The 95882-nt window shown below is 65.3% G+C and carries 80 protein-coding genes; 48 read left to right on the forward strand and 32 right to left on the reverse strand.

All coding sequences use genetic code 11. The annotated features are described in order from the left end of the window. The 4 genes from G3N93_RS00605 to G3N93_RS00620 form a co-directional block, all read left to right on the forward strand. Positions 1 to 720, forward strand: a 720-nt coding sequence (locus tag G3N93_RS00605; RefSeq protein WP_206132051.1) for an FAD-binding oxidoreductase, incomplete at its 5' end; no start/stop codon positions are given. An 82-nt stretch (positions 721 to 802) separates the two neighbouring features. After that, positions 803 to 1897, forward strand: coding sequence for a TrkA family potassium uptake protein (locus G3N93_RS00610; protein ID WP_206132052.1), 1095 nt, complete (start codon positions 803 to 805; stop codon positions 1895 to 1897). A gap of 51 nt (positions 1898 to 1948) precedes the next feature. Next, complete coding sequence (locus tag G3N93_RS00615) at positions 1949 to 2725, forward strand: HEXXH motif-containing putative peptide modification protein (protein ID WP_206132053.1); 777 nt, start codon at positions 1949 to 1951, stop codon at positions 2723 to 2725. Beyond that, complete coding sequence (locus tag G3N93_RS00620) at positions 2725 to 4023, forward strand: MFS transporter (protein ID WP_206132054.1); 1299 nt, start codon at positions 2725 to 2727, stop codon at positions 4021 to 4023. The genes G3N93_RS00615 and G3N93_RS00620 overlap by 1 nt, the downstream gene beginning before the upstream one ends. Positions 4024 to 4149: 126 nt before the next feature. Here G3N93_RS00620 and G3N93_RS00625 read toward each other — a convergent pair whose 3' ends face one another. From G3N93_RS00625 to G3N93_RS00645, 5 genes are all read right to left on the reverse strand, one after another. Continuing rightward, positions 4150 to 4761, reverse strand: a complete 612-nt coding sequence (locus tag G3N93_RS00625) for an ATP-dependent Clp protease proteolytic subunit (RefSeq protein WP_011354772.1) — start codon at positions 4759 to 4761, stop codon at positions 4150 to 4152. A 919-nt stretch (positions 4762 to 5680) separates the two neighbouring features. Beyond that, positions 5681 to 7051: an MmgE/PrpD family protein gene (locus G3N93_RS00630; RefSeq protein ID WP_206132055.1), complete on the reverse strand. Its 1371-nt coding sequence runs from the start codon at positions 7049 to 7051 to the stop codon at positions 5681 to 5683. 77 nt (positions 7052 to 7128) lie between these two features. Then, complete coding sequence (locus tag G3N93_RS00635) at positions 7129 to 8763, reverse strand: GMC family oxidoreductase (protein ID WP_206132056.1); 1635 nt, start codon at positions 8761 to 8763, stop codon at positions 7129 to 7131. A gap of 47 nt (positions 8764 to 8810) precedes the next feature. Further along, positions 8811 to 10277: an aldehyde dehydrogenase gene (locus tag G3N93_RS00640; protein WP_206132057.1), complete on the reverse strand. Its 1467-nt coding sequence runs from the start codon at positions 10275 to 10277 to the stop codon at positions 8811 to 8813. A gap of 22 nt (positions 10278 to 10299) precedes the next feature. Then, on the reverse strand, positions 10300 to 10788 hold the full coding sequence (locus tag G3N93_RS00645; RefSeq protein ID WP_174951731.1) for a cupin domain-containing protein: 489 nt from the start codon (positions 10786 to 10788) through the stop codon (positions 10300 to 10302). 157 nt (positions 10789 to 10945) lie between these two features. Here G3N93_RS00645 and G3N93_RS42190 point away from each other — a divergent pair, with 157 nt between their 5' ends. Then, positions 10946 to 11953, forward strand: a complete 1008-nt coding sequence (locus tag G3N93_RS42190) for a LuxR C-terminal-related transcriptional regulator (protein WP_206132058.1) — start codon at positions 10946 to 10948, stop codon at positions 11951 to 11953. A gap of 100 nt (positions 11954 to 12053) precedes the next feature. On the opposite strand, the gene G3N93_RS00655 is transcribed toward G3N93_RS42190, so the two are convergent. The 3 genes from G3N93_RS00655 to G3N93_RS00665 all read right to left on the reverse strand — a co-directional run bounded on the left by G3N93_RS00655 (position 12054) and on the right by G3N93_RS00665 (position 15222). After that, a complete protein-coding gene (locus G3N93_RS00655; RefSeq protein ID WP_174937628.1) occupies positions 12054 to 12617 on the reverse strand; it encodes a DUF2889 domain-containing protein in 564 nt (187 codons plus the stop codon). Between the two features lie 359 nt (positions 12618 to 12976). Beyond that, a complete protein-coding gene (locus G3N93_RS00660; protein WP_206132059.1) occupies positions 12977 to 13735 on the reverse strand; it encodes an SDR family NAD(P)-dependent oxidoreductase in 759 nt (252 codons plus the stop codon). 404 nt (positions 13736 to 14139) lie between these two features. After that, a complete protein-coding gene (locus G3N93_RS00665) occupies positions 14140 to 15222 on the reverse strand; it encodes an AraC family transcriptional regulator (RefSeq protein ID WP_241011408.1) in 1083 nt (360 codons plus the stop codon). 98 nt (positions 15223 to 15320) lie between these two features. On the opposite strand from G3N93_RS00665, the gene G3N93_RS00670 reads away from it, so the two are divergent. Together G3N93_RS00670 and G3N93_RS00675 are read left to right on the forward strand one after the other, a co-directional pair. After that, on the forward strand, positions 15321 to 16181 hold the full coding sequence (locus tag G3N93_RS00670; RefSeq protein WP_206121475.1) for an oxidoreductase: 861 nt from the start codon (positions 15321 to 15323) through the stop codon (positions 16179 to 16181). 46 nt (positions 16182 to 16227) lie between these two features. Beyond that, positions 16228 to 17094, forward strand: a complete 867-nt coding sequence (locus G3N93_RS00675; RefSeq protein WP_206121463.1) for an oxidoreductase — start codon at positions 16228 to 16230, stop codon at positions 17092 to 17094. A 112-nt stretch (positions 17095 to 17206) separates the two neighbouring features. Here the strand turns inward: G3N93_RS00675 and G3N93_RS00680 are convergent, their stop codons facing one another. From G3N93_RS00680 to G3N93_RS00690, 3 genes are all read right to left on the reverse strand, one after another. Beyond that, positions 17207 to 18067: an oxidoreductase gene (locus G3N93_RS00680; RefSeq protein WP_206121462.1), complete on the reverse strand. Its 861-nt coding sequence runs from the start codon at positions 18065 to 18067 to the stop codon at positions 17207 to 17209. Positions 18068 to 18810: 743 nt separating this feature from the next. Next, positions 18811 to 19647, reverse strand: coding sequence for a TetR/AcrR family transcriptional regulator (locus G3N93_RS00685; RefSeq protein ID WP_206132060.1), 837 nt, complete (start codon positions 19645 to 19647; stop codon positions 18811 to 18813). Between the two features lie 132 nt (positions 19648 to 19779). Next, a complete protein-coding gene (locus G3N93_RS00690) occupies positions 19780 to 20277 on the reverse strand; it encodes a flavin reductase (protein ID WP_011354785.1) in 498 nt (165 codons plus the stop codon). A gap of 239 nt (positions 20278 to 20516) precedes the next feature. Here G3N93_RS00690 and G3N93_RS00695 point away from each other — a divergent pair, with 239 nt between their 5' ends. The 11 genes from G3N93_RS00695 to G3N93_RS00745 all read left to right on the forward strand — a co-directional run bounded on the left by G3N93_RS00695 (position 20517) and on the right by G3N93_RS00745 (position 32018). Continuing rightward, positions 20517 to 21176 carry a 2Fe-2S iron-sulfur cluster-binding protein gene (locus tag G3N93_RS00695; protein ID WP_206132061.1) on the forward strand — a complete coding sequence of 220 codons (660 nt, stop codon included), beginning with the start codon at positions 20517 to 20519 and terminating at the stop codon, positions 21174 to 21176. Positions 21177 to 21203: 27 nt separating this feature from the next. Beyond that, positions 21204 to 22148: a catechol 2,3-dioxygenase gene (locus G3N93_RS00700; RefSeq protein ID WP_174981916.1), complete on the forward strand. Its 945-nt coding sequence runs from the start codon at positions 21204 to 21206 to the stop codon at positions 22146 to 22148. A gap of 90 nt (positions 22149 to 22238) precedes the next feature. After that, positions 22239 to 23078 (forward strand): alpha/beta fold hydrolase, encoded by an 840-nt coding sequence (locus G3N93_RS00705; protein ID WP_206132062.1) that lies wholly within the window; start codon positions 22239 to 22241, stop codon positions 23076 to 23078. A gap of 68 nt (positions 23079 to 23146) precedes the next feature. Continuing rightward, on the forward strand, positions 23147 to 24415 hold the full coding sequence (locus G3N93_RS00710) for an LLM class flavin-dependent oxidoreductase (protein WP_011354789.1): 1269 nt from the start codon (positions 23147 to 23149) through the stop codon (positions 24413 to 24415). Further along, positions 24412 to 25257 carry an alpha/beta fold hydrolase gene (locus tag G3N93_RS00715; RefSeq protein WP_206132063.1) on the forward strand — a complete coding sequence of 282 codons (846 nt, stop codon included), beginning with the start codon at positions 24412 to 24414 and terminating at the stop codon, positions 25255 to 25257. Before G3N93_RS00710 ends, G3N93_RS00715 begins: the two co-directional genes overlap by 4 nt. A gap of 80 nt (positions 25258 to 25337) precedes the next feature. Beyond that, positions 25338 to 26132 carry a 2-keto-4-pentenoate hydratase gene (locus G3N93_RS00720; RefSeq protein ID WP_011354791.1) on the forward strand — a complete coding sequence of 265 codons (795 nt, stop codon included), beginning with the start codon at positions 25338 to 25340 and terminating at the stop codon, positions 26130 to 26132. A 78-nt stretch (positions 26133 to 26210) separates the two neighbouring features. Next, a complete protein-coding gene (locus G3N93_RS00725) occupies positions 26211 to 27170 on the forward strand; it encodes an acetaldehyde dehydrogenase (acetylating) (RefSeq protein ID WP_174981907.1) in 960 nt (319 codons plus the stop codon). Continuing rightward, positions 27170 to 28237, forward strand: a complete 1068-nt coding sequence (dmpG, locus tag G3N93_RS00730; RefSeq protein WP_174981905.1) for a 4-hydroxy-2-oxovalerate aldolase — start codon at positions 27170 to 27172, stop codon at positions 28235 to 28237. Before G3N93_RS00725 ends, dmpG begins: the two co-directional genes overlap by 1 nt. An 866-nt stretch (positions 28238 to 29103) precedes the next feature. Further along, positions 29104 to 29844 (forward strand): glucose 1-dehydrogenase, encoded by a 741-nt coding sequence (locus G3N93_RS00735; RefSeq protein WP_307873375.1) that lies wholly within the window; start codon positions 29104 to 29106, stop codon positions 29842 to 29844. A 306-nt stretch (positions 29845 to 30150) separates the two neighbouring features. Continuing rightward, on the forward strand, positions 30151 to 31230 hold the full coding sequence (locus G3N93_RS00740; protein WP_206132098.1) for a porin: 1080 nt from the start codon (positions 30151 to 30153) through the stop codon (positions 31228 to 31230). 128 nt (positions 31231 to 31358) lie between these two features. Beyond that, a complete protein-coding gene (locus G3N93_RS00745) occupies positions 31359 to 32018 on the forward strand; it encodes a TetR/AcrR family transcriptional regulator (protein WP_174981901.1) in 660 nt (219 codons plus the stop codon). A 76-nt stretch (positions 32019 to 32094) separates the two neighbouring features. Here the strand turns inward: G3N93_RS00745 and G3N93_RS00750 are convergent, their stop codons facing one another. Then, the gene (locus G3N93_RS00750; RefSeq protein ID WP_307873376.1) at positions 32095 to 33345 is read right to left on the reverse strand and encodes a LysR family transcriptional regulator; all 1251 of its coding nucleotides are present in this window, start codon (positions 33343 to 33345) and stop codon (positions 32095 to 32097) included. Positions 33346 to 34018: 673 nt separating this feature from the next. Here G3N93_RS00750 and G3N93_RS00755 point away from each other — a divergent pair. From G3N93_RS00755 to G3N93_RS42015, 14 genes are all read left to right on the forward strand, one after another. Continuing rightward, positions 34019 to 35179, forward strand: a complete 1161-nt coding sequence (locus G3N93_RS00755) for an efflux RND transporter periplasmic adaptor subunit (protein ID WP_374196392.1) — start codon at positions 34019 to 34021, stop codon at positions 35177 to 35179. Between the two features lie 11 nt (positions 35180 to 35190). Next, positions 35191 to 38349, forward strand: coding sequence for an efflux RND transporter permease subunit (locus G3N93_RS00760; RefSeq protein ID WP_206132066.1), 3159 nt, complete (start codon positions 35191 to 35193; stop codon positions 38347 to 38349). After that, complete coding sequence (locus G3N93_RS00765; RefSeq protein WP_206132067.1) at positions 38346 to 39794, forward strand: efflux transporter outer membrane subunit; 1449 nt, start codon at positions 38346 to 38348, stop codon at positions 39792 to 39794. The genes G3N93_RS00760 and G3N93_RS00765 overlap by 4 nt, the downstream gene beginning before the upstream one ends. A gap of 164 nt (positions 39795 to 39958) precedes the next feature. After that, positions 39959 to 40561, forward strand: coding sequence for a TetR family transcriptional regulator (locus tag G3N93_RS00770; RefSeq protein WP_206132068.1), 603 nt, complete (start codon positions 39959 to 39961; stop codon positions 40559 to 40561). A 52-nt stretch (positions 40562 to 40613) separates the two neighbouring features. Further along, complete coding sequence (locus tag G3N93_RS00775; protein ID WP_206132069.1) at positions 40614 to 41150, forward strand: MarR family winged helix-turn-helix transcriptional regulator; 537 nt, start codon at positions 40614 to 40616, stop codon at positions 41148 to 41150. Positions 41151 to 41917: 767 nt separating this feature from the next. Beyond that, positions 41918 to 43003 carry a porin gene (locus G3N93_RS00780; protein ID WP_206132070.1) on the forward strand — a complete coding sequence of 362 codons (1086 nt, stop codon included), beginning with the start codon at positions 41918 to 41920 and terminating at the stop codon, positions 43001 to 43003. Positions 43004 to 43037: 34 nt separating this feature from the next. Further along, complete coding sequence (locus G3N93_RS00785) at positions 43038 to 43853, forward strand: SDR family oxidoreductase (RefSeq protein ID WP_206132071.1); 816 nt, start codon at positions 43038 to 43040, stop codon at positions 43851 to 43853. Between the two features lie 252 nt (positions 43854 to 44105). Continuing rightward, positions 44106 to 46103, forward strand: coding sequence for a hydantoinase/oxoprolinase family protein (locus tag G3N93_RS00790; protein ID WP_206132072.1), 1998 nt, complete (start codon positions 44106 to 44108; stop codon positions 46101 to 46103). After that, complete coding sequence (locus tag G3N93_RS00795) at positions 46103 to 46567, forward strand: acetone carboxylase subunit gamma (protein WP_011354810.1); 465 nt, start codon at positions 46103 to 46105, stop codon at positions 46565 to 46567. Before G3N93_RS00790 ends, G3N93_RS00795 begins: the two co-directional genes overlap by 1 nt. A gap of 19 nt (positions 46568 to 46586) precedes the next feature. Continuing rightward, positions 46587 to 48716: a hydantoinase/oxoprolinase family protein gene (locus G3N93_RS00800; RefSeq protein ID WP_174981883.1), complete on the forward strand. Its 2130-nt coding sequence runs from the start codon at positions 46587 to 46589 to the stop codon at positions 48714 to 48716. A gap of 14 nt (positions 48717 to 48730) precedes the next feature. Continuing rightward, entirely contained in the window at positions 48731 to 50977 is a 2247-nt protein-coding gene (locus tag G3N93_RS00805) for a hydantoinase B/oxoprolinase family protein (RefSeq protein ID WP_206132073.1), read from the forward strand. A 121-nt stretch (positions 50978 to 51098) separates the two neighbouring features. After that, a complete protein-coding gene (locus tag G3N93_RS00810; RefSeq protein ID WP_206132074.1) occupies positions 51099 to 51953 on the forward strand; it encodes a hypothetical protein in 855 nt (284 codons plus the stop codon). Then, positions 51947 to 53944: an acetoacetate--CoA ligase gene (locus G3N93_RS00815; RefSeq protein ID WP_206132075.1), complete on the forward strand. Its 1998-nt coding sequence runs from the start codon at positions 51947 to 51949 to the stop codon at positions 53942 to 53944. The genes G3N93_RS00810 and G3N93_RS00815 overlap by 7 nt, the downstream gene beginning before the upstream one ends. A gap of 242 nt (positions 53945 to 54186) precedes the next feature. Then, a complete protein-coding gene (locus tag G3N93_RS42015; RefSeq protein ID WP_206132076.1) occupies positions 54187 to 56856 on the forward strand; it encodes a LuxR C-terminal-related transcriptional regulator in 2670 nt (889 codons plus the stop codon). Positions 56857 to 57043: 187 nt separating this feature from the next. On the opposite strand, the gene G3N93_RS00825 is transcribed toward G3N93_RS42015, so the two are convergent. After that, positions 57044 to 58069, reverse strand: coding sequence for an alpha/beta hydrolase (locus G3N93_RS00825; RefSeq protein WP_277396513.1), 1026 nt, complete (start codon positions 58067 to 58069; stop codon positions 57044 to 57046). Positions 58070 to 58180: 111 nt separating this feature from the next. Between G3N93_RS00825 and G3N93_RS00830 the strand changes: the two genes are divergently transcribed. From G3N93_RS00830 to G3N93_RS00840, 3 genes are all read left to right on the forward strand, one after another. Then, positions 58181 to 59074, forward strand: coding sequence for a LysR family transcriptional regulator (locus tag G3N93_RS00830; RefSeq protein WP_174937586.1), 894 nt, complete (start codon positions 58181 to 58183; stop codon positions 59072 to 59074). A gap of 469 nt (positions 59075 to 59543) precedes the next feature. Next, on the forward strand, positions 59544 to 60467 hold the full coding sequence (locus tag G3N93_RS00835; RefSeq protein ID WP_241026342.1) for an alpha/beta hydrolase: 924 nt from the start codon (positions 59544 to 59546) through the stop codon (positions 60465 to 60467). Positions 60468 to 60532: 65 nt separating this feature from the next. Further along, complete coding sequence (locus G3N93_RS00840; RefSeq protein ID WP_174943927.1) at positions 60533 to 61444, forward strand: NAD(P)-dependent oxidoreductase; 912 nt, start codon at positions 60533 to 60535, stop codon at positions 61442 to 61444. A 36-nt stretch (positions 61445 to 61480) separates the two neighbouring features. Here G3N93_RS00840 and G3N93_RS00845 read toward each other — a convergent pair whose 3' ends face one another. The 5 genes from G3N93_RS00845 to G3N93_RS00865 all read right to left on the reverse strand — a co-directional run bounded on the left by G3N93_RS00845 (position 61481) and on the right by G3N93_RS00865 (position 65814). Further along, positions 61481 to 62293, reverse strand: coding sequence for an IclR family transcriptional regulator (locus G3N93_RS00845; protein ID WP_206132079.1), 813 nt, complete (start codon positions 62291 to 62293; stop codon positions 61481 to 61483). A gap of 15 nt (positions 62294 to 62308) precedes the next feature. Next, on the reverse strand, positions 62309 to 63178 hold the full coding sequence (locus tag G3N93_RS00850; RefSeq protein ID WP_174937578.1) for an IclR family transcriptional regulator: 870 nt from the start codon (positions 63176 to 63178) through the stop codon (positions 62309 to 62311). A 124-nt stretch (positions 63179 to 63302) separates the two neighbouring features. Next, entirely contained in the window at positions 63303 to 64241 is a 939-nt protein-coding gene (locus G3N93_RS00855; protein WP_206132080.1) for an alpha/beta hydrolase, read from the reverse strand. 151 nt (positions 64242 to 64392) lie between these two features. Then, positions 64393 to 65184, reverse strand: a complete 792-nt coding sequence (locus G3N93_RS00860) for an SDR family NAD(P)-dependent oxidoreductase (protein WP_206132081.1) — start codon at positions 65182 to 65184, stop codon at positions 64393 to 64395. A gap of 57 nt (positions 65185 to 65241) precedes the next feature. Further along, the gene (locus G3N93_RS00865) at positions 65242 to 65814 is read right to left on the reverse strand and encodes a nuclear transport factor 2 family protein (RefSeq protein ID WP_174937571.1); all 573 of its coding nucleotides are present in this window, start codon (positions 65812 to 65814) and stop codon (positions 65242 to 65244) included. Between the two features lie 245 nt (positions 65815 to 66059). On the opposite strand from G3N93_RS00865, the gene G3N93_RS00870 reads away from it, so the two are divergent. Both G3N93_RS00870 and G3N93_RS00875 read left to right on the forward strand, forming a co-directional pair. Further along, entirely contained in the window at positions 66060 to 67718 is a 1659-nt protein-coding gene (locus tag G3N93_RS00870; RefSeq protein WP_206132082.1) for an NAD(P)/FAD-dependent oxidoreductase, read from the forward strand. Further along, positions 67715 to 68485 carry an SDR family NAD(P)-dependent oxidoreductase gene (locus G3N93_RS00875; RefSeq protein WP_206121441.1) on the forward strand — a complete coding sequence of 257 codons (771 nt, stop codon included), beginning with the start codon at positions 67715 to 67717 and terminating at the stop codon, positions 68483 to 68485. Before G3N93_RS00870 ends, G3N93_RS00875 begins: the two co-directional genes overlap by 4 nt. 114 nt (positions 68486 to 68599) lie before the next feature. Here G3N93_RS00875 and G3N93_RS00880 read toward each other — a convergent pair whose 3' ends face one another. Both G3N93_RS00880 and G3N93_RS00885 read right to left on the reverse strand, forming a co-directional pair. Continuing rightward, positions 68600 to 69802: an alkane 1-monooxygenase gene (locus tag G3N93_RS00880; protein ID WP_174981860.1), complete on the reverse strand. Its 1203-nt coding sequence runs from the start codon at positions 69800 to 69802 to the stop codon at positions 68600 to 68602. Between the two features lie 35 nt (positions 69803 to 69837). Next, the gene (locus G3N93_RS00885) at positions 69838 to 70869 is read right to left on the reverse strand and encodes a 2Fe-2S iron-sulfur cluster-binding protein (protein ID WP_206132083.1); all 1032 of its coding nucleotides are present in this window, start codon (positions 70867 to 70869) and stop codon (positions 69838 to 69840) included. A gap of 135 nt (positions 70870 to 71004) precedes the next feature. Between G3N93_RS00885 and G3N93_RS00890 the strand changes: the two genes are divergently transcribed. Next, on the forward strand, positions 71005 to 72012 hold the full coding sequence (locus G3N93_RS00890) for an AraC family transcriptional regulator (RefSeq protein ID WP_206121438.1): 1008 nt from the start codon (positions 71005 to 71007) through the stop codon (positions 72010 to 72012). A 149-nt stretch (positions 72013 to 72161) separates the two neighbouring features. Here the strand turns inward: G3N93_RS00890 and G3N93_RS00895 are convergent, their stop codons facing one another. After that, the gene (locus G3N93_RS00895; protein WP_206132084.1) at positions 72162 to 72788 is read right to left on the reverse strand and encodes a TetR/AcrR family transcriptional regulator; all 627 of its coding nucleotides are present in this window, start codon (positions 72786 to 72788) and stop codon (positions 72162 to 72164) included. Between the two features lie 327 nt (positions 72789 to 73115). Here G3N93_RS00895 and G3N93_RS00900 point away from each other — a divergent pair, with 327 nt between their 5' ends. Continuing rightward, complete coding sequence (locus G3N93_RS00900; RefSeq protein WP_241026343.1) at positions 73116 to 73451, forward strand: H-NS family nucleoid-associated regulatory protein; 336 nt, start codon at positions 73116 to 73118, stop codon at positions 73449 to 73451. Between the two features lie 14 nt (positions 73452 to 73465). Here G3N93_RS00900 and G3N93_RS00905 read toward each other — a convergent pair whose 3' ends face one another. Then, the gene (locus tag G3N93_RS00905; protein ID WP_174943961.1) at positions 73466 to 74128 is read right to left on the reverse strand and encodes a helix-turn-helix domain-containing protein; all 663 of its coding nucleotides are present in this window, start codon (positions 74126 to 74128) and stop codon (positions 73466 to 73468) included. A gap of 326 nt (positions 74129 to 74454) precedes the next feature. Between G3N93_RS00905 and G3N93_RS00910 the strand changes: the two genes are divergently transcribed. Then, positions 74455 to 75666, forward strand: coding sequence for a S9 family peptidase (locus tag G3N93_RS00910; RefSeq protein ID WP_206132086.1), 1212 nt, complete (start codon positions 74455 to 74457; stop codon positions 75664 to 75666). A gap of 81 nt (positions 75667 to 75747) precedes the next feature. Here the strand turns inward: G3N93_RS00910 and G3N93_RS00915 are convergent, their stop codons facing one another. After that, positions 75748 to 76506 carry an SDR family oxidoreductase gene (locus G3N93_RS00915; RefSeq protein ID WP_174937551.1) on the reverse strand — a complete coding sequence of 253 codons (759 nt, stop codon included), beginning with the start codon at positions 76504 to 76506 and terminating at the stop codon, positions 75748 to 75750. A gap of 132 nt (positions 76507 to 76638) precedes the next feature. Continuing rightward, complete coding sequence (locus tag G3N93_RS00920) at positions 76639 to 77583, reverse strand: LysR family transcriptional regulator (protein ID WP_206132087.1); 945 nt, start codon at positions 77581 to 77583, stop codon at positions 76639 to 76641. A gap of 166 nt (positions 77584 to 77749) precedes the next feature. Between G3N93_RS00920 and G3N93_RS00925 the strand changes: the two genes are divergently transcribed. Next, positions 77750 to 78964 (forward strand): FAD-dependent monooxygenase, encoded by a 1215-nt coding sequence (locus G3N93_RS00925; protein ID WP_206132088.1) that lies wholly within the window; start codon positions 77750 to 77752, stop codon positions 78962 to 78964. 144 nt (positions 78965 to 79108) lie between these two features. Here the strand turns inward: G3N93_RS00925 and G3N93_RS00930 are convergent, their stop codons facing one another. Then, the gene (locus G3N93_RS00930; protein WP_206132089.1) at positions 79109 to 80044 is read right to left on the reverse strand and encodes an esterase family protein; all 936 of its coding nucleotides are present in this window, start codon (positions 80042 to 80044) and stop codon (positions 79109 to 79111) included. A gap of 61 nt (positions 80045 to 80105) precedes the next feature. Next, on the reverse strand, positions 80106 to 81203 hold the full coding sequence (locus tag G3N93_RS00935) for an OpgC domain-containing protein (protein ID WP_206132090.1): 1098 nt from the start codon (positions 81201 to 81203) through the stop codon (positions 80106 to 80108). Positions 81204 to 81585: 382 nt separating this feature from the next. On the opposite strand from G3N93_RS00935, the gene G3N93_RS00940 reads away from it, so the two are divergent. Next, positions 81586 to 82740, forward strand: a complete 1155-nt coding sequence (locus G3N93_RS00940; protein ID WP_174937541.1) for a porin — start codon at positions 81586 to 81588, stop codon at positions 82738 to 82740. A 45-nt stretch (positions 82741 to 82785) separates the two neighbouring features. On the opposite strand, the gene G3N93_RS00945 is transcribed toward G3N93_RS00940, so the two are convergent. After that, positions 82786 to 83697 (reverse strand): LysR family transcriptional regulator, encoded by a 912-nt coding sequence (locus G3N93_RS00945; RefSeq protein WP_174937539.1) that lies wholly within the window; start codon positions 83695 to 83697, stop codon positions 82786 to 82788. A 139-nt stretch (positions 83698 to 83836) separates the two neighbouring features. On the opposite strand from G3N93_RS00945, the gene G3N93_RS00950 reads away from it, so the two are divergent. Continuing rightward, positions 83837 to 84853 (forward strand): aldo/keto reductase, encoded by a 1017-nt coding sequence (locus G3N93_RS00950; RefSeq protein ID WP_206132091.1) that lies wholly within the window; start codon positions 83837 to 83839, stop codon positions 84851 to 84853. Between the two features lie 358 nt (positions 84854 to 85211). Then, complete coding sequence (locus G3N93_RS00955) at positions 85212 to 85952, forward strand: sulfite exporter TauE/SafE family protein (protein ID WP_174937535.1); 741 nt, start codon at positions 85212 to 85214, stop codon at positions 85950 to 85952. 109 nt (positions 85953 to 86061) lie between these two features. Here the strand turns inward: G3N93_RS00955 and G3N93_RS00960 are convergent, their stop codons facing one another. From G3N93_RS00960 to G3N93_RS00975, 4 genes are all read right to left on the reverse strand, one after another. Further along, positions 86062 to 88230, reverse strand: a complete 2169-nt coding sequence (locus G3N93_RS00960; RefSeq protein ID WP_206132092.1) for a hypothetical protein — start codon at positions 88228 to 88230, stop codon at positions 86062 to 86064. Between the two features lie 497 nt (positions 88231 to 88727). Further along, positions 88728 to 89114 (reverse strand): ester cyclase, encoded by a 387-nt coding sequence (locus G3N93_RS00965; protein WP_206132093.1) that lies wholly within the window; start codon positions 89112 to 89114, stop codon positions 88728 to 88730. A 64-nt stretch (positions 89115 to 89178) separates the two neighbouring features. After that, the gene (locus tag G3N93_RS00970) at positions 89179 to 89925 is read right to left on the reverse strand and encodes a hypothetical protein (RefSeq protein ID WP_241026344.1); all 747 of its coding nucleotides are present in this window, start codon (positions 89923 to 89925) and stop codon (positions 89179 to 89181) included. A 180-nt stretch (positions 89926 to 90105) separates the two neighbouring features. Beyond that, positions 90106 to 90624: a PaaI family thioesterase gene (locus G3N93_RS00975; protein ID WP_206132099.1), complete on the reverse strand. Its 519-nt coding sequence runs from the start codon at positions 90622 to 90624 to the stop codon at positions 90106 to 90108. Between the two features lie 93 nt (positions 90625 to 90717). Between G3N93_RS00975 and G3N93_RS00980 the strand changes: the two genes are divergently transcribed. Then, positions 90718 to 91173: a MarR family winged helix-turn-helix transcriptional regulator gene (locus G3N93_RS00980; protein ID WP_206132095.1), complete on the forward strand. Its 456-nt coding sequence runs from the start codon at positions 90718 to 90720 to the stop codon at positions 91171 to 91173. A gap of 176 nt (positions 91174 to 91349) precedes the next feature. Continuing rightward, entirely contained in the window at positions 91350 to 92465 is a 1116-nt protein-coding gene (locus G3N93_RS00985) for an alkene reductase (protein ID WP_206123260.1), read from the forward strand. Positions 92466 to 92689: 224 nt separating this feature from the next. Here the strand turns inward: G3N93_RS00985 and G3N93_RS00990 are convergent, their stop codons facing one another. Beyond that, positions 92690 to 93586 (reverse strand): LysR substrate-binding domain-containing protein, encoded by an 897-nt coding sequence (locus G3N93_RS00990; RefSeq protein WP_206132096.1) that lies wholly within the window; start codon positions 93584 to 93586, stop codon positions 92690 to 92692. 532 nt (positions 93587 to 94118) lie between these two features. Between G3N93_RS00990 and G3N93_RS00995 the strand changes: the two genes are divergently transcribed. After that, complete coding sequence (locus tag G3N93_RS00995) at positions 94119 to 94979, forward strand: peptidoglycan DD-metalloendopeptidase family protein (RefSeq protein WP_174942923.1); 861 nt, start codon at positions 94119 to 94121, stop codon at positions 94977 to 94979. A gap of 208 nt (positions 94980 to 95187) precedes the next feature. After that, a partial coding sequence (bla, locus tag G3N93_RS01000; protein WP_206132097.1) for a class A beta-lactamase occupies positions 95188 to 95882 on the forward strand: 695 nt, incomplete at its 3' end.

Below are 95882 nucleotides of genomic sequence, written 5' to 3' on the forward strand. Positions count from 1 at the left end.
TCCGAGCGCGGCACGATCCGCACGCGGCGCGTGATCTGCGCGGCCGGTGCAACCAGCTTCCGGCTGCTCGACGGCGTCGGCATCCGGCTGCCGCAGCAGGCCGTGCGCGGCACCTGCATGCGCACCAATGTGGTGCCGCCGGTGTCGGCGTCGACGGTGTGGGGCCATGGCCTCGGCATCCGGCAGCGCAAGAACGGTGCGATCAATCTCGCCGACGACATGCAGGTCGACGTCGACCTGACGCTCGGCCACCTGCGCGGGTTGAGCCTGTTCTGGCCGGAGTTCTGGTCGCAGCGCGACAAATTCCGGCTGCACGTGAACGGGTCCGCGTGGCGCGACGCGCTGGCCCGCATCAATGGTGCGACCGGGCCGATCGAGCCGCGCGATCCGCAGCCGCAGCCGAATCGCGCGCATGCGCCGCGCGCGCTCGCGAAGCTCAAGGCGATCTTCCCCGCGCTGAAGGACGCGCAGATCGTCGAGGCCTGGGCCGGCCTGATCGACGTGCTGCCCGACGGCATTCCGGTGATCGATGCGCCGGGCACGCCGTCCGGGCTCGCGATTGCGACTGGGTTCTGCGGCCACGGTTTCGCGATGGGGCCGATCGTCGGGCGGCTGCTTGCCGAATGGGTCGACACCGGTGCGCCGTCGCTCGACCTGTCGGCGTTTCGCGCGCAGCGCTTCGTCGACGGCACGATGGTGCGGCCGCGCAGCATGCTGTAACGGACGAATCGACGCGATGACGTCGGCCGGTCGCGGCCGACCCATCGTAGAATCGAGCCCGCATCCTTCAGGAGATTCCCCGTTGGCTTCGCCCTCCGCCCAGCGCCGCTCGTTGCGCTCACGCCTGCGTCGCGCCCGCAATCCGTGGCAGGCGCCGCGTGCGCGCACGCTGTTCACGCGTCCCGCGACGTCGCCGCGGCGCACGCTGATGTTCCGTATCGGCGTGGTCGTGCTGCTGTGCACGCTCGCGTTCCTCGTGCTGTATCTCGATCGCGACGGGTTGCGCGATTCGACCAAGAGCACGCCGATGACCGTCGCCGATCTCGTGTACTTCACGATGGTCACGGTCGCGACGGTCGGCTACGGCGACATCGTGCCCGTCACCGCACGGGCGCGTCTCATCGACGCGTTCTTCATCGTGCCGATCCGCATCGTCATCTGGTTCATTTTCCTGGGCACGGCTTATCAGTTCGTGATCCAGCGCGTCGTCGAGGAATTCCGCATGAAACGCCTGCAAAAGCAATTGTCCGATCACATCGTCGTATGCGGTTATGGCCTGTCCGGCTCGATCGCGGTGCGCGAGCTGCTCGAGAGCGGCGTCGATCCGGCGACGCTCATCGTGATCGATTCGCAGCAGCAGGCGATCGAGGCCGCGACGTCGCTCGGCGTGGCGGGATTGCTCGGCGATCCCGCGCACGAGGATCTGCTGCAGCAGGCGCAGGTGCGTGAAGCGAAGGCCGTGATCATTTCGGTGACCGACGATCCGACCGCGATCCTGCTCACGTTGTCGGTGCGCAGCATCGCGCCCGATACGAAGATCGTCGTGCGGATCCAGGAGAACCTGTACCAGCGGCAACTGCGGCAGGCGGGCGCCGACGTGATCGTGTCGTCGACGAAGATCGGCGCGCTGCTGCTCGCGGATGCCGTGCATAGCCGCTACATCGTGCCGTTCGTGAACGACATGCTGTCGACGCGCGGCCGCGCGACGCTGCTGGAGCGCGAGGCGATGCCGCAAGAGGTCGGCTGCATGACGAACGTCGTGCCGGGCGCGATCGTCGTCGGGCTCGATCGATGCGGGAAGATCTTTTCGTTCTACGAGGATCCGCCGTGCCGGATCGAGGCGGGGGACACGCTGGTCGTGATCCAGTCGGCGCGGATTCCCGATCCGGATATTTGAGGCGATTAGATCTGCGCCGGGGCCGGGAATCGTGCGCGCGCCGAAGCCACCGTGACGGCGTTGATAGATGAGGTAAGCGCACGCCAGGACCGTACTTCGTCGAGCAGGCTGTTACGCTATGGAACAGGCTACGAGTCGGTAATTGGCGATGGGATGAGGGAGGTGTTCGCCAAGTCCTTTGCCGAAACATACGAAAGCAAGTACGCCGGCCGCGAGGTGGTGATGACTACGCCGGCAGTGCGCCATAAGCATTTGACGGACGACGCGATCTCGCTTGTGCTGGATGAAATCAAAAAAACTGACGAGATCCTGTTCGATGAGATTCAGGTGCTGGTCAAGGATATTATTGTATTCGACTCAAACGGTATCAATGCCGCAACCGAATTCAATACGCTTGGCGCTATCTACATTCGATCGTTCATGCCGGAAAGTGAGCATTGGTCGAGAATCGCCGAGCATATCGTGCATGAGGCAGCCCATAATTTGCTTTATCAAGTCTGGCTGAGGGAGCCAATAATTGACGACGACGATGGATTGCTTTATACGCCATTCCGTCAGGATCGTCGCCCGATGAGTGCGATTTTTCACGCGATGTTTGTACTGTCGCGCACTATTTTTTCCTTCGATAGATTGTTGGCCAACGCGGCGTCCGGGTTGTCGCCACGGGATATCAAGAGCAACTACAACGAGGCAAATAATGCCATCCCATTCAAGGAAAAATTTTTCCAAACAGTGAAGGTGATAGAGCAATCGAACAAAGCTACTGCCTTCGGCAAGAAAATTCTAGGGGATTGTGTGTCACTTGTTGAGTATAGCAGGAACGTATGATGCCACAGAATCGCTTGTTAACTCAGAGGCAAGAAAGAATCGAGGTTGCAAAGCTGCTGTTTGCGCAAGGGGCAGCGGTGTTTTCTTTTCGCGCATTTCAGTTGTTATTTGCATGGCTCGTGCTTCGTGATGCTGGATCGGCAACATATCTCGCGAGCGTGATTGCCGTATCGTGGATTGTCAACTTGGTTGCCTTTCCGTTGGGTGGAGTGTTGATCGATCGGTATGGCGGGGTGAGGGGCATCAGATTCTCGGTTACGACCTCCTTTGCGGCGCTGCTATTCTTTTTGTTGGGTGAGGTGTCGGGAGAGTTCAATCCTGTTGTTGCGGCGGCGGTATTGATACTGATGTCGGCGCTCGACGGCGTGATGTCGATTGCTCCCAATTCAATTATTCCGACGTTCGTTCAGGGAAGGGATCTGAATCGATATCTCGGGTATGCCGCCAGTGTCAATTCCATGCAAGTCATCGTCGGGGCGATCATCGGCGGCGCTTCGATGGCGGTGATAGGTGTGAAAGGCGCCATTCTCACGATTGCCATCCTGTTTGCGGCCTCCGTGTGTGCCGTATGGTCTCTTTCCTCAAGGAATCGTATTCGGGATCAGAAAGCGTCTGCTCGAGGAGTATTCAAGGAAACTTTTCTCGGGTTTCACGCACTTTTTAAAATCGACCCCGAAAAATGGCTGTGCGTTTCGTCGGTTGTCATCAATTTCGTGCTGACGCCATTTTTGTCGATCGTGATTCCAGCATTTATAAAATCCATGCTCCACGCGCCGGTGAGTTACCTGGCTGCATCCGAAATTTTGTTTGGCATAGGGATGCTGATTGGTGCTTTTATTGCGCCCAGACTGATTGAGGCCGGAGTGTCACGGCTGAGAATCATCCTGTTGGGAAATTTGATGGTAGGCGCCGGGATAGTAGCCGTCATTTTCGTAAATTTTGATGTGCTGCGAGGTCTCATTGTGGCGACAATCGGATTTGCTCTGAGCCTGGGCAATGTAACATGTGGCTCGCTCAGGGGCTACGCCGCTCCAAATGATATACGAGGACGATTGGAAGCTGCGGTTTTTACCTGCTGTGTTGCGTCGATTCCGCTTGGAAGCTGGGTGTTTGGGTATTTCGTTTCGTCTGGTTCGATCGTTTACCTTGGCTACGCGATGACAATGGCAGGCATTGCGATCATATTGGCCCAGGCGGGTCTTTTAATATCAAAGAATACGGTCATTGTATTAACGTCACCTGAAAAAGAACTGAGTGGCTTGTACAGCAGGATGTATCCGGGCGCATTCAAGGGGTGATTTTTGTACTTTTTCCCTTGGGAGGCGATGCGAGCAGCCATCCGGGGGGGCACGCGCCAGCGCATGATCAGTTTTACAGGGGGTATGTTGTACCACATACTCTCCCCGTAGCTTGTGCGACGATTGTTAGCGATTGTTGGTGCGGTTATCGATTTCGGATTCCGACGAAATAATCTTGTAGGCTAATCCGTACTGCACTGCCTCTTCCGCGCTCAACCAGAAATCCCGTGCGGTATCCGACGCAATCTTTTCGACGGCCTGGCCCGTGGCATCGGCAAAGATGCGATTCAGTCGGTCGCGCATTTTCACGATTTCATCCAGGTAAATGTTCAGATCGCTGGCCGGGCCGCGTGACTCGCCTGACGGTTGATGCAACAGGAAGCGCGTGTTGGGGAGCGTATAGCGATCCTCCTTGTTGGCCGCCAGGTAAATCAACGCACCAGCGCTGGCTACCCAGCCTGATCCAATGGTGATGACTCTGGGCTTGATGAAACGGAGCGTGTCGAAAATCAGATCGCCTGATTCAACGTGGCCACCCGGAGAGCTGATGAATACCTGAATGGGATCGTCGCTTATGTGGGCGAGCGCATGCAGATGCTGAACCACGTCACGGGCCATTCTCTGTTCAATTGTGCCGGTGATGAACACCTTGCGCGCACGTGTGAGGATATCGAACAGCTTGGCATTACCTTCTGACGACGGGTCTTTGGAATCTTCTTCTCGATCCAGGTTGTTCACTTGATTCTCCTAAAAAAAATAGGCTCCATACTTAACCGCTAATCACTGGCGAAGTCGGTGAATGTCGACGAACTGCCACACTGGCTGACATTCATCAGACTATACCACCTGACTTTCGCCCCGGGGGGGGCGCGGCCAGGCGGAATTCAGGTTGAATTACGCCTGGCCAGTACGACTTACGGTATGCAATCGGCGGCGACGTGGAAATGGATAGAGGCCACGCGCGGCCGATAAGATCAGTGGTTCAAAAAGATAGACAACCAATTCAATCGTTGCACCTGTCGCTCCAGCGCATGCATCGACGCCACCGCGTGTCGCGGCCGGTGGTGTACACCAGTGCCCGATCGCAGTGCGCGGACGAGCATCAACCGCGGGCCGTGCGAGCACACTGACGAGTCCAGCAGTCATAAACCCGAGTATTCTCAATAGTCGTTACTTTAGCGCCCCGAAAAGGATTGGCTCGAATTCCGAAGATTTGATATCAGGCCGAGCAGCTACCGCAGCGTGTCGTGGCGTATTGGGGTTGAGAATGGCGGGATTGCTTATTTGACATAGTTACCAATCTCGTCTGAATCGGGCGTCTGTAGAGTACACGTATCGCGACGATTGGTGCCGAAGGGGCAGGAGTGCTGTTGGTGGTGTTCGTTAGCCGTTCCGAGCCGAAATGTTTGCCGCGTTCGATTGTTGCCGGTGTTTGTGCCGTGGCTTGAGCTTCTTCGGGAGTAGGGACTCGCGTGCCCGAATTCCAGATGCCGTGCAGGAAAGAGCTACGAAAATCGATCTACGTCAGTCAATCTAGAATTCCGATGATTTTGCACGAAGCCTTTGTGGGTAGTGGCTTCGGGTGATCACATGAATGTCGATTCATACCAGGGAATGTCGAAACACTCGGATTCCCGATCCGGATATCTGAGCATGCTCAGATCGACGTGCACGCGGCGAGTGCGCGCACGTCCGCAACGTGCTCGATATCCATCACCAGCGCCTTGAGCTGATGAACCTTCTCGCGAGGCAACACGATCGACGCGTTGTCTTCGAACTTGCCGATGATTTCCGCCTCGCTCGCCGGATTGGCCTGCGCGCCGCGATTGGCCGCCATCCGGTGCTCGAAGATACGGGCGTCCTTCAGCTTGATCCTGACCCACCCGGGGAATGAACCGGGATAGCCGGTATCGTCGGATTCCGTGAATTTCAGCCTTTGGGCCAGCTTCAGGATGCTGTCGTCCTTGATGGTTTCGTCGCTGAACTCCCTGAGCCCGACCTTGCCCCGGTGCAGCATCACCGACACGACGTAAGGCAGGCTGAACTTGGCCGTGTACGCCGTTTTCGGCACGTAGCGATCTTCCCGCGGGTGGCAAAGCAGCTCGGCCTGCATCGGTGAAATGATGCATTCGATTTCCTCGATGTCATCCAGCGCGAACGGATGCGCCTGGCGGATCTCCTTCACGCAATCGAGAAACGCCTGCGTGTGATGGCAGCAGGGGTACAGCTTGTACGCGATGTCATTCACTTCCCACGTGGTCCCGAGATTGGCCACGGCTTTATTCAGGTCGTAGTTGCCTTCCGGCAGAAAGGAATTGAAGAAGCCGTATCGCCCCTCGAACACCGTGTTCGGGCCGGTGACGCCTTCCTCGGCAAGGAGGCTTGCGATGATCCCGCTGTACGCCGCCCACCCGGGCTGAATCTGCTTGAGCGAGGACTTCGCGTTCAGGCACTCGAGAATGCCCGACGCCTGGCTGCCCGCGATGCCCAGCGCATTGCATTGCACGCCGGCGTCCAGGCCGTTCAGCTTGCCGGCGATCAGCACCGCGCCGAAGATCCCGACCAGCGACGTCGCATGGTAGCCCCTCATGTGGAAGACGCCGGGCGCGGCCATGCCGAGCCGCGTCGTCGTTTCGTAGCCGGCGACGACGGCAGTGAGGAAATCCCTTCCGCTGGCCCCGACCGATTCCGCGACGGCGAGGCTCGCGGGCACGACCACCGAACTGATATGGATCACCGAACCTTGATGCGTGTCGTCGAAGTCGGGGCCGTGGGCTGCGCTCGAATTGATCAGCGCGGCGGCGGCCGCGGAGAACTTGCCCGTGCCGCCAATGATCGACGATTCGGGGTGCGTGCCGATTCGCGCCATGGCTCGTTTGACCGCCTGCGCGGTGTCGTCTTGCGATGCGGCGAGGCAGATGCCGATCGTGTCGAGCACGTGCAGCCTGGCGTTGGCCAGTGCGTCGGCGGGGATGTCGGCGAAGTCGAGGTTCCGGGAGAACTGGATGAGTTGTTCGGAGAGGGTCATGTCAGGTATTTCGCAGTGTCGCTCGCATTACGCGATTGTCTGAATGTCGGGGTTCGCGGGTCGATGCGTCGAACGGGTCAACGCGTGTGCGTCCCGCTCGTTTCGCGGCGCGGCAACGCGTCTTCGCGGATCATGGCGGCCGCTTTCTCGCCGATCATGATGCAGGGCGCGTTGGTGTTGCCGGCGTTGATCGTCGGCATGATTGCGCCGTCGGCGACGCGCAGGCGCTGCACGCCGTGAACCCGTAGCCGCGGGTCGACGACCGCCATCGCATCCACGCCCATCTTGCAGGTTCCGACCTGATGCCAGCCGCAGTTGCCGATGGTCTTGAGATGCTCGAGCAGGCGTTCATCGGTGGTGGCGCCGGGGCCCGGCGAAATTTCTTCGACGACGCGCTCGGCCATCGGTCGGGCCGCCATGATTTCGCGCATCCGGCGCACGCCGCGCAGCGTGCGGATCGCGTCGTCCGGTGCCGCCAGGTAGTTGGGCTGGAACACGGGCGCTTCCAGCGGATCGGGCGAGGCGAGGTCGACCCAGCCGCGCGACGCCGGATTGAGCAGCACCACGCCGGCACTGAGGCCCGGGAAGCGGTCGACGATGACCGCGCCCTTCGGATGGAACGTGTAGGACAGGGGCCGCAGCACCAATTGCAGATCAGGTTGCCCGAGATCCGCGGAGCTGCGCACGAAGGCCGCGCCCTGCGATGCGGAGATCGCCAGGACGCCGGTGCGCGTCAGCAGATAGCGCGCGCCTTCGACATATTTGCGCAGCCCGGAAAGGCGCTGGTTATACGAGCTTCCCGGCGTGACTTTCCAGATCATTGGCGCAAACCAGTGGTCCTGGAGGTTTTGTCCCACGCCCGGCAGGTCCACGCGCGTGTCGATGCCCTTGGCCTGCAGTTTCGCGCCGTCGCCGATGCCTGACAGCATCAGCAGGTGAGGCGAATTGAGCGAGCCTGCCGAGATCACGATTTCCCGCGCCGCCTCGATGATTCGCCGCTCGCCGTTCTGCAGGATCTCGATGCCGGTCGCCACATTGCCTTGTATCACCACGCGCAGGACGCGCGCATTGCCGAGGACCGTCAGGTTCCGGCGCTGCAGGTGAGGCTCGATGAAGGCGTTGAAGGACGTCTCGCGGCGTCCGTCGCGAATCGTGTGCTGCTGAAAGTCGACGCCCTCGTAAGGCGGCGCATTGAGGTCCTTGATATGGGGAATGCCGATACTGTCGGCGGCGCGGATGAAATCCTCGATCGCGGGGCTGCGGGTGACGGGATCGGACACCCGCAGCGGACCGTCCGCGCCGTGATGCTCGCTGGCGCCCCGCGCATTGGACTCGGAACGCTTGAAGTAGGGCAGGACGTCTTCCCATCCCCAGCCGTCGTTGCCGAGGCTTTTCCAGCGTTCGTAATCCAGCGGATTGCCGCGGATATAGACCATGCCGTTGACGGCGCTGGTGCCGCCCATCGTGCGCCCGCGCGGCCAGTAGATCTTGCGGTCGTGAATCTGCGGGCCGGCTTCGGTGAAATACGACCAGTTGTAGCGCTTTTCCAGAAACAGCCGCCCCATGCCCGCCGGCGAGCGAATCCAGAAATTGTCGGCCGGCCCGCCGGCCTCGATCAGCAGCACCCGGTTCTGCGGATCCTCCGACAGCCGGCTGGCAACCGGGCAGCCCGCCGAACCGGCACCCACGACGATGTAGTCATACATTTCCATGCGCGTTTTCCTTGTGCCCGGGAAGGGCGTCATCTCCCGCGGCGGCTTCAGCTCGACAGTTGTTCTGCATAACTGACCGGTACGCCGATCGACTTGATTTCGACATAACCATCGAAACCTTCGATGCCGGCCTCGCGGCCGATCCCGGACTTCTTCCTTCCGCCGAGCGGCGAGTGATAGCCCGCGCTGGCGCCGTTGATGTCGATTGCACCGGTCCTGATGCGTCTCGCGACGTTCACGGCCCGTTCGGTGTCGGCGGAGAACACGGCGCCGTGCAGCCCGTACGCCGAGTGGTTGGCGATCGCCACGGCTTCGTCGTCGGTGTCGAAGGACAGGATCGAGATCACCGGGCCGAAGATTTCTTCCTGCGCGATCACCGCATCCTGGTCGACGTCGGCGAAGATCGTGGGCTCCATGAACCAGCCGCGCGTGAGCCCCTTCGGCCGGCCACCGCCGAGCACGAGCCGGGCTTCCTGTTTGCCTTTCGCGATATAGCCTTCAACCCGATCGCGTTGGCGGGCACTGACGAGCGGCCCGATCTGGGTCAGCGGGTCGAACGGATCGCCGACCGGCATCGAGCGAACCATCTCGACGAACGCGTCGATCAGTTCGTCCTTGCGGTGTTTCGAGACGAGCAGGCGCGTCTTGTTGCTGCACACCTGGCCCGAGTTGCGCAGCGAGCCCATCCGCAGCGACTCCACCGCCTTGCCGATATCGGCATCGTCGAGCACGATGGCGGGCGATTTGCCGCCCAATTCGAGCGTGATGCGCTTGATCTCGTTTCCGCACAATGCGCCGAGGCGCTGGCCGGCGGCGCTGGAACCCGTGAACGAAACCTTGTCGACCTCCGGATGCATGCAGAGGTACTCGCTGACCTCGCGGTCGGCAGGGAGAACGTTCAGTACGCCCTTCGGCAAGCCGGCCTTCTCCGCGAGTTCGGCCAGCAGATAGGCGTCGAGCGGCGTTTCGGGCGCGGGCTTGAGGATGACCGTGTTCCCGGCCAGCAGCGCAGGGGCGAGTTTCAGGACCGCTATCTGCAGCGGCGCGTTCCATGGCACGACAGCGGCAACGACGCCGAGGGGTTCGCGTAACACGAGGCCGTTGCCGGTCGCGGTGAGGCGGACCTGCGAAAACGGATAGTGCGGCGCCACCTCCAGGAACATGCCCAGCATGCTGACGGGCCCGCCTGCCTGCATCCATCGCGAGATCGAGATCGGGCAACCCATCTCCTCGGTGACGAGGTGCGCGATCAGGCTTTCGTGCTCGATCAGCAACTCGCGCAACCGGGCCATCACGTCCATGCGCTGGTGCAGCGACAGGCGCGGCCACGGGCCATGGTCGAATGCATGGCGGGCAGCGGCCACGGCGGCATCCGCGTCCACTTTCGACGCGGAGATGACGCTGGCCATCTTCTCTTCGGTCAACGGGGACACGAGATCGACGAAGTGCGTGGAGTCGGGTTTGACCCATTCTCCACCGATGTACAGCCGGTCGTTTCGGCCTTCCCAGATCATGATTGTTCTCCGCCCGTCGCGCTCAGCCCTTGATGTACTGGTCGAAGTTGTCGCCGAAGCTTGCACCCGCGCCGAGCGGTTCGGCGCGAACGACGGCGGCCAGCAGCGTGGCCGGCTGGCCGCCGGTTTCGCGCCAGCTGTGCTTGACTCCGCGATCGACGATCAGGTCGCCCGCCTTGAGCTCCACGCTGCCCGTTTCGAGTTCGAGGAGAACCTTGCCGCTCAGGACAACGACATAATCGATCGTGTCGGTCGTATGCCAGGCGGAGGGCGCATCGGACGAGGACGGAGAAAACAGCAGGAAGAACGTCGAGCTGGAAAAAGTGTCCGTGCCGAACGGTGCCGCCGCCTCATCGTTGCCGGCGTTGCTGACCGGATAGCCGTCCGTTTTCCAGATCACGGCCGGAACGCCCTGACATTCGGGAATCTGGTTCAGCGTCTTGTCGGAAACCACGCAGGACTTGCCTTCGTTGTCGAGGCCCGTGACGATGCGGCGATGGGTGAATGCCATTGTTTTCTCCTGATGCGCAGCGAAGATTGCCGATCGTCGATCGATCGGTTTCGGGAATCCGGAACGGACAGGAGAAGGCTATCGGGCGGGGCCGTGCATGTCTGCTACCTGCCGAGGGGGCGCACTTACCCTAGGTCGTCGTTCGTATCGTTGCTGCGTGACCGGTTTCGTCGAGCCGGATGCGGCGCAATTTGCCTGCCTGACGTCCCGGCGAACGCGCGGCTATCGTGAAACGGCGCGCGACGTGACGCCTCGGCCGGCGCGCCGGAATGCTATTCTTTTCGCAAAGACAGCATTCGAACGATTCATGGAGACAGACGTGCGTACCAAGGTAGAAAGGTCGCCTGCTTCATCGATGGCGACGGACTGGCGATGGAGCAGCGGCTTCCAGTGGGACAGCCTGCTGGCTTCGTTCGGGCGTCCGACATTCGAAGTCGAGGTGACGCGGCTGCTGGTCGAGGCGCTGGGTGTCGACCAGGTACATATCTTTCGCGGCACGGTCGACGAACCGCAGATCGTTGCATCCATTTGCGCGAGCGGCACCGGACGGGCCGAGCAGCAGAGCGGAATCTATATCGACCAGAAGGTGTGGCGCTTCGATTCCGAGTTTTCCCGCTACGACCATGACATCGAGCACGGCCCGGCCGTCTTTCGCTTCGATACCGTACGCACCAAGAGCCAGGAAATGCGGGATTTCTACGAGTTCGTGGACGTGGGCGAGCGGGTCGTCGTGATTGGCGACAGTCCTTCCGGGAGGCTCTATCTGGCTGGCATCCGGTCACGGTCACGCGGATGCTTCACGGCGGACGAGGAGCACCGGTTGCGCCTGCTCGGCGAGATGGCCTTTCCGATGGTGGCGCGGCATTACGCGTTGCAACGGGAGAAGCAGGCGATGTCCAGGGCGCTGACGTCACTGCCCATCATCGAACGGTGCCTGTCGTTGTGTCGCGAGAATTTTTCGAAGCGGGAAGGCCAGGTGGCCGCGCGCATGCTCTACGGCCTGTCGACGGAAGGCATCGCACTGGACCTGGGCATCAGTGCCGATACGGTCGTGTGCTATCGGCGTCGCTTCTATCAGCGTTTCGGCATCGGCTGTTTTCGCGACCTGGTCATCTGGTACATGGACCTGTATGGCGCGGTGGGGCATTACCTGGAACCGAACTAGGCATGCCGTTCGGTTCTGGCGGGCCATCGGCCCGTACCACCGAACGGCGAATCGATCGGCGCGGGAACGCCGAACGGATTCGCCACTGAGCGTGTATCGGTCAGGGCTTGCGGTAGTACTTCGGATAGTACTGGGCGACCACCGGCGTCGATTCCGCCCACGTCCGGCAACGGTTGATGAAAAAAGGCGGTGCATCGTTGCCGAACGTCGTGTCGACCTGGTCGGGCGCGAACTGCAACTGATACGCGAAGATCGTCTGGTAGGCGGTCGTCGCCATCGACAGGATCAGGTCTCTCAGGTGCGTGCAACTCCGCACGCCGCCGAGGGTGTCGTCAACGGCACGCCGGAAACCGCGCGTCAGCGATTTTCCGACGAGGCCCTGCGTGGGATCGTTCGCGCCCGGGCAATACGCGAACGGCGTCGCGGGCATCGACGTGGCCACTTCGTGAATCTTCAGGTCGTTGTCGACGGTCAGTCTTGCACACATGTTGTGATACGGCGTGCCGGCGGGCAGCGTGCCGCGCTCGCGATCCACACTGTCGTAACCCTTCTCGTCGACGATCTCTCCTTCGATGTCCCACAGGCCGTCGTCGCGTAGAAAACCTCGGGTAATGACGCGCCGCTCGTGCAACATCTGTCGTGGTTGGGGAGGAGGCAGCTTCATTTCGTCATTTCCTTCGGAGCGGGGCGGGGGCGTTGCGTTGAACGGCATCGATGGTTGGGGGAACGGCGATCGCGGTGCACATGCGACCGCGGCGTGGCAGGGGGCGAAGCTGCGGTGATGAATCGACATCGCGACCGGTGCGGCGCTTCGTGCCGCAGGTGCGATTTTAACCTACCTTCCGTTAGGCTGGATTGCCGAGGAAGATCGAGCGGAATGGATGCGCCGGCCAGCGGCTATGGCCGCTGTGCTTTCATCGAAACCTCCGTGTGCGCATGACTCCGGCGTTTCAGCGGGATCGGGAAATCAAATCGAAAAGAGCGGCCGGGATGCTTGCAGGCAGAGGTCGGCCGCCTGCGACGTCAGAGCGTCGTATAGCCGCCGTCGACTACCAGTTCCGCACCCGTCACGTAGGACGACTCGTCGCTTGCAAGGAAGAGCACGACGTTCGCGACTTCCTCGGGCTTGCCCGGGCGGGACAGCGGAATCCTGGACAGCACGGCCTTGACGATCTCGGGATCCTCGAACAGATACGCGCTCTGCGGGGTATGGATCAGGCCCGGGTGCACGGAATTCACGCGAATGCCGAACGCCGCGAGATCGACGGCGGCACCTTTCGACAGGAGGCGGTTCGCCCCTTTCGATGCGCCGTAGCCAGGATGCAGGTTGGGGAAACAGATCATCCCGGCGATCGACGACATGTTCACGATCGATCCACCACCGGCCTTCTTCATTTGGGGCAGCACCGCCTTGATGCCCAGGAACTGGCCATTGAGGTTCAGCGCGATCAGCTGGCTTAGCCCGTCGAGGGTGGCCTGGTCCCAGGTCTCCGGGGTCCCGGGCAATCCCGCGTTGTTCACGAGGACGTTCACTTGCCCCCATTGCGTCAGCGTCTTGTCGACGGCCGCCTGCCAGTCGCCTTCCTGCGTGACGTCCAGCCGGGCGTGATCTGCGGTCAGGCCTTGCTCCCGAATCTCCGCCGCAACCTGCGCGGCTCCATCCTCGCGGAGATCCGTGACCAGGACATTCGCACCTTCCAGCGCGAGGCGTCGCGCGCTGGCGGCGCCCATGCCGCTGGCAGCGCCGGTGATGATCACGGTTTTTCCGAGCATTCGATTCATTCAAGTCTCCTGGAAATGTTGTTCTTGACTCTGTTTTTAATGCAGGACTACTTATCGAGAAAGCTGGGCGACTCGAGGAAACTGCCGCAGGTAACGTCCGGTGTGCGTCGTGAGCCGGTGAGTGGCTCAGCCGCGCAATGCCAGTCGTGCAGCGGACTGGACGGTGGCAGCGCAGGGTACGAACACGGACATCGCGTCATGTCCGGGGCAATCGAGTGCTTGTGCAGCGTATCCGCATCGAGTCGCCCCGTAAATTCGCATTTTTAGAATTGTCGCTTCGACGAGCCCGAATCGCTGCATGTCGCAGTCGATTTGTTCCGGGCGATGGAATCGGATTGCCGAATCGCGATCGCCATGGGGGGCGTGGATGTCGGCGCGCAGCGCAGAAGCGGACCGCGACCGCGTTACGTGTCGTGCGACTGGGCCGACAGCGCGCCGGCCACGTCCCGACGTTCTTCGGATGGCGTGGACTGGCGCCGATATTGCAGCGGGGAACAGGACATCGTCCGCTTGAACGCGGTGCTGAACGCGCTTTCGGATTCGTAGCCGAGCGAAAAGGCGATCGACGAGACGCTCTGCTCGCCGTCGCGCAGGAGATTCGCGGCCGTCAGCATGCGCCATCGCGTGACATAGCCGATGGCCGTCCCGCCTTCGAGCTCCTTGAACCGTTGCGCGAAACCCGAACGCGACATCCCGGCGATCTTCGCCAGTTCCGCCAGCGTCCAGGGATGGGCCGGATCGGCATGGATCGCGCGAATGGCCGCACCGATCTGCCGGTCGGACAGCGCCAGGAACCAGCCGGGAGACAGGCTGGTCGAGGTTTCGAGGTGGAGCCGCAGTACCTGCACCAGCATGCAGTGAACGAGGTGCGTGGCCATCAGCGCGGAACCCGGCCGTTCCTGGCGGACTTCCTCGGCAAGCTGCTCCAGCGACCAGCGCAGCACTTCCGCATGACCCGTTGCGCTCGGGACATTGACGATCGCCGGCAGCGTGTCGAACAGCGGCGCGGCGTGGCTTGCGGAAACGTCGAAGCGGCCGCTGATCAGCAGCACCTCGCCGCCGCCGTTCCAGACCGCCACGCCGTCGCGGGCCGCGGCATCCATGACCGGCTGGCAGTCGGCGGGCGGCAACGCGGGATCGGACGCGAGCACGAACCGTCGGCCGCTGTTCAGCAGGAAGCAGTCGCCCGGGTTGAACCGGACGGGTTCGGCAAGGTCGTCGACGATGCCCCAGCAACTGCCGCGGACCACGGCGGTGAACTTGATGCCCGGATTGGCCGGAAACGAAAAGGACCAGTCTCCCGCCGCATCGAGCGATGCGTAGAACTGGCTGCGCGGCTTCAGGAGCGTGAGTACGTCTGACAAGGGATCCATCGAGGGCGTCCTGGACGATCTACAAAGAATGACAGACTTTATCGTATGGAGTGTCCAGGGTTCAACCGCTAATCTTGAGGGCGTCGAAGGAGGCGGCGTGCCGATCTCCTTCATGTCCCTGGAGCGCCGGGCTTGCGGCCCGGATTGGCATTCGGCAGTCGTTGCACGCTCCTTCAGCCCGATGGTGGGCGGACACGGCAAGGAGAAGGTTCATGAGCAAGGTGTGGTTCATTACCGGCGCATCGTCGGGATTCGGGCGGGCGCTGGCGGAAGCGGTGCTGGCCGCCGGCGACAGCGCCGTGCTGGCGGCTCGCCGGGGCGATGCGCTCGACGCGATCGTCGGCCGGCATGGCGATCGTGCGCTGGCGGTATCGATGGACGTGACGAACGCCGACGCGCGGCAGCGGGCCGTTCGTGCGGCGCTGACGCGCTTCGGGCGTGTCGACGTGCTCGCGAACATCGCGGGCCGGGGATCGTGCGGGGCGGCGGAAGAATTTTCGGGCGAGCAGCTTCGCGAACAACTGGAGCTCAACTTCATCGCTCCCGTCGAGCTGACGCGGGAAGTGTTGCCCCATATGCGCGCACGGGGCGCCGGACACATCCTCAACCTGACCAGCATCGCGGGTCTCGCGCCCATTCCGGCCTGCGCGCTCTATTGCGCGGCGAAGTTCGCGCTCGAAGGATGGAGCGAGACACTGCATCAGGAGGTCGGGCCGCTGGGCATCCGCGTGACGATTGTCGAGCCGGGTGGTTTCCGGACGGAATTCAACGGCGCGGCGATCATGCGGCCCGATCGATCCATCGACGCCTACCGGCCGACGGTCGAGCCGATTCTGCAGTTCCTCGAGAGCGAGAGCGGCCGGCAGCCGGGGGACCCGGACAAGGCTGCGCGCCTGATGATCGAAGCGGTCAACAGCGATACGCCGCCGCTGAGACTGATGCTCGGCGCCGATGCGTATCAACTCTGGGAACAGACGGCGGCCGCGCGCGATGCCGATATTTCCGCTTGGCGCGAGAAGGGCGAGGCGACGGCCTACGACGACGCGCAACCGACGCCGATCGGCGGCGCTTGAGCGCGACCGTCCCCATTCATTGAATCAGGAGTGCAAAGGAATCGATATGAGCAAGAATCCAAAAGTCTGGTTGGTCACGGGTGCATCGTCGGGCTTCGGCAAGGCGCTGGCCGAGGCCGTCATCGCCAACGGCGACAGCATTGCCATCACCGCTCGTCGCCTGGATCGGCTGCAAGCCATCGCGCAGGGTCATGAAGACCGCGTGCTCCCGCTGGCCGTGGACGTGACCGACGCCGCCGCGCGCGACAAGGCCGTGGCCGACACGCTCGCGCGCTTCGGTCGCATCGACGTGCTGGCCAACGTCGCCGGGCGAGGGGTGGCCGGCGCTTGCGAGGAGTTCAGCCTCGATCAACTGCGTGAGCAGATGGAACTGAATTTCTTCGCCGCTGCCGAGATGACCCGCGCGGTGCTGCCGCAGATGCGCGCGCAGGGCTCGGGCCATGTGCTCACCGTGAGCAGCATCGCGGGGCTGGTGTCGATGAATGCCGCGGGCCCGTATTGCGCAGCGAAATTCGCGATCGAGGGCTGGACCGAGGCGCTGGCCATCGAGGCCCGACCGCTCGGCATTCACGTCACGCTGGTCGAACCCGGCGCGTTCCGCACCGAGTTCGCGGGCGACGTCAACATGCGGCCCGTGCAGCGCATCGATGCTTACCGGCCCGTGGTCGAGCCGTTCGAAGCCTATCTCGAACACTCCGCCGGCAAGCAGATGGGCGACCCTGCCAAGGCCGCGCGGCGCATGCTGGAAGTCGTCGCGAGCGACGCCCCGCCGGTGCGCCTGATGCTGGGCCGGGATGCGTTTTCGATCTGGGATGCGACCATCGCCAAGCGGATTCAGGACATCGACAGCTGGCGGGCAAGCGGCGAAGACACCGCATTCGACGGTGCCGAGCTGGAGGAAATCCGGCTGTAACGCGGTTGCAGCGGGAAGGAAGAGGGGCCGGTCGATGAAGTCGACCGGCCCCTCTTTCGTCAGGATGACCGGCACCCGCATCCGCGAATCGACCGGGCAGGGTTCAACGCGCTCAGAGCGCCTGCGCGGTGTTCTTCACGGCGCCCGGAATGGCCGTGTCCTCGCCACGTGTGCGCCATACGCCGAGATCGCGGTTGCGCGACGCGACGGCGCCGTCCCACAGCTGGTAAGCATCCTCGCCCAGCATCAGGCGAACCGGCGCGGTGTCGCCCGCCACCATGTCGACCACCACCTGCATGCCCTTGACCGGGTCGCCCATCTGCTGGCCGTTCTGCGTGGTGTAGTACTCGTCCATCCCGGCATCCAGCGGCGCGTAGGCGGCGATCCGCTGTTCGGCCTTCATCGCCGCGCTGCCCGCGAAGCCGGTGCGGAACGCGCCCGGCTCGACCAGCGTCACGCGGATGCCGAACGGCTTGACCTCGTGGTGCAGCGCCTCGGTGAAGCCTTCCAGCGCAAACTTGGACGCGTTGTACAGGCCGCTGCCGGGAAACGCGACCAGGCCGGCAATGCTGGTCAGGTTGAGGATATGGCCCGACTGCCGCGCGCGCATCTGCGGCAGTACTTCGCGCGACAACTCCGCGGCAGCGAAGAAGTTCAGTTCCATCTGGGCGCGAATCTGGGCGGACGTGAATTCCTCGAGCGCGCCGTACGAGCCGGCGCCTGCGATATTGGCCAGCACGTCGATGCGCCCGAATTTCTCGTTCGCGGCCTTGAGCGCGGCGGCGCGTGCGGCGGCGTCGGTCACGTCCAGTTGCAGCGCCAGCGCGCGCTCGCCGTGAGGGGCGGCGATGTCCTGCAGCGACGCCAGGCGGCGGGCGGTCAGCACCGCGCAGTCGCCGGCGGCCAGTACCAATTCGGCGAGTGCTTTGCCGAAACCGGACGATGCGCCGGTGATGAACCAGATCTTGTTCATTTCGATTCCTTGAAAATAGGCGTTGGATCTGTCTTGCGATGGGGGCAAGACGAAATCGGGAGGGTGCTCCGGAAGCGGCCGCGCGCCTGCGTGGTGCGGCCTTGGGCCGGGCCGGCCGGTACAGGTCCAGGTGCGTGCCGATGGGCGCGATGGGACGATCCCGTGTGCCGGCGGGCGCGGTCTTGTCGAATGATTCCGGGGCATTGACGAACGGCATGGCGTGCGCAGACGCACGCTGCCAAGGCAGTCAACGATATTCACTGACGGCCGAACGATCCATGCTTCAACGTCTTTATTTTCTTTTCGATCGTACAAGCGTGGCCGCGGGCCTTCTGCCGGACAGGTCGCAGCGGCTTTGAGCGTGGGCGATTCGACGGGCCGCTGGCGTGTGGGCTTGAGACTGCCCGCGTCGTCGGCGAATCCTGTTCGCGGTCGTGATGCGGGGCCCCGGTGGGGGCAGGTCAGCTTGGGAAAGTCGATGAAGCAGCGGGGTGTGACAACTCATCGCGCCCGTTTTGCTATGGAACGTCTGGAAGACCGGAAGCGGGAAATGCTTCGTTGGCGGCGCGGTGGATGTCCTGGCGCAGAACGGCTCGACCCTCACGGCCGGTTGCGTTGCAACGGTGACGCGACTGCGTACCCGGCGGCACGCAGCCAGACATGGCCATCTCGCGGTGGTTCGACGGGAGCCGATGCCGGGCCCGTTCGGCGCTGCCGACGGACCTGCAACGGCCGCGCCGGCGTTACTTGAAGAAGTCGGTGACGTAATCCGGCAGCGGCATTTCGGCAAGGCGGCGGGCCTCGTCCGGTGCGACGCCGTAGAGCCGCATCAGGCATTCGACCGTTTCGGCGGTGATCTGCGCACTCGGGCCGCCATCGAGAATCCGCGTCATCGCACTGATCAATGCGGCAATCGTGATGTCTGCCGCGGTGTCGATGTACTGAATCGAGAACCGCTTTTGCTCGGTTCCGTCGCCGATGTCTTTCGACGCGCGAACCACGAACGTCTCGTTCATCTGTCGATGCGAATCCTGCGCCCGCACGATGAAGCGCCCCCACACGGGATCATGGACCGCCTTGGTCAGGAACATCTTCTGCACGTGACTGATCGCGACGGCCCGGTCCGTCTCGCGTGCCGAGATTTCGTCCGTGATGACGCCGATCTCCGATGCACGCTGCGCGAATACCGCCTTGGCAATCTCGTCCTTCGACTCGAAGTGGTTGTAAAAGGAGCCGAAACCGACATCGGCCTGCCTCGTGATCTCTTCGATCGTGCAGAGGTCGAAGCCCTTTTCCGCCATCAGGGTGTGCGCTGCTTCGATGAGCTTGCCTCGCGTCGCCAGGCGCGATCGCATGCCGCGCGGCATCGGCGCATCGCTGTCGCTGTGCAGGGGGGCTTTGGCAGGCGCTTTCGTTCGTGTCTTCCTGACGGACGAGGTTTTGGGAGCAGCGGGCTTGGGGGCCGTCTTGGTGCGCGTCACTGCGCGTGGTTTGGTTCGATCATCCATCTCGTAAGCCAGGTTAGCCGAAGCGCGCCGTGCAGAACTTGCCGCAGAACCGCGCACGGACACGATTTCCATGCCGGCGCACCGGCGCTGCGACAAGAACGGCTTCATTGCTGAACAACGTCTGGTGTGCGCTAAAGCAATATCGGGAACCGAACAAGCGTATCACCCTTTGAGTCGATATCCAACGCGCGGCGGCGGTGCCGACTAGACCGGCCTGACGCTCGTGAGCCGATGGTAGGCGCGGTCGAAATACAGCAGGCCGCCCGCTTGAGACCCGTTCCCGATCCCGACGACCTGGCAGAACAGGATGCCGTGCGTGCCGACTTTCTCGATGCGGTCGATCTTGCAATCGAAGCACACCAGGCTGTCGGGCAGCACCGGCGAACCGGTCTCCAGGTACTCGTAATTGGTCTGCGCGAACCGGTCCTCGACCGACGCACGCGTCTGCCCGCTGAACAGCCGCGAGACATGTTCCTGCTCGGCACCGAGCACGTTCACGCACAGCACGCCGTTGGCCTCGAAGCGGTCGTACTGGTGGCTGCTCTGATTCATGCAGACGAGCAGTGTGGGCGGGCTGTCCGTGACGCTGCATACCGCCGATGCTGTAAAGCCGCCCAGGCCAGCGAGGCCATTCGTCGTCACGACATTGACGGCCGCACCCAGCCGCGACATTGCATCCCGAAATTCCGTTGGCATCACCATGACTTGTCTCCTTGAGTTCGATTGCACCCTGCTGGCCAGCTCCGCGGAGTGATGAAAAAATCATAGATGATGATTTCATCAGTTTCAATCGCCGGAGCAGGTAAACGTGGCTGGGGAAAACCCCATTTGACTCTTCGCGAATGTGATCGTTAAATCATAACTGATGACATCATCAGTCTACGGGTCGACGAGATTCGAGTCCGGCCGGGGTGGCATCTGACGAGATAGAGGGGACAGCGATGTACGTCGTGGTGGACAGGCAATGGCGGATCAGGGTCTCGGACGGGCTGGACGTCAGCCGGCTGGCGCTCCTCGTGCACCAGCCGCGTACCGAGTTGCAGCATGTGCGCGCGGTGCTGGACGGTGTCGCGGTTGGCGTCGACGCGGATTTCGCATCGATCTCGCTGGCCTGGCTGAAGTCGGAATGCCTGCGCGCCGGGTCGAGCGGGGGGCAGCGCTTTGCACGGTTGATGGAGCAATTGCATCGGATCGGCATCAACGAGGAGGGTGTCGGAACCATACGCATCCCGATTCGGTGGAATCAGGTCGATCGGACCGAACCGGGCAGCGATGAAGCCCGGAACGGGGCGGTCTGCCAGGTCTACATCGTCGACACGGCGGAGCGGTTCAACTGCCACGGCAATCAGCCGGTGCTGCAGGCGGCCATCGGCGCGGGAACGAAGTCGATCCGGTCGGGTTGCCACGGCGGTGGATGCGGCATCTGCAAGATCAGGGTGCTGCATGGCAGCTATGCGTCCGGCCCGATGAGCCGGGCGCACGTCAGCCCGACGGCCGGTGAAGGCAGCGACGTGCTGGCGTGCCGGATCTACCCGCTGTCGAACCTGGTCGTCGAGCTGCTCGGAAAATCGAAGGAACGCTGCACGATCAAAAGCAGTTAGTTATCCATAATCATGAAGGAGGGGATGATGGGTGTGATGAGAATCGGTCACGTGGCCCTGCGAGTGCTCGACCTCGATCGGGCGCTGCATCATTACGTGACGGTGCTGGGCCTGCAGAAAAGCCATGTCGACGCGCGCGGCACGGTCTATCTGAAGGGATGGGACGAGTGGGATCTCTATTCCGTTTCGCTGACGCAAGCGGATCGATCCGGCGTCGAGCACATCGCGTACAAGGTCGAGAAGGAGGCCGATCTCGACACGCTGGCGGCGAGAGTCGAGGCAGCCGGCGTTCGGGTGACCGAGCATGCGGCGGGGCATCTCGAGCGGTGCGGGCGTGCCATCGGCTTCACGCTGCCCAGCGGGCATCTGATGTACCTGTACGCGGACAAGGAGTTTCGCGGCAAGAGCGTCGGCACGCTGAATCCGGAGCCCTGGCCCGATGGCCTCGAAGGCGCGGCGGTGCATTGGCTCGATCACGTGATGCTGATGTGCCCGGTCGACCCGGAGGCTGGCATCAACACCGTCGAGGAGAACACGCGCTTCCTCGGCGAGGCGCTCGATTTCCATCTGGCCGAGCAGGTGCTCGCCGGGCCCGATCACTCGGTGCAGGCCGCGGTGTGGATGTTCCGGGGCTGCAAGCCTCACGATCTGGCCATGGCCGGCGGCCCGGTTGCCGGCCTGCATCACGTGGCGTTCTACCTCGACAGCTGGCACGACGTGCTGCGCGCGGCCGACGTGCTCGGCAAGCATCAGGTGAAGATCGACGTCACGCCGCAGCGCCACGGCATTACCCGTGGGCAGACGACCTACTTCTTCGATCCGTCGGGCAATCGCAACGAGATGTTCGCGGGGCTCGGCTACTACGCGCAGCCCGACATGCCGCCCATCACCTGGCATGTGGAGGACATCTGGCGCGGCATTTTCTATCACCAGGGCGAACCGAGACCGGATTTCATCGAGGTCTACACCTGACCTGCGCGGTCGGTCGCGTCATCCGGCGCGACCGCGAGGCAGCGGATTTACAGCAGGTTGGCAGGGCAATTGCATTCAAGGAACAACGAGATGAACGAGACAGCAGCGACCCGGAACGACCCCGAAATCGGGCGCTCGATCCGTGCGGGCGGCATTACCACGAACTACCACGACGAAGGAAGCGGGCGGCCGGTGCTGCTGATCCATGGCTCCGGGCCGGGCGTCACCGCATGGGCGAACTGGCGGCAGACGCTGCCCGCGCTGGCCGAGTTCTGCCGGCCGATCGCGCCGGACATCGTGGGCTTCGGTTATACCGAGCGCCCGGATGGCGCAACGTATGGCAAGCGGCTCTGGCTCGAGCATCTCGTCGGCTTTCTCGATGCGCTCGGGCTGACCGAGGTGGACGTGATCGGCAACTCGTTCGGCGGCGCGCTCGCGCTGACGCTGGCGACGACCTTCCCCGAGCGGGTCGGCAAGATCGTGTTGATGGGAAGTGTCGGCGTGCCGTTCGAACTGACGCCCGGGCTCGATGCGGTGTGGGGGTACGAGCCGTCAAAAGAGAACATGCGGAATCTCCTGCACACGTTCGCCTACAACCACGGGATGCTGACCGACGCGCTCGCCGATTCGCGTTACGAGGCCAGCATCCGGCCCGGGTATCAGGAGACTTTCGGCCGGATGTTCCCGGCGCCCCGCCAGCAAGGCATCGACGCGCTGGCCGTGCCGGACGAAAAACTGTCGGCCATCCGCCAGCCGACGCTGATCGTGCACGGGCGGGAAGACAAGGTCATCCCGGCCCGGACCAGCGAGCGGCTGTTCCAGCTGATTCCGCATGCGGAGCTGCACATGTTCTCCGAATGCGGGCATTGGGTGCAGATCGAGAAGGCCGCGAAGTTCAATCAACTGGTCCGGAATTTCCTGACGTCGTGATGCGTTCGCGCGGCAGCTTGAAGGTTTCGGCAAAAAACGCCTCACCAGGCAAACATGAGAGGTGACACATGAAGATTAACTACTTCCAACAGGTTCCTTATCGGGACTTGCCGGCCGATTTCGAAACGAAACACGAATCGGTCGTCACGACGCCCTATGGGCTCACGACGCCGCAAGGCATCCGGGGCGCCTATCGCGATGCGCTCGACGAGATGATGTATGCGGCGCGCGCCGGCTTCGACGGGCTCGCGATCACCGAGCACGGGCAAAGTTCGTACGACATGATGCCGAACCCGGATCTGTTCGAGGCCGTGCTGGCCTACATGACCGAAGTCGAAGGCATCGAGACCGCGATCTATCCGATCGGGCGCTCGCTCGGCAAGACGCTGGAGCCGCTGCGGGTGGCCGAAGAGCAGGCGATGCTCGACTGCATGTCGGGCGGTCGTCTCATCTGCGGCTTTCCGATCGGCCTGGCGTACGACGCGAACGTGAACAACGGCGTGTCGCCGCTGCAGACGCGTGCGCGCTTCGATGAAAACCTCGAGCTCATCCTGAAGGCGTGGAAGGAGCCGAAGCCGTTCGCGTGGAACGGCAAGTTCTCCCAGCACCCGGACGTGAACATCTGGCCGCGTCCGATCCAGAACGCGCCGCATCCGCCGGTCTGGATCACGGCGATCGGCAACCCGAACACGATGAAGTTCATCGTCGATCGCGACTACGGGTTCAATTACTTCGGCTGGTTCGGCGCGAAAGCCACCGGCAAGCGCATTTTCGACCGGTTCCGCGAGATCGAACAGGAAGCGGGCAAGGCACCGAACCCGTACCGGATCGGCTTCATGCAGTCGATTGCGGTTGCCGAAACGGATGCGGAAGCCGAGCGGCTGTACGCACGGCATGCGGAATACTTCTTCCGCAAGGCGCTCGGCGGCATCGGGATGCACCGGCTGGCACTGCCGGGCGGCATCGACATCCGCGGGCTCGAATTCATCTTCCGCGATCCGAAGGATTTCGGCATGTACGACCGGATGAAAACGGCGACCTACCGGGATCTCCTCGAATCGGGTGCGGTCGTCGCCGGCGGGATCAGCACGGTGCGCGAGCAGCTCGTTGAATATGCACGCGAATTCGGCATCGGCAACCTGCACGCGATGCTGCAGTTCGGCTCGATGCCGAAGGAGCTCGCGCAGTACAACATCGACATGTTTACCAAATACGTGATGCCGGACCTCAAGAAGCTGTGGAGCGACAAGGGGCATCAGCATCACTGGTGGCCGGAGCGGCTGGGCGGCGTTCCGCTCGATGCTCGCCAACAACAACTCGCGGAGACACAAGCATGAACACCGAAACGATCGAATCCCCGAACCAGGCTGCCGTCAGCGTTCCGCTCGAGGAGCGCAAGGTGCCGGTGTGGGGCGGCAAAGTCACGCTTCGCGTCAAGGTTTTCGGCACAGGCGAGGATGTCGTCTATCTTCATCCGGCGGCCGGCCTCGTGATCGACGACTTCCTGATGGACCTCGCGGGCACGCATCGCATTTTCGCGATCGAGTTTCCGGGAACGAGTGCGGACGACCCTTACGCGGTGCGGCAGCTCGACGATCTTCATGACGTCGTGCTGGCGTATGAAGAAGCGATCCGCCAGCTCGGCATCGAACGGCCGATCGTCATCGGGCAAAGCTTCGGCGGCATGCTGGCAGCCGAGCTCGCGTCGACGTTCCCCACGCTGTTCCGGCAGGCCGTGCTGCTGGACCCGATCGGCCTGTGGCGGGACGACATGCCTGTCGTGCACTGGAATTCGGTGCCCGCCGAGCAGATGCCGTCGCTGCTCTTTGCGGACCCGGACAGCGAAGCCGCACGCGCGTTTCTCGCGATGCCGACCGATCAGGAATCCTTCGTGAAAACGCTGGCCGCGCGGGTCTGGACGCTGGGCTGCACCGGCTCCTTCGTGTGGCCGATTCCGGATCGTGGCCTCGCGAAACGGCTGCACCGGATCCGGATCCCGACCAAGATCATCTGGGGCCGCGACGACAAGCTCGTATCGTCCGGCTATGCGGCGGAGTTCCAGCGCCTGATCGCCAACAGCGAAGTCGAAATCATCGACGATTGCGGACACATCCCGCAGGTCGAGAAGCGCATCGAGACCTACCGCATCGTCAGCGGATTCCTCGGGCAAGCGAAGTAGTCGACGCACGTGCGGCGATGGGGCCGCACAAGCGGCAGGCGGGCAATACCCGCCTGCCGTTCCATCGAGGGGCTTTTCAAATGAATGTGGATCAGATTCAACACGTTGCGGACCGGCTCCGTCGGGCCGAAAGCACCGGCGATTTCATCGAGCCGCTGCACCGGGCGAACGCCGCGCTGAGCATCGACGATGCGTATGCGATACAGCAGCTCAATATTCAACGACGGATCAGCGCGGGCAGCCGGCGGGTCGGCTGCAAGATCGGCCTGACGTCGGCAGCGGTGCAGAAGCAGCTGGGCGTCGACCAGCCCGATTTCGGCGTGCTGCTCGACGACATGGCCTACGGCGACCAGGAAACGGTGCCGTGGAGCGCATTGAGCCAGCCGAAGATCGAGGCGGAAGTTGCGTTTGTGATGGGGCGGGACATCGCGTGCGACAACCCGGGGCATCTCGATCTGTTGCACGCCATCGAATACGTGCTGCCAGCGCTCGAGATTGTCGGCAGCCGGATCCGCGACTGGGAGATCGGCATCGTCGACACGATCGCCGACAACGCGTCGTCGTCCGCGTTCGTGCTGGGGAATCGTCCGGTCAAGCTGTCGGACGTGGATCTCCGGTTGTGCGGCATGGTGACGGAACGGCGCGGGGAAGTCGTCTCGCTCGGCGTCGGGGCGGCGTGCATGGGGCATCCGGTCAATGCGCTCGTCTGGCTGGCCAGGACGATGGCGGCGCGTGGCGTGCCGCTGCGGGCCGGCGATGTCGTGTTGTCCGGCGCGCTCGGCCCGATGGTGAACGTGCGGCCGGGAGACGTGTTCGAAGCGCAGATCCAGGGGCTGGGCGCGGTGCGCGCGAGTTTCGACGACGCAGAGGCATGACATGCGGGGAGTCGGCGTGTTCGGGCGAACCGGATGCGACACGGCGAATGAAACGAGTTTGAATGATCGGAGTGGACGGTGAAGTCAAAAGCGAAAGTAGCGATCATCGGGCCGGGAAATATCGGCACGGACCTGATGATCAAGGTGATGCGTCACGGCACGCACATCGAAATGGGCGCGATGATCGGCGTCGATCCGAAGTCGGACGGCCTCGCGCGCGCGCAGCGCATGGGTGTCGCGATCTCGTCGGACGGTATCGACGGGTTGCTGGCGCTCGACGTGTTCAAGGAGATCGACATCGTGTTCGACGCGACGTCGGCCGGCGCGCACAAGCGGCATAACGACGTGCTGCAGGCGCATGGCGTGCAGGTGATCGACCTGACGCCGGCCGCGATCGGCCCGTACGTGATTCCGGCCATCAACCTGGAATCGGAAAACGCGCCGAACATGAACATGGTGACGTGCGGCGGCCAGGCGACGATCCCGATGGTCGCCGCGATATCGCGCGTGACGAAGGTGCATTACGCGGAAATCGTCGCGTCGATCTCGAGCAAGTCGGCGGGGCCCGGCACGCGCGCGAACATCGACGAATTCACCGAGACGACGCGCAAGGCGATCGAACAGCTCGGCGGCGCGTCGCGCGGCAAGGCGATCATCATCCTGAATCCCGCCGAGCCGCCGCTGATCATGCGCGACACGGTGTTCGCGCTGTCCGATCCTGCCGATCAGGGCAAGATCGAGGACAGCATCGCGCAGATGGTGGCGAGCGTGCAGGCGTACGTGCCGGGCTATCGGCTCAAGCAGAAAGTCCAGTTCGACGTGATCCCGGCCGACCAGCCGCTCAACGTGCCGGGCGTCGGGCTGAAGCACGGATTGAAGACGTCGGTATTCCTCGAGGTCGAGGGCGCGGCGCACTACCTGCCGTCGTATGCCGGCAACCTCGACATCATGACCTCGGCCGCACTCGCATGCGGCGACATGATGGCGCGCAGAAGAATGGCCGCGGGCATTGCGCGCGATCACAAGGAGGCAGTGTGATGAACGACGCACGCAAGAAACTCTATATTTCCGATGTGACCTTGCGCGACGGAAGTCATGCGATCCGCCATCAGTACAGTATCGCGAACGTGAAAGCGATCGCAGCTGCGCTGGATCGCGCGGGGGTCGACAGCATCGAGGTCGCGCACGGCGACGGCATCGAGGGCTCGAGTTTCAACTATGGATTCGGCGCACACTCCGACGTCGAATGGATCGAAGCGGCGGCCGCGAGCGTGAAGCACGCGAAAATCGCCACGCTGCTGATTCCCGGCATCGGGACGATCCACGATCTGCGTAACGCGTACGATGCCGGCGCGCGCGTGGTGCGCGTGGCGACGCACTGTACCGAAGCGGACGTGTCGCGGCAGCATCTCGAATACGCCCGCGAGATCGGCATGGATCCGGTCGGTTTCCTGATGATGAGCCACATGACGACGCCGCAGAAGCTCGCGGAACAGGCGAAGCTGATGGAAAGCTACGGCGCGACCTGCGTGTATGTGGTCGATTCCGGCGGCGCACTAGGCATGAACGATATCCGCGACCGCTTCCGCGCGTTCAAGGAGGCGTTGAAGCCCGAGACACAGACGGGCATGCATGCGCACCACAACCTGAGCCTGGGCGTTGCGAACTCGCTGGTGGCGGTCGAGGAGGGATGCGACCGCATCGACGCGAGTCTCGCCGGGATGGGGGCGGGCGCGGGCAATGCACCGCTCGAGGTGTTCATCGCCGCTGCCGAGCGCCAGGGATGGCACCACGGCTGCGACCTGTACGGCCTGATGGATGCGGCTGACGACATCGTGCGCCCGCTGCAGGACCGGCCGGTGCGTGTCGATCGCGAGACGCTCGCGCTGGGCTACGCCGGCGTGTATTCGAGCTTCCTGCGCCACGCCGAACGCGCGGCGGACAAATACGGCCTGAAGACCGTCGATATCCTCGTCGAACTCGGCCGCCGGAAGATGGTGGGCGGGCAGGAGGACATGATCGTCGACGTGGCGCTCGATCTGCTGAAGTCGGCCGAGCACGAACGCGCGCATGCGGAGCCGACGATGAGCGAAGCGGGGCGTTGAGCGAGCACGTCGGCACGTCACGCCGGTGCGAGGCGACGCGCCGGCGGCGGTGCGCGTCGACGATTCATGCGCCGCCTCGGGAATGGCCGACGAGGCAGCGGCGGCGACGCTCGTACCGATCGCCGATCACGTCATCGGCCTGATGCAACGCCCGGCAGGGGATACCTGCCGGGCGTTGCATTTTGTGCAGCGAGCGGGCGTGCTCCGACGCGGAGTCCGTCTGCGCGCCGTGCCCCTGTGCCTTCAAACCCGCGAACGGGTTATTCCGACAGCAAGAGCCGGCTGCACTCGCAGCTCCGTGGACACAGGCGCACCGATCGCATGCGTCGGGGGAAAACCCTATTTGACGTGAATCAATGGTGATCGTTAAATCATAACTGAGGTGTTTATCAGTTATGGTGTGGGGTGACATTCAACGGCTTGTATTTGGCGTCGGAACAAGTGGCAATGAGCCGGACCAGTGAGGACCGGGCGCTCCGGAGAGGCGCATGCCCGGACTTCCGGCCGCACATTACTCGCAGACGCTCGGGATAAAGGTTGCGGCGCCGGATGGCAATCTGTCGTGTGGCACATGACTGAATGCCTTGATCGGCTTTCGCTCGCGGCGAAAGTCGAGCGGGACGTGACGATATTGATTTGATAGATCCCTGCTTGGTTAGGAATGCAGTAGATGTTTGGGTTGACGAATCGATAGCAGCTGCACTGACACTGGAAACGCGAAGCGTGAACGGGCAACGGTTGGTAGTGTCAACCCGAGCGCAAGTTGCGCTCGCGTGACGCGATATCGCAACGACGGAACGCGAGCGAGCCGGTTGTGCTGCGGAAGGCCGATGTTCGGAAAAGACGATACGAAAGGAGACAGAGACGTGAATACGCATGAAGGACGTGTGGCGATCGTAACGGGTGCCAGCAAGGGGATCGGGCAGGCGGTTGCCGAGAAGCTTGCGACGCATGGGGCGCAGCTGGTGCTCTTCGATCTCGAAGACTGCGGCGAGACATTGCGGCATATCGCTGCCATGGGCGGAACGGCGACAAGCATTCAAGGCGATGTGTCGTCGGAGCAGGACTGGGGCCGCGTGCGGGACGAAGTGCGCCAACGATTCGGGCGAGCGGACATCCTGGTGAACAACGCGGCCATCTATCCGTTTGCGACGATCGACGATCTGGATCCCGATCTCTTCCGCCGGGTGCTGAAGGTCAACCTCGAAGGCCCGTACATCGGGGCCCGCACGTTTGCGCCGCTGATGGCCGAGAATCGGTGGGGGCGCATCGTCAACATTGCCTCCAACTCGATCGCGACGAACCTTGCCGGGCTCAGCCATTACATCGCGAGCAAGATGGGTGTGATCGGCCTGACCCGCGGCCTGGCCAACGAGCTTGCGGATCGCGGCATTACCGTGAACGCCGTCGCACCGGCCATCACGAACACGCCGGGAACGAGCGGCATGCCGCGCGACATCATCGATGCCGTGTGGAACCAGCAGGCCATCAAGCGCTTTGCGGTGCCGCGGGACATCGCCGGCCCGATCGTCTTCCTGACAAGCGAGGACGCGGCGTTCGTTACCGGGCAGACCGTTTCCGTCGATGGCGGGATGATGAAGCTTTGATCGTGTCGACACGAGCCGTGTAGCAAGAACGCTTGCTGCGTCGGCGCGACCAGGGCTGCCGCGGACGCATTTGGCCATCGGCGAATGATGGCCGATACGATCCACGACCGGATTTGAAGCAGGATCGCCTGGCAGCCAAGGTGTGATTTGAGTGGCCGGTCTGATCCAATTGATTCGATATCCTATTTGAGTGGGGTTGGGATTGATCTGAAGAAGTATCGGGTAGCAGGTATTTTGATTAGGAATCCATTAAATAAATACGATTCTCTGCGTGCTGTAACTCATCAGGAAAGACAGGAGAGGGACATGGAAGGTGGATGGAAGGTATCTCGTAAGGGCGCGGCGATCGCGGTGGCAGGTTCGCTGATGGGCGGTGTCGCTCACGCCCAGAGCAACATCACGCTTTACGGCATTGTCGACGCGGGGTTGTTGTACACGAGCAAGACGGCCGGTGCCAACGGTCAGAACCTCGGGCGCCAGTTCTCCGCCGTCGACAGTGGTTCGCTGCCGTCGCAGTTTGGCCTGACGGGCACGGAAGACCTGGGTGGCGGCATGAAGGCGTCGTTCAAGCTGGAGAGTGGCATCAACATGCGCAACGGCGGCTTCGACGACTCGAACGGGAACCTGTTCGGTCGCCAGGCCTATGTCGCACTGGAAAACCAGTTCGGCAAGGTGGCAATCGGCCTGCAGTTTTCACCGTTCTTCCTGTCCTTGCTCGACACCGACCCGCGCGGGTTTTCGCAGCTCGGCAGCGGCCTGATCATCTATGCGGATACCGTGACCGGCACGGGCGCATTCAACTCGAATGCCGTGTCGTACACCAGCCCGACCATCGCCGGCTTGCAGGGCAAGGCGATGCTGGCACTCGGTGGAGCCGCGGGCAATTTCCAGGCGGGCCGGCAGTATTCGGCGAGCCTGAAATACACGGTCGGCAATCTCCTGATCAGCGGGGGAATCTATTCCGGCAACAGCGGCGGTACGGTGTCGACGCCGATCCCGACAACGGTCGCATTCTGGGGGCGCGCGATCGGCGCCACCTACAATTTCGGCGTCATCACGGCGAAGGCGCAGTTCGTCAACTACAAGGTGGCGCAATCGTACGATTCCAACGTCTACAGTGCGGGGCTCGACAGCTACGTCACGCCGCAGTTGAATCTCAACGGCGGTATCTATTTCACCAGTGACCGGAATCACACGGTGAATCATTCCATCATGGGCGCCGCCGGGGCCACCTACAACCTGTCGAAAAGCACGGCGCTCTATGCGCAAGTGGCTGTCGTGAACAACCACGGCGCGATGAATACCGGCATTTCGGCAGACGGGGCGCTGTACGGTGTTCAGGGGACGACCGTGGGTGCCGATATCGGTATCCGGCATTTCTTCTGAACGGCGGGGGCGATGTGGCGGGTATATCGGGGTGAACGATCGCGGCGAGTCTGGACGATAACGGCCCGGGGCAGGCACGATGCGCTTGGTATACTTCGACACCTTCCCGCCATCGACGTCATTCCTGCATGCCCAGCTCCGATACTTCGACCAAGCGCCAGCCCACTGCCAAACGCACCAGGGGACGCCCGTCCGGCACTGCGCACGTGGGTTTCGATTCGCTGCTGCGATGCGCGCGGCAGCGGTTCGCCAAGCAGGGCTACGCGGCAACCAGCGTGCGGGAGATTGCAGGTCTCGCGGGCGTCGATCCTGCATTGATGGCCCATCATTTCGGATCGAAAGAAGGGCTGTGGACTGCGGTCGTCGACCAGCTGGCCGCGCAGCTGGCACAGCTGATCGAGACGACGAACCAGTTGCGCAACAGCCGGATGTCGCCGATCGAACGGATCAGGCAGGCATTGACACTGCTGACCGACAGCGTGTTCGAAAACCCGGATATCGGCATGTTTCTTTCGACTGCCACCACGGAGCACGGCGAGCGCCTGAACGTACTCGTCGAACGACTGATCAGCCCCTATCGCAACGCACTCATTCCGCTTCTCGAGGATGCAATCGAAGCCGGCAAGATGAAGCCTCACGATCCCGAGTTGTTGCACGCGATGATCGTGAATTCGATCAGCAATACGATCTCCTACGGGCACGTGCTCGAGAAGTTTTCAACGCTGCCGGAGCAACCCGAAAAATTCAAGCAGGGTGTGCTGGAGATCGCCATGGGGCTGCTGCGATAACCCGGCCATTGCGGCGAAGTCCCCGCGATGAGCGTCGCCCGGCCGGCGCGTCATGCTGCCGAGCGGGCAGCGGCTGTCATGCGATAACCGCGGTTGCCTGGTATTGAGCCGGTGCGGGACTGTGCGGTGCGCCCGTCGATTCGTCGAACGTCGCCAGCAGATGGTCGATGAAGGTTCGCACCTTGGCGGGCAAGTGGCGACGGCTGGGATAGACGATGCCGAACGTGGGTGCCGGGCCCCAGTGATCCGGAAGGACGCGCTTCAGCGTGCCTTGCTCGAGTTCCCGCTGAACCAGCGCGGGATGGATCAACGCGATTCCTGCGCCCGACAGGACCATCTGCATCAGGAAATCGATATTGTTGGCCACGACGGCCGGATTGCACGTGATTGTTACGGCGCCGTCGGCACTGTCCAGTTGAAGCTCGGATTTGCCGCGCTGGGGGCCCGAGATCGCGAGGTACGCGTGCTCGGCCAGCTCCGCCGGGTGCGTCGGCTCGCCGCGCCGCTGAAGATAGCCGGGTGAAGCAACGGCGATGAGCGGCGCGCTGAAGACTGACCGTGCGACGAGGCTCGTACATGACAACGACGCCAGGTCGACGATGCCGGCATCGTATCCGTCCGCGACGAGATCGACAGGGCGATCGACCAGCACGGGAACCGGAAGGACTTCCGGATACGAATCGCAATAATCACGCAGGCACGACGACAGGTGCCGCAACGACAGGCCGACGGAGACCGCTACGCGCAGGGTTCCGGACGGCGTTTGCGTGGGCACCGATACCGCATGCTCGACTTCGTCGAGCTTCGCCAGAATGTCGCTGACACGCGTGTAGTACGTCTTCCCGAACTCCGTCAGCGACACGCTCCGCGTTCTGCGGACGAGCAGGCGCCTTTCCAGCTGTTCCTCGAGCCAGTTGACGCGACGGCTGATCATCATTTGAGAGATGCCGAGGCGGGTGGCCGCACGGATAAAGCTCCCGTCGTTCACGACCTGTACGAACGACCGCATCGATTGAAGTTTGTCCATATCCGTTTTCTGGTTCAGGCGCCGTTCCCGTCCCGGGCAGGTCGGGCCTCGCAATCGAGGTGGCCGGTTGGCGCACGGGAGCGGCCGTCTGTGTAGTCCGCAAGCGATATTCAACGAATGATGAATAAAATGATATCGCAAAAATGCCACCGCGTGAAGACTGCCGGTGACCGCCTGTCGCAGGCCTGCATCACTACGATGCTTGAGCGCGTCGAGCGCGCCGGCAGTGCGGGGCGTGGCAGCGCTGTCGACACCGCGGCCCGATTCGACGCTCGGCCCCCGTCCGAGGGGCTCAACCACTGGAACACGCTGACCGTCGGGGCATATGGCATATCGTGCCCGCTATCTGAGCATGGCTTCTAGCGGCTGCCTGCTTTGCCGCGTGCGAGCCGCCTGACGCGGCCACGAGCGTGCCACGGCGTCGCAGGGCGTGACGATCGAACGGTTGACAGCGTCGCGACGGATGCCCTACCATCGCAATAAATCAACAAGGGATGAATAAATTTCGACCATGAGGATTCCGGCCATCGGGGACGGATAGCGCGCAGCGCGCTCTGCTTCCGCCTTCGCACGACAGGTGCCCGGCAACCCGGGTCGCATGCCTGCCACGTCGGGTGGATGTCCCGTCGCATCGCGTGCTCATTCGGATGAGTGAGTCGTTGCGTCGGTCGTGCGTTAACGGGCGGGAGGTTCGGCACCGTTAACGTCCTTTCTTATCGATCAGTACACCTACTGAATGGGTGGGGGTCATGCTGCGCGCAGAAATCGTTGAATCCGGTGTCGCTTGCCGATTCGAGGCTGCGTGCGGTGGATCGTATGCACGTCGCGATGGCGGATGCGCCGAGCAGGCGTCCATATGAATAGACGAACCGGACTTGTCGTTCAGCCCGGCGCACGGAGGGGCTTCCCCAGTGGCTGCCGGATTCGCAACGTTGAGAGTGAGAAACATGAAACGAACAGTGAGGGATGTTGTATGTACCGGATGATCATTCCCAAGAGAACCGCCTTGCTTGCGACGTGTGTCGTAGTCGGGTCGATGGCTGTCGCCGGATGCCAGAAGAAGGAAGCCGCGGTGGCGGCTGTCCCCGAGGTCGGCGTGGTCACGCTGCAGCCGCAGGAGATCACGCTCAAGTCGTTGTTGCCGGGTCGCGCGAATTCGTGGCGTGTCGCCGAGGTGCGCCCGCAGGTCAACGGCGTGATCAAGCGGCGGCTCTTCGTCGAAGGCGACGATGTCAAGCAGGGCCAGCAGCTCTACCAGATCGACGATGCGCCGTACAAGGCCGCGTACGAGAAGGCGCGCGCCGCGCTGGTCTCGGCGCAGCATCTCGCCGAGCGCAATGAAAAGCTGCTTGCCGACAACGCGGTGAGCCGTCAGCAGTACGACGACTCGGTGTCCTCGTACCGCCAGGCGCAGGCCGACCTCGATACCGCGAAGGTCAACCTGGACTACACGAAGGTCTACGCACCGATCGCCGGGCGCATCGGCCGCTCGCTCGTGACGGAAGGCGCCCTGGTCACGAACGGCCAGGCCCAGTCGATGGCCGTCATCACGCAGCTCGATCCCATCTATGTCGACGTGACGCAGTCGTCGTCCGACATGCTGCGCCTGCGCAAGGAACTTGCCGACGGCCAGTTGCAGACCGTCAGCGCAGGCGCGGCCAGTGTCGGGCTGTTGCTCGAGGACGGCACGTCGTATGCGCACGGCGGCACGCTGAAATTCTCCGAAGTCAGTGTCGACGAAGGCACGGGCTCGGTGACGTTGCGCGCCCAGTTCCCGAACCCGGATCACCAGATCCTGCCGGGCATGTTCGTGCGCACGAAGCTCGACGAGGGCATCAAGCGGGACGCGATCCTGGTGCCGCAGCAGGGCGTCACGCGCGATACGACGGGCACGCCGGTGGCCTGGGTCGTCGGCGCCGACGGCAAGGTGCAACTGAAGCAGCTCGCGGTGGACCGGACGGTCGGCAATACGTGGCTGGTCCGCTCCGGGCTGAATGTGGGCGAGCGCGTGGTGACCGAAGGCGTTCAGAAACTGCAGGTCGGCATGAAGGTCGTCGCGGTGCCCGCGACGAACGTCCATGTCGACCTCGGTGACGCGCGCATGGTCGCGCCGTCTACGGCAAACGGCAGCTAGTCGGAGCGCGCATGTCACAGTTCTTTATCAGGCGGCCCATCTTTGCGTGGGTGATCGCCATCGTCATCATGCTGGCCGGTTATCTGGCGATCCGGTCGTTGCCGATCAACCAGTATCCGAACATCGCGGCGCCCGCGGTGTCGATCACGGTCAACTACCCGGGCGCGTCCGCGCAGACGGTTCAGGACACGGTCGTCCAGCCGATCGAGCAGCAGCTCAACGGCCTCGACGGCCTGCGTTACATGTCGTCGGAAAGTAACGCCGACGGCAGCATGACGATCGTCGCGACGTTCGACCAGGGCACCAATCCCGATATCGCGCAGGTCCAGGTGCAGAACAAGCTGTCGCTCGCGACGCCGCTTCTGCCCCAGGAAGTGCAGCAGCAGGGGATTCGCGTCGTCAAGTACCAGATCAACTTCATGATGGTCGCGGCGCTCGTCTCCGAAGACGGAAAAATGTCGAGCGGCGACCTCGGCAACTATCTGGCGTCGAACCTGCAGGATCCGATCCTGCGAACGAAAGGGGTGGGCGACTACCTGCTGATGGGTTCGCAGTACGGGATGCGGATCTGGCTCGACCCGGCGAAGCTCGACAGCTATTCGCTCACGCCGCTCGATGTCACGAATGCGATCCGGTCGCAGAACGTCCAGGTGTCGTCGGGCCAGCTCGGCGGCCTGCCGACGCGGCGCGGCGTGGAGCTGAGCGCGACCGTGATCGGGAAGGTGCGCCTGCGTACCGCCGACGAGTTCAAGCAGATCCTGCTCAAGGTGAATGCCGACGGTTCGCAGGTCAAGCTCGGCGACGTCGCGACCGTGAGCCTCGGGCCGGAGAACTACTCGATCTCGAGCATGTACAACGGCAAGCCGTCGGCCGGTATCGCACTGCGCCTGGCGACCGGCGCGAACCTGCTCGAGACGGTGGAATTCGTCAAGAAGCTGCTCAAGGAGCAGGAAGCGCTGTTGCCGCCGGGCGTGAAGATCGTCGTTCCGTACGATACGTCGCCGGTCGTTCATGCGTCGATTCATGAAGTGGTCAAGACGCTGATCGAAGGCATCATCCTCGTGTTCCTGGTGATGTACCTGTTCCTGCAGAACATCCGCGCGACGCTGATTCCGACGCTGGCGGTGCCGGTCGTGCTGCTGGGTACGTTCGGCGTGCTCTCCGCGTTCGGCTTCACGATCAACACGCTCACCATGTTCGGCATGGTGCTGGCGATCGGCCTGCTGGTCGACGATGCGATCGTCGTGGTGGAGAACGTCGAGCGCGTGATGACCGAGGAAGGGCTGAGCGCGCGGGAAGCGACCAGCAAGTCGATGGGGCAGATCCAGGGCGCGCTGGTCGGTATCGCAATGGTGCTGTCGGCCGTGTTCCTGCCGATGGCGTTCTTCGGCGGATCGACGGGCGTGATCTATCGCCAGTTCTCGATCACGATCGTGTCGGCGATGGCGCTGTCGGTGCTGGTTGCACTGGTGTTTACGCCGGCGTTGTGCGCGACGATGCTCAAGCCGGGCGACGCCGATCATCACGCGAAGAAGGGTTTCTTCGGGTGGTTCAACCGCACGTTCGACCGCGGGACCGACCGCTACGAAGGTGCAGTCGCGGCGATCCTGCGCAAGAAGGGGCGCTACATCGTCATCTACCTGCTGATCGTGGTCGGCATGGGCTTCCTGTTCACGCGCATCCCGACGGCCTTCCTGCCGGACGAAGACCAGGGGACGCTGTTCGTTCAGCTCCAGATGCCGAGCAATGCATCGGCGGAACGGACCGAGGACACGCTGGCGAAGGTACGTGACTACCTGTTGAAGGACGAGGGCGATGTCGTCGAATCGGTCTACACCGTGAACGGCTTCAACTTCGCGGGGCGCGGGCAGAGCTCGGCGCTGGCATTCGTCGCGCTCAAGCCGTGGGAACAGCGCAAGGGGAGCGATCCCAGCGTGTTCGGGCTTGCAGAGCGTGCCGGTGCGGCGTTTTCGAAGATCAAGGATGGCGTCGTGATTCCGATCGTGCCGCCGGCGATCATGGAAATGGGCAACTCGCAGGGCTTCGACGTGTATCTCCAGGATCGTACCGGTCAGGGCCACGACGCACTGATGGCCGCGCGCGACCAGTTCCTGAAACTGGCGCACGAGAATCCGTTGCTGGCCAACGTCCGCCCGAACGGCATGAACGACGAGCCGCAGTTCCACATCGATATCGACGACGAGAAGGCGCGTGCGCTGCAGGTCAGCATCGCCGACATCAACGATACGATGACCGCCGCCTGGGGTTCCCAATACGTGAACGACTTCGTCGATCGCGGCCGTGTGAAGAAGGTGTACGTCCAGGGCCTGCCGGATGCGCGCGTGGGTCCGGAGGATCTCTACAAATGGTATCTGCGCAACGGCAACGGCCAGATGGTGCCGTTCTCGGCGGTGGCGTCGGGGCACTGGGAATACGGTTCGCCGAAGCTCGAGCGTTACAACGGCATTCCGGCCGTCGAACTGCAGGGCCAGCCGAAAGCCGGCCACAGCTCGGGCGAAGCGATGCAGGAGATCGAGAAGATCGCGGCGCAGCTGCCGAACGGATTCGGTCTGGCGGTCACGGGGCTGTCCTATGAGGAACAGCTGTCGGGTTCGCAGGCGCCGGCGCTCTATGCGCTGTCGATCCTGATCGTGTTCCTCTGTCTTGCCGCGCTGTACGAGAGCTGGTCGGTGCCGTTCTCGGTGCTGATGGTCGTGCCGCTCGGCGTGATCGGCGCCGTGGTCGCCACGCTGGCGCGCGGCCTGACGAACGACGTGTTCTTCCAGGTGGGCCTGCTGACGACGGTCGGCCTGTCCGCGAAGAACGCGATCCTGATCGTCGAGTTCGCGAAAGAGCTGTACGAAAAAGAAGGGATGTCGTTGATGCAGGCGGCCGTTCAGGCGGCACGGCTGCGGCTGCGCCCGATCATCATGACGTCGATGGCGTTCGTGCTCGGCGTGCTGCCGCTCGCGATCTCGAACGGCGCCGGCTCGGGCAGCCAGCACTCGGTCGGCACGGGCGTGGTCGGCGGGATGATGACCGCGACGTTCCTGGCCGTGTTCTACGTGCCGTTGTTCTATGTGCTGGTGACGGGCCTGTTCTCGCGCGGCAAGAAAGGCAAGGCCGACAAGGCCGACGACATGGACAAGGTTGACGAGGTGACCGCATGAAGATCCTGAAACTCGCGGCATTGCCCGCCGCGCTGCTGATGGCGAGCTGCACGATGATCCCAACCTATCATCGTCCGGACCCGTCGGTCGCCGCGCAGTACGCGACGGCCGCGCAGGACCACGCCGGCAGGCCGTCGGCCGCGGAAGTCGGCTGGCGCGACTTCTACACCGACCCGCACCTGCAGACGCTGATCGGCATGGCACTGGAAAACAACCGCGACCTGCGAGTGGCCGTGCTGAACATCGAAGCGGCGCGCGCGCAGTACCGGATCCAGCGGGCGGACCTGCTGCCGACGCTGTCGGCCAGCGCGTCCGGGTCGATCCAGCGGCTGCCGTCGGACCTGTCGACGACGGGCCAGGCCGGTGTCACGCGGTCCTACAACGTCGGGGGCGTCGCGTCGTACGAGCTGGACTTGTTCGGCAAGATCCGCAGCCTGACGGAGCAGGCGATGCAGACCTATCTGGCGACCGAGGCCACGCGCCAGGCCACCCGGATCAGCCTGATCGCCGAGGTGGCCACTGCGTGGCTGACGCTGCAGGCCGACCAGGACATCAAGGCGCTGACGGCCGATACGCTCGCCAGCCAGCGGGCGTCGCTGAAGATCGCCGAATCGGGGTACCGGAACGGCACGTCGTCGCTGCTCAATCTGCGTCAGGCAGAGACGACCGTTCGTGCGGCGGAAGCGAATCTCGCGCAGTACGACCGTCAGGTGCGGACCGACATCAACGCGCTGACGCTGCTGGTGGGCGTGCCGCTCGACGATGCGCTGCTGTCGCGCGAATCGTTGACGACGGTTCGCCTCGACGAGGATCTGCCGGCCGGGCTCCCGTCTGATCTGCTTGCGCGGCGGCCGGACATCATGGCGGCCGAGCATCAGCTGATGGCGGCCAACGCGAACATCGGCGCCGCCCGCGCGGCGTTCTTCCCGAGCATTTCGCTGACGGCAAGCGGCGGCACGGCCAGTGCGTCGCTGCGCAACCTGTTCGATCCCGGCAGCGCCGCGTGGTCGTTCGGGCCGACGATCAGCGTGCCGATCTTCGACTACGGGCGCAACAGCGCGAACCTGGAAGTCTCGCAGGTCAATCGCGACATCGAAGTCGCGACGTACCAGAAGGCGGTCCAGACGGCGTTTCGCGAAGTCTCCGATGCGCTCGACGGGCGTGCGACCTGGGGCCGGCAGGAGACGGCCCAGCGCCTGCTGGTGGAGGCGAGCCAGTCGGCGTACCGGTTGTCCGACGTACGCTATCGCGAGGGTGTCGACGGCTACGTGAACGTGCTCGTCAACCAGCGGTCGCTGTACGACGCGCAGCAGAATCTGGTCAAGGTCCGGCTGGCGAGGATGTCGAACACGGTCGACCTCTACCGCGCACTGGGCGGCGGCTGGCAGGACCGGACGGTGAAAGCCGACGCGTCGGCCGGGCAGGCCGCGCATCCGCCGGGTTGACCCGTGCGCTGACGTGAAGCAGGACACCGCAACGGGCCCGGCCCGTTCGGTGATTCAGGATGCGTGCCCCGACACCCGGGGCACGCAATCGCATGCCCTTGCCGGGCCGCTGCGATGTGACACGCGAGCCATCCGGACCCGGATGGACGTTCGGAAACGTTATGGTGAAACGAACCCGTGAACAGGCACAGGCGACACGGGCCATCATCGTCGAGTCGGCACAGGGCGTGTTCTTCGATCATGGCTTCGCGCATGCGTCGCTCGAGGAAATCGCCCGCCGGGCCGGCGTCACGCGCGGGGCCGTGTACTGGCACTTCGCGAGCAAGCTCGCGGTGCTCGATGCCATCTTCGCCGATGCGGCGATCCCGCTGGATCCTTTCCTGATTGCATCGCGACACGATGCCGAGCATGAGCTCGACGCGCTGATCGATGCACTCGGTGCGTGCTGGCGGATGGCGACGCGCTCGAAGTTGTCGCGCCGGCTGTACACGCTGTCGTACACGCGATGTGAAAACGCGAAGGAAACGGCGGCTTTCTGCGAACGGGTCTGCCAGGCTGCGTACGCGGCGGAACAGCGCATCGATGCGTGGTTGCGTCGTGCGATATCGGCCGGGCAGCTGGCGAGCGAGCATGAACCGGCGGTGATCGCCAGCGTGGTTCACGCGACGTTGAGCGGATTGCTGCACCGGGAATTGACGCGGCCAGGATGCCGCAATCCGGACCGGGTTGAAGTGACCGAAGTCGTCCGCACCCTGATTCAAGGATGAAGGTATCGGGCGCTCGACGCATGGCGTGGCGCCGCGATCCATGAGTGCTGTCATGAATCCCGTACCGAAAGAGCTTGAAATCGCGAAAGAACGAGCCCGTGAAATGGCACCAGGCACGTCTGGTTCGCATTTCGTCCTGCCGGAAAGGCGCCACCGTGGCATGTCCATCGTGCCATTGCTGTCGGCTGCCGATTCGTTGCAGTCCAGGTGCATCGACCGGCGCGTCGAGCAGGCGCTCGGCATTACGAAGTCGCAGGCGTCGATCCTGCACGTGCTCGATGGCGAAGCGTCGCTGACGGCCGGCGAACTGGCCGATGCCTGCGGCATTGCGGGCAGCGCGGTGACGCGTCTGGTGGACCGGCTGGAGGCGCAGTATCTCGTGGTGCGGACGCAAAAGGAGGACGATCGCCGCGTCGTCTACCTGTCGCTCACGTGTGACGGGCGCCGGATCGCGGCTGCGTGGCGCGACCTGCAAGGCGAGATCCAGTGCGAACTGCGCGCCTTCGCGAGCGACGACGAGCTTCGAATGCTGGGCAATTTGCTGTCGCGCATGCTCGGCAATGCAGCAAGAGGCGATGCGACCGGATGAATGGCAAGGCCGGTTCATCGGTACGTGCAGAAAGGCGGCCTTCGTCCAATCCTCCCTGGTAACTGGTCGGCAATGCCGCCGTTCGCCGAATTCCGGTCGGCCCGGATCGCGCCGTCGGTCGGCCCCGGGAACGGCGGCAGCGGCGGCCCCGGGTCGGACAGGCAGGCTTCGTCGAGTCGCGTTGCGTGGCCGGCTGCTCGACGTGTATCTGACGCGCGACCTGCAAACGGCGATCGATGCAGGGCGCCTGGGTCGGCCACGTGATGGTCGCCCGGGATATCGCGCTCGGGGCGATCATGTACGGGATCGAAACCCTGCTGTCGGGGGGCGGGCCCGAAGACAATCGGCATCACGCTGGCGCAAAGGGGCCCGCCTTCACGACGGCTCGCCCGGGTGGCCGAGCGCGCTTGAACCCGTCATTCCCGATCAGGGGAATCCATGCTCCCAAACTACCCGAACGGGTAGCTGCCACCCGTCCCCCCCATACCTACACTCCTTTTCCAGAAACAACGCGACTGAACGGCGGCGATACCGCCGGGTCGTGACTCCCGCGCAAAAACAGGTGCACGGGACGTGATTTGTTTCGTCCTGCTTCCGATTGACGCATGCGCGTCGACGGCAATCCTGTCGATCAACGTGCACGGACGGTCGGACTCCGCCGCGTGACGACCGGGCCCGGGCAAGCCGCGGCATCCGGTCCGGCGGACATTCGCAACAGCGAAGCACAGGTATCCAACAAACAGAGGCTAGAACAGGAGACATTCCCGATGACGATCATCCCGTCCCGCAAACGTTTCGCGTCCGTTGCCGGCGTGCTGCTGGCCACGGCCGGCCTGCCCGTGCATGCGCAAAGCAGTGTCACGCTCTACGGTGTCGTCGACGCCGGCGTCCTCTATACGAGCAAGGCGATCGATCCGAAGACCGGGCTGAATGCCGGGCATCAGGTATCGATGGTCACCGGCGGGATGACGCCGTCGTTGTTCGGCCTGAAAGGCACCGAGGATCTCGGCGGCGGCGTGAAGGCGCTCTTCACGCTGGAAAGCGGCATCGACGTGTCGAACGGCGGCTATGCGGATTCGAACGGCAACCTGTTCGGCCGGCAGGCGTGGGTGGGGATCGAGAGCAGCTACGGCACGGTGAAGGCCGGCGTCCAGTTCTCGCCGTTCGTGCTGTCGTTGATCGCCACCGACGCGCGCAGCGTGTCGTACTTCGGCAGCGGCGTGCCGATCTATGTCGGCGGCGTGCTCGTGACGGGGATCTTCAACGCGAATGCGATTTCGTACACGAGCCCGGTGGTGGCGGGCTTGCAGGGCAGCGCGATGCTTGCGCTCGGCGGCAAGGCCGGCGATTTCCAGGCGGGCCGCCAGTATTCGGCGAGCCTGAATTACACGTATGGGCCGTTGCTCGTCAGTGCCGCCATGTACAACGGCAACTCGGGCGGCACGGCCGCGGCGACGCCGGTGCCGAGCACGGTGCCGTTTACCGGGCGCACGCTCGGCGCGAGCTATCAGTACGACGCGCTCACGGTGAAAGCCGCGTACGTCAATTACAAGATCGCGGGCTCGTTCGACAGCCGCGTCTACGGCGGCGGCGCCGCCTATCAGTTCACGCCGGTCGTGAGCGCGGACGCCGGCGTCTGGTACACGAGCGACGGCAACGACACGAACAATCACTCGATTCTCGCTGCGGCAGGGCTGACCTACAGCCTGTCGAAGGCGACGTTGCTGTACGGGCAGCTCGGCTATGTGAACAACCACGGCAAGATGAATACGGGGCTGTCGACGAACGGTGCGCTGTACGGCGCGAACGGGTCGACGTTCGGCACCGTGCTCGGCATGCGCCACCTGTTCTGACGACGGGATTCCCAGCTATCGACAGGAGGGTGGCATGCAGATCGAGATAGGTTTCGAGCAACGGCACGTGTTCGTCTTCGGCGGCACGACCGGCATCAACTTCGGCATCGCGCAAGCATTCGCGCGATGCGGCGCGGCTGTCAGCGTGGCGAGCCGCAAGCGCGAGAACGTCGACGCTGCGGTGAAGACACTGCGCACGACCCATGCGTCGGTGTACGGCGCATGCGCCGACGTCCGCGATTTCGACGCGGTGGGCGCCGCGCTCGGCGATGCGGTGCGCGAATTCGGCCTGATCGACGTGCTGATATCCGGCGCGGCGGGCAATTTCCTGTGCGACGCGAACGCGATGTCGGCGAACGGCTTCCGCACGGTCATCGATATCGACCTGATCGGCTCGTTCAACGTGATGCGGCAGGCCTATCCGCATCTGCGCAAGCCGGGCGCGTCGATCATCAGCATCACCGCACCGCAGGCGACGGTGCCGATGCGCCATCAGGCACACGCGTCCGCGGCGAAAGCCGGCATCGACCAGCTCACCCGCGTGCTCGCGCTGGAATGGGGCGCCGACGGCGTGCGCGTCAACGCGATCTCGCCGGGCCCGATCGACGGCACGGAAGGCTTTCGCAAGCTGATCGCCCGCACCGACGACGAACTCGCGCTGGCCGAATCGGCCGTGCCGCTGCGCCGGTTTGGCTCGACCGACGACATTGCGAACCTCGCGCTGTTCCTCGCGTCGCCGTATGCGTCGTACGTGTCCGGCGCCGTGATTCCGTGTGACGGCGGCGGCGCGATCGACAGCGTGAAGCCGGCGATCGAACGGGCGGGCGCGAACGCGTCGGCCGGCGCCTGACGCGCGGATGCGACCGATACGGGCAATCCATACCCGATAACTACCCGGACGGGTGGCGGCGGCCGACAGGCCGCTGCCTACACTGATTCCACGACGAACATAACCAGACAGGAGACGACGTGCATTCCCTTCCTTTTCCGACGCCGCACCGTTGCATGACGGAGCCGCGCGCGCCCATCGACCTGCGCCGTGCCGCACGGGCACGGCGGCCGGGCCGCGCCTGAACCGGCCGATCACGAAGCGAGAGAGCTCATGACAATCCCAACCGATTCGATCCAGCACGCGGCATCGGGCACGTCCGGCACACGGACCGCGCGACATCGCCTGATCAACATCGACAACGGCGGCACGCTGACCGACATCTGCGTGATGGACGGCGACAACGTGATCCGCACGAAGACGCTGACCACGCCGCACGACCTGTCGCAATGCCTGTTCGACGGGCTGCGCAAGGCGTCCGTGGCGATCTACGGCAACGAAGACCTGGAGGCGCTGCTGTTGTCGACGGCCGCGATCCGCTATTCGACGACCCAGGGGACGAACGCACTCGTCGAGCGCAAGGGGCCGCGGCTCGGGCTCGTGGTCGGCGGGACGCTGTCGGCCGCGCAGGTGCGCGAAGCCGACGGCGCTGCCGGCCCGTTCGACGCGGTGATCGGCAGCCGCGCAGTCACGCTGTCCGGCGCTTCGCCCGAAGCCGACGTGGTACGCGCGGTCGGTGAACTCGCGGCGTCGGGGGCCAACCGGCTCGTCGTGGCGATCGGCGGCCCGGGCCGCGTCGAATTCGAACAGCGGCTGAAGCGCAAGCTGCTGCGCAGCTTTCCGCCGCACCTGCTCGGCGCGCTGCCGATCCTGTATGCACACGAAATCGCCGACGACGCGAGCGACGTGCGCCGCACGTGGACCGCACTGTTCAACGCGTTCCTGCATCCGGCGATGGAGCGCTTTCTCTACAGCGCCGAACAGAAGCTGCGCGATGCGCGCGCGCAGAGCCCGCTGCTCGTGTTCCGCAACGACGGCTATGCAGGGCGCGTCGCGAAGACGATCGCGCTGAAGACCTACAGTTCCGGCCCGCGCGGCGGGATGGAGGGCGCGCGCGTGCTGGCCCGGCACTACGGGCTGACGCATCTGCTGTCGATGGACATCGGCGGAACGACGACCGACATCGGCGTGGTCGACGAACGCGGCGTGCGCGCGGAACGGCGCGGCAACGTCGAAGGCGTCGCGACGTCGTTCGCGTTGTGCGACGTGGTGAGTGCGGGCGTCGGCGGCAGCTCGATCATCCGCGTGGAGGGCGAACGCATCGCGGTAGGGCCGGAAAGCGTCGGCAGCGCGCCGGGGCCGGCCTGTTTCGGCCTGGGCGGCACGCAGGCGACGATCACCGATGCGTTCACGCTGTCGGGCCTGCTCGATCCCGCGTCGTTCTTCGGCGGCAAGCTGCAGCTCGACAAGGCGCGCGCCCGCCAGGCGATTCATGCGCATGTGGCCGATCCGCTGAAGATGGGTGACCTGGAAGCGCTCGCCGCGATGGAAGCCGCGTGGGTGAAGAAAGTCGCCGACAGCCTCACCGCCTATGAGTCGATCCGGCCCGACACGACGCTTGCCGCGTTCGGCGGCGCGGGGGCGCTCGTCGCATGCCGCGTCGCGGAGGCGATCGGCGTGAAGCGGGTGTTGATTCCGGGGCTGGCGGCCGTGTTTTCCGCCTACGGAATCAGCTTTTCGGATGTCGGGCACAGCTTCTCGGCGCCGCTTGCCGAAGCGACCGACGGCGCACTCGCTGCCGCGATGGACACGCTGTTCACGCAGGCGTCGCGTGCGATGTTCGGTGAAGACGCGGCGATCGACGACTGCCGGTTGGTCTATACGGTCGAAGCGACCGACGCCAGCGGCCGGAGTAGCGAGCACGCGGTGACCGGCACGACGCTGCCGGCCGGGCTTGCACCGGATGCGACGCTGTCCGTGTCGCTGACCGCGATCAAGCGCATGCCGCAAGCGACGCTGGACGGCCGCTTCGGCGAGACCGGCCACCAGCCCGCCGTTGCGCACGGCACGCGGCGCGTCGTGGTCGATGGCCGCGAAGCCGAACTGCCGCTGTACCGCGTCGAGGATCAGCCGAAGGGCGTCGCGGTACGCGCGGCCGGCCCGGCGGTGCTCGAGGAAGCGTTCTTCACGGGGCGCATCGACGCCGGCTGGCATTTCGACATCAATTCCGCCGGAGACATCCTGCTCAGCAGCGGCACGGAGAACGAATAATGAAAGTCCTGATTACCGAAACCCTGCGCATCGATCTCGGCACGGAACAATGGGAATGCCGGCGCTGCGGTCATGCGCACGGCAGCGCGCGCGACAACTACAAGCGCGGCCTGCTCGTCCACGATCGCGATCCGCGCGAGATCCACAAGCCGCTGCTCGATCCGAACCGCTACGCGCGCACTTATTCGCCGGACCCGGACTGGTGCCGGATTCTCGAATACTACTGCCCGGAATGCGGCGTGCTCGTCGAAGCCGAATACCTGCCGCCCGGCCATCCGCCGCTGCACGACATCGATCTCGACATCGACGCGTTGAAGCTGCAGTGGAAGGATCGCGAGGAGATGACGGAGCCCGCGCAGGCGCCCGATCTTGCACTCGAACGCGTGAAGCTGCAGCGCGCGCTGCATGCGGCCGCCCATCATCGCCACGCAGTCGGTGCCGGCACCGACGCGTCGTCCACTTGAGCCACGGGGAGATTCGATCATGAAACGTGTTTCCGTCGACATTGGCGGCACCTTCACCGATTGCTTCGTGGCATGGGGCGATCATTGCGTCGAGGGCAAGTCGCTCACGACGCACCACAATCTGGCGGTCGGCTTCAACGATTCGCTGGCCGACGCCTGCCGCCAGCTCGAACTGACGCCGACCCAGCTGCTGTCGGAAGTCGATTCGGTGCGCTACGCGACGACGCTCGGCACCAACGCGCTGATCGAGCGCAAGGGCCCGCGCGTCGGCCTGCTCGTCACGACGGGCTTCAAGCACACGGTGCCGCTGTCGCGTGCCCGCGGCTACGGGGAAGGGCTGTCCGAACACGAGCAGATGGACATTCCGAATGCGGCACGCCCGGAGCCACTGGTGGCGATTCCGCTGATCCGCGAGATTCGCGAGCGTGTCGACTACGTCGGCCAGGTGTTCTGGACGCTCGACGAGGACGACGTGCGGCTGCGCATCCGCGAGCTCGTCGACGCCGGTGCGCAGGCACTCGTCGTGATGTTCACGAACAGCGTCGTGAACCCGGTGCACGAACTGCGCGTGCGCGAGATCTTCCTCGAGGAGTACCCGGCGCACATGCTCGGCGCGATCCCGATGCTGCTGTCGCATCAGGTGGTCGGCCGCAAGGGCGAGTATTCGCGCGCGACGTCGTCGATCATCGACGCGTTCCTGCATCAGATCATGTACCACGGGCTCGGTACGCTGGAGCTGAACCTGCGCCAGCAGGGCTATACGAAGCCGATGCTCGTCAATCACAACTCGGGCGGGATGGCGCAACTCAACTCGACCGATGCGCTGCAGACGGTCCACTCGGGGCCGGTGTCGGGCATCGCCGCGAGCGAGTACCTGGCGGCGGCCGCCGAGCTGGGCAACGTCGTCGCGACCGACATGGGCGGCACGAGCTTCGACATCGGGATCGTCGTGCAGGGCGGGCAGAAGTTCTACGACTTCAACCCGGTGATCGACCGCTGGCTCGTCAGCGTGCCGATGGTGCACCTCGTCGCGCTGGGTGCGGGCGGCGGCTCGATCGCGCGCTACGAGCGGATGTACAAGACGGTCGAGATCGGCCCGCAGTCGGCCGGCTCCGATCCGGGTCCCGCGTGTTACGACCGGGGCGGCCAGCATCCGACCGTCACCGACGCCGACCTGCTGCTCGGCTATCTGGATCCGAAGAACTACGCGAACGGCCGCATTCCGCTGAATCCGCGCCGCGCGAAACAGGCGATGCAGGACGACCTGTGCGACGTGCTCGATCTCGACGTGATCGAAACCGCCAAGCTGATCAAGAAGCAGGTCGACGCGTCGATGGCGAACGGCATCGCCACCGAATTGCGCACGCGCGGCTTCGAGCCGAAGGAATTCACGGTGCTCGCATACGGCGGCAACGGGCCGTTGCATGCGTGCGGGATCGCGTCCGCGCTCGGGGTCGCGAAAGTGCTGGCGCCGCCGTATTCGTCGACATTCTCCGCATGCGGTGCAGGGACGGTGAACCAGATGCATATCCACGAAATGAACACGTGGACTGTGCTGTTCAACCCGAACACGAAATCGTTCTTCCTGGATTTCGACACGTTCAACCGCGGCGTCGAGGAACTCGAGCGGCGCGGGCGCGAGGATCTGGAGCGGCAGGGGATGGACCCGTCGCAGATCCGCTACCGGCTCGAACTCGACATGCGTTACGGCAACCAGCGCGTGCAGACGGCTGTCGTCACGCCACTCTCGCGCCTGAAGACGCAGCGCGACGTGCTGACGCTGATGGAGCTGTTCCACGAGAGTTACGGTTCGCGCTTCGGGGACGGCTCGCAAAGCCCGGAAACCGGCGTGCGGATCAACACGCTGCGTGTTTGCGCGTACGTCGAACAGCCGTCGGTGAAGTTCGCGAAGCTCGCGGTCAGCGACAACCCGCTGCCGCCGCCGGAACCGGTCGGTTACCGCGAATGCCACTTCGTCGGGCACGACGGGCCGCAACGCACCGCCATCTACGACGACCGCGCCCGTGCCGAGCGCACGCAGATCGAAGGGCCGGCCGTCATCACGACCCGCGCGACGACGTTCCTCGTCGAGCCGGGCTGGATCTATCAGGCGACGGCCCAGGGCGGCGCGTGGTTCCTGCGCAAGTAAGCAAGGAGATCGACATGCAAAACGACATCAATGCGGAAGACCGGGCGCTGCTCGACAAGTTCATCGCCGACAACACGCTGTTTCTCGGCCCCGATCCCGAGATCATGCGCAATCACAGCATCCTGCCGCGCTCGAAGCTGGAGAACGAAGTGCTGGAGCGCGGCGTCGACCCGCACCAGGTCCACCATGTGCGCGGGCTGATCAACTCGGCGCTGTCCGAAGCGTTCACGATGGTGAACCAGATGGGCGCGGCGCCGGGCGCGAAGTGGGGCGATCTCGTCACCGCGATCTACACCGCGCAGGGCGACCTGTCGATGATCGCGCCGCACGGGATCATCGCATTCGCCGCGTGCTGCTTCTATCCGATCCGCTTCATCATCAAGAACTGGGTGAACGACCCGACGGTCGGCGTGAAGGACGGCGACGGTTTCATCCACAACGACGCACGCTACGGCGGCATCCACAACACCGACCAGTCGATGATGGTGCCGCTGTTCTACAAGGGCGAACTCGTGTGCTGGCTGTCGTCGACGATTCACGAGGGCGAGAACGGCTCGACCGAGCCGGGCGGGCTGCCGGCCAAGGCGGAGAGCAAGTACGACGAAGGCATCAAGATGCCGCCGTTCAAGATCGTCGAGAACTTCGAGCTGAAGCGCGACCTCGTCACGTTCCTGCAGAACTCGGTGCGCGACCCGCGCCTGCAGCTCGAGGACATGAAGGTGAAGCTGCACGCGGTGCTGCGCCTGCGCGAGCGGATCATCGCGCTGCTCGACCAGTATGGGCGCGACGCGCTGATCGGCACGTTGCGCACGCACCTGGAAGACGTCGAAACGGAGATGCGGCGCCGCATTCGCGAACTGCCCGACGGCACGACGCGCGTGCTGCAGTTCATGGATTCGAGCCTGCGCGAAAACGCGCTGCAGAAGATCTCGTGCGCGATCACCGTGAAGGGCGACCGGATGGTGATGGATTTCCGCGGCTCGGCGCCGCAGTTCATGAACCGTTCGGTCAATACCAACATCGCGTCGTTCAAGGCGGCGCTGTGCACGGGCCTGCTGCAGAACATCTGGCCCGACCTGCCGCATACGATGGCCGTGCTGTCGCCGATCGAGATCATCACCGATCGCAACTCGATCCTCGATGCGGAAGGCGAGATGCCGCAGGCGATGAGCCTGATGCCGCTGTTCAAGGGCTGCGTCGTGTGGACGATTCCGATGAACAAGCTGAGCTACAGCCTGCCGCATCGCTACTCGGCGGTGATCGCGTCGCAGTACGACCAGGCGGCGACGTTCATCTACGGCGGCCTGACGCAGCACGGCGACGTGACCGGCAACTTCTGCGCGGACATCAACGGCAACGGGCAGGGCGCGCGCAGCCACGCGGACGGCGAGCATTCGATTTCGCCCGTGTTCGGCTTCATGTGCGACACCGGCGAACACGAGATCGCGGAAGAGGACACGCCGATCATCCGCCTCGGTGCGCAACGGCTCGCGAAGGACCGGATCGGCTGGGGCAAGTATCGCGGCGGGATGGGCTACGAGCAGATCGCGACCGCGCGCGGTTCCGGGCTGTGGGGCTTCATGACCGGCTGCGAGGGCTCGAAGTTTCCGTCGGCGCAGGGGCTGTTCGGCGGCTATTCGTGCCCGAGCTACCAGCTGATGAAGATCAAGGGCATCAACATCTTCAAGGTACTCGAGGAGAACCCGAAGGCCGTCGACACGTTCGACATCGTCGAGCTGATGAACAAGCGGCCGATTCCGGGCGCGCAGTACAGCAGCCACGACATGGGCATGACGTTCGAGATCTGCAACGAGGGCGAGATCTACATGATCTGCCAGGGCTCGGGCGGCGGCTATGGCGACGTGCTCGAACGCGATCCGGCGCTCGTGATGAAGGACCTGCGCGAGGAGCTGATGTCGCACGAGAACGCGCGTGACATCTACAAGGTCGTCTACGACGAGGAGACGCTCGTCGTGGATGTCGAGGCAACGGCGGAAGCGCGGGCGGCCGAACGGCTTGCACGGATTGCGCGCGGCAAGCCGTTCGACGCGTTCTGCGATGCCTGGGTGACGCCGGAGCCGCCCGCGACGCTGCCGTACTTCGGCAGCTGGAACGACCGCACCGAGATCTACGCGACGACGCTGGGCCAGCGCGTCAGGATGCCGGCGGACGCGATCCAGGGCGCCTTCATGCTCGATCCGAAGGATGTCCGCATCGCGGAACTGGAGGCGCAGCTGGCCGACAAGGCGGCGCTGGCATAAGCCGGCGCCACGGCCGAGGCGCGGCGGGCGAGAGCCGCCGCGCCGGACGCTTTTTTCTGCAGGACGGGCGGCGGTCGCGTGATTGACGGCCACCCGGCCTCATGTTGAACTGGAAGGCATCATGTCTCGACTCATCGATACCGCTCGGGTACGCCGGCCGCTCTGGCTGAATCACGCTGGCTACAGCGTGCCGTTGCTCGCGGGCGGCAGGGCGGCGTGGCTCGACAGTGCCGCGTGCGTCGCGTGGGCACGCCAGGCGCACGGGTTGCTCGGATCGGACGTGCTCACTTTGCCGCTGGCGGAGCTTGCCGCCGCATGGCTGACGCGCGACACGGCATTGCAGGACGCGATGGCTGCGAACACGAAGCGCGCGCATCTGCCGCTGAAGGCCTGTCTCGCGAGCACGCCGCTGCGCGAGCACGCGGTCGCGCTGGCGGGCGCGTTGCGCGCGGCGTTGCGCGATGCGATCTTTGCACTCGTGCTGCCGTCTCCACGCGACTGGGCGGCTCGGGCGCTTGCATCGGCAGGCGGCTCGCCGCACGGCGAGGTCGACGAGGATGCCGCCGATGCGGCGGCGTCGAGCATCGCGGATTTCCTGCGGGCGTTCGCGACGGCGGGTGTCGATGCGGTACTGCTGCACGAGTCGCGTACCTGGGAGGCCGACGAAACCGCGCTGTGGCTCGAACTGTATCAACCCGTCGCGAACGTCGCGACGCATTACGGCTGGGACTGGGGCATGCAATGGCCGGCGGCCGTGACGTTTGCCGACGGCCAGGGGCCGGATTTCACGATCGCGCCGACGCGATGCGGGCCCGGGACGGCCGGTATCGTCGTGCCGGACTCGTTCTGGCAAGACGGCGCGCTGCCGGCGCCGGAACCCAAGGCGTTCGACGTGGCCGAGATTCCCGCTGCGGCACATCCGGAGACCGTTCTCGAACGGCTCGCGCTCTTACATGAAAGGCGATTGACATGGTGAACGAAGGCGAACTGCTGTGGACGCCCGGCGAGACGTCCGTGCGCGGCTCCCATCTTGCCCGCTATCTCGACTGGCTCGCGACCGATCGCGATCTGGCATTCGCGGACTACGACGCGCTATGGCGGTGGTCGGTGCGCGAGCCCGACGCGTTCTGGGCGTCGATCTGGCAATGGTACGGCGTGCAGTACGACGGCTCGGCGCGACGCGTGACGGACGGCGCGGCGATGCCGCATACGCGCTGGTTTCCGGATGCGCGCGTGAACTACGCGGAGCATGTGCTGCAGAACGCCGCGCATGCGGGTGCGGCGCCGGCCTTTCATTACGCTTCCGAAACGCGACCGCTGCAGACGATGTCGCTCGCCGAGCTCGCGAGCCAGGTGCGGCGCTTCGCGACGCGCCTGCGCGACCTCGGCGTGGTGCCGGGCGATCGCATCGTCGCGTACCTGCCGAACGTGCCCGAGTGCGCGGTCGCGATGCTCGCGACGACCGCCATCGGCGCGATATGGTCGTCGGCTGCGATCGACTTCGGCGTGCGCACCGTCGTCGACCGCTTCCAGCAGATCGCGCCGAAGGTGCTGATCGCCGCCGACGGCTACCACTTCGGCGGCAAGGTATTCGATCGCCGGCGCGAGGTCGCCGAGATCGCGCGGTCGCTGCCGTCGCTGCAGACGCTCGTCCGGCTGCCGAACGTGGCGGATGCGATGCCGGCCGATGCGACGTCGCTGCCGTGCGCGGTGCACGCATGGGACGCGTTGCTCGCCGGCCCCGACGTGCCGGCCGATACGTTCCGCTTCGAGCGTGTCGGCGCCGATCATCCGCTGTGGATCGTGTTCTCGTCGGGCACCACGGGCTTGCCGAAGGCGATCGTGCATGGTCATGCGGGCATCCTGGCCGAGCACCTGAAGTTGATGCATCTGCATGTGGACCTGCACCCGGGCGACGTGATGTTCTTCTACAGCACGACCGGCTGGATGATGTGGAATCTGCTGGTCGCCTCGCTGCTGACCGGTGCCTCCGCCGTGCTCTACGACGGCAGCCCGATGCACGGCGGCCCCGAGTGTCTGTGGCGGCTCGCGGCCGACGCCGGCGCCACCTGCTTCGGCGGCAGCCCGACCTTCGTGCAGATGATGGAAAAGTCGGGCATCGAGCCCGGGCGGCAGTTCGACCTGTCGGCGCTCAGGAGCGTGCTGCTCTCCGGTGCGCCGAGCACGCCCGAGACGTTCGCGTGGTTCTACCGCAACGTGAAGCAGGACTTGTGGGTCACGTCGCAATCGGGCGGCACCGAGCTGTGCAGCGGGCTGGTGGGCGCGGTGCCATCACTGCCGGTGCACGCGGGCGAGATCCAGGCGCGCATGCTCGGCATGGCGGTCGACGTGTGGAACGACGACGGGCAGCCGGTCGTCGACGAAGTGGGCGAGCTCGTCGTCACGCAGCCGGCCCCGTCGATGCCGATCTTCTTCTGGAACGACGACGGTGGCACGCGCTATCGCGAGTCGTACTTCGAAACCTTCCCCGGCGTATGGCGGCACGGCGACTTCATGCGTATCACGCGCGATGGTGGCTGTTACATCTACGGGCGCGCGGATTCGACGCTGAATCGATACGGTGTGCGAATCGGCTCGGCGGAGATCTATCGCGTCGTCGAGGAGATCGACGAGGTGGCCGACAGCCTGGTCGTGTGCTGCGAGTTGCCGGGCGGCGGTTTCTTCATGCCGCTGTTCGTGCGGCTGCGCAATGGCGAAACGCTCGATGACACGCTGCGCGCGCGCATCGCCGAGCGGCTGCGCACGCTATGCAGCCCGCGCCACGTGCCGGACACGATGGTCGCGATGGAGCAGATACCGTACACGCTGACGGGCAAGAAAATGGAGGTGCCCGTGCGCAAGATCCTGATGGGGCGTCCGGTCGAGCAGGCGGCGAGCCGCGACGCGATGGCCAATCCGGCCGCGCTCGATGCCTACGTCGCGTTTGCCGCCGAGGTGCCGAGATGAGCGCGACTGCCTCGCTTCCCGAAGCGGCCGCCGCGCCAGGCGACGACGACCCCGCAGCGCATGAATCGGCGGCATGCCTGCGGCCTTACTGCTGTAATCCGTTTGCAGCGTTCTCCGCGTTTTCCCGGGTGGGCGGGTGGACGCCGCCGCTGCCGGACGCAGGTGCGGTACCCGAAGGCGATGCCACGGCTTGAAGCTGCCGCGTGAATGCGGCAGGATGAGCGACCCGACCCCTCACCCGGATGATCGTGACCGTTTCCCGAAATGCGATCCAGCGCAGCGCGCGTCATGACGGCGTGGACCTGCGCGAGCACAAGTTTTCGCCCCCTGCCGCGCGACGCGGCGCGATCGTGCGTCACGCGTTGCTCGAACGCGTGACGCGGCTCGGCGTGCCGCACGTCGTGATCCTGCATGCGCCGCTCGGCAGCGGCAAATCCACGCTGCTTCGGCAGATCATGGAGATCGGCACCGCGAAGCGCTGGACGATCGGCTGGCTGACGCTCGACGAGAACGACAACGATCCGCGCCGCTTCGAAACGTACTTCATCGCGCTGGTCACGCAGATGGTGGCGGACGCGGGCGGCCCCGCGCCCGAGCAGTCGCCGGCGACGACCGACAACATGATCGACTGGGTGCTCGATCGATTCGGGCAGATTCCCGGCCCGATCGGCTTGTGCATCGACGATCTCCAGTGGATTCGCGATCCCGCGATCCTGCGGTTCCTGCGCGACCTGTTGCGTGCGCTGCCGGGCCGCTGCCGGATCTATATCGGGTCGCGCAATTTGCCGGACATCGGCGTGAGCACGCTGCTGGTCGCCGAAGAGGCGCTGGTGCTGCGGATGGAGGACCTGCGTTTCTCGCCTGCGGAGTCGGTCGAATTCATGACCGCCTCGGACGACGAGGCGCTCGACGCGGAGATCGCGTCGTTCGTGCAGGCGCGCACCGAAGGCTGGCCGGCCGGGTTGCAGTTGTTCAAGCTTGCGCTTGCGCGCGGCAATCCGTGGCACACGGTCGACGAGATGCGCGATTGCGGGCCGCTGGAGCTGGTGCGCTACCTGTCGGAAAACACGCTGTCGCTGCAGCCGCCGGACGCGCAGGTGTTCCTGCTGAAAACCTCGTTGCTGCGGCGCCTGAACGGATCGCTGTGCGCGGAGGTGACCGGCGCGCATCACGCAGACGCGGTGCTGCAGCGACTGGAGCAGGACGGCCTGTTTCTCGAGGCGCTCGACGGCAATCCGGGCTGGTACAGGTATCACAGCCTGTTTGCGCGCTTCCTGTCCGACCGTCTCGGCCAGGACGATCCCGATGGCGTGCTCGACGTGCACCGGCGCGCGGCGCACTGGTACGTGCGGCATGGCGTGCCGGAGGAGGCGATGTATCACGCGGTCGAGGCGCGCGAGTACGCGCTTGCGGTGCGCACGCTCGACGAATGGGCGTCGCGGCTGATCGCGGGCGCGGAACTGGCCACGGTGGCGTACTGGTTCGACCGGCTGCCGTTGAACGAGGTGCTCGGCAACCGGAGTCTCGCGATCAAGGTGGCGTGGGCGCTCGTGTTCCTTCGTCGCGGGAGCCCGACGCATCCGCTGCTGTCGTATCTCGACGAGACGCGCGCTCGCGAACATGACGGCGCCGCGCACAATCCGGACGTCGTGCTGGCGATGGCGACGATGTTCAACAACGACCTGCGCGGCGCCGCGCGTCTCGCGAACATCCCGGTGCTGCATCAGCCGGCGCGCGACATCTTCGAGGCGTTCGAACTGGGCGCCGCAGCCAACCTGCTGACGTTCAGCGCGATGGCGACGTGGAACGAGGAGGACATCCACCACATGCTCGTGCTGGCGAACAGCCACAACGACCATGCGCAGGCCGCGTTCAGCCAGGGCTACACGCTCGCGCTGCGCTGCATCCTGCAGGTCACCAGCGGGCAGCCGAGGCTCGCGACCGAAGCGCCGCGCGCGACGTCGGGCACCCGGCCGTGGCCCTACGTGAATCGCGGCATGGCGGCGGTGGCGCTTGCGGCATCGCGGATCTGGGCGTGCTATGAAGCCGATGCGCTCGATATCGGGGAACGGCTCGCGACCCAGTTCGAGGACGAGATCGCGTTGGCGGCGGTGCCGGAATTCATCGCGCTGTCGATGGTCTCGATCGCGCGCATTCACGCGGCCCGCGGGCGGCTGATCCAGGCGCGAGACACGCTCGACACGCTCGAGCGCCTGAGCTTTCAGAGCCAGTGGTCGGGCGTGCGCGAGATGATCGCGTGGGAGCGGCTTTACTTTGCCGCGCGCAGCGGCGATGCGGCGCGTGTCGAAGCGCTGCTGCAGCACGTGACGGACGACGCGTCGCCGTCGGACCCCGTGTGGATTCCGATCACCGAGATGCTGAGCGGACGGCTGCTGGGCCGGATCCGGCTCGCGCTGTTCCGGCAGCAACTCGACCGGGCCGGCGAGTTGCTGAAAGCCGCGCTGGCGATCACGCCGGCCCGGCCGCTGCTGTCGGTCAAGCTGCACGTGCTGCAGGCGCTGGTGCAGCATCGGCAGGGGCATACGCGGCTCGCGCTGCGAACGCTGCAGGGCGTACGCGAAACGGCGAGCGCCGGTGGCTGCCGGCGCGCGCTGCTCGACGAAGGCGCCGAACTGATCGCGTTGCTCGACCAGGCGCCCGATGCGGAGCTGCCGCATACGGCGCAGGCATCGGAACAACGTGTCCATACGGCGGCGTGGTACGGCGCTTTGTCGCAGCGCGAACAGGAAATCCTGCGGTTGCTGTGCAGCGGCGCATCGAATCGCGAGATTTCGGAGAAGCTGTTCCTTTCCGAAAACACCGTGAAGTTTCATCTGAAGAACGTGTACCTGAAGCTGGACGTCAAGAATCGCGCGCAGGCGATTCTCAAGGCGCAACTCGACTTGCGGTGATGCAATGCGAAGAGGACGGCCGCGCGGGTTGCGTGGCCGTCCTCTTCGGTACGTCAGCTCAGGCTATCGCGGCACGAGAGGGTGCGGCGGCGGAGGCCGGCTACCGTGTCACGTCCGGGCTGGGCCGACCACCGGCATGTTGCGCCGGCCGGCAGCCCGCGTCGCGGCGGGTAGCCGACGCGACGCGTTACGCCCCCAGATGCTTCTTGAAGAACGGCACCAGTTGCTCCAGCGCCTGGCCGGTCGGCGCGGGCTGGTCGTACAGGTCGTAGTGAGTGGCGCCGGGCACGATCTGCAGCGTCTTCTCGCTCGACCGCGCGCGGTTGTACAGGTCGAAGCCGTCGCGGAACGAACCGAACGCGCCCGGCTCGCCGCCGCCGATGACGATATGCAGCGGCTGCGTCAGCAGGTGCTCGGCCAGGTGGAACGCATCCCAGCCGACTGCCGGCGCGAGGCTCGAGAAACGCAGCTGGTTGGGCGAACCCGGCTGCTGGCCGCGCGGCGTCGTGTAGTACTCGACCGCCTCGACGATGTCCACGTTGGTCAGGCCGGCCTGCTCGAGCGCCGCCCTGGAGGTCGGGATGTAGGTGGTCAGCAGCGGTTCGGCGCCGCGTGCTTCCGCCGTACGCTGGCTGGCGATCGCGTCCAGCGCCTTCAGCGCCGAATCTGGCGTCAGGTCGCCTTCACGCATGATGCGGCCGTAGTTGGCTGCGACCACCGTGGCCACCGCCTTGAAACGGCGCTCGGTCATCGCGGCATTGACCGCATAACCGCCGCCGCCGCACACGCCCAGCACGCCGATGCGCTTCTCGTCCACGAAGGGGAGCGTGACCAGGTAGTCCACCGCGCAGCGGAAGTCTTCCACGCGCAGCGTCGGATCTTCGCTGAAGCGCGGCTCGCCGCCGCTCGCGCCCTGGGTCGATGCGTCGAAGGCCAGCGTGATGAAACCCTGCTCGGCGAGCTGTTCGCCGTAGATGCGGCCCGAGGTCTGCTCCTTGCAGCTGCTGATCGGGTGCGCGCAGACGATCGCCGAGTAGGTCTTCGTTTCGTCGAAGTCCTTCGGGAAGCGAAGGTCGGCGGCCACGTCCCACGTGCGGTTCTTGAAGGTCACGGATTTCATGATGAGGTCCTGTCGTGTGCGCGTGGCCGGTCGGGCCCTGCGCGATGAGTGGATCGGGACACGTTTCCCGGTGAGCGAGCCGAACGCCGGCATGCTGCCTGGAAGGGCGTACCGTTGGTGCTCGCGGTAAGGAACACTTTAGACCTTGACAGGCTCGGTGATAATCCAGAAAAATCTTGATGCAGTTATTAGTGGAGCTTCTGAATGAACGGCAGCAACCTCAAGGACCTGACGGCCTTCCTGCTGGTCGCCGAAGAAGGCAGCTTCACGCGCGCGGCCGCGCGCCTGGGCATCTCGCAGTCGGCGCTCAGCCAGGTCATCCGCGCGCTCGAGACGCGGCTCGGCCTGCAACTGTTCGCGCGCACCACGCGCAGCGTTTCGCTGACCGCGGCAGGCAGCCGGTTGCTGGAGCTGATCGGCCCGGCGATGGGCGAGATCGATTCGGGCCTCGACGAAATCACCCACCTGCGCGACAAGCCCGCCGGGACGATCCGCCTCAATGCCGACGAATATGCGGTGCAGCATGTCCTGCAGCCGGCCGTGACGCGGCTCCTGCCCGCGTACCCCGACATCCGCGTCGAACTCAATATCGATTACGGGCTGACCGACATCGTCAGCGGCCGCTACGACGCGGGCGTGCGGCGCGGCGGGCTCGTGGCCAAGGACATGATCGCCGTGCAGATCAGCCCGCCGCATCCGATGTCGGTCGTCGGGGCGCCGGCGTATTTCGCCAGCCGGCCGGCGCCGAAACTCCCGCGCGACCTGACCGACCATCTCTGCATCAACCTTCGCCTGCCGACGCACGGCGAGTATTTCCCGTGGGTGTTCGCGAAAGCGGGCAAGGAGCAGCGCGTGAAGGTCGACGGCCAGCTGGTCGGCAACAGCATCGGGTCGGCGCGCGATGCCGCGCTGAGCGGGCTTGGCCTGGCGTACCTGCCGCATGCGTTCGTCGCCGATCAGCTGGCGTCGGGGCAACTGGTCGAAGCGCTGTCGGGCTGGCGCAAGACCTACGAGCCGTACTACCTCTACTACCCGAGCCGCCGTCATGCGTCCCCCGCGTTTTCGCTGGTGGTCGACGCGCTGCGCTACCGCGGATAGGCCCCGTCGCCGTGCCGGCGGCGCGGGCGGGCCCTGCGCCGGTCATCGAGTGGCCGGCGTGGTTCGATCGCGATCCGGCCCGATTGGTCGGCATGGCGTCCGGGCGCGTGCCGGTACTGTAGCGGCGCGTCCGGAACCGGCGCATCGTCTCTTGTCTGAACGTTCCGCGGGCCGGAAGCGAATCGGCCGCGATAGCCGATTCCGTTGTACGGAAACCGCCGCGCTCCGGAATTGACCGCTCGACGGCATGGCCGCACGCTGCACGTGAACTGATGACGCGCCCCCGATCGTGCCGATTCCCATCGGCGTCCGGGCGGACGCGTGTAGCGAAACCATCGCCAATACGGAGACAAGTGATGCCCCGTTCCCCCCGCGCACGGCAGAATCGTCGTGTCGATTTCGATGTGCACGCCGCCGATCGCGCCGGATTGCATCGCGACGCTTCCCGACCCGCCGACGAGTAATGCCGATGCCGCTCGATCCGCAAATTGCCGCGATTCTGAAGACCCTCGAAGCCGCGCCGCCGATGGAGAGTCTGTCCGTCGACGCGCTCAGGAACAGCCTCGCGTACCCGCCGCTGGAGCGGCGCACCGTCGTCGGCGAGGTCGTCGATTTCGACCTGGCGCTCGAAGGGCGCGTGCTCGCGGCGCGCCTGTACCGGCCGCAGGTTGCGCACAGCAATGGCGTCACCGTGTTCTTTCATGGCGGCGGCTTCGTGATCGGCAATCTCGACACGCACGATCACGTGTGTCGCGATCTCTGCGCGGAAAGCGGCGCCGCCGTGATTGCCGTCGACTATCGGCTGGCGCCGGAACACCCGTTTCCGGCCGCCGTCGACGATTGCTTCGATGCCGTGTGCCGGATCGCGCAACAAGCCGACACGCTGTCGTTCGACCCGTCGCGCATCGTCGTGGCCGGCGATAGCGCCGGTGGCAACCTGGCCGCGGTGACCGCGCTGAGGATCTGCGACGAGGGTGGCCCGCCGTTGCGCGCGCAGGTGCTCGTGTATCCGGTGACCGACTATCACACGCCGCCGACCCGTTCGTACATCGAGAACCAGTCCGGCTATTCGCTCACGCGCGCGGCGATGATCCGGTTCTGGAACGACTACGTCGCGAACGAACGGCAGGCGCTGGATCCGCATGCGTGCCCGCTGCGCGCGAAATCGCTGGCGGGCCTGCCGCGTGCGCTGGTGATCACGGCTGGGTTCGACCCGCTGCGCGACGAAGGCGAAGCCTATGCCAATCGCCTGTTCGATGCCGGCGTGCCGGTCACGTTCTGGCGTTACGACGACATGATTCACGGCTTCTTCCGGATGGGGCCGGCCTGTGCGGCCGCTCAGAAAGGGTTGCTGCGCGCGGCGGCGTGGATCCGCGACGTGATGGCGCGCTGACGAACGATAAAGCGTCGTGGCGCGGTCGCGTCATGACTTGGTGGACAAACGGATTCGGAGTGCGAATGGAAACAGAACGATCTATCGGCTTTCTCGGCCTCGGTCAGATGGGCGGCCCGATGGCCGAGCGCTTGCTCGGCCACGCGTTTCGCCTGCATGTGTACGATCCGTCGCCGGCGGCGCTCGCGCCGTTCATCGAAGGCGGCGCCGTCGTCCACGATTCGCCGCGCGCGGTCGCCGATGCGGCCGGCATCGTGTTCGCGTGCCTGCCGAACCGGGACGTGTCGCTGGCGGTCGGCCTGGGGCCGGACGGCGTCGTGCACGGATCGGCGATCCGTACCTACGTGGAGATGTCGACGATCGGTCAGGACCTGATCGAGCGGATCGGCGACGCGCTCGCGCAGAAGGGAATCGGTATCGTCGATGCGCCGATCTCCGGCGGCGCGCCGGCCGCACGCGCCGGTACGCTCGCGATGCTCGCGGCCGGCGCACCGGCGCTCGTCGAGCAGGTGTCGCCGCTGCTGTCGCTGATCGGCAAGGACGTGTTCGTGATGGGCGAGCGCGCCGGCATGGCGCAGGTCATGAAGATCGTGAACAACATCATCATGGCGACCAATCTCGTCGTGTGCTCGGAAGGGCTCGCGATGGGCGCGAAGGCCGGTCTCGATCCCGACATGATGATGCGGTTGCTCGACGCCGGAACGGCGCAGAGCTTCGCGTGTTCGAAGATGCTGAGCCGGGCCGTGGCGGGGCGATTCGACTACGGTGCGGCGGTCGCGATCATCGACAAGGACATGTCGCTCGGATTCGACGCGGCGCGTTTGCTGGACATCGCGGCGCCGACGATCGAACGGGCGCGCGACGTCTGGCACGCGGCCTATGAAGCAGGGCGCGGCAAGGACGATTTCACGTCGATCCTGACGTTCGTCGCGGAGCAGGGCGGCACGCAGGTGCGCGGCGGGCGCGCGCCCGGGTGACGCGTTTCGAACCGCACCGGTGCGCCGCGGGTGCGATCACGGTTCGTAGCGAACGTCGCGCAGCTCGTGTTCGAGATCGAGCGCGGCCTGCTTGAGCGCCGGCACGATGCGCTGCCTGATGGCGTCGATGTCGGCACGGGCCTTGATCGCGCCGCAGCTCAGCGACATCGGCGTGGCCGTATCGCCGACGCTGACCGGCAACGCGATGCCGTACGCGTTGCGCTGGAATTCGCCGTACGACATGCACACGCCGTTCTCGCGCAAATCCTCGAACGCGTGGTCGATGCCGGTGCGTATCGCATCGCGCTGCGCTCCCGCGGCCTCCAGCAGCCGCGCGACATATTCCTGCCGCAGAGGGTCGGGCAACCCCCACAGCCACGCGCGCCCGATCGACGTCAGGCCCATCGGCAGCAACGAGCCGACGCCGAGCCGCAGCGTCGCGATGCCCGAACTCGTGCGATGCGCGATGTACAGCATGTCGAGGCCATCGGCCGTCGCGAGTGCGACGGACACATCGAGCCGGTCGGCGAGTTGCTGCATCAGCGGCTGCGCGAGCCGCGTGACGGGATTGGTTTCGAGGTACGCATGCCCGATGCCGAAGACGCCCGTCGCCAGCTCGAAGCGCGTGCCGCCCGCGACACGGCGGATATAGCCGAGCTGAATCAGCGTCGACGTGAGGCGGGACACCGCCGACCGGGACATCCCGGTGCGCTGCGCGAGTTCGCCGTTGGTCAGCGGCGCGCGTTCGGCATGAAACGCGCGCAGCAACTGAAGGCCGCGGTCGAGCGTGAGCGTGACCTGCGCGGGCTCGGGCGTCGCGGTTTCGGCATGATTCGACGGATTCATCATCGTGCTCCCGCGCCCTCAGCCCTGGCGCGGCACGCGATTGCGCAGCGTCTGCGCAATCGCGACGAGTCGCGGCCCGAGTTCCCGCTCGATCCGCGCCTGCGCGAGGCGCGCGGTGCGGCCGACGCAGCCGAGCACCAGCGGCGGGCGATCGGGCAGCACCAGCGGCGCCGCGACGCACGCGAGTTCCTCTTCCCATTCGCCGTGCAGCATGCCGAAGCCGAGTTCGCGCACCTGCGCGATTTTTTCGTGCATCCGGCGCCCGATGGTCGGCCAGTTGTCGTCGGGCCGCCGTTCGAGTTCGCTCAGCAGATAGCTGCGCTCCGACTCCGGCAGCACGGCAAGCAGCGACCAGCCCATCAGCGAATACGCGATATGCATGCGCATGCCGGGCTGCAACTGCAGGTTGAGCACGACGCGGCTGCCGATCTGGACGTCGAGGATCAGGATGTCGGACCGGTCGCGCGTGCCGAGCAGCACGCAGGTATCGGTCGCCTCGGCGAACTTGCGCATCTCGATGCCGGCGACCCGCTGCAGGTCGGGATCGGAAACGGCCGCGTAGCCGAGCGCCAGCGAGGCGGCGGCCAGCGAATACTTGCGGCTCGCTTTGTCGTGATGCAGGTAGCCGAGCGCGACGAGCGAGCGCAGCAACCGCAGCACGGTCGGCGCCGGAATGCCGGTGGCGTGCGCGATTTCCAGGTTGCCGAGCCACGCATGTTCCGGGCCGAACACCGACAGGATCGACAGCCCGCGCGCGAGGGGCGTCACCATCGTGCTGCTCGGCGCGCGTTCGCCGCGCGGTGGCTTCGGCCACGCGGTGTCGACGCCGTGCGGGCCGTTGCCGGACCTCGCATCGACGTGCGTCGGCATGGATCTGCCGGGTTGCATGAGTGTCTCCGTCGGTTCGTTCGATCGCGGGCCGCGTGCGGGCCCGTTGCGCGTTGCTGGTCGAATCGTACTACCATCGCGCCGATCGTGACGCTGGGGCGAGCCCGGAGGCGGGCCCGGCGCGTCAGCGCGACGATCGCGCGACGAGGTCGCGGAGCCGCTCGCACACGAATTCGAGGCCGTCGCGGCTGCCGGGCAGCACGCCAATCATCATCAGAAAGCCGTGCATCTGCCCCGGCGCACGGCGATGATGAACCGGCACGCCGGCCTGTTCGAGGCGCTGCGCATACGCCTCTCCTTCGTCGCGCAACACGTCGTGCTCGGCGGTCACGACGATCGCTTCCGGCAGGCCGGACAAGTCGGTTTCCCGCAGCGGCGACGCGAGGCTCGAATGTCGGGCTGCGTCGCCTGGCGCGTAGTGATTCCAGTACCACATCATCGCGTCGCGCGTGGTCAGCAGCTGGTTCTCGGCGGCGACGTACGAAGGCCGGTCGAACGCGCAATCGGTCACCGGATAGACGAGCAACTGGCCGGCGAACGACATCGGTCCCTCGCGGCGGGCGAGCAACGTCACCGCGATTGCGAGGTTGGCGCCCGCGCTGTCTCCTCCGACGAATACCGGCAGTTCGGCGCCGAGCAGTGCGACCCGTTGCGAAGCGAGCCACTGCGCGGCCTGCCAGGCGTCGTGCACCGGCCCCGGGAATGGATGCTCCGGCGCCTTCCGGTATTCGACGAGCGCGACCGCAACACCCGCGCCGGCGGCGATTTCCCGGCACAGCGGCGTGAACGCGTCGATTCCGCCGACGACCCAGCCGCCGCCGTGGAAGTAGACGAGCAACGCCTGCGGGCGCCCGTCCGGCACGAACAGCCGCGCGCGGAGCGTGCCGCCGTCGACCGGGATGTCGAGCGCGGTGGTGGCGTGCACGTCGGCGCCGGGCGACAGGATCGTGCCGATGCGGGCAAACGCCGTGCGCGCTTCGTCCGGCGTCATCAGGTGACGCGGCTTCGATGGCGTTGCGGCGAGCTTGTCCATGAACGCCTGGGTGGCGGCGTCGAGACTCATGATGGCGACCTGCGGGCGGCCAGGCGAAGCGGGGCGCCGGGCGAGGCGGTCGAGCGGTCCATGGGGTGTCTCCGTGATGGGGTGATATCAGGTGGGCGATTTCGCCGATGTGCGTCGCGCCGCGCTGCCGGCGCGACGCGGGCGATCCGGCCTACTGCGGCGGCTGCAGTGCGCCGAGCACGGCGTCCACGCCGCCGAACAGGTTCCAGCCGAAGGTGGCGGTGGCGCCGGCATCGACGACGAGGTTGGTGCCGGTGATCGCGGAGGCCGCGTCGGACAACAGGAACGCGATCGGTCCGGCCAGTTCGCCGGGCGTGATGACGCGGCCGAGCGCGGTTTGCCGCGCCATCACGGCGGGATCGCGTTCGCCGCGTGCGTAGCTGGCCTCGATCACGGGCGTGCGGACGGGCCCCGGCGACACGGCGTTCACGCGCACGCCCTGCCGGCCGAGATAGACGGCAAGCGAGCCCGCGAGATTGATCATCGCGGCCTTCGACGGGCCGTAGGCGAGGTGAGGCGTCGGGACCATCCCGGCGAGCGACGACAGCATCACGATGCTGCCGCGCCCACGCGACGCCATGCGCAGTCCGACCGCACGGCAGACCGCATAGGCGCCGCGCGCGTTGATGTCCAGGATGTGGTCCCAGACCGGCAGGTCGGCCTGCAGCGGGCCTTGCGCGGGCGGGATCACGCCGGCCGCGAACACGAGCGCGTCGATGTCGCCGCAGTCGCGTTCGATGGTGTCGATGCACGGCTCGATGCCGTCGACCTCACCGACGTCGAGCCCGTACGCGCGGCCGCCCGTTTCGGCCGCCACGCGTTCGGCGGCCTTCGCGTCGCGGTCGACCACGATCGGGTTCCACGTCGCCGAGAGCGCCGCACAGCAGGCCGCGCCGATGCCGCCGGCGCCGCCCACCACGAGCACGTTTCTGCGCAATTCCATGTCTGTCTCCTTTGATGTTGTATTTACCGCGGCCCGGCTGCCGCGCGCTGCGGCGTGTCAGTCCAGGCCGGCTTCCGCACGTACGGCGAACACCGGATCGTCCGGGCCGCGACGGCCGAGCGTCCAGGCCGGGTTGAGCACGTTGTCGGCCGGATCGACGAGGTGCGACTGGATGGCGTCGAAGACGGTGCGCCGCCGTGCGATCCGCCATTCGCCGTCACGCTTCTCGAAGCGGTCGACGTAGCGGCCGAAAACCTCTACCCGGCTGTTGTGCGTGCTGCCGGCGTGCTTCGCGTCGAGCATCGAGCGGTGTTCGCTGGCTTGCGGCGCGATTTCCAGCCGCGCGAAGAAATACGTCTCGACCGCGGCGACGCGGTCGGATGCGAGTTCCACGAGGCAGTTGCCGAGAAAGTGGGTGGAGGTCAGCAGGCCGGGCGCATCGTGCCGCTCGCGCACCCACGCGATGAACGCATCGCGCGTGCCCTTGAAATCCGCGTGGTCGTCTTCGCCGTCCTCGAAGAAGGCGGCGCGCACGAGCGCCCAGTCGCGACGGTCGACGCCGCGTGCGTAACGCAGCATCACGTCGCGGATCAGGTCCTTGTCGATCAGTCGTTGCATGGCGTCGGACACGGCATGAGTCTCCTTGTGATTGATGGCATCAACGATGAAGAGCCGGTCCGTATCGCGTCAACGCGCATCGCGCCGGTTTGCCGTACTTTGAAATTTGATCGGGTTTGCCGCAGCGCGCGGCCGGCGGCCGGCGCCGGCCGATTTCAATGTACGGTAAGGCCGCACCGTCGCCGTTGATGCAAGCCGGCGTGCGGTCTTTCAATGGGCTCCTGCGATGCGCAATCATTTCAAAGGAGACACCCAACATGAACCAACCTCTCGACGTGCTCGATGCCGTCGTCGTCGGTGCCGGCTTCGGCGGCCTGTATGCGATCAAGCGGCTCACCGACGCGGGTTTCCGGATCCAGGCATTCGAATCGGGCGACGGCGTCGGCGGCACCTGGTACTGGAATCGCTACCCGGGTGCGCGCGTGGATCTCGAATGCTGGGACTACTCGTATTCGTTTTCCCCGGAGCTGCAGGACGAATGGGACTGGCCGGAGCGCTATCCGACGTCCTCGGAACTGATGCGCTACCTGAACCACGTCGCGGACCGCTTCGATCTGCGCCGGCACGTCCGCTTCAATACGCGGGTCGAATCCGCGGTGTTCGACGAGCAGCGGAATATCTGGCGCGTGACGACGTCGGACGGCAAGGTCACGCATGCGCGTTTCTTCGTACCGGCCACGGGCGTGCTGTCGGTGCCGAAGCCGCCTGAAATCCCGGGGATCGACACGTTCGCCGGCGAAAGCCATCACACGGGCCGCTGGCCGCATCATGAAGTCGACTTCGGTAACAAGCGCGTCGGCGTGATCGGCACGGGTTCGTCGGGCATCCAGGTGATCCAGGCGCTTGCCGGCAAGTGCAAGCACCTGACGGTGTTCCAGCGCACGGCCGTGTACGTGGTGCCGGCGAAGAATCATCCGCTCACGCCCGAGATGCGGGCCCGCGTGCGGGCAACGTATCCGGAGCGGCGTGCGGTGAGCCGTCTCACGCGCTTCGGCATCGCGGTGCCGTTCCCGGTGGAATCGGCGCTCGACGCAACGCCGGAGGAGCGCCAGAAGAAATACGAGAACGCGTGGGAAAACAGCCAGTTGCTCGGTTTTCGCATGTGCTACGGCGACATCCTGTCGAACGAGGCCGCGAACGATACGGTGGCCGAGTTCATTCGCGGCAAGATCCGCGAGACGGTGAAGGACCCGGTGGTGGCGGAGAAACTGATGCCGCGCGGCTTCCCGTTCGGCACGAAACGCCCGTGCCTCGGCGACACGTACTACAGCGTGTACAACCGCGACGACGTGACGCTGGTCGACCTGAAGCAGACGCCGATCGATCGCGTCGTGCCCGAAGGGATCATGACGAGCGAAGGGCTGCACGAACTCGACGTGCTGATCTATGCGACCGGCTACGACGCGCTGACGGGCGCACTCACGCATATCGACGTGCGCGGCGTGAACGGCCGCCCGCTGACCGACAAGTGGGCGAGCGGCGCGAAGACCTATCTCGGCCTGATGACGAGCGGCTTCCCGAACCTGTTCACCGTGACGGGGCCGGGCAGCCCGGGGCCGCTCGCGAACATGTCGATGAGCATCGAGCAGCACATCGACTGGATCGCGCGCTGCATGAGCGACCTGCGCGACGCGGGCATCGACCGGATCGACGCCGGCCAGCAGGCGGAAGAGGACTGGATGCAGCACGTGCAGGACGTCGTTGCGAAGACCCTCTATCTGAAGGCGAACTCCTGGTACGTCGGCGCGAACGTGCCGGGCAAGCCGCAGGTGTTCCTGCCGTATCTGGGCGGACACGGCAACTACCGCAAGAAGTGCGACGACGTCGCGGCCGCCGGCTATGCGGGCTTCGTGCTGACGCAGGCCGACTATCGCGAAACCGAATCGCAGAACGAAACGATTGGAGATGCAGCATGAGCAACATCAACGGGCGCGTGGCCGGCAAGGTCGCGTTCATCACGGGCGCAGGGGCGGGGATCGGCCGTGCGGCGGCCGAGCTGTTCGCCAGCGAGGGGGCGACGGTCGTCGTGGCCGAATTCGACCCGCAGACCGGGCAGGCGACGGTCGACGCGATTCGCGCGGCGGGCGGCACCGCGACGTTCGTGCGAACCGACGTCACGAGCGAGGACAGCGTGCGCGACGCGATCGCGACGGCGCTTGAATTCGCCGGGCGGATCGACGTGCTGTACAACAACGCGGGCGGCTCGACGTCGGTCGACGCGCAGGTGACGGATTGTCCGGCCGACGAGTTCTGGCGGGCGATCAAGCTCGACCTGTTCGGCACGTGGATCACGTGCAAGTACGGGATCGCGGCGATGCTGAAGACCGGCGGCGGTTCGGTCATCAACAGCAGCTCGGTGTTCGCGTTGGTCGGCACGCGCGGCAAGGATGCGTACACGGCCGCGAAGGGCGGCATCTCGGCGATCACGCGCTCGATGGCCGTCGAGTACGCGCCGCATCGCATTCGCGTGAACGCGGTGGCACCGGCCGTGACGGTCACGGCCCGCGTGGCCGGGCTGCTCCAGTCGCAGCCCGACGTGATCAACAAGACCGGCGAGCGTCAGTTGCTGGGCCTGATCGACCCGAAGGAGGTCGCGCTGACGGCGCTGTACCTGGCCTCCGACGAATCGCGCACGACCACCGGGCAGATCTTCCCGATCGACGGCGGATTCTCGATCTCGTGATGACGGAGAGCGCCCCAGGGCGCTCGATCGCACGACAGGAAGGGGCGCGGAAATCGCCGCGTTCGCGAGCCGGAACGCGGGCGATTCCCGTGGCGCCGGTGCGGGATCGACGGCTCAGCGCCCGTGCCCGTCCGCACCCGATACGCGGAGCGCGGGCAACCCCGTCGCGGCCTCGAACCCGGCGATGCCGCTGCGCGCGTTCGCGTCGGCTGCGAGACGCCTTTCCCGCTCGCTGGCATGCACGCGATCCCACGCGAGCACCTTGGGCGTCATCAGCCGGTGCCAGAGCGGCGGAATCATCGCGACGACGATGGTCGTCAGATAGCCGCCGATCATCATCGGCGCATCGCGAAACGGTTCGAGCGCGTGATAGGGCACTTCGCCCTGCGCATGATGATGTGAATGGCGCGTCAGGTTGAACATCGACCACGAGCTGATGCGCCGGTTCGTATTCCACGAATGACGCGGCTGGACCGGCGTCGCCGGATCGCGAACGATGCCGTAGTGCTCCATGTAGTTGACGATTTCAAGCAGCGCCTTGCCCCACAGCGCGCAAAGCGTGAAGTACGCGGCCGTCCGCCAGCCGCCGGCGCTCCAGGCGCAGGCGATCAGCAGCACGCTCATCAGGTGGCCGCGAATGACCGCGTTGAACGGCGTGAGCAGCCCGTGCCCGGCGCGCTTCAGGCGCTTGCCTTCGATTTTCCACGCGCTGACGTTGCCTTTGACCGTCGATGCGAGCACATGAAAATACACGTTGCGGCCGCGCGGCGCCGTGGCGGGATCTTCCGTCGTGGATACATAGCGGTGATGCCCGTACACGTGCTCGATCGAGAAAATCGTATCGAAGCTGAACGCCAGCAGCCAGCGGCCGATGAACATCGAGATCGGGTCCCACGTGCGATGCGTCAGCTCGTGCGCGGGAATGGTGCCGATCATGCCGATCATCAGCCCGGTCAACAGCATGCCGGACACGTGATGGCCCCAGCCGGCCGCCGCGCGGGCCGCCAGCGCATCGTATCCGGTCGCGCGTTCGATCAGCGCACCGAAGCCCAGCGGGTCGGACGCGCTGACCGACCAGACCGACGCGAAGACGATCAGCGCCAGCAGCGGCAGGGCCATCCATAGTTGAACCGTCAGGATGCCGGGATGGCGCAGGGTCGGCGTCGACGTATCGTCGCCGCAGATCGCGTCGCCGACGATGTAGAACGCGACGAGTGCGACGAAACAGACGGTGATCCACGGGCCGCCCGCGACGAACGCGACGATCGACGCGATGCCGATCACGTGGAACAGAAAGTATTTCAGGTAATGGAACATCTCGGTGTCTCCTCCTCCATGCCGATATGGGAAAGTCAGGCGATTGCCTGCATGTCGTGCTGCGTGGTGAAGCGGTCTGCGTGAATCCGCGAGCGGGAGAGGCCGCGCGCGACCAGGACGTCGGTCGCCGCGTCGATCATGCGGGGCGGCCCGCACAGGTACGCGTGCGTCTGCGCCGGCAGGTCGGCCGCGATCGCGTCGGTCACCATCCCGCGCGAGCCGCGCCACGACGAATCGGCCGGCTCGTCGGACAGGATCGGTTGAAAATCGAAGCGGCCCGGCCAGCGGGCGGCGAGGTCGTGAATCGTGTCGAGCGCATACAGGTCGTGCTGCGCGCGTGCGCCGAACAGCAGCGTGACTGCACGCGTCGTGCGTGCCGCGACGCCGTCTTCAAGCATCGCGAGAATCGGCGCGAGCCCGCTGCCGCCCGCGATCAGGATCAGCGGGGCCTCGGCCGGGCGCATCCAGAAATCGCCGAGCGGGCCTTCGACGCTCACGGTTCGGCCGACGAGATCGTGCGCATGAACGTGACCCGAGAACACGCCGCCGGGCACCTTGCGGACGAGGAAATTCACTTGCGCATTCGGCCGCACGCGGGTCGCGAACGAGTAATGGCGCGCCTCGCCGGGCAGCGACGCGATCGACAGCTGCGCGTACTGGCCGGCCTTGTACGGCAGCGATTCGTCGAGTTGCACGCACAGGCGGACGATGTCGTGGGTCAGCCGGTCCTGGCCGATCACGCGGCCGTCGATCTTTCGTCGCGCGGCCTGCCGGCTCGTGTCGACGGCGATCGTCACGTCCGTTTGCGGGATGCTCTGGCACGCGAGGATGAAACCCTGGTCGAGATCGTTGTCGGACAGGATGTAGCCGGTCTGCGTCAGCTCCTTCACGCGCCCGTCGACGAGCTTGCACTTGCAGGTCACGCAGCCACCGACGCGGCAGCTGTGCGGGAAGTCGATGCCGTGGCGCAGCGCTGCCTGCAACAGCGTTTCCGCCGGTTCGACCGTGATGGCGCGATCGTTGATGACGGCCTTCACAGTCTTGGTTTTTGTCAGGAATCGGAACATGTTCTCCCCATGCGGCCATAGCGATTGATGTGGCTTCATCGTAGGGAGCCGGCCGGCGTTACGGGAGTGCGCGAATTGACATCGATGGCGCATTTATTGTCAATTGATGTCCGTCGCTCACCCGGGAAACCCGACATGTCCGAGACGGACTTTTTTCTTCAACCGCAGTACGCGATCCAGATCGCCGATCAACTGGTCCGCATGGGCGGGCGTCCGCCCGACTGGTTCGTGCAACTGCAGCATCCGGGGCCGAACGGCGAGCTGACGATCCGGGATTTTTCGTTCGACGCGTTCAAGCGGCTGGTCGGCGATGCGCTCGACGCAACCGGCGAGCCGGCATTCGGGCTGCTGGTCGGTGAACGCCTGCGCGTCGGCAGTCACGGGATACTGGGCTACGCGGTCGCCAACAGCGTGACGGCGCGGCAGGCGCTGGAACTGATCGAGCGGTTCGTGCAGGTGCGCACGTCGCTCGTTTCCGCGAAGCTCGAGATCGTGGGCGAACATGCGCGGCTCGCGTTCGTCGAACGTCATCCGCTGGGCGACATCCGGCAGCCGGTGATGGAGGCGATCGTGCTGACGATCAAGAATCTGCTCGACTACATCACGCGCGGCACGAGCCGCACATCGTTCGTGGCGTTCCCGTTCGACGTGCCCGGCCATGCGGCGCTGGCGGGCGAACTGTTCGGTTGCGACGTGCGTTACGGCGTCGACTGGGCAGGCATGGCGTTTCCGGTGGCGGAACTCGACCGGCCGCTCGGCACCAGCAACCCGCACGCGTTGACGGAGGCGGTGCGCATCTGCCAGGACGAACTCGCGAACCAGAACCGGCAGCAGGCTTTTTCATCCAGGATCCGCCGGTTGATGTTCGACAAGGTCGGCGATTTCCCGACGCAGCGTTCGACCGCGCAATTGCTGAACGTCACGCCGCGCACGATGCATCGGCGGCTGGCCGACGAAGGCACGTCGTACCGCGAGATACTGGAAAGCGTGCGCCACAAGCTCGCGATCGAGAGCGTGAAGGCGGGCAAGCTCAGCCTGCAGGAAATCGCGTTTCTGCTCGGCTACGACAGCCTCGGCAATTTCCGGCGCGCGTTCAGGCGCTGGGAGGGCATGTCGCCGTCGGAATATCGTCAGTCGATGTAGCGGCGGCTTGGCGGCTGCTTCGGCGCGCGGGCCGGGGCGCGATGGCCTGTGCAGGCTCGATGACCTGCCGGCGCAACCACCCGTACGCCGGATCGTCGTGCGTGCGCTCGTGCCGGAGCATCGTCAACGCGAAAGGGCGACGTCGAATGTCACCGCACCGGCGCGGCCGCGGCCAGCAGGCCGCGCAGGAACACCATGATCATGTGCCCGATCGGCACTTCGGACAGGATCGACTGCTGCAGCGACAGGCCCTGCGAGAGCCCCATGAACGAAATGGCCAGGACGGCCGGTGGTTCGGGCGGGACCTTCTTCAGCCGCGCGAAAATCTGTTCGATGCAATGGGCGAGGCCATCGCGGTGGGCGTCCAGCAACGCCTGCGACGCGACGGCAAAAGCGGGGTTGCGCCGCCCCAGAAGCTTGAACTCGACACCCAGCACCGACCACTCGGGCTCGGCATCGACGGTCCGCGACCAGATCTCCAGCGCATTCAGTATGTCCTCCCCGGACGCGGACGGGTCGCTCAGCGCCCGGGCGATGTCGGCCACCTGCGTCGTCGAACGCTCCCGCATCAGTTCGACGAACAGCGCCTCCTTGCTCGCGAAGTTCGAATAGAACGCCCCCTGCGTATAGCCGGCCTCGGCCGCGATATCCCTGAGCGACGTGCCGCCGAACCCGCGGTCGACGAACAGCCGCTTCGCCGCGGCAAGCAAATGGGCGCGGGTCTGCAATTGGCTTGCTTCGCGGGTCAGCCGCGGGTGAAGGGGGGGCATGTTCATGGCAGGCAGGATATCAGTTGATATTTAAGATAGATACCATTACGATCCCATTTCAAATATCACTCGATATTTGAAATGCAGGGCGCGATTGTGTCGCTGAACGTTCGCAACGGGGCTCCCCGGGGCGGACGATCGGGCGACGCGGGGGCGCGCACTGTGTGCCGGTGCGTGGCGGCGTGTCGTTGCCCTCGTGTCGCGTGCTTCGATGCGCCGACGCGAGCCGCTTGCCGATCCAGCGAATGCCGTCGTCACCGGGCGTCGTGAAACAGTCAGTTAGTCATGCGAATCATGCCGGTTTGCATGCGGATGCGGGGCAGGATGCAGAAGATGAGCGCGAGCAAGACCTATGCACAGCTCGTAGTCGAGCTGGCCGAACTGGACGAGGAAATCGAGCGCGCACGCGCGCGCGAACGCGTCGATGCGATCGAGGCGGTTCACTCGCTGATGGATACCTACGCGATCAAGCATCGCGACCTGGTCGGCCGCAATGGCAGTCGAGGTTCGTACGTCGTGAAGGTGCTGCCGGCGCGCTATCGCGATCCGGCGAGCGGGAAGGAGTGGAGCGGGCGCGGCAATGCGCCGCTCTGGATCCGGGGCAAGGATCGTCGTCAGTTCGTCGTCGTCAAGCCGCCGGCCACCGGCAAGAAAACCAGGACCCGCTGACCGCGAGCGCCGGGCTACGGCGACAGCGGCTTCGCCGGTCCCTGGCCGGGCGGCGTGAGCACCACGAGCAGCGTCGCGCCTTCGGGCGACGGCGCCACGTATGCATGCGGCCGATGCGACGAGAACAGCGCGCTTTCACCGGCGCGCAACCGCGTCGGCTCGCCGTGCTCGAAGTGCAGCTCCAGTTCGCCCGACAGCACGTAGCAGAACTCGTCGCCCTCGTGGCCCGCGAGCCCGCCGGCTTCGTCCACCGTGCGCGCGTCGACCTGCATGCGCAGCGTGATCATTCCGGCCGAGCTGTCGCGATGCAGCAGCGCGTATTCGTACGGGATGTTCGCGATGCGCGTCGTGACGATGTCTTCCGCGTGGCACACGCTCAGCGCGTTGCGATGGCGCGGCTGGTTGGTCAGCACGTCGCGCCAGTCGAAGCCCATGCCTTCGATGATCCGGTGCAGCACGCCGAAGGTCGGCGACATCTTGTTCGTCTCGATGCGCGAGAACGTCGCCGCGGGCACGCCCGTGAGCTGGCTGGCCTCGTTCAGCGTGAGGTCGCGCGACTGGCGCAGCGCGCGCAGCCGCTGTCCGATCTGGTCGGCGGGCACCTGAAGATGCTCGCGGCGCCGCGGCTTGAGCGGCAGCGCCGAAAGAATCGACGTGACGCGGGTTTTCTTGCTCATGATCGTCCGCCGGGGAGAATGTTTTTACCGATACGTAATGAAAATATACCGCATCGGTGCGAAGCCGGGCGATGGATTGCATGGCGCTTGTCGTCGACGGATATCGAGGCGTACACTTCCCGGGCGTCGACACGACGAGAACGGGGCATCCACGATGCCTCGTTTTTTCGGCCCTTGAATTTACGGATATGTAAATTCAAGGGCAGGGTACGACGCATCTCGTCCCGGCCGTCGGCACGCGGTGCCCCGTAGACGAAGGATGCAAGGGATGCCGCGCGCGTCCACGGCCAGAAATTTACGTATCGGTAATTTCGGAGAGAATGACCATGAGTCTGCAAGACGATCGGATGAACGGCGCGTATCGCGCGGAAGGCTGGGTGCAATGGCCCGGCGAGCCGGAGTTGAGTTTCCAGTTCGCGCGCACGCTCGGCGGCGCGCAGGAAGGCGCGAGCCTGATCAGCGAGTGCTTTCGCGCGGCGTCGCGGATGACGCCCGGCGATACCGAGAGCTGGTACCGCGAATGGCAGGTGCTTGCGAAAGCCAGCGAGCAGCGTGCGCTCGACGCGTACGGGCGCGGCTTCCTGCGCACCGCGAGCAGCAACTGGCTGCGCGCGGCCAACTACTACCGGTCGTCCGAGTTCTACCTCGCGCATGACGACGCGCGCCGGCGCGACAGCTTCGACAGCGTCGAACGCTGCTCGCATCGTTATCTAGAAGGGTTGACGCCGGCCGGCGAGGTCGTGCGCATCCCGTACGAGGGCGGCGCGCACCTCGACGCGTATTTCATCCCGTGTGCGGGCGGCGACGTGCGGTCGCCGGCGGTGATCGCGTTCGGCGGGCTCGACGAGTACAAGGACGAACTGCTCCACGAGATGCCCAAGCACGCGCTCACGCGTGGCATGTCGCTGCTGCTGGTCGATCTGCCGGGGCAGGGCGGGACGCTGCGCCGGCAGGGGATCGTCAACCGCCCGGATACCGAAGTGCCGGTCGGTGCGTGCGTCGACTACCTGCTCACGCGCCGTGACGTCGATCCCGGCCGGATCGCGCTGTATGGCGCAAGCGTCGGCGGCGTCTACGCGGCGCGCGCGGCGTCGTTCGAAAAGCGCATCGTCGCGGTGGTGTCGGATTCGGTGATGTTCGACATGGCGTCGCTGTTCGCGAGCTGGCTCGATACGCCGGAGCGGCTCATCTGGCGCCACCTGAAATGGGTGTTCGGCTGCGCGACGCCGCAGGAAGTCGTCGACAAGGCGCGGGATTTCCGCCTCCAGGGCGTGATCGACCGGATTCCGGTGCCGTACCTGGTGCTGCAGGGCACGGAAGACTGGCTCGGGCTGAAGACGGCGACCGATACCTACGACTACGCGAAGGCGCATGGCGTCGACGCGACGCTCAGGTTGTTCGATCCGGATGAAACGGGCGCCGCGCACTGCCAGGTCGACAATCCGACGCTCGGCCAGGAATTCATCTGCGACTGGCTGGCGGCGCGGCTGGGCATCGACCAGCGCGAGGTGCGGCAGCGTAGGCCGGCATTGGCGTGAGTTGAGCGCGGGTGCGCATCGATCTTCGGGAGACATCGTTCGCCGTGATGGCGCAGGTGACGTCTCCCGTGCGGCGCGCGCTTATCCGCGACCGACGAACGGCATGGCCGTCGCCATGATCGTCATGTTCAGGATGTTCGTGTCCAGCGGCAGGTTCGCCATCTGGACGATCGCGTTCGCGACATGCGTGACGTCCATGCGCGCCTCGGGTGCGAGGCTGCCGTCGGCCTGCGGGACGCCTTGCGTCATCCGGTCCGTGAGCGACGTTGCCGCGTTGCCGATGTCGATCTGGCTGCATGCGATGTTGTACCGGCGGCCGTCGAGCGCCAGCGATTTGGTGATCCCGGTCACCGCATGCTTGGTGGCCGTGTACGCGATCGTGTCGGGGCGCGGCGCGTGCGCCGAGATCGAACCGTTGTTGATGATCCGGCCGCCTTGCGGCGTTTGCGTTTTCATCAGGCGCCACGCGGCCCGCGCACACAGGAACACGCCGGTCAGGTTCGTCGCGACGACGCTGTTCCACACGTCGAATTCGTATTCGTCGAGCGAAACTGGCGGCGCGTTGCGGCCGGCATTGTTGAACAGCACGTCGAGCCGGCCGAACTGCTGCGCGATCTGGGCGAACGCGTGGTCGACCGATGCTTCGTCGGTGACGTCTGCAGGAAACACGTGCGCGTCGCCGCCGGCGGTGCGGATCGCATCCTGCGTGTCGCGCAACGATTCCTCGGTGCGTCCGAGCAGCGCGACGGTGAAACCGGCCTCAGCGAGCGCGATGGCCGCTGCACGACCGATGCCGGAGCCGGCGCCCGTGACGGCTGCGAATTTCTTCGAGACTGACATGGCTTGATTTCCTGCTGGTTGAAAGAGGGGCGAGGTGGCCGACGACCGCGATCATCGCCACTTCGGCAATGTAGTCGAAATGCGCGGCGCGCATGTTCGAGCGACATCGTAAAGCCGGCGCGATGGCCGTGGCTATTTCTTCCGGCCCGGTACGGCCTTCCGCGCCCGCGTGCCCGTTTCCGCGAACAGATCGACCACCACGTCGCGCAGCCACTTGTTCCCCTCGTCCTGGTTGACCCGCGTATGCCAGAGCATGTGAATCGGCGCGCCCGGCACCGTGACGGGCAACGCGCGCCAGCCCAGCGAGAACGGTGCGGCGAGCTGCTGCGCGAGATGCTCGGGCACCGTCGCGATCAGGTCGGTGCGCTGCAGGATGTAGCCCACGCTCATGAAATGCGGCACCGTGAGCCGCACCTGGCGCGCCACGCGGCGGCGCTTCAGCCATTCGTCCACCTGCCCGTGACCGGTGCCGGCCGACACCACGACCAGATGCTCGGCCTCGCGCCACGTGTCGACCGTCAGCGGCGCGTCCTCGAGCGGATGCCCGCGCCGGAACAGGCACACGTAGCGCTGATCGAACAGCCGGCGCTGATAGAAGCCGCCCTTGAGCTGCGGCAGCAGGCCGATCGCGAGATCGACGCGGCCGTCGGCCATTTCGTCGCCGAGGTTGACGCTCGTGTCGCGCACGGTATTGAGCGCAATGCCCGGCGCCGCTTGCGACAGGTGTTCGAGCAGCGCGGGCAGGAACACGACTTCGCCGATGTCGGTCATGCCGATCGTCAGCGTGCGCGTGACGCGCAGCGGATCGAAACCGGTCTCGGGGTTCAGCGCGGCATGCAGTGTCGCGAGCGCGTGCGACACGGGTTCCGCGAGGCGCAGCGCGAACGGTGTCGGCACCACGCCGCCCGGCCCGCGCACGAACAGCGGATCGCCGAGCCGGCGGCGCAGCTTCGCGAGCGCATTGCTCACGCCCGGCTGGCTCATGTTCATCTGCTCGGCGACGCTCGACACGCGCCGTTCCTGCATCAGCCGCTGGAACAGCAGCAGCAGGTTGAGGTCGATATCGCTCAGTTCCATGGGTTTTGCCTTGCCGGGTTCATTGCTGCCAGTGATGAAGCAGATTCCGGTCATTTTATTGCGGGATGAAGGTCCGCTCCCGAGAATACCGATACGGCCCATGCAATCGACATGACCGCTGCGCACGCCGCAGACCCCACATCGGAATATCGGAGACACCTTCATCATGCAGACGAACCTGAAGATTGCGATCGTCGGCGCCGGGATCGGCGGCCTGACGCTCGCGCTCGCCCTGCGCGAGCACGGCATCGACGCGCAGCTTTACGAACAGACGGAGGTGTTGCGCGAAGTCGGCGCGGCCGTCGCGCTGTCGGCCAATGCGACGCGCTTCTACGAACGCATGGGATTGCGGGCGGCCTTCGACGCGGTGTGCGCGGACATCCCGGGGCTCGTCTATCGCGACGGCCGCAGCGGCGCGGTGATCGGCCATCATCGCGGCGATCCCGACTATCGCCGGCAATTCGGCGGCGCGTACTGGGGCGTGCATCGCGCGGACCTGCAGGCCGTGCTGTCCAGGGCCGTCGGCCTCGACGCCATCCATCTCGGCCATCGGCTGACCGATCTCGCGCAGCATCCCGATCGCGTCACGCTGTCGTTCGACAACGGTGTGCGTGTCGACGCCAATCTCGTGATCGGCGCGGACGGCGCGCGCTCGATCACGCGGCGCTGGATGCTCGGCTACGACGATGCGCTGTATTCGGGGTGTTCGGGGTTTCGCGGCGTGGTGCCGGCCGCGCGGCTGAGCCTGTTGCCCGATCCTGAAACGTTGCAGTACTGGATCGGGCCGCACGGGCGCCTGCTGCACTATCCGATCGGTGACGACGGCGACCAGAATTTCCTGCTGGTCGAGCGTCATCCGTCACCGTGGCCGTCGCGCGACTGGGTGATGCCGTCGGAAGAGGGCGAGCAACTGCGCGTGTTCAGGGACTGGCATCCGGCGGTGGTGCAGATGATCACGGCTGTGCCGATCAGCCAGCGCTGGGGGCTGTTCCACCGGCCGCCGCTCGGCCGCTGGAGCCGCGGGCGCGTGACGCTGATCGGCGACGCCGCGCATGCGCTGGTGCCGCACCACGGGCAGGGCGCGAATCAGTCGATCGAGGATGCGGTGGTGCTGGCCGCGCAACTGGTGCAGGCCGGGCCGGGCAACTGGCGTGAAGCGCAGGAAGCGTACGAGCGGCTGCGCCGTGGCCGCACGCGCAAGGTGCAGTACGCGTCGATCTCGGTGGCCGACGTGCTGCACCTGCCCGACGGGCCGGCCGCGCAGGCGCGCAATGCGCGTCTGGCCGAGCGCGACAGCGTGCTGCATCACCTGGACTGGATTCACGATTTCGATGCGCTGGCCGGGGAGCCGAGCGAGCGGCAGGGTGGCACGTGGCTTTGAGCGCTCAGTCTCGAGCACGTCATCCCGGCGCGACAGGTGTGCCGGGATGGCGGGCGCAGGGCATGAGGCTGATCGAGAGACTACGGCTCGCCGGTCACCGGCCGGTTTGACGAACAAAACGGGCGGGGCAGTGCCCGCCCACCGTCACTTCACGCATTCGAGCGCGTACTTCAACCCCTGCCCGAGCAGCCCGCGCCATACGTCCCACGTATGCCCGCCGTCGACGATGCGCAGCTCGGCCGGGTTCTGCGCGCGGCGCAGGTGCGTGTACAGCACGCTCGATTCGGCCTGGATGGTCAGGTCGTCGTCGCCGGCGGCAATGAACATCGGGATTCGCCAGCTGCGCGCGAAATAGCCGCGCATCAGCGCCGGGTAGTTGAGCTCGTGCCACACGCGCGAGTCGAACTGCCGGTCGCCGAACACGCCGACGTAGCGCGCGGCGGAATTGAGCGGCGGCTCGTTCGCGTAGATCGCGGGGCTCAGCAGCATCGCGCCGCAGAACAGCCCGGGTTCGAGCAGCGAGAAGCGCAGCGCGCCGAAGCCGCCCATCGACACGCCGCCGATCGCGCGGCCGGCACGCTGGTTCGACACCGCGAAGTGCGCTTCGACTTCGGGCAGCAGGTCGTTGAGGAACGCGCTCTGCATCTTCTCCTTGCGGTCGACGTACCAGTCGGTGCCGCCCTGCGGCATCACGATCACGACCGGCGGAATCTCGCGGCGCTCGATCAGCGTGTCGGCGGTGGCCTGCAGCCGGCCCTGCGTGACCCAGTCGTTCGCGTTGCCGGCGTTGCCGTGCAGCAGGTACATCACCGGGTAGCGCGCGCCTTCCGGGTTGTAGCCGGGCGGCAGGTAGACCGTGTACGACCAGTCGCGCTTCAGCGACGCCGACCGGAACGTGCGCAGCACGACGCTGCTGCCCGGATTGAGTGCGGGCTCCTGCGCGGCCGACGGGGTCGTCGCGGTCTGGACGGCCGGCGGCGGTGGCGCGGGCGATACCGCCGGTGCGGGCGGCGTGGCGCGGGCCGTGGCGATGGAGCCGGCGATCAGGGCGAGGGCGAACGGAAGGGCGAGTCGGCGCATGTCGAATCGTTTCAGGAGAGGCGCCGGCTATCGTAGCAGCGGCGCATGACGGCGCGGCGCGTCATCGCCGCGAACGGAACGTCAGCCGCGCGACGAGCGGCCCGTAGAGTTTGGCGACGAGATACAGCAGGCCCATCGCGACGACGTCGGCGGTCAGGCCGAGCTTCACGTCGAGATAGCCTTCGGTCGCCTGGTAGAGCACCGAATCGACCGCGAGCGAGATGGCGGTGCCCGCGACGAAGCACAGCAGCCCCTGCCGGCCGATCGTGCCGATCCACGGCATCGCGTGTGCGACCTTCTTCATCCAGCCGAGGTGCACGAGCTTGGCCGCGAGCCACGCAATCGCGAGGAAGTTCGCGAGCCGCAGCGCGCCGAGGTTCTGCTTGATCGACGGATCGGTCGGGAACGGCTCGATGCGCAGCCGGTAGTACGCGCCGGCCGCGACGATCGCGAGTGCCGCGGCCGTCAGCAGCCAGCCCTGCGGCTTCGGCGCGAGCGTCTGGTAGACGGGCTGGCAGCGCGCGATCACGCCGAACACGAACAGGAACTGCCACGCGAACGGATTGAAGTCCCACGGCGCGCCTTCGACGGTCGGCAAAAAGCGCGCGACGTGCGGCGCCGCGACCCACAGCGACCCGCTGAACGCGAGCAGCAGCCACGGCTGCGTGCGTGCGAGCGGCAGCGCGAGCGGGACGAGCAGCGCGAAGAACGCGTACATCGGCAGCACCGACGCCAGGTAAGGCTGGCGGCGGAACAGCAGGATGTCGCGCAGCGCGGCGAGCGGCTTGTGAAGCAGGCCGTCGAGATCGTTGGTCGGCATGTTCGGGCCGTCGATCGCGAACGCGTTCAGCGCGGCCGTGATCAGCAGCATCAGGCCGGCCGTCACGAGGAACGCACGGTAGATCTCGAACGCGCGCCGGATGAAGCGCTGGCGCGCGGCGGCCTCGTCGTGCCGCTCGGCGAGCGAGTTGTACGCGATCGCGGTGGCGAAGCCGCCGAGGAACACGAAGACTTCGGCCGCGTCGCACAGCGCGTACGCGTGCAGCGTGACGCGCGACAGGATGCTGCCGCCGATGTGGTCGACGACGATGACGAGCAGCACGAGGCCGCGGAAGAAAGCGAGCTCGGCGTAGCGGCCGGCCCGGGCCGGTGCGGTCATCGGACCGCCTCCCGGCGCGGGCCGCGGGCGCGGCCGGCACGCGCCGCGCATGAATCGGGGTGAAGCATGACTTCGTGAAGAAATGACGAACGGATGCGCATTGTGCCACCGATGTGGCGCACACCGGGTTTACGCGGATGGTCGTCCGTCCTGCCGCTGCCGATAAGCCGGGTCAGGCAGTCTGCGCATCGGGGCAGTTGGACGAGCGCAACGGTTTGCGCCGGGTTCACTTACCCCGATGGACGGACGGTTTGCGACGTGACACCATTTTGACCTCACGCGGCCGCACACCGCGTCGTCCGCCCTGCGGGCCACACATACAACAGACCAAACATTCGCCGGGCGCTCGACCATGCCCGGCCCCCGGCTCCGGAGATCCGTCATGAAGAAGCACGTCATTTTTACCGCCGCGCTGGCCGCTTTCGCCGCGCCGGTCTTCGCCCAGAACAGCGTGACGCTGTACGGTGTGATCGACGAAGGCTTCAATTACACGAACAACGTGAACGTCAATGGGGTCGGAAAATCGAATTACCAGCTCGCGAGCGGCTATGCGCAGGGCAGCCGCTGGGGCCTGAAGGGCAGCGAGGATCTCGGCGGCGGGCTGAAGGCGATCTTCACGCTTGAGAACGGTTTTGACGTGAACAACGGCCGGCTCGGCCAGGGCGGCCGCATGTTCGGCCGCCAGGCGTTCGTCGGGCTGAGCGCGCCGCGCTTTGGCACGCTGACCTTCGGCCGCCAGTACGACTCGGTGGTCGACTATCTCGCGCCGCTCACCGCCAACGGCAACTGGGGCGGTACGCTGTTCTCGCACCCGTTCGACAACGACAACACGGACAACTCGTTCCGCGTCAACAACACGGTCAAGTATGCGAGCGCCGACTGGAACGGCCTGACGTTCGGCGGCACGTACAGCTTCAGCAACAGCACCGGCTTCTCGAACAACCGTCAGTACAGCCTCGGCGCGCAGTACTCGCTGGCCGGGCTGCAGGTTGCGGCTGCGTACCTGCAGGCGAACAACCCGGGTGTCGGCAGCGCGGGCGCGATCTCGGCGGATGACGCGAACTTCGTCGCCGAGCGCCTGCGGATCTTCGGCGGCGGCATCAACTACACGTTCGGCCCGGCCACGGTCGGCTTCGTCTACACGAAGACGGACGTGAAGAACCCGGTGTCGACCGTCTACCTGCCGGCCTCGACGTTCGCCGGCCTCGGGCTGACCGCGACGAAGTTCCAGAACTTCGAGATCAACGGCAAGTACCAGCTCACGCCCGATTTCTATCTCGGTGCGCAATACGTGTACACGGACGGCAAGTACGATGCCGCGGCCGGGTCGTTCAAGCCGAAATACCACACGGTCGGCCTGATGGCCGACTACAGCCTGTCGAAGCGCACCGACGTGTACCTGCAGGGCGCATGGCAGAAGGTGGCCGGCGACAAGACCGGCACGGCGGCCGACGGCGGTTACGTGGTCGGCACGGACGGCCCGTCGGCGTCGTCGAACCAGTTCGCGGTGCGCGCCGCGATCCGCCACAAGTTCTAAGGTTCTGGGCGGGCGGCGTCGGCGCGCGTGCGCCGGCGCCTGCCGTCAATCCGCCCGGGGCGTGGCGCCGAGCGTTTCCGCGAGCCAGTCGACGAAGATCCGCACGCGCGGCGCGAGATGCCGGCCGGTCGGAAACACCACCGACACGGGCAGCGGCTCGGCATTCCATTCCGGCAGCACCTCGACCAGCGAGCCGTCGGCGAGCAGCGGCCCGAGCCCTTCGCGCGGCGCCTGGATCAGCCCGAGGCCCGCGAGACAGCACGCGAGATACGCCTGCGAGCTGTTGACCGACACGACGCTGCGCATCTTGACCGCGTGCAGCTGGCCCGAATCCATATCCGCATATTCCCAGTCCAGCTCGCGGCCCGTGCGGCTCGAGAAATAGCCGACCGCGACGTGGTCCGGCAACTCGTCCGGCGAGCGCGGCGTGCCGTGCCGCTCGAGATACGCGGGCGCCGCGCAGTTGATCTGCGCCAGTTCGCCGATGCGCCGCGCGACGAGCGACGTATCGGACATCGCACCCACCCGCACCGCGCAGTCGATGCCGTCGGCGACGAGGTCGACGAAGCGGTCGGTCGTGCCGATCACCACGCGCAGGTCGGGGTAGCGCGCGTGGAAACCCGGTAGCGCCGGAATCACCTGGTTCAGCGCGAAGCGCTCGGGCAGGTCGACGCGGATCGCGCCGCGCGGCATCGTGCCGGCATCCTCGAACAGCGTTTCCGCATCGTCCAGGTCGGCCAGCAGCCGCATGCAGCGCTCGTAATAGGTCGCGCCTTCGGCCGTCAGCGCGACGCGCCGCGTCGTGCGCTGCAGCAGGCGGACCTTCAGGTGCTTTTCCAGATACTGGACGGCGTTGCTGACCGTCGGGCGCGGCAGTTGCAGCTGTTCGGCCGCTTTCGTGAAGCTGCCGAGATGGGCGACGCGCGCGAAGATGCGCATTGCTTGCAGATGATCCATGCGGGGCGGGTGCGTGGGTGGAGGGGGCAGGCTCCATTGTTAATCAGCGTCGAATGGTTTGGTTGAGTGTTTCGCGTTTATCGCGTGTCGCGATGCGTCCAGAATCCGGCCTGTTCATTCATCACTCAAGGAAACGGACATGGAAACGCGTGAACTGGGCCGGACGGGCCCGCGGGTGTCGGCCATCGCGCTCGGCTGCATGGGGATGTCGGACTTCTACGGGCCGGCCGATCGCGACGAAAGCATCGCGACGCTGCACGCGGCGCTCGACCACGGCATCACGATGCTCGACACCGGCGATTTCTACGGGATGGGCGACAACGAGATGCTGATCCGCGATGCGCTGCGCGGCCGGGCGCGCGACCAGGTGCTGATCAGCGTGAAATTCGGCGCGCTGCGCGATCCGTCCGGCGGGTTTGCCGGCTACGACGCACGGCCGGTGGCGATCCGCAACTTCGTCGCGTACTCGCTGAAACGGCTCGGCACCGACTACATCGACATCTACCGGCCGGCGCGCGTCGATCCGGCGGTGCCGATCGAGGAGACGATCGGCGCGATCGCCGATCTCGTGAAGGCCGGGTACGTACGCCACATCGGCCTGTCGGAAGCCGGCGTCGACACGATCCGCCGCGCGGCGGCCGTCGCGCCGATCTCCGACCTGCAGATCGAGTATTCGCTGCTGTCGCGCGGCATCGAGGCCGGGATCCTGCCCGCGTGCCGCGAACTCGGGATCGGCGTGACCGCCTACGGCGTGCTGTCGCGCGGGCTGCTGGGCGGACGCTGGAGCACGGCGCGGGAAGGCGAGCGCGATTTTCGCGGGGCGAGCCCGCGTTTCCAGGGCGAGAACCTCGCGCACAACCTCGCGCTCGTCGACGCGCTGCGTGCGATCGCCGACGAGAAGGGCAGCAACCCGGCGCAGGTCGCGATCGCGTGGGCGCTGTCGCGCGGCGGCGATATCGTGCCGCTGATCGGCGCACGCAAGCGCACGCAGCTTCAGGACGCGCTGCAGGCGACAGATATGCAACTAACGGTCAATGACATCGCTCGCATCGAAGCGGCGGTTCCCGCCGGGGCGGCTGCCGGTGAGCGTTATCCGGCCGCACAGATGGCGCACCTCGATAGCGAGCAGGGGCAGGGGTCATCTCACGGGGACTGATCGGCCCGGGATCGGTTTTTGTTGCGGAACAGGTACGGCACTCGGTTCGGATGCCGGTGCCGAGGCGGGATTCGGCAACCCGGGTGCATGGTCCGGTCGCGCCTGCCTTGACGACTGCGGCGTGCTTTTCGCCGCGCCTGCTGCGCGACGGCACATCGGTGCATCGGTGCATCGGCACATCGGCACATCGGCACATCGGCACATTGGCACATCGGCGCATCGGCGCATCGACACCCCGACACAATCACGCCGCCGCCCCATCCGGCAAGCCCTAGCCAGCCTCAGGCAAAGCCAGATGGCGGGCGGCGCGATCGAGGTTCACCATCGGCGCCGTACTCAACCGGACGGAATGCCTTTCATGCACATTCATACGCTGACGATCATCGCGGTGGTTTTCCTGCTGGCCGGCGCGGTCAAGGGGATGATCGGGCTCGGGCTGCCGACGATCGCGATGGGGCTGCTGACGCTCGCGATGCCGCCGTCGGCCGCCGCGAGCCTGCTGCTCGTGCCGTCATTCATCACCAACGTGTGGCAGTTGTGGCTCGGCCCGTCGTTCGGGCCGCTGCTGCGTCGCCTGTGGCCGCTCCTCGTCGGCCTGACGATCGGCACGCTGACGGGCGGGCTGCCCGCACTCGCGGCCGGCAGCACCTGGACGCATGCGGCGCTCGGCGTGGTGCTGATCCTCTACGGGCTGTGGGGGCTGGCCGCCGCGCGGCTGCCCGCGCCGGGCCGCCATGAAAAATGGCTGTCGGCCGTGGTCGGCTACCTGACGGGTGTCGTGACGGCCGCGACCGGCGTGTTCGTCGTGCCGGCCGTGCCGTACCTGCAGGCGCTGCGGCTGTCGAAGGACGACCTGATCCAGGCGCTCGGGCTGTCGTTCACCGCATCGACGATCGTGCTCGGCCTGCAGTTGCGCGTGACGGGCGCGCTGGAGACGGTCGATCTCGGCGTGTCGGCGCTCGCGCTCGTGCCGGCGCTGGCGGGCATGGCCGGGGGGCAGTATGCGCGCCGTGTGATGAGCGAGAAGGCGTTCAAGCGCTGCTTCTTCGTCGGGCTGATCGCGCTCGGCGCGTATATGGCGGCGTCGGGGTGGCTGTGAGCGGGCCTCGCTGGCGAGCGTGATGCCCGCCCGCTGTCCGTGACGCTCCCGAAGCCGGTTTCGACAGCAACCGGCTTCGGGAGCATTCACCGGACGCGGGTCACACAGCTCAGGCCGGGTCGGCGTACTTCAGCGTCCACCCGAACGTGCGGGTCGCGCCCGCGCCGAGTGCAAACGGCTTCGTCGTACAGGCGAAGTTCGAATGCAGCTGACCGATCGGCGTCGTCGACAGCGGATTCGTCGTTCCGTTTACCGTGTCGAAGGCGGACAACGCGCAGTTGTCGAACCCGGACGCCGCATAGCCGGTCGCGGCGCTGTTCGCATACGTCACCGATACCCCGTCGCCATTCGCCTGCGTCGATGCGAAATCCGCGAACGACGTGAAGTCCGTCTCGACCGACAGGTTGCCGGTGAGCGTGCCCGTACTCAGCGTGTCGCTGCGTGCGACCGAGCCGTGCACGAACGTCAGCACCGTATGCACCTGCAGGTCGAGATCGGTCGTGTATGCCGCGTTCTTCGACGCGAGCCGGAACTTCGCGGTATCGAACGACACGATCACCTGGCCGTTGCTTTGCTGGACGTTCAGGTTCTTGTAGTACGTGACGGGAATGTAGGTCTTCCCGTTGTACGACACCTGCGGCACCAGCAGCGCGTAGCCGAGATCGGTCGTGCCGTAGATCAGCTTGTCGGAGAACGGCACCGGGTAGTACGGCGTGTACGAGTTGTAGTCGGGCGCCTGGCTGAGGTTCAGGTTGATCACGCGCCGGCCGTCGCGCACGGTGACGAGCGCCGCACTGTACGGATGCGCGGTGTCGCCCGGCTGGTTGTACCAGGTGAGCGTGTAGTGCGGCAGCGCGTCGAGCCATGCGTTGTAGTCCGCATCGGCCATCGGCGCCTTGCCGCCGAAGCCGAGCTTGTTCCACCACGCGTTCACGTACAGGTACTGGTGCAGCAGGCTGAAGTTCTCGCCCATCACGCGCGGCTTGCCGCGATACGCGTCCGTGCCGCGGCCCTTGACCCACATGTTCACCGACGGCGTCGGCAGCGACGGGTCGTACCAGTAGGTGTCGAATCGGTGCGCGGCCTGGTAGATGAATGCATACGCAACCTGTTTCTCCTGGTCGGTCAGCACGCCGGCATTGGCCGCGGCGGTCAGCACTTCCATGAACGCCGAATCGCCGTACGGGCCGATCGAGCGGCCGTAGTTGAAGCCCTGGCCGTTCGCGTTCAGCTGCGGCAGGATCAGGTCGACCGACTTGCGCAGATAGCCCTTCAGCTCGGGGGTGAGGTTCGCCTCGTTGCCCATCTCGAACGTGCGCTCGGTCACTTCGCCGATCAGCAGCGTGCTGTAGCGGTCGAAGCGCGCCTGGTCGTAGTAGGTCGTGTGCGTGTTGGACGCTTCGTCCGAGAATCCGCCCGACGAGTCGTTGCGGATATGGTTCGTGAGCGTGTACAGCAGCGCATCGCGCGCGCCCATCGTCGCGACCGACGGATCGGTCTTCGAGGCAAACGACGGGCTGCTCCAGCCGAGCTTCTGGCGCAGCCCGGCAATTCCGTAGGACACCGCATAGTAGTTCTGCGCGGTGTTGAGCGATGCGATGTCGATCGGCGTGCCGGCCGCGGGGCACGTATCGGTCTTGCCGCTCGCATCGGGGCCGAACATGTCGCAGAAGGTGAGGCGCTGCTGCAGTGTCGCGAGCATCGCGTCGCTGAAGACTTCGTTGAGCATCCCGTGCGCCTTCAGGTTGTTCAGCGCGACGAGGTAGTAGTACTCGCCCCACGACGTGTTCGCATACGTGTAGTTGCTGCCCGACTGCGCCATCATCGCGGTCGTGATCGTCTGGTACGTCGCGAGGTAGCTCGCGTACTGCGGATCGTTCTTCGACTTCATGTCGATCAGGATGTACGACAGGCCGAGCGCGAGCTTGCCCGGCAGGAATTTGTCGCCGGTGTTCGTGTCGAGCACGTGGACCGGCGTGCCGTCGCCGAGGTCCATCACGACCTGCGTGAAGTCGGGCGATTTCCGGATCAAGTCGAACAGCGCGCGCATCTGGCCCATCATCGTGACCGGTATGTTCGCGCCGGCCGGCACGCTGGTGTCGGGCGCGCCGTAGACGAGCGCCTGCAGCGAGTTCGATGCGAGCGACGGTGTCGTGGACGGGGGCGGCGAAGATGACGGCGGCGTATCGGTCACGTCGTTGCCGCCGCAGGCGCTGACGAACAGGACGGAAAGGGCGCTGAGCGCGGCGCCGAGCGCGAATCTGCTGCGCGGATGCATTGTGTCTCCAGTTTTGAATAGTGATGAAGGCCGGGCGGGTGTGGCCGTTGCCGCGCTCGATGCCCGTACCTGGCCGCCGTCCTGCAACCCTGATCCCTGAAGACGGACGGCCTGAATCACCTGTCGAGCGGGCAAGCGTTCTCCCTGCACGGGCCGTGGCCGGCGTCGCGCGGATGCAGTGGAAAACGTTTTCCAAATTTAGGCAGCGATCGGCGTGATGTCAATGAACTTTCACGCCGGACGGGGCGGGAGAAACCCGGATAGTGGAACGGAGGGAGTGGTGCGTGAGATTGGGATGTCGCGGAAATTACTGGGATTTTTTACGGATGAGATGAGGTTGAGGCGTGGGATGTCGACGCGGAAGCGGCGAGCAGAAGGGCTGGTCGGAGATTCGCGCTCGCCGGATATTGAGAGAAAACGTTATCCATAAGGATCGATGTGAATTCGGCGGACATCGGGGCGCGAGGGCGACAGGCAGCCAGGCCGTTCCGGCAAGACTAAAGCTGTGCCTCGATCGCCGCCTTGTCGATCACCGACCAGACCTGGCAGATCTTGCCGTCATGAAATTCGTAGAACACGTTCTCGCAGAACCTGACTTTCCGGCCGTCGACGGCGAGCCCCATGAACGTCCCGCTCGGCGAACATGCGAAGCGAAGCCGGCATGCGATGCGCGGCGGCTCGCACACGAGCATCTGGATGTCGAAACGGAGATCGGGAATGTCGCGGAAGTCCTGTTCCAGCATCGCGCGATAACCGGCGAGGCCGAGCGGCCGGTCATTGTGGATCACGTCGGCGCAGACGTATTCGTCGAGCGCCGGCCAGTCTTGCCGGTTCAGGCAGTCGATGTAGGCGCGGTAGCGGGTGGCAAGATCGGTGTCGGTCATCGTTGCTTGTCCTGGGGTATCGACGGGCGGTGTGGCGTATCGCGCCGCGGCGAACAGCGACGCCCTAGCGGGTTTGTCCGTGGCGGTTTTCCCGGTCGGTCGGATGCGGCAGCTTCAGCGCGTCGAGTATCCGGCATTCGACGGCCGGCCAGTCGCGGTCGCCGTTTTCGATCGACAGCTTGTCGAGCGGCAACTGATCGAACAGTGCATCGGTCAGTCGACGGTAGTCGCGGTACAGCGCGATCAGCCCGTCGAGACCGGTGAACCCGCGCCGCACGCAGTACGGCGCGGCCAGTTTCCAGCGAGTCTGATAGGCGACCCAATCGTCGCCGCGCTCGGCACAGACAGTGCGGAGGGCTGCGTCGATGTCGCGCTGCCAGAAGTAGATGACTAGCGGCGCGAGCGGAGCAATCGTGCGGGCGAGTTCGCGCACGTACGTTTCGATCAGTGCCGGGTCGCCTTCCATCAGGAGCAGGTGGGTCAGGTCGCCGTGAAAGAGTTGCCCGTCCAGCACGCTTATCGTGTTGCCGCGCAGCGCGTCGGCGACGAACGTCGCCCATCGCGCGAGCGCGCGCCCGGCAAGTTGCGCGGCCGTCGCATCGCGCCAGGGCTCGAACCAGTGCTCGAGTTCGTCGGTGGCCCGCACGGGGTGAGGTTCCGTTCGTTCGTGAATCGCCACGACGTCGCGTCCGGCTTTCGTCAGGTGCTTCGCGATGAAGCGCATCGCGGTCGACTTGCCGGAACCCATCACGCCCTCGACGATCACGAGCCGGCGAGCAGGAAGGAGGGAAGAGTCGCGGGTGGCGGGCATCGTGTCGGAGCAGGTGGATGCATGTAAGCCGTTACGAGGCTTAATTTCGTAAACAAGACGCGAACTACTCTGCTCCATCCGGCGAGTATTCCGGACGGTGGTGCGTACCTGCTGATGCACCCGGTGTGCATGAGGCGGTCGGGTGTTCCGCAAGATCCCGGTTGCATCAGTCTTGATTCATCAGGTACCTGCCGAATGGTCGAAGATGAGGCACGTGGTGCTTGCATGCGCATACAGCTTGCCGTCCGGCCCGACAATGCGCCCCTCAGCCGTGGCCACTTGCCGCCCGACATGAATCACTTTACCTTCCGCTCGCACGATGGGTACTTGATCATTCAGGGCGCGCACCATGTTTACCTTGAGCTCCAGCGTAGTGTAGCCCTTGCCGGCGGGCAGCATCGTGTGCACTGCGCAGCCTACTGCGGAGTCGAGCAACGTGGCAAACCAGCCGCCATGCACGGTGCCGAGCGGGTTGTAGTGGCGGCGTTGCGGTCGCCCCTGGAAGATTGCCGTGCCGGGCTCCATGTGGATTGGCAGGAAATCCATCGGTTCGCCGATCGGCGGCGGTGCCAGTTCTCCTGCGAAGATTGCCTCGAACATCTCCATCCCCGAGCGGGCAAAGACTTGCCCCTTGGGGTCTGCATCAGGCGCAATCAGGCGCGCGCGTACTCTCGCTTCGTCTGCATCCCACCGAGCCATCGTCTCATTTGCATCCACAGACACCTTCCTTCTCCAAAGATCATAAAGTAGACAACACTTGTAGATACAATACTTGCAGGTACAATATTCTGCATGAAGAATATCACCAAGCCAACGGGATGCACCAACCTGAAGTTGCGCCAGCTCACTCGAGTCGTGACGCGCCACTACGATCACTATGTCACCGAGACGGGGCTCAAGAGCACTCAGTACGCGTTGCTCACGTATGTGGTCAAGGTTGGCCCCGTCCAGCCAGGCGATCTGGCTCGACACATGAAGATGGACGCGTCGACGTTGACGCGTAACCTGCAGCCGTTGACCGCGCAGGGCTACCTGGAGCTTCGCGCGGGTAAGGACGCGCGTAGCCGCTTGGTCGACGCAACCGCGGAAGGTCGTGCCAAACAGGCCGAAGCTCAGCGCGCCTGGAAAGCAGCGCAGGTAGCACTCAACAAGCGGTTGGGCGACGAACGCGTTGCCGCGTTGCACGACCTGCTCGACGGGTGCATTGCATGTCTCGATGAAACCCCTTCTGGGGATATCCCGCACTGACCTTGTGCGAGCAGACTCGTCTGCGCCATCGGATCAGTCCCGCACCGCATCGTTCTTGCCGTACAAGGTCGAGAACTTGCCAAGAAGGCTCGAGGATGTGTTTTCGGATAGTTTCCGTGAACTGACGGAGCACGTGATCATTCCGTGACAGGTTTAACTTCAAACAGGATGTCGATATGACCCAAGCACTGTTCTCGCCGTTACGCCTTGGCCCGTTCGCACTCGCCCATCGCGTGGTGATGGCTCCGCTCACACGCATGCGCGCTGCCGAACCCGGCAACACCCCGCATGCACTGAACGTGGAGTACTACCGTCAGCGTGCCACGGACGGCGGCCTGATCATCACCGAAGGCTCGCAAATTTCACCAACAGGTCAGGGGATGCCCGCGACACCGGGTATCCACAGTCCGGAACAGGTCGAAGGGTGGAAGGCGGTTACGCAAGCGGTGCATGCCAAAGGTGGCCTGATATTCATGCAGCTCTGGCACGTAGGTCGCATCTCGCATTCGTCGCTCTTGAATGGCGAGCAACCGGTCGCTCCCTCTGCGATCGCGGCGCCGGGCAATGCATTTACTGCCACGTTCGAGAGGGTGCCGTTTGAGATTCCGAGGGCGCTGGACACAAAGGAAATTGCTTCGCTGGTCGACGACTATGCGCAGGCAGCGCGCAACGCACTCGAAGCCGGATTCGACGGTGTGGAGATTCATGGCGCCAACGGCTACCTGCTTGAACAGTTTTTGCAAAGCCGGAGCAATCACCGTACAGATGCATACGGCGGCTCGATCGAAAACCGGTGCCGCATCGTGCTTGAGGTGGCCGAGGCCGTGTCGGCTGTATTCGGGGCCGACCGCGTCGGCATCCGCCTGTCTCCTTTTGGCGTAGCCAATGGCAGTGGAGAAGACGCGCCACTGCCGCTGTATTCTCATCTCATCGAACACCTGGCGCGCCTGGACCTTGCGTATCTGCATCTGATCGAACCTCGGGCGAGTGGCGCGGGCCAGGCCGACGTCGACCACCAGAACGTACCATTCGCTTCAGAGTTGTTCCGTCCGCACTGGCCTAATGTATTGATCGCGGCCGGAAACTACACGCCTGCCACCGCGGGGGCAGTGATCGGAGCGGGGCGCGCGGATGCCGTCGCGTTTGGGCGTTTGTTCATCGCCAATCCCGATCTGCCCGAACGCGTACGCCTGGGCGCCAGCCTCAATGCCTACAACCGGCCAACGTTTTACGGCGGTGGCGCAGCCGGATACACCGACTATCCGGCCTTGGGTGAGACTGCCGGTGCCTGAAACGTCAAGGCTCACGTGCCCTTGGCTTTAACGCCGCGGTCCCCGTTACAGCACGCGATGGTGGGGACCGTGCAGCCTCAAGGCCATAGCCGACCACGACCTCGGCCTATCAATTCGGCTTGCCGGAAAATGCGGTGCAAATACCCGCGCACAAAGAGCATTCCTCTTGAATCCCGGTCGCTTCGACTGACGACGAAACGAGCGGGATGCCAATAACCGGCAGGTTACCGAGCCGTCGCGTCCCCCGACAAGAACGCGACGAACTCCCGCGTGTACTTCGGCAGCGCATCGAACGACCGCGCGCACAGTTTCAATCGACGGTGGCTCCACGCATCAGACAGCTCGACGAGCCGCACGTCCATTGTCTGCATCGCACGCTCGGCCGCATGGCGCGACACGATGCCGATGCCCACGCCGCTCGCGATCACGCGGCAGATCGCATCGAAACTCTTCAGTTGCACGCGATAGCGGATCCGCTTGCCGAGCGCGCGCGCCTGGTCGGCGAGATGCACCTGCAGTGCGCTGCCGTCGGTGAGGCCGATGAAGTCGGCATCGGCGATCGAGTCGAACGCGACCTTGCCGTGCGACGCGAGCGGATGCGCGGCCGGCACGACGACGATCAGCCAGTCCTCGCGGAACGGCTTCTGTTCGAGCCCGCCGAGCCCGACCGAATCGGCGACGATGCCGACCTCGGCCGTCTTGTTGCGGATCGCATGCACGATCTCCTGGCTCGAACGCTCCTCGACGCTGATCGACAGCTTCGGATGTAGCGGCAGGTAGTCGGCCAGCGCGTCGGGCAGGTATTCGCTCAGCGACGCCGTGTTGCACAGCAGCCTGATGTGCCCGCGCAGCCCCTGGCCGTATTGCTGCAACTCGCCGCGCATGTGGTCGATCTGCTGCAGCACGGTGCGCGCGTGGTGTTCGAGCGCGCGGCCCGCATCGGTGGCCTGCGCGCCCGACTTGGTTCGGTGCAGCAGCGGCACGCCGAGCTCGTCCTCCATGCCGCGGATGCGCTCGCTCGCGGCCTGCAGCGTGATGTGGGTCCGCTCGGCGCCGCTCGTGATCGTGCCGGCCTCGCAGATGTTCAGGAAGAGCCGCAGGTCGGTCAGGTCGAAGCGCATGATGGGGGGCGATCGTATTGGAATGGCCGATAAGTTAGCAGGGAACGGCCGCCGAGGTCTCAGGCGCAGCTTGAGGCCCGATTCGCCGGTTCCGCATTTTCGGGGCGCGATCGATGGCGGATCATGGCCGCACATCAACCGGGGAGCCTGTCATGCGGATCGATCCGTCGTGGAGCGTGTCGTTCAAGATCGCGTTGCACGTGCTGTTCCTGTGCATCGGCATCGCGTGGGCCTGTTCCGAACTCGCCGCGTGGTTGCGTTGAACGTTGTGGCGGGTGCGCGCCGCCGTGGGCGGCGGTCGCCGCTTCGCATCTATTGAAACAAATTCGTCATAGTTTCTTGAGACGAAAATTCTTCCGCTTTCCTGCAAAAAGACCATCAAGTTTTTCTGAATCGGACCGTATTACCGGTAGTGAATGCCGGCCGGCGTCCGGTTCGTGATCGTTTGTCATCATTGTTTGCATCCGGTTACACGTCGGCCGTTCCGTTTTTGAGATGCTTGAAAGATTGTCAAACCGGAGTCGGATCGTCCATGAAAACGCGCGAGATTCACCGCAACGCGGCGTGGCTGCCAGGCCTGGCAGCCGCGCTCGTCATGGCCGGTTGTGCAAGCACGCAGTCCGTTCCGCCGAGCGACACGCTGGCGGGACAGCCGTCGCCGTCGAGCCAGCCCGGTGCTGCGCCGTCGGCCGCCACACCGCCGCCGGCGCCGATTCTCGTCGCGCAGAAGTACGTCGTGAAGCGCGGCGACACGCTGACGGGCATCGCGTCCTCGAACGGCTGCAGCATGGCCGACCTGCGCACCTGGAACAAGCTGGGCGCGAACGGCAGGCTGCGCATGGGGCAGGTGCTGCGCATCGTCAAGCCGCAGCCGTTGCCGCCGCCGGGCGCGGCCGGCACGCAAGTGGCCGCATCGTCGGCGTCGAGCAATGGCGCAGGGAGCAACGCGGCAGCCGCGCAGGCCACCGCGTCGAATGCGAGCGACCGACAGGTCGTCAAGGAAACGAAGCGGCATGCGGGCGGTGTCGCACTCAAGTGGCCCGCGAGCGGCAAGATCGTCGACGGGTTCCGGCCGGGGCAGAACCGCGGCATCCAGATCGCCGGCCGGCCGGGCGACCCGGTCCGCGCCGCGGCCGACGGCCGCGTGATGTACGCGGGCACCGGCCTGAACGATTACGGCAGCCTGATCATCGTCCAGCACAACGCGGATTTCCTGACCGCCTATGCGCACAACCGCAAGCTGCTCGTGAAGACGGGCGACATCGTGCGCCAGGGCGACGAGATCGCCGAGATGGGCGACCTCGACAACTCGCGTGTCGCGCTGCTGTTCGAAGTGCGGCGCGACGGCAAGCCGGTCAATCCGATGCCGTATCTGCCTTCGTCGCAAGGGTGAAGCAGGGTCGTTTCGCTGGAACGTGGCGGCGGTCGCTGCTACGCTAGGGTCTGTTTGCGAGTCCCGCGCTTCGCGGGGCCGACGGTCGTCTTTCGGGGATGCGCGGCGTATGCCGTCGCGAGCCGGCCGCCGGCGTGAACGGGCACGCTTCTTCTGGGCGCGCCCGCGTTGCTTCGTGCCACCGATTCCGACAGAACACACCACATTCATGGAACACTCTCCGACACGCCGCTCGCTGTTGCTTGCCGCCGTTGCCGCGCCGTTCGTCGCCGCGTGCAGCTCCGCGCCGGTCGCCGACCAGGGGCGCGCCCATGCCGCCCAGGCTGAATTGACCGCGCTCGAGAAGGCTTCGAATGGCCGGCTCGGCGTCGCCGCGCTCGATACGTCGAACGGCGTGCGCATCGCGCACCATGCGCGCGAGCGCTTCCCGCTGTGCGGCACCTATGCGGTCGTCGCGGCCGCCGCGATGCTCGCGCGCGGCTCGCTCGACGCGTCGCTGCTGCCGCGCCGCATCCTGTACCGCCGCTATGAAATCGTGTCGGGCTCACCGATCACGGAAAGCCACGTCGACACGGGCATGACGATCGAGCAGCTGTGCGTCGCGATGCTGCAGTCGGGCGACAAGGGCGCCGGCAATCTGCTGATGGGTGTGCTCGGCGGCCCGCAGGCGGTCACGGCGTTCGCGCGCGCGAGCGGCGCCACGTCGTTCCGCCTCGATCACTGGGAACCCGAACTGAACAACGCGGCGCCCGGCGACGAACGCGATACCTCGACACCGGTCGAGATGGTCGACACGCTGCAGCGGCTGCTGCTCGGCAACACGCTGCAGGAGCCGCAGCGCACGCAGCTGACGGAATGGATGGTCGGCGGCGCGCGCGGCGCGACCGGCATCGCGGCGGGCGT

The sequence above is a fragment of the Burkholderia sp. Se-20378 genome (genome assembly GCF_017104665.1).
In the GTDB taxonomy this organism is placed as follows: Bacteria; Pseudomonadota; Gammaproteobacteria; order Burkholderiales; family Burkholderiaceae; genus Burkholderia; species Burkholderia lata.

What these genes read in the sequence shown, in the direction of transcription:
- G3N93_RS00620 (WP_206132054.1), top strand. Translation starts at nt 2,725, where the DNA reads ATGCCACAGAATCGCTTGTTAACTCAGAGGCAAGAAAGAATCGAGGTT.
- G3N93_RS00630 (WP_206132055.1), bottom strand. Translation starts at nt 7,051, where the DNA reads ATGACCCTCTCCGAACAACTCATCCAGTTCTCCCGGAACCTCGACTTC.
- G3N93_RS00635 (WP_206132056.1), bottom strand. Translation starts at nt 8,763, where the DNA reads ATGGAAATGTATGACTACATCGTCGTGGGTGCCGGTTCGGCGGGCTGC.
- G3N93_RS00640 (WP_206132057.1), bottom strand. Translation starts at nt 10,277, where the DNA reads ATGATCTGGGAAGGCCGAAACGACCGGCTGTACATCGGTGGAGAATGG.
- G3N93_RS00645 (WP_174951731.1), bottom strand. Translation starts at nt 10,788, where the DNA reads ATGGCATTCACCCATCGCCGCATCGTCACGGGCCTCGACAACGAAGGC.
- G3N93_RS00655 (WP_174937628.1), bottom strand. Translation starts at nt 12,617, where the DNA reads ATGAAGCTGCCTCCTCCCCAACCACGACAGATGTTGCACGAGCGGCGC.
- G3N93_RS00660 (WP_206132059.1), bottom strand. Translation starts at nt 13,735, where the DNA reads ATGAATCGAATGCTCGGAAAAACCGTGATCATCACCGGCGCTGCCAGC.
- G3N93_RS00665 (WP_241011408.1), bottom strand. Translation starts at nt 15,222, where the DNA reads ATGAAGGAGATCGGCACGCCGCCTCCTTCGACGCCCTCAAGATTAGCG.
- G3N93_RS00670 (WP_206121475.1), top strand. Translation starts at nt 15,321, where the DNA reads ATGAGCAAGGTGTGGTTCATTACCGGCGCATCGTCGGGATTCGGGCGG.
- G3N93_RS00675 (WP_206121463.1), top strand. Translation starts at nt 16,228, where the DNA reads ATGAGCAAGAATCCAAAAGTCTGGTTGGTCACGGGTGCATCGTCGGGC.
- G3N93_RS00680 (WP_206121462.1), bottom strand. Translation starts at nt 18,067, where the DNA reads ATGAACAAGATCTGGTTCATCACCGGCGCATCGTCCGGTTTCGGCAAA.
- G3N93_RS00685 (WP_206132060.1), bottom strand. Translation starts at nt 19,647, where the DNA reads ATGGAAATCGTGTCCGTGCGCGGTTCTGCGGCAAGTTCTGCACGGCGC.
- G3N93_RS00690 (WP_011354785.1), bottom strand. Translation starts at nt 20,277, where the DNA reads ATGGTGATGCCAACGGAATTTCGGGATGCAATGTCGCGGCTGGGTGCG.
- G3N93_RS00695 (WP_206132061.1), top strand. Translation starts at nt 20,517, where the DNA reads ATGTACGTCGTGGTGGACAGGCAATGGCGGATCAGGGTCTCGGACGGG.
- G3N93_RS00700 (WP_174981916.1), top strand. Translation starts at nt 21,204, where the DNA reads ATGGGTGTGATGAGAATCGGTCACGTGGCCCTGCGAGTGCTCGACCTC.
- G3N93_RS00705 (WP_206132062.1), top strand. Translation starts at nt 22,239, where the DNA reads ATGAACGAGACAGCAGCGACCCGGAACGACCCCGAAATCGGGCGCTCG.
- G3N93_RS00710 (WP_011354789.1), top strand. Translation starts at nt 23,147, where the DNA reads ATGAAGATTAACTACTTCCAACAGGTTCCTTATCGGGACTTGCCGGCC.
- G3N93_RS00715 (WP_206132063.1), top strand. Translation starts at nt 24,412, where the DNA reads ATGAACACCGAAACGATCGAATCCCCGAACCAGGCTGCCGTCAGCGTT.
- G3N93_RS00720 (WP_011354791.1), top strand. Translation starts at nt 25,338, where the DNA reads ATGAATGTGGATCAGATTCAACACGTTGCGGACCGGCTCCGTCGGGCC.
- dmpG (WP_174981905.1), top strand. Translation starts at nt 27,170, where the DNA reads ATGAACGACGCACGCAAGAAACTCTATATTTCCGATGTGACCTTGCGC.
- G3N93_RS00740 (WP_206132098.1), top strand. Translation starts at nt 30,151, where the DNA reads ATGGAAGGTGGATGGAAGGTATCTCGTAAGGGCGCGGCGATCGCGGTG.
- G3N93_RS00745 (WP_174981901.1), top strand. Translation starts at nt 31,359, where the DNA reads ATGCCCAGCTCCGATACTTCGACCAAGCGCCAGCCCACTGCCAAACGC.
- G3N93_RS00755 (WP_374196392.1), top strand. Translation starts at nt 34,019, where the DNA reads ATGTACCGGATGATCATTCCCAAGAGAACCGCCTTGCTTGCGACGTGT.
- G3N93_RS00760 (WP_206132066.1), top strand. Translation starts at nt 35,191, where the DNA reads ATGTCACAGTTCTTTATCAGGCGGCCCATCTTTGCGTGGGTGATCGCC.
- G3N93_RS00765 (WP_206132067.1), top strand. Translation starts at nt 38,346, where the DNA reads ATGAAGATCCTGAAACTCGCGGCATTGCCCGCCGCGCTGCTGATGGCG.
- G3N93_RS00775 (WP_206132069.1), top strand. Translation starts at nt 40,614, where the DNA reads ATGAATCCCGTACCGAAAGAGCTTGAAATCGCGAAAGAACGAGCCCGT.
- G3N93_RS00780 (WP_206132070.1), top strand. Translation starts at nt 41,918, where the DNA reads ATGACGATCATCCCGTCCCGCAAACGTTTCGCGTCCGTTGCCGGCGTG.
- G3N93_RS00785 (WP_206132071.1), top strand. Translation starts at nt 43,038, where the DNA reads ATGCAGATCGAGATAGGTTTCGAGCAACGGCACGTGTTCGTCTTCGGC.
- G3N93_RS00790 (WP_206132072.1), top strand. Translation starts at nt 44,106, where the DNA reads ATGACAATCCCAACCGATTCGATCCAGCACGCGGCATCGGGCACGTCC.
- G3N93_RS00795 (WP_011354810.1), top strand. Translation starts at nt 46,103, where the DNA reads ATGAAAGTCCTGATTACCGAAACCCTGCGCATCGATCTCGGCACGGAA.
- G3N93_RS00800 (WP_174981883.1), top strand. Translation starts at nt 46,587, where the DNA reads ATGAAACGTGTTTCCGTCGACATTGGCGGCACCTTCACCGATTGCTTC.
- G3N93_RS00805 (WP_206132073.1), top strand. Translation starts at nt 48,731, where the DNA reads ATGCAAAACGACATCAATGCGGAAGACCGGGCGCTGCTCGACAAGTTC.
- G3N93_RS00810 (WP_206132074.1), top strand. Translation starts at nt 51,099, where the DNA reads ATGTCTCGACTCATCGATACCGCTCGGGTACGCCGGCCGCTCTGGCTG.
- G3N93_RS00815 (WP_206132075.1), top strand. Translation starts at nt 51,947, where the DNA reads ATGGTGAACGAAGGCGAACTGCTGTGGACGCCCGGCGAGACGTCCGTG.
- G3N93_RS42015 (WP_206132076.1), top strand. Translation starts at nt 54,187, where the DNA reads ATGATCGTGACCGTTTCCCGAAATGCGATCCAGCGCAGCGCGCGTCAT.
- G3N93_RS00825 (WP_277396513.1), bottom strand. Translation starts at nt 58,069, where the DNA reads ATGCCGGCGTTCGGCTCGCTCACCGGGAAACGTGTCCCGATCCACTCA.
- G3N93_RS00830 (WP_174937586.1), top strand. Translation starts at nt 58,181, where the DNA reads ATGAACGGCAGCAACCTCAAGGACCTGACGGCCTTCCTGCTGGTCGCC.
- G3N93_RS00835 (WP_241026342.1), top strand. Translation starts at nt 59,544, where the DNA reads ATGCCGCTCGATCCGCAAATTGCCGCGATTCTGAAGACCCTCGAAGCC.
- G3N93_RS00840 (WP_174943927.1), top strand. Translation starts at nt 60,533, where the DNA reads ATGGAAACAGAACGATCTATCGGCTTTCTCGGCCTCGGTCAGATGGGC.
- G3N93_RS00845 (WP_206132079.1), bottom strand. Translation starts at nt 62,293, where the DNA reads ATGATGAATCCGTCGAATCATGCCGAAACCGCGACGCCCGAGCCCGCG.
- G3N93_RS00850 (WP_174937578.1), bottom strand. Translation starts at nt 63,178, where the DNA reads ATGCAACCCGGCAGATCCATGCCGACGCACGTCGATGCGAGGTCCGGC.
- G3N93_RS00855 (WP_206132080.1), bottom strand. Translation starts at nt 64,241, where the DNA reads ATGAGTCTCGACGCCGCCACCCAGGCGTTCATGGACAAGCTCGCCGCA.
- G3N93_RS00860 (WP_206132081.1), bottom strand. Translation starts at nt 65,184, where the DNA reads ATGGAATTGCGCAGAAACGTGCTCGTGGTGGGCGGCGCCGGCGGCATC.
- G3N93_RS00870 (WP_206132082.1), top strand. Translation starts at nt 66,060, where the DNA reads ATGAACCAACCTCTCGACGTGCTCGATGCCGTCGTCGTCGGTGCCGGC.
- G3N93_RS00875 (WP_206121441.1), top strand. Translation starts at nt 67,715, where the DNA reads ATGAGCAACATCAACGGGCGCGTGGCCGGCAAGGTCGCGTTCATCACG.
- G3N93_RS00880 (WP_174981860.1), bottom strand. Translation starts at nt 69,802, where the DNA reads ATGTTCCATTACCTGAAATACTTTCTGTTCCACGTGATCGGCATCGCG.
- G3N93_RS00885 (WP_206132083.1), bottom strand. Translation starts at nt 70,869, where the DNA reads ATGTTCCGATTCCTGACAAAAACCAAGACTGTGAAGGCCGTCATCAAC.
- G3N93_RS00890 (WP_206121438.1), top strand. Translation starts at nt 71,005, where the DNA reads ATGTCCGAGACGGACTTTTTTCTTCAACCGCAGTACGCGATCCAGATC.
- G3N93_RS00895 (WP_206132084.1), bottom strand. Translation starts at nt 72,788, where the DNA reads ATGAACATGCCCCCCCTTCACCCGCGGCTGACCCGCGAAGCAAGCCAA.
- G3N93_RS00900 (WP_241026343.1), top strand. Translation starts at nt 73,116, where the DNA reads ATGAGCGCGAGCAAGACCTATGCACAGCTCGTAGTCGAGCTGGCCGAA.
- G3N93_RS00905 (WP_174943961.1), bottom strand. Translation starts at nt 74,128, where the DNA reads ATGAGCAAGAAAACCCGCGTCACGTCGATTCTTTCGGCGCTGCCGCTC.
- G3N93_RS00910 (WP_206132086.1), top strand. Translation starts at nt 74,455, where the DNA reads ATGAGTCTGCAAGACGATCGGATGAACGGCGCGTATCGCGCGGAAGGC.
- G3N93_RS00915 (WP_174937551.1), bottom strand. Translation starts at nt 76,506, where the DNA reads ATGTCAGTCTCGAAGAAATTCGCAGCCGTCACGGGCGCCGGCTCCGGC.
- G3N93_RS00920 (WP_206132087.1), bottom strand. Translation starts at nt 77,583, where the DNA reads ATGGAACTGAGCGATATCGACCTCAACCTGCTGCTGCTGTTCCAGCGG.
- G3N93_RS00925 (WP_206132088.1), top strand. Translation starts at nt 77,750, where the DNA reads ATGCAGACGAACCTGAAGATTGCGATCGTCGGCGCCGGGATCGGCGGC.
- G3N93_RS00930 (WP_206132089.1), bottom strand. Translation starts at nt 80,044, where the DNA reads ATGCGCCGACTCGCCCTTCCGTTCGCCCTCGCCCTGATCGCCGGCTCC.
- G3N93_RS00935 (WP_206132090.1), bottom strand. Translation starts at nt 81,203, where the DNA reads ATGACCGCACCGGCCCGGGCCGGCCGCTACGCCGAGCTCGCTTTCTTC.
- G3N93_RS00940 (WP_174937541.1), top strand. Translation starts at nt 81,586, where the DNA reads ATGAAGAAGCACGTCATTTTTACCGCCGCGCTGGCCGCTTTCGCCGCG.
- G3N93_RS00945 (WP_174937539.1), bottom strand. Translation starts at nt 83,697, where the DNA reads ATGGATCATCTGCAAGCAATGCGCATCTTCGCGCGCGTCGCCCATCTC.
- G3N93_RS00950 (WP_206132091.1), top strand. Translation starts at nt 83,837, where the DNA reads ATGGAAACGCGTGAACTGGGCCGGACGGGCCCGCGGGTGTCGGCCATC.
- G3N93_RS00955 (WP_174937535.1), top strand. Translation starts at nt 85,212, where the DNA reads ATGCACATTCATACGCTGACGATCATCGCGGTGGTTTTCCTGCTGGCC.
- G3N93_RS00960 (WP_206132092.1), bottom strand. Translation starts at nt 88,230, where the DNA reads ATGCATCCGCGCAGCAGATTCGCGCTCGGCGCCGCGCTCAGCGCCCTT.
- G3N93_RS00965 (WP_206132093.1), bottom strand. Translation starts at nt 89,114, where the DNA reads ATGACCGACACCGATCTTGCCACCCGCTACCGCGCCTACATCGACTGC.
- G3N93_RS00970 (WP_241026344.1), bottom strand. Translation starts at nt 89,925, where the DNA reads ATGCCCGCCACCCGCGACTCTTCCCTCCTTCCTGCTCGCCGGCTCGTG.
- G3N93_RS00975 (WP_206132099.1), bottom strand. Translation starts at nt 90,624, where the DNA reads ATGGCTCGGTGGGATGCAGACGAAGCGAGAGTACGCGCGCGCCTGATT.
- G3N93_RS00980 (WP_206132095.1), top strand. Translation starts at nt 90,718, where the DNA reads ATGAAGAATATCACCAAGCCAACGGGATGCACCAACCTGAAGTTGCGC.
- G3N93_RS00985 (WP_206123260.1), top strand. Translation starts at nt 91,350, where the DNA reads ATGACCCAAGCACTGTTCTCGCCGTTACGCCTTGGCCCGTTCGCACTC.
- G3N93_RS00990 (WP_206132096.1), bottom strand. Translation starts at nt 93,586, where the DNA reads ATGCGCTTCGACCTGACCGACCTGCGGCTCTTCCTGAACATCTGCGAG.
- G3N93_RS00995 (WP_174942923.1), top strand. Translation starts at nt 94,119, where the DNA reads ATGAAAACGCGCGAGATTCACCGCAACGCGGCGTGGCTGCCAGGCCTG.